Below are 85,123 nucleotides of genomic sequence, written 5' to 3' on the forward strand. Positions count from 1 at the left end.
ATGGGGCCTTAGCTCAGCTGGGAGAGCGCCTGCATGGCATGCAGGAGGTCAGCGGTTCGATCCCGCTAGGCTCCACCATTTTCCGACATTGATGATGTTTTGGCTGACGCGGCATAGCTGCGTCTTGCCGATGCTACGCGCACGCTTTCTATCGTGCCCGCACAACGAAAAACGGCACCCCTTTCGGAGCGCCGTTTTGTGTTTCAACCCTGGCGCGGATCAGCGCTTGTCGACGGGCACATAGTCGCGCTGCGTCGGGCCGGTGTAAAGCTGGCGTGGGCGGCCGATCTTCTGCGCTGGATCAGAGATCATTTCGTTCCACTGCGCCACCCAGCCGACGGTGCGGGCGAGAGCGAACAGCACCGTGAACATCTCGGTCGGGAAGCCGATCGCCGACAGGATCACGCCCGAATAGAAGTCCACATTGGGGTAGAGCTTCTTTTCGATGAAATAGGGATCGTTGAGCGCGATCTGCTCCAGTTCCTTGGCGACGTCGAAGACCGGATCGTTGACGCCCAGCTTCTCCAGCACGTCCTTGGCGGTCTTCTGCATGACCGTCGCGCGCGGATCGTAATTCTTGTAGACGCGATGGCCAAAGCCCATCAGGCGGAACGGATCGTCCTTGTTCTTGGCGCGGGCGATATATTCGGGGATCTTGTCCACGGTGCCGATTTCGCGGAGCATGTTGAGCGCGGCTTCGTTCGCGCCGCCATGCGCCGGACCCCAGAGGCAAGCGATGCCGGCCGCGATGCACGCAAAGGGGTTGGCACCCGACGAACCAGCGAGGCGCACGGTCGAGGTCGAGGCATTCTGCTCATGGTCGGCATGGAGGATGAAAATCTTGTCCATGGCGTCCACGATCACGGGATCGGGGATATATTCCTCCGCGGGGACCGAGAAGGTCATGCGCAGGAAGTTCGCGGTGTAGGACAGGTCGTTGCGCGGATAGACGAAGGGCTGGCCCACCGAATATTTATAGGCCATCGCCGCGATCGTCGGCATCTTGGCGATCAGACGGTGGCTCGCGATCTTGCGCTGCACCGGATCGTTAATGTCGGTCGAGTCATGATAGAAGGCCGACAGGGCACCGACCACGCCGCACATGATCGCCATGGGGTGCGCGTCGCGACGGAAGCCGCGATAGAAGGTGGTGAGCTGTTCATGCACCATCGTGTGGCGCGTGATGGTGGTGATGAAGTCTTCCAGCTCGGTCTTGGACGGCAGTTCGCCGTTCAACAGCAGGTAGCAGACTTCCATGAAGCTGGATTCTTCGGCCAACTGGCCGATCGGGTAGCCGCGATGCAGCAGAACGCCTTCGTCGCCATCGATATAGGTCAGGCCCGATTCGCAGCTTGCCGTCGAGGTGAAGCCCGGATCATAAGTGAACATGCCGGTATTGGCGTAAAGCTTGCGAACGTCGATGACCTGGGGGCCGACCGAACCGTCCATGACGGCATAGTCCTTCGTCGCTCCTCCGACGGTCAAAGTGGCATTATTATCCGACATATTGTTCTCCTTGAGTGCCATCAACCGGCCGATGCGTGCCCCACATCGGTCAGCCGTTCCAAGCTTTCCTCTTTCCCCAACAGGAAGAGGACATCGAAAATCCCCGGCGAGACGGTGCGCCCGGTGAGCGCTGCCCGCAACGGCTGCGCCACCTTGCCCAGTCCCAGACCGGCATCCTCCGCCACGCGGCGTATCGCGTCTTCGATCGCTTCGACCGTCCAGGACGGAACAGTCGAGAGAGCGTCGGCCGTCTTTGCCAGCAGCGCGCGCGCCGAGTCGTCTAGCAGAAGGGATGCCTTTTCGTCAAAATCAAGCGGGCAATTTTTGAACAAAAATTCCGCCCCTTCCGCAATTTCGTTAAGCGTCTTGGCCCTTGGCTTGAGCGAAGCCATCGCCTCCCCCAAAAGTGCCATGCCGGTTTCGGGCAGCGCTTTGCCCAATCGCGCTTCGACGCGGGGGGCTACCAAGGCTGCCAAACGGGCATCATCGGCTTCGCGCAGATAATGGCCATTGAGATTCTCCAGCTTCTTGATGTCGAAGCGCGAGGGCGAGCGACCGACGCCCGCAATATCGAACAGTTCGATGGCGCGGGCGATGGGGATGAACTCCTCGTCGCCATGGCCCCAGCCCAAGCGCAACAGATAGTTCAGCACCGCTTCGGGCAACATCCCCATCTCGTCGCGATAGGCGTCGACGCCGAGCGCGCCATGGCGCTTGGACAGTTTTGCGCCGTCCGATCCGTGGATCAGCGGGATATGCGAGTAGACCGGCTCTTCCCATTCCATAGCGCGGAGGATGCACAGTTGGCGGAAGGCGTTGTTTAGATGATCGTCGCCGCGAATGACATGGGTGACGCCCATGTCATGATCGTCCACGACCACGGCCAGCATATAGGTGGGGGTGCCGTCCGACCGCAGCAGGATCATGTCGTCCAGTTCGGCATTCTGCACGACGACGCGGCCCTGGACCGCATCCTCGATCACCGTTTCGCCTTCGCGTGGCGCTTTAAGGCGGATGACGAAGGGCGCACCTTCGGGGGCTTTTTCGGGCGCGCGGTCGCGCCAGCGGCCATCATAGCGCATCGGCTTCTTGGCGGCGCGCTGTTCTTCGCGCAGAGCGGCCAGTTCTTCAGGCGTGGCATAGCATTTATAGGCATGGCCGTTTGCCAGCATGGTATTGGCGACCTCAGCATGGCGCGGCGTCCGCTCGAACTGGAATACGGCCGGTTCATCGCCACCAAGGCCGAGCCAGTCCAGCCCGTCGAAGATCGCGGCGACCGCTTCCTCGGTCGAGCGGGCGCGGTCGGTATCCTCGATCCGCAGCAGGAACTTGCCGCCATGATGGCGGGCGAACAGCCAGTTGAACAAGGCGGTGCGGGCACCGCCGATATGGAGGAAGCCTGTTGGCGAGGGGGCGAAACGGGTCACCACCGGCTTGTTCATTCCCGTTGCGTTCACCGCCATATTGCCTGACATTCGCCCTTCTGATCCATGGATGCGATGCCCCCTAGCATGGCTTTCGAGCCACGACAAACCTCCCTTATGGTCGCGGTTGCCAGGCGCGTGCGCGTCGGGTTTGCGGCGGCGGAGCGCTGGTTGGAGAAAGAGCGGGAGCAGGTGCCGCTATGGGTGCCGGTTGCGCTGGGTATCGGCATTGCGGCGTGGTTCGCTCTGCCCAATCGTATGACCTGGCTGGCCTTTTGCTGTGGGGCGCTGGCGCTGGCCTGTCTGGGGCTGTTGCTGCCGGAGGGCGCGCGGTTGCGGCGCATGATGGCCGCAGGCGGCATATTGGCCTGCATGGGGTGTGTGCTGATCTGGGGCAAAGCCGTTATGTTGGGCGAGCCGCCCCTGGCGCGCGCGACATTTGTGGAAGTGACGGGCGAGGTTCTTTCGGTGCGCGCCGTGCCAGCGCGACAGATGGTGCGCGTGATGCTGCGTCCCGCTGGTGCGCCGACATTGCCCGGCACCATCAGGGTCAATGTCAGCGAGCGTGATGTGCCGGATGGCCTGGGCCGGGGCGCGGTGATCCGGTTTCGCGTGCGACTGATGCCGCCCGCGCCGCCCAGCGTTCCGGGCGGATATGATTTCGCTGCACGCGCCTATTTCCAGGGCATTGGCGCGACCGGCAAGGCGTTGCGGCCCGTTGAGGTGGTGAAGCCTGCGGTGGGTGACCCGCCATTACGCGCGCGGCTATTTGCCCATGTTGCCGATAAGGTGGACGATCCGGCCAGGGGGATTGCGATTACATTGGCGACCGGCGATCAGGGTGCGATCGCCGATGCCGATGCCGAAGCGATGCGCGATAGCGGCCTTGCCCATCTTCTGTCGATCAGTGGCCTGCACGTGACCGCGTTGATTGGCGTGGTGATATTCCTGCTGATGCGGATCATGGCGCTTAGTCGGCGGGCCGCGCTCGACTGGCCCTTGATGCTGATCGCAGCAGCGGGGGGCGCACTCGCAGGTGTGGGCTATACGTTGTTGACTGGTGCGGAGGTGCCAACAGTGCGCTCCTGCATCGCGGCGCTGCTGGTGCTGGGCGGATTGGCAATGGGGCGGGATGCCATCACGTTACGGTTGGTCGCCACGGGCGCGCTGATTGTGCTGGTCTTCTGGCCCGAAGCGCTGGTCGGGCCGAGCTTTCAGATGAGCTTTGCGGCGGTCACGGCGTTGGTGGCATTGGCGGAACATAAGCGGTTCCGCGCCTTTGCCGCCGCGCGGGATGAGGTGCGCTGGCGCAAGGTTGCGCGCATGCTGCTGGTGACATTGGCGACCGGCTTCGTCATCGAACTTGTGCTGATGCCGATCGCGCTGTTCCATTTTCACAAGGCGGGCATGTTGGGGGCGTTCGCCAATATCATCGCGATCCCGCTGACCACCTTTGTCGTGATGCCATTGGAGGCGCTGGCATTGCTGTTCGATCTGGTCGGCCTCGGCGCGCCTTTCTGGTGGTTGACGCAGCAAGCGCTGACGTTGCTGCTGGCGATCGCCCATGGCGTGTCGGCCAGTCCCTGGGCGACGATGTTGACGCCATCGGTGCCTTCATCCGTCTTTTCCGTGATAATGGGTGGACTGGTCTGGTGCTTATTGTGGCGTAGCCGATGGCGCTGGTTGGGACTGGGGCCGGTGGGGGCAGGCGTTATCGCCCTATTATTGCTGTCGCCGCCCGACATATTGGTGACCGGCGATGGTCGCCATGTTGCCGTGCGGACACCCGATGGGCGCATGGCGATATTGCGCGCGGGGGCGGGCGATTATGTGCGCGATGTCTTGTCGGAGAGCGCGGGCTATGATGGTGCGCTGGAGCCGATCGCGCGGTTGCCGCAGGCGCGCTGTTCGAGCGATTTGTGCGCGGTCGGGTTGATGGCGGGTGGTCGGCGCTGGCAGTTGCTCGTGACCCGCAGCGACATGCTGGTGGATCGCGCCACGTTCGAACGCGATTGCGCGGCGGCGGATATCGTCATTGCCGATCGTGGCCTGCCGCGCTGGTGCCGCCCGCGCTGGCTCAAGATCGACCGCCGCCTGCTGGCGCGAACCGGCGGCATGGCCATCGATCTGGACCATGCCGCCATTCGCACGGTGCGTCAGGCGGGTGACGCGCATCCCTGGATCGCGCCGATCCCCAAGCGATCGCGCCGCTATGATCCATCGAAACCGCGCCCGTTGTATGCGCGGCCTCGACCTCAATTATAGCGGCGGAGCAGTCCGGCGAGCTTGCCTTGGATCTGGACCTGGCGCGGGTCGTAGATTTGCGGCTCATAGGCGCTATTGGCCGGGTCGAGCCGCACCCTCTGCCCTTCGCGGCGGAAATATTTGAGCGTGGCTTCATTATCGTCGATCAGGGCGACGACGATCTGGCCTTCGCGCGCGACTTCGGTCCGCTGGATCAGCGCGAAGTCACCGTCGAGAATACCGGCCTCCATCATCGAATCGCCGGACACTTCCAGCGCATAATGATCACCTGCGCCAAGCAGGGCGGCGGGAACGGACAACATCGTCTGCCCCTCCATCGCCTCGATCGGGACGCCTGCCGCGATCCGACCATGCATCGGGATTTCGATGACGTCGTTGGCGGCGATGAGTTGTGGTGCCGACACCTGCGGTTTGGGCGCGATGATCGGGGCCGGGATGCGATGCATGGCATCGGGCAGCTTCAACACTTCGAGCGCGCGCGCGCGGTTGGGAAGACGGCGGATGAAGCCGCGTTCTTCGAGCGCGTTGATCAGGCGGTGAATGCCCGACTTGGAGCGCAGATCCAGCGCATCCTTCATCTCCTCGAAAGAGGGCGACACGCCGCCTTCCTCCAATCGGGTTTGAATGAAGCTCAGCAATTCCTGCTGTTTGGGCGTCAACATGGCTGCGGTCCTCCGTGGAACGTATAAGGAACGCATAGGAAACAGATGAAGATTAGTCAAGCGACCGGATCAGGGCAGGGGCAGAATTTGCACCGTGTTGCCGATGGCCGCGGGGGGAGAACCGGCGGGGCGGACGATCAGGCAGTCGGCCAGGGCCATGGCAGCGGTGGCGGCGCTGTCTTGCGAGGTGACCGAGACGATGCCGCCTTCGCTGCGGTAGGCGCGGAGATAATCGTCGCGGTCGCCGGTGGCGGGGAGGGGGGACGCGAGGCGGGCTTCGTGAAGGGGCGGGAGCGGGGCGCTTGCGCCCGCCATATGGCGGACCAGGGGCAGCAGGAACAGGGTGCCGGTGACGAAAGCCGACACGGGGTTGCCGGGTAACCCTAAGAATAGCGCGCTGCCGAGCCGTCCGGCCATCAGCGGCTTGCCGGGGCGCATGGCGATCTTCCAGAAATCGAGCGTGCCGCCGGCTTGCGCGAAGGCGGGACGGACCATGTCATGATCGCCGACCGATGCGCCGCCGGTTGAGACGATGATGTCGGCCTGGCGCGCGCGACTGAGCGCTGTGACCATGGCGTCGAGATCGTCGGCTACGATGCCGAGGTCGATGACGTCGCAGGGCACGGCGGCCAGCATCGCGGCGAGCATCGGGGCGTTGGAGGAGGGGAGAGCCCCCGGCGGGGTTGGCACGCCGGGCGGCACCAGTTCGTCGCCGGTCGAGAGTAGCGCGACCTTGGGCCGCTGTCCGACGGGCAAGCTGCCATGGCCGCCCAATACGGCCAGCGCGATCTGGGTCGGGCCGAGCCGCGAGCCTGCCTTGAGCAGGGGCGCGCCCTGCGCGAAGTCCGATGCGGCGGGGCGGACGTGGCGGCCGGGAGGGAGTGGGTCGGTGCTGGCGGTCAGGCTGTCGCCGTCGCGGGTGGCGTTCTCCTGGATTAGGATGGCGTCGGCCCCTTCGGGTAAGGGCGCGCCGGTGAAGATGCGGCAGGCTTCGCCCGGCGCGAGGGGCGGCGGCGGTGTGCCGCCTGCGCTGCTGGTCATGGTGACATGCCAGGGGCCGGGAGCCTCAGCGGCGCGCACGGCATAGCCGTCCATGGCGCTCAAGTCGGCCCAGGGCTGGGCGCGCTGCGCGACGACATCGTGGGTGAGCCAGCGTCCGGCGCAGGCGGTAACTGGAACGTCCTCGACAGGCAGCGGGTCGGCCAGGGCGAACAGGCGGGCCTGCGCCTCCGCAACGGGCAGCAGGCTCATGGGCCTGTGCCAGTCGCCCGACTTGCCCCCGGTCTTGCTGAGCAGACGGACGCCGTCGATGACCATCGCCTTGTCGATCGCCTTGGCCATGTCGTAGATGGTCAGCAGGGCGACGGAGGCGGCGGTCAGTGCTTCCATCTCGACGCCGGTCTGGCATGCGGTGCGCGCGGTGGCGGTGACGCGGACGCCGGTGTCGTCCAGGTCGAAATCTATCGTCACGGCACTGAGCGCGATCGGGTGGCAGAGCGGGATGAGATCGGCGGTGCGCTTGGCGGCCATGATGCCCGCGACCCGCGCGACGGCGAGGACGTCGCCTTTCTTGACCAGGCCAGCGAGGATCGCGGCGGCGGCCTCCTCGCTCATCTCGATCCGTCCGTCGGCAACGGCTTCGCGCGCGGTCACGGCTTTGGCCGAGACATCGACCATGCGGGCTGCGCCGTCGGGGTCGAGATGGGTGAGATCGCTCATGCGCCGGTCAGCAGGTGGCGGGTGGCGGCTTCGACATCAGCCTGCCGCATCAATGTTTCCCCGACGAGGAAGCAGCGCACGCCATGGTCGGCCATGGCGGTGAGGTCGGCATGGCCGGTGAGGCCGCTTTCGGCGACGAAGGTGCAGCCGTCGGGGGCTTTCCCCACCAGTTCATAGGTGCGGGCGAAATCGACGGTGAAGTCGCGCAGGTCGCGGTTGTTGACGCCGATCAGGCGCGAGCGGAGTTTCAGCGCCCGGTCGAGTTCGGCTTCGTCATGCACTTCTATGAGCGCGTCCATGCCAAGGCCGAGCGCGGCATCCTCGATTTCCGCCATCTGCCCGTCGTCCAGCGCGGCGACGATGATGAGGATCGCGTCGGCGCCGAGCGCGCGGCTTTCGAGGATCTGCCAGGGATCGACGATGAAATCCTTGCGCAAGACCGGCAGCGCGCAGGCAGACCGGGCGGCCATCAGATAGTCATCATGGCCCTGAAAATAGGGTTCGTCGGTCAGCACCGACAGACAGGCCGCGCCGCCCGCGGCATAGGCCTGGGCATGGGCGGGGGGATCGAAATCTGCGCGGATCAGGCCCTTGGAGGGGCTGGCCTTCTTGACTTCCGCGATCAGGCCGAAGCCGGAGCGCGCCGCATCGTCCAGCGCCTTGCGGAAGCCGCGCGGGGGCGTCTGTTCGCTGGCGCAGGCGTGAAGCGCGGCGACGCTGGTCGCGGCTTTGCGCCGGGCGACATCTTCGCGCTTATAGTCGCAAATCTCGATCAGCTTGTTGGTCATGTGTAGGCAATCCAGCAATTGAGCAGGGCGTTGGCGAGGCCGCGATCGATCGTCTCGGCGGCTTCCTCGACGCCTTCGCGCAGGTCGGTAACGGCGTCCGCGACGACAAGGGCGGCGGCGGCGTTGAGCAGCACCGCGTCGCGATAGGGACCAGTCTCGCCCTGGAGCAGCGCGCGCAGGGCGGCGGCGTTATGCGCCGCATCGCCGCCTCTGATGGCTTCGACCGGGTGGGTAGACAGGCCGAGTTCTGCGGCAGTGATACGGTGCATCGCGATCAGGCGGTGGCCAGCGACCTCCGCCATATCGTTACCGCCCGCGAGCGAGAGTTCGTCCAGACCTTCGTCGCCCGATACGATCATCGCCCGGTCGACGCCGAGTTCGGCGAGTGCCTGCGCATAAATGGGGACGTAGGCCGGGCGGGCGATGCCGACGAGTTGGCGGCGGACCCCCGCAGGGTTGGCCAGCGGTCCCATCAGGTTGAAGATGGTGCGCTCGCCGATCGCCTTGCGAATGGGGCCGAGGCGTTTGAGCGCGGGGTGGTAGTTTTGCGCGAAGAGGAAGCCGATGCCCAGATCCGCGAGAGTCGCTTCGGCGGTGGTGGCGGCATGGTCGAGGTTGAGGCCCAGCGCTTCGAGCGTGTCGGCGGCCCCGGCCTTTGAGGAGGCGGCGCGATTGCCATGTTTGGCGACCGGCACGCCAGCGGCGGCGACCACCAGCGATACGGCGGTCGAGACGTTGAGCGTATGATGGCCATCGCCGCCGGTGCCGCAGACGTCGATGGCTCCGGCGGGGGCGGTGACCGGGATCATGCGGGCGCGCATGGCGCGGGCGGCGGCGGCAATCTCTATCGCGCTTTCGCCGCGTCGGGCCATGGTGACGAGGAAGGCGGCGATCTCCGCTTCGGGCAGGTCGGCGTCGAACAGCAGGTCGAAGGCGATGGCGGCAGCCTGCGCGTCGAGCGGCGAGGAGGGGTCGGGCAGGCGGGTCATGACGCTTTGCCTTAGTCGGGACAGGGCCGGTTAGTCGAGAGGCCGTTAGGGCTTAACTTCGCACTTTTCCCGCACAATTTGAAATATGATTTCCTATTGCCGACAGATTTGGAAAGTGACCGGCGCAGCATAGCAAAGCCCATCCCGATAGGACAGGCGTCAGGCGGCTTCGCGCGTCTTCACCTTCATGCCGGCGATCCGCATGAAATTGGCCAGCATGTCGTGACCATGTTCGGTCGCGATGCTTTCGGGGTGGAACTGGACCGAGTGGATCGGCAGGGTTGCGTGGCGGAAGCCCATGACCGAGCCATCTTCGCTCGTCGCGTTGACGACGAGTTCGGCAGGAATATTCTCGACGATCAGCGAGTGGTAGCGGGTGGCGGTGAAGGGCGAGGGGATGCCCGCGAACAAGCCGGTGCCGTCATGGGTGACGGGGGATGTCTTGCCGTGCATCAGGCCGCCACGCACGACCTTGCCGCCGAAATGCTGGCCGATCGCCTGATGACCAAGGCACACGCCAAGCAAGGGCGCGCCCGCATCGGCACAGGCAGCGACGAGGTCGAGGCTGACGCCCGCTTCGTTCGGCGTACAGGGACCGGGCGAGAGGAGGAAGGCCTTGGCACCGCTGGAGAGCGCCTGGCCCGCAGAAATGGCGTCGTTGCGGACGACTTCGACCCGCGCGCCCAATTCCATCAGATAATGGACCAGGTTCCAGGTGAAGCTGTCATAATTGTCGATGACGAGGATCATGGGGACAAGGCTATAGGGCGGTAGGCGGGCGAGGGGAAGCGGTGGCGTGCGTGCGTCCGATAAGAAATATCGCAACCGAAACAGCGCGACAGAGGGGCGCTGCGCCTGCTATGGGCAGCCATCGACGCGAACCCTGCCTGCAAGCATTCGCGTGACCGAGAGACGATCGCGCTCCCGCTTGCCAGCAAGGAGCGACCCTCTTGGTCCAGCTTAAACATCGTCACCCTGACCAGCCATGCTTGTCTGACCGCTTTGCGGCTGCGCGCGCGGCACTTGGCCGCATCACCATCTATGTGGAAGGCAAGGGCATATGAGTCGCGCAATTAACATCAAAGCCGAACTGACTGAGATAAAGGCTATGTGCGAACGCCACAGCCTTGCGATCTCAACCATCGAGGCGCTGCCGGCCGGGGGCACGCGGGTCGTGATGCTGAACCCCGATGGGGCGGAGCGTTTGCGGACGTTGATGAAAGCCAAGCTGATCGATACGCCGGTCGTGCGCTCATCCCTGTTCCTGGCACGGCAACCTCGCTCGGCGGGCTGATCGAGGGCTGGACATGGTCAGAGCGGCCATTGGAAGGTGATATGACTCTCGCCAGTCAATGCTCCCGTCGCATCAAAGCGGCGCTCCACGATCATGCCGACACCGTCCATATCGATCGCGACGAGGCTGCTGCATCGCGTTCCATAGACAGGATCGCGAATGAAGATGGGCGAAGCCGTCGCTTCGTCCGCCATGTCGGACGGGATGGTTGGTTGCATGCCCGCGTTTGGCAGCTTTTCCATCCGCAAGGCATCGAACAGCCTGCCGGGCGGACTGACGTCGCCGGTCAGCCAGTCGAGCAACGCCGCCTTGAGCGTCAGCACCTTTGGCCATGGCGCGTCCAGCGTACCGTTGGACAGGCCATAAAGGCCCGGCGTCAGACGGATACGCGATGGAACGGGCCGGTTGGTCAGGAAATGCGCGTCGTCGCGATCGATAAGTATGAGATTGAAGGGGTTGAACTCGTCAAGCGCGGCTGTTTGCGCATCGGCATAGCGCCCGTCACCGGCCAACAGGTCCGTCACCAGCCCCCCGCGTGAAGCGCGATCGGGCTGGGGATGACCATAGCCCCGCAAATTGGTGACGATCGCCGCGCGGCCTGCTTCCGATATTCCCAGCCATGTGCCGCCTGATTGCAGATCGCGCCCGGCGATGATGCCTGGCCGGTCGGCCCAGCGTGCAAGCGGCGCGGCGGCGCGCGTGTGATATTCGTCGCGATTGCCGATCAGGATCAGCCGCCAGCGCGGATGCGCGGCCCATGCCATGGCCATGATACACATGGGGCCGCCCTACCCGTCGATTAGAGTGAAGGCAAAATTTATCCTGACGGCTCTCGGCCCTCTGACGGAACATCTTGAAAAACCGTGCGGGCGCGCGCATATAGAGTGTGCCGGGTTCGCCCGGCTATGGTGATAAATTGTGTCGTATAATAGACGCAGCGGACCCGGGGGCAGTACCCGGCGGTTCCACCACATATCCCGATGGGCTTCATGCCCGGCGGGATGTCTGACGGGGCCGAACTAGGATCGACGTGTGTTCAAAGGCGATATTTTTACCCGGCCCGTGTAAGCCGTTAAACTGTGCAAAACTCACAAGTGCCAACGATAACGAAGCACTCGCCATTGCGGCGTAACTGAGGGCCTCACGGCCTGACGTTACCCCAAAATAGCGCGGTTGAACCCACCGGGCAACAGAAGGGAATTCAGCGGCCTCCGGGAGGGCCGGGCAACAGAACCTCCCGGACTTTATTCCCCCACATCCTTGTTTCGGCTTCGCGTGCGATCTCCGCCGGAGCTTTGTCACGACTCGCGTCGCGAATCGATGGACATCGACCTGTCCTTTCGATTACGCTTTTATGACAGTGTGATGAAATATTCATAAGCTGCTGTTTTTACGTGAAACAAATTTGTTTCATCAAAATTGCACGCTCTTGCGCCGATGTCATCTAAATGAAATACTCCTGACTATAGTAAGAAGTTTTTTTCAGGAGAAATGTGATGAAGACGGTAGCGGTAATGGTGGGTTTTGCGCTGGCCTGTGTCGCGCCGGGCATGGCCCAGGCCGCACCGGATGAGGTGGTCGTTGTGGGTGTGCCTGATGGGCGGCTGGCGGCAGGCTCCTTGATGCGCGGCGATTTTGAGAAGGCCGCCAAGCGCCTGAACGCGGTACGCCCGGACGCTGCGAGCGATCCCGCGCGGCTTATTAATCTTGGCCACGCCTATCTTGGCATGGGGCGGATCGCCGACGCGCATGGCGCCTATAAAAGTGCGCGATTTGCGCCCGAATCCGTGCTGGTACTGGCCAATGGCGAAGAAGCGTCTTCGCGCGACATCGCGCGCCGTGCGATGAGCCGTATCCAGACCAGCTACGCCATGCGCTGATTATTCAGCGCTTGCATTCAGCTTTGAAGAGTTAACTAAGGGTGTCGCTCATAAGGGTGGCACCCTTAACCTTGTCGCGGTGAAGGTCGTCATCATAATGACATGAAAGTCATAAAAGCGTCATTCAAATGACGCTCCGCTGTCACGAAATACCAACAAGCCTGTCACGTCCCGCGCCTAGTTGCCCTGCTTGAGGGTGACAGGGGGCGTTATCCGATTCGAATTCCCCTGCGCTCCGCATCCTGAACACATCCCGGCAGCAGCCGGAGCGGAGACGACATGGCCAAGATTAACCGTATTCACACGATCCTGATGGCGAGCTGCGCTTGCATCGGTCTGAGCGCTTGCGGCGCCGACGACATTTCCTCGCCGGGCGAAGGCACCATCGTCATCCCCGCGCCGACGCCAACGCCGACGCCGACCCCCACGCCAACGCCGACCCCCACGCCGACCGGCGTGACCCCGGCCGCCAATTGCCCGAACATTTCCGGCGCGGCACAGCTCACTGACCTCGGCACCATCACCAACGGCGGCAACACCTGGCGCAATTGCGGCTTCCCTGCCCGCTTCACCAGCTCGGCCGCGATCCCCAAGGTCGCGGGCGTCATCTATTCGCTGCCAGGCCGCGTTGATGTCGGCACCGACCAGGGTGCCGCCAGCACCAACACCGACGTTACGCTGACGATCGATCCGGGCGTCGTTGTCTTTGCCGGCACCGGCAATGCCTTCCTCGCCGTCAATCGCGGCAATCGTCTGAATGCGATCGGCACGGCGACGCAGCCGATCATTTTCACCAGCCGTGAAAACGTGCTTGGCACTGCGACCGACCAGTCGTCGGGCCAGTGGGGTGGCATCGTGCTGCTCGGCCGCGCGAAGATCACCGACTGTCTCGCCCCGGCCGCCGCGCCCGGCACCAACGCCTGTGAGCGTGATACGGAAGGCACCAGCAACGCCCTGTACGGCGGCACCAACGATGCCGACGATTCGGGCCGCCTGTCCTATGTGCAGATCCGTTATTCGGGCTTCGTGCTGTCCGACGGTAAGGAGCTTCAGGGCCTGACGCCATCGGGTGTCGGCACCAACACCGAAATGGATCATATCCAGATCCACAACAGCTCGGACGATGGCATCGAATTTTTCGGTGGTGCGGCGCATCCGCGTTACCTGGTGCTGACCGGCAACGAAGACGACAATCTGGATACCGACATGGGCTTCCGCGGAACGGCACAGTTCGTTCTTTCGATCCAGCGTGAAGGCAACAATATCGGCGACACCTTCCTCGAAACCGACTCGAACGGTGGTAGTGCAGCCAACAACAGCGAAGACGCCCTGCCGCGCCAGTATCTGAAGGTTGCCAACTTCACCCATATCCAGCGCTCGAACACCGGCGACAACGGCGCGTCGATGTTGCTGCGTGGCGGTGCCGACCTCGCTTTGGTCAACGGCATCATCGTCAGCCCGACCCAGAGCTGCCTGCGCATCAATAGCCTGACGACGGTGCGCGATGCCGACACCGCGCTGCAGGATGCTGGCAAGCCGCGCTACATTTCGGTGGTGATGCAGTGCAACAGCACGCCCTATAAGGGCACCGGCGGCGTCGATGTCGCGCTGGTTCAGTCGATCTTCGAAGCTGGCCCGAACAGCACGATCAGCTACACCCCGTCGCTGACCAGCCTGTTCATCAATGGCCCGACCGAAACCGCCCGTCCGGCGGTCGATCCCAAGACGATCGACAGTGCCTTCACCACCACCACCTATATCGGTGCGGTCAAGGACAGCAACGACACCTGGTATGCCGGTTGGACCTGCAACTCGGTGACCGCCAACTTCGGCACCACCAGCGGTAGCTGCACGGCGATCCCGACGACCTGATCGGACCCACGACCTCAACAGGGGCGGGGGAGCGTGCATTTGCGCTTCCCCGCCTTCTTTTGCACTGCATATCCCAAAGGGGGACATTTAGCATGTCGAAGCCGCTCAGCCTGGCGCGCCTGCTCCTGATTTCATCCGCCCTGGTCGCGCCTGCCGCCATGGCGCAGATCGACGCCGGCGGTGCCGTGTCGCCAGCCGCCGCTCAAGAAGAAGAACAGCAAGACGGGTTCGACGTGTCGATTCCCGGCGCGAACATCGTCGTCACCGGCCGTCGCACCAGCAATGTGTCGCAAGCCGCTCCGCAAGTGGTGAACGTGCTGTCGGCTGCCGACATCCGTCGCACGGGCGAGGGCGATATCGCCGGTTCGCTCCAGCGCGTTACGGGCCTGTCGGTCGTGTCGGGCGGTTATGTCTATGTCCGGGGTCTCGGCGATCGCTATTCGCTCGCGCTGCTCAACGGTTCGCCGCTGCCAAGCCCGGAACCTTTGAAGCGCGTTGTTCCGCTCGACATCTTCCCAACGAGCGTGATCGCATCGACGCTGGTGCAGAAAACCTATTCGGTCAACTTCCCTGGTGAATTTGGCGGTGGCGTCATCAACCTGACGACCAAGGCCATTCCGAGCGAAAGCTATCTGGAAGTCGGCGTCGGCAGTTCGGCCAATACCGAAACGTCAGGGCAGATGGGTTATACCCATTATGGCTCCAAGTCGGACTGGACGGGCTTTGACGACAGTTCGCGCAACGTCCCGCCGCTGCTTCAGCAGGCCTTCAATAGCGGAAAGCCTTTCTCCGATATCAGCCGGGCGGATCAGCAGGCCATTTCCATGCAGTTCCTCAATTCCGCTACGTCGGTCGTGCAGCGGACCAACAGCCTGCCATTCAATTTCTCGGCGTCGCTCAACGGCGGCACCGCTGTTGATGTCGGCAGTGATGGTCGCCTGGGCGTGATTGCCACGGCGTCCTACAGCAATAAGTGGCGTACGCGCGACAACCTGCAGCAGGCGTCGCTCGACGTCGCACAGGGTGCGGGCAGAAGCTATCAGCAGGTTGCCACCGATAATGAAATCACGGTCAACGGCCTGTTGGGCTTTGGCCTGGAGCTGGGCGAGCAGAAGCTGCGCTGGACGAACCTCTACATCCGCGACACGCTCAAGCGTAGCGCGCTGGCCGTCGGTCAGAATGACGGGTTGATCCAAACGGCCGACTATATGAATCAAAGCACCGCCTGGTATGAGCGGCAATTGATCGACACGCAGTTGGTCGGCGAGTTCAAGCTGACTGACGCGCTCAGCCTCGACATGCGGGGTGGCTTTGCCAACTCGCAGCGTGAAGCACCTTATGAGCGTGAGTTCGTCTATGTGCGGTCGAATGTCAGCCTGGATATCGATCCAGTGGGCGATCGTTTCATCAACCTGCTCAATCGTCAGCGCGGTGATGCTTCCATCACGTTCAGTGACCTGAACGAGGATCTGTGGTTCGCCGGTGCGGATTTGAGCTACAAGATCGCGCCAGGCTATTCGTTGACGGCGGGCTATGCCTTCAATGATACCAAGCGTCGTTCGTCGCGCTATGAACTGCATTTCGACGCCGTCAACTTGCCGATCCCCGTGACGCAGTTGCGCCCCGACTTCCTGTTGTCGGATGCTTCGATCCAGCTCTATAATATCGGCCTGCTCGATTTTTCGGGCAACTATCCGGTCTATGATGCCGCGCTGCGGACCCATGCAGGCTATGCCCAGGTTCAGGCCGAACTCTTCTCCGGTCTCTCGGTAAATGCCGGTGTCCGTTACGAAAAGGGCAACATGTCGGTAACCGGCGTGGACGTTTACAGTACGGGCGTCACGCCCTTCAATGAAATCCGCAACGACTATTGGTTGCCGGCGGTGACGGTTACCCTCGAAGCCGCCAAGGGCCTGCAACTGCGCGCCAGCGGCTCCAAGACGATCGCTCGGCCGCAATTCCGCGAATTGATCGCCCAGCCTTATCTGGACACCGAATCGAACCGTTTCTTCCGCGGCAACCCCTTCTTGCAGGACAGCCAGTTGTGGAATGCGGACGTTCGTGCGGAGTGGTATATGGGCCGCGACGAACGGATTACGGCGGCAGCCTTCTACAAGAAGATCGAGAACCCAATCGAAACCTACACGACCATCACGGATACCTACAGCGTCGCGACCAGCTTCGCCAATGCGCCCGAAGCGACGCTCTATGGTGCCGAGCTGGAAGTGCAGAAATATATTCCGCTCGATAACTGGTCGGATTCGTCCTTCTTCCTGAGCCGTCGTATCGTGCTGATCGGTAACTATACCTACACCCAATCGAAGCTGAGGGTGAAGGACGGTGACACCACCATTCCTTATACCTACACCGTAGGCGATCTGCCGGCGGCATCCGACTTCTTCCTGAACGGTGTGCCGTTGACTGGCCAGTCCGACCATCTGGTCAACCTGCAGATCGGTCTGGAGGATACGGACAAGCTGTCGCAGCAGACCTTGTTGCTGACCTATGCCAGCGACCGCGTCACCAGCCGTGGTCCGAATCTGCAGCCCGACATCAAGGAACGCCCAGGCGTGCAATTGGACTTCGTGGCCCGTCAGGGGGTCAAGCTGCCCGGCGGCATCAACAGCGAGTTCAAGTTCGAAGCCCGCAACATATTGGGACGGAAGTTCCAGGAGTTCCAGGAAGAGGGCGACAGTCGCGTCTTCTATAACCGCTACAAGATCGGCACCACCATCGCCGCGTCGATGACGGTGGCGTTCTAAAGCGACGGTCACGGGTCGCCCCCTGCGCGGCCCGATGATGGCAAAAAAGCGACCGGCCCGTTTTCATGCGGGCCGGTCGCTTTGTTTTCGATCACACAGGATATGCGGTCCGCCGCTCACGCGCTGCGACGGGCCCCCAACTTCAGCCCCAGGGCTTTTCCCGATACCATTTGGTGATGACATGCTTGACGCCACTGCGCACCTTCATGCCGTGGTGAATGCTGGCGGGATTGGGCTGCCCCGGAGCAAGGCGGTTGTTCCAGGCGAGCAATTTGCCGGTCTGCGGTTGCACCGTCTTGCCGATCTTGGTGAAGCGCGTCGCGCCACCCGCTGCCGGTTCATTGAGATAGATCATCAATGTCCAGGTGCGATTGCCGGCGACCGAGCAATAGGTCGCATAGTCCGCGCCCTTTGGATCGAAATAATCGGTGTGGGCTTTGAATTCCTGGCCGACATCGTAGCGTTGCCCCTGTATCGGTTCGCCATAGTGGGTGGCAATGCCGGCAAAAGCGTCGAGCCGGGCATTGATCCCGGCAACGAACGGGTCGGCATGGTCAAGGTCGCAGGTTTCGCTGGTACGGAAATAGCCGTCACCATTGGCATCGGCGATGGTCGAGGGGCGGCGCTGCGCATCAATGCGCTCGATCAGGGCGGTGCAATCGGGCGCTGAAAGAAAGTCGCGCAGGATGAACAGCGTGATTTCCCTGGTCGGGACACGCTGGACCCGCGGGTGTGAGCCAATCCAGGCGGGGTCGCCATCAGCGGCGGTAGGGATGATCTGGTCGGTCATAATCGGTCCTGCAATGGCATTATAGCGCCGTGAAGACGGCGCCGTTGCTATCGCGCAACCAGCAAAATGCAAGCGATGGGCGTGCCTGCCCTCATGTCATATTACAGTCATATAAACGTCATCGTCCCGTAAGGAGAAATGCCTAGCAGGCTTCCATATCAGTGGGGGCTTCATCAGATTATGCGAGTGCCGTTTGGCCAGACAGTGCGCGGGTGGAGCGAGCGCAGGCCGCGTGGTTTGCCGCCATTTGACGGATGGCGTCTGCTGGAGCGCGGCTTGCTGGTCCTGCTTGCCCTGCAACTGGTGCGGCTTGTGTGGGCGATGATGGTGCCGGTGGGCAGTTTCGGGCCGTGGGAGGGGCGGCAGGCACAACTTTTGTCGCCGAGCGCGCGTCAGGCCCTTTTTGCCTCCTTCGATCCCTTCTTCCGTAGCGACGCCCCGACCCCATCGGGCACTGGCGTTGTCACTTCACTGGCGCTCACCCTCTATGGCGTGCGCGTCAATGAAGGGTCGGGGCTTGGTTCTGCCATCATCGCATCGCCAGACGGCGTGCAGAATAGTTTTGCCGTGGGTGACGAAATCATGCCCGGCGTCGTGCTGAAGGCGGTGGCGTTCGATCATGTGACGATTGATCGGGGCGGGGCGGAAGAGCAGATTTTCATTGATCAATCGACCCCCGCGCCCGCCGCAGCGCCAGAAGGCGACGCGCCTTCGGTTGGTGCCGTATCGTCGGGGGAAGAATCGACTGGCGCACCCGCTTCCGCGCCGAGTGCAGACAGTTTGAGGCGCGATATCGGCTTTGCCCCGCGCATGGAAAATGGTCGCGTCACTGGACTGGTTGTCAGCGCCAAGGGGCCAGCTTTTGCCAGTGCCGGTTTTCGACCTGGCGATATCGTGACCCAGATCAACGGTCAGCCGATCGGCGACCTCCAGTCCATTCAGAACCAGATTGCGCCCGGTGCGCGCCTGTCCCTGACCGTGGAGCGCGGCGCTGCCGTCGCCTCCGTCAACCTGATCGTGCAAGGCCAATGACCCGCAAACTCCTCCATACCGCCGCCCTTGCCCTCGCGCTGGCGACTCCGATCGCCGCGCCGCTGATGGCGCAGCAGACGCTCAATGTCCGCGATGCGGACATCCGGGCGTTCATTCAGGACGCGGCGCGGGTGACGGGACGCACCTTCATCATCGACAATCGGGTGCAGGGAAAAGTGTCGGTCGTGACCGACCGGCCCTTGTCCCGATCCGAATATTTCGAGATCGTATTGTCGACCCTGCGCGCCAATGGGCTGGTGGCGGTGCCAGCACCGGGCGGTGCCTATCGCATCCAGCCCGCCGATGGCGCATCGGGCCAACCCAGTAGCGTTGGCAGCGGTGCCAGCCGCAACAGCTTTGTAACCGAGGTGTTCCGCCTGCGCTCCATTGACGCGGCGAGTGCGCTGGAAACATTGCGTCCACTGGTGAGCAAGGAAGGGTCGGTCACGGCCAACCGCGCCGGTAACAGCGTGGTGGTTGCGGATTATGCCGACAATATCGCCCGCATCCGGCAAGTCATTGCGCGCGTTGACCGGGACACGTCGGCGACGCAGATGATCATGCTCAAAAATGCAGGCGCGCGCGAAATCGCGACGTCTTTGCAGGCGCTGGTAGCCGGCGGCGGATCGGGCGAAAATGCCGCGCCGTCGGCTGCGACCGTGGTGCCGATCGACAGCAGCAATGCCATCGCCATCCGGGGCGACGCCAATAGCGTCGCGCGCCTCGCGGCCATGGCACGGCAGCTTGACCAGCAGGCGGCAAGCGGCACGGAGATACGTGTCTATTGGCTGGAACATGCCGACGCCGAGAAGTTGTTGCCTGTATTGCAGCAGTTGGTCGGGCAATCCACGAGTCAGCCCGTGACGGCATCGACGCCAGCGGACGCCAGCGCTGCACCGGCAGCGCAGGCCGCAGCGCCGGTTGCTGCCGCTTCATCATCGGGCAGCGGCATATCCATGCGCGGGCCTGCAATCGTTACGCGCTATGACGGAGCGAACGCGATCATCGTTGCGGCCAACAGCGATGTGCAGCGCATGCTGGGCGAAACGATCCGCCAGATCGACACGCGCAGGGAACAGGTGCTGGTGGAAGCGATTATCGTTGAGATCAGCGATGCGGCGGCCAAGAAATTGGGCGTACAGTTTTTGCTGGGCAGTACGTCAACCGGCTTTGCCGCGACAAATTATTCCAATGCGTCGCCCAATCTGCTGACGCTGGCCGGTGCTTATGGTGCCGAGCAACTTGGAACGACGACGACGACAGTGGTTGCACCGGACGGTACGCGGACCACGACGGAGGTGCGGGAGAATGGCGAGCTAGCCAGCAGCTTGCAGCAGGCTGCGATCAGCAGCCTGCAAAGCGCCACGGGCATTATCGGTGGCCTGGGGACGCAGATCGGCAAAAATGGCATTTTCGGCGCGATCATCAACGCCGTGAAATCGGATACGGAAAGCAACCTGCTGTCCACGCCTTCGGTCATGACGCTCGACAATCAAAAGGCATCCATCCTGGTCGGGCAGCAGGTGCCGATCACGACCGGCGAGGCATTGAGCCAGAATTTCGATAATCAATTCCGCACCGTCCAACGGCAGGATGTCGGCATCAAGCTGGAAGTGAAGCCGCAGATCAACACCGGCGGCGCGATCAAACTGTTTTTGAAACAGGAAGTGTCGAGCGTGGCCGGTCCGGTGAGCAACTCCAGCAGCGACCTCATCATCAACAAGCGCGAGATCGAAACGACGGTCACGGTCGATGATGGCGAGATATTGGCGCTGGGCGGATTGCTCGACGATAATGAGCGCAAGACGATCGAGCGGATTCCGTTGCTGTCTGACATTCCAGGGCTGGGCGAATTGTTCAAGTCGCGCAGTCGTAGCCGGACCAAGACCAATTTGATGGTGTTCATCCGCCCGACAATCCTGCGGTCGAAGGAGGATGCGCAGAAGCTGACGCAGCAGCGCTATGGCTATGTTCGCGGGATGCAGTTGCAACGTAATCCCGACATGGAGCCAACCATCGATGAACTGGTGCGCGATTATATGGGTGCAACGCCGCCGCTGCCGCCGCAGCCGACCGATGCGGTGATGGTGCCTGCACAACCCGAAGTGATCGAGCCTATTGTGCGACAGTCGAGCGGCGTGGTGCGGCCGGTGGACCTGCCGCCGAGTGGAGAGCGTAAGTGAGTTCGCCATTTTTCACCGTTCGCCCTGAGCGAAGTCGAAGGGCTCGACCGACCGAAGGGAGGTCACTTCGCTTCGCTCAGTGGAGGGCTTCGACTTCCCCCGGATCAAGTCCGGGGACGAACGGAGGTTTTTGTGAGTGAGCCCGTCACCATGATGTCGGTTATCGCCACCCCCCGCGCCATCGACATTCCCTACACCTTCGCGCGCAAGAATGGCGTCGTCATGCTGCCGATCGAAGGCGAGCGGCTGACGATCGGCGTGCGGGAGGGGAGCGATCCGCGTGTGCTGCTGGAGGTGCGGCGTCATCTGGCGCGCAGTTTCGATGTCGTGTTCACGACGCCCGCCGAGTTCGACCGGCATCTGTCCAATCATTATGCGATGGAGGGCAGCGCGGCCGCCATGGCGGGATCGCTGGATGTCGGCGGGGATGAACTGGATATTTTGGCGGCGGATATTCCGACGGCCGACGATCTGCTGGATAGCGCCGACGATGCGCCAGCGATCCGCCTGATCAACGGCATCATCGCCGAAGCCGCGCGGCAGGGCGTGTCGGACATTCATATCGAACCTTATGAGACCGGCCTCATCGTCCGTATGCGCGTCGATGGCGTGTTGCGCGAGACGCTGCGCATGCCCCCGCATGTCGCGCCGGTGGTGGTCAGCCGCATCAAGGTAATGGCGCGGCTCGACATTGCCGAGCGGCGGGTGCCGCAGGATGGGCGCATCGGCCTGACGCTGGGTGGCAAGTTGCTCGACGTGCGTGTCTCGACCCTGCCGAGCCGGGCGGGCGAGCGGGTGGTGCTGCGTATTCTCGACAAGGAAAATGCCGGGATCACGCTCGATCTGCTGGGCATGAACGGGACGCCGGACCGGATTTTCCGCGAGGGGTTGAGCGAGCCTAATGGCATCATCCTGGTCACCGGGCCGACCGGGTCGGGCAAGACGACCACGCTCTATGCCGGTTTGCGCCAGTTGAACGATGGATCGCGCAACATCCTGACCGTCGAAGACCCCGTCGAATATGCGATGGAGGGCGTTGGCCAGACCCAGGTGAATGCCAAGGTCGGGCTGACCTTTGCGGCTGGGCTCCGCGCGATCTTGCGGCAAGATCCCGATGTGGTGATGGTCGGCGAAATCCGCGATCGCGAGACGGCGGAGATTGCGGTGCAAGCGTCGCTGACCGGGCATCTGGTGCTGTCCACCGTCCATACCAATGATGCGGTCGGCGCTATTACGCGGATGCGTGACATGCGGGTGGAGCCGTTTTTGCTGGCGTCGACGCTGCGCGCGGTGATCGCGCAGCGGCTGGTGCGGCGTTTGTGCCAGAGCTGCCGCGAGCCGGTGCAGGCGGATAAGTCGGCCAGTGCGCTGCTGGGTTTCGACCCCGGCACGATTATCTATCGCGCGCGCGGCTGCGATGAATGTAACGGCACGGGCTATAAGGGCCGGATCGGCGTGTTCGAGGCGATCCGGGTCGATGATACGATCCGCCGCCTGATCAATGATGGTGGCGACGAATCACTGATTGCGCGCCACGCCTTCCTCAATGCGCCCAACCTGGGATCGGCGGCGCGCGCGTTGGTGCGTGACGGACAGACCACGGCGGAAGAGGCGATCCGCGTGTCGCGGCGCGATTCGGTCGAGGCGGAAACGATCGTCGATGGCTGAGTATGACTATGTCGCGATCGACCCGGCTGGCAAGGACCGCAAGGGATCAATCAAGGCCGATACTATCGAGGAGGCGCGCGCCAAGCTGGATGCGCGCAAGCTGTTCATCGTCGCGCTGGAGCCGAGCGCGGTGGAGAGCGCGCGCAAGCGGGCAAACCTGTCGCTACGCAGTCCGCGTCTGAGCGCCAAGGAATTGACTTTGTTCACGCGGCAATTGGCGACGCTGGCCCAGGTCAGTCCGCTGGAGGAGTCGCTGCGCACGATCGGGCGCCAGAGCGAGCAGGACCATGTCCGCGCGATTGTCGGCAAGGTCCATTCGGGCGTGATGGAGGGGCGGCGGCTGGCCGATGCGCTGGGCGCGGAGCCGAAAAGTTTTCCCCCGCTATACCGCGCAATGATCTCCGCAGGCGAAAGCTCCGGCAGCTTGCCTACGATCATGGAGCGATTGTCTGGCCTGATGGAGCGGCAGGCGGTGATGCGGTCGAAAGTATTGACCGCCATCGCCTATCCGTCCGTGCTGGCGATCTTTGCCGTGTTCGTGGTGGCAGCATTGATGATCTTCGTGGTGCCCAAGGTGGTCGAACAGTTCGATACGGTCGGGCAGGAATTGCCGTTGCTGACGCGAATGGTGATGGCTTTGTCGGCCTTTCTGGCGGCCTATTGGTGGCTGTTGCTGATCCTTATGATATTGGGCGGCGTGGCTTTCTGGCGGGCGATGAAGAATGAGCGGTTCCGCTATCGCTTTGACGCGACGCTACTGGGGCTGCCGGTGCTGGGCAAACTGATCCGCGATCTACATGCGGCACAGATGGCGCGCACACTTTCGACCATGATCGCAAGCCGCTTGCCGTTGATGGAGGGGCTGACGTTGACGGCCAACATTGTGCATAATCGGGTGCTGCGCCGCGCGTCGGATGAGATTGTCGAGGCGATCCGGGGTGGGGGAAGCCTGTCGGCGGCACTGCGCCGCGCCGGGGTGTTTCCGCCGCTGCTGGTCTATCTGGCGGCCAGCGGTGAAAGCGCCGGGCGGCTCGATACGATGCTGGAACGGGCGGCGGACTATCTGGAGCGCGAGTTCGACTCCTTTACCTCGACCGCGCTTGCCATGCTGGAGCCGATCATCATCATATTGATGGGCGGCATCGTCGCCGTCATCATTTTGTCCATCCTGCTGCCGATCTTGCAGTTGCAAAGCCTGACCGGGGCCTAGGAGTTGAATATGTTTACGCTAAAATCCGTTCGGGCTGAGCGTGTCGAAGCCCTTTTTTTCTTTTCAGCAATAGGAGTGCCCTTCGACAGGCTCAGGGCGAACGGAGATAGTAGGCGGGGTGAAGAGGGCTTTACCCTGGTCGAACTGATGGTGGTGATCGTCATCATCGGCCTGCTGGCGACGATAGTGGCGATCAACGTCATTCCGGCGACCGACACCGCACGGGTCGAGAAGGCGAAGGCCGACATCTCCACGATCGAACAGGCGCTGGAGCAATATCGGCTCGACAATCTGACCTATCCTGCCGGGTCCGACGGGTTGCAGGCGCTGCTCAATCCTCCCGCATCCCTGGCCCAGCCGCAGCGCTACCGTCGTGGCGGCTATATCAAGAAGCTGCCTGATGATCCCTGGGGCCGCGCCTATATCTATACGGTCCCAGGACGCAAGGGGGCGTTCGACATCAGTTCGCTGGGCGCGGATGGACAGCCGGGCGGGGAAGCGGAAAATGCGGATATTCATTCCAGCGAGATGTAACTCATCTACCGTTCGCTTCGAGCGTGTCGAGAAGCGTTTAGCTTCGCTGAACTCGGCTCTGCCTCGTTTCTCGACTTCGCTCGAAACGAACGGATGGAATGAGCAGGGCTTCACGCCCTTGATGCGTTCCGCCCAACAGGGCTTTACGCTGGTCGAACTGATGGTCGTGCTGACGATCATCGGCTTCATTTCGGCTGCCGTGGTGCTTGCCATTCCTGATCCACGCGGGCGCGTGATCGAGGATGCCGATCGCTTCGCCGCGCGCGTTGCCGCCGCGCGCGACGAAGCGGTCGTCACGGCTGCGCCCATGGGATTGTGGGTGTCGGCGTCGGGCTATGGCTTTCAACGTCGCGAGGATGGGCGATGGGTGCCGCTGGAGGACAAGCCCTTCGTCACCGCCAACTGGAAAGGCGGCACGCGCGCGTTGGTGGGCAAGGACGGGCGGCAACAGATCAGCTTTGATGGCACGGGGCTGCCGACCGATCCGTTGACCGTCACGCTCGCGCGCGAAGGCGAGCGGGTGTCGGTGACGGTCGATATGGCCGGGAAGGTCATGGTCGGTGGGTAATCTGCCATCCCCTTCACCGTCATGCCGGGCTGGACCCGGCATCCAGGGCGATAGAGGGCAGCGCTTTGCGCCCTGGACCCCGGATCAAGTCCGGGGTGACGGAAAATGTGAGGGCGGCTTTACGCTTTTAGAGATGCTCGTCGCGCTGGCGGTGTTCAGTCTGGCGGCGCTGGCTTTGGTGCGGTTGCAGGGGGTGACCCTGCGCACGACCGCTGATCTGGACAGCAAGGCCTTGGGGCAGATCGTTGCGCGCAACCTGATGGTGGAGGTGCAGAGCGATCCTTTGCCGCCCGCTGTCGGGGAAGAAGAGGGGGCAGTCGCCAATGGCGGGCGGAACTGGCGTTGGCACCGGATCGTCAAGCCGACCGACGATCAGCGGCTGTTGCAGGTGGACCTGACGGTAGATGGTCAGCCGGGCGCTTCGCCGGTGGTGTTGAGCTTTGTGCGGGTGGTGGAGTGATGCCCGGTCGCGTAAACTACCATCCGTTCGTTTCGAACATGCCGAGAAACGTCTGGCACCGCGCTGGGCATTTCTCGACTTCGCTCGAAACGAACGGAGGAAGTCAGGGCAAGGTCCAAGCTAATGAACGCGGCTTCACCCTCATTGAACTGCTCGTCGCGCTGATGATCTTTGCAATGCTGGCGAGCGCGGGCGTCCTGCTGCTCGGCAATAGCGTGTCGGCGCAGGCGCAGATCAAGGCGCGGCTGGATGATATGGCCGCCGTCCAGCGGGCAGGCGGGGCGCTGGCGGGCGATCTGGGGCAGGCGGTGCCGCGCATCACCCGCACGGAGAGCGGCACGCTTGCGCCGGCTTTCTGGGCAAATGGGGAAGGCGAAGGCCAGCCGGTGATGCAGTTCGTGCGCGGCGGATGGGACAATCTGGGCGATTTGCCGCGGCCTTCGCTGCAAAAGATCGAATATTGGGTGCGGCAGGGGCGGCTGGAACGTCGCGGCTATACGCAACTGGACGGTGCGGCCGGGGATGAACCCGCCGCGCTGCTGGACAATGTCGAGGCGGTAGCGCTGAAATTTCGCGATGCGCAGGGCAAATGGCGCGACGACTGGACGCCGACGCAGCCTGACCTGCTGCCGCGCGCAGTGGAGATGGTGCTTACCCGTACCGGCGAACCGCCCCTCACCTTGCGCTTTCTGGTTGCGCCCGGCCCGGTCGAGAAGCCGATTGTCGAAGGCACACCCGATGCCTGATCCCCACAAGCCCAGCGAACGCGGCGCGGCATTGCTCACTGTATTGCTGCTGGTCGCCGTCATGTCGGTCGTTGCCGCAACCGCGCTTGAACGGGTGGCGCTGGCCACGCGGATGACGGGTAATGGCGGCGCGATGGATCAGGCGCGAGCCTATGCCGACGCCGGGACGCAGATTGCCCGGATGCGCATCGGCGATCTGGTCGCCGCCAATCCGGCCAAGATCACGCTGGCGGGCGGTTGGATGGGAACGCCGCAAAGCATTCCCGTTCCCGGCGGCATTGCGACCGCACGAGTCACCGATGGCGGCAATTGTTTCAATGTGAATAGCGTCGTCACGGGCGAGAGTGAGGCCAGTCTAAAGGTCCGCCCGATCGGCGTGGCACAATTTCAGGCCCTGCTACAGGCGCTTGGCGTCGAGACACGACAAGCGCAAGCGGCTGCGGCTGGCCTTGCCGACTGGATTGATAGCGACAGCGCGCCACAGCCGGGCGGTGCGGAGGACGAAACCTATGCGCAGGCGTCGCGCCCCTATCGCGCGGCGAACCGCCTGATGGTCGACGCGAGCGAATTGCGCGCGGTCAACGGTGTAACACCTGCCATCTATGACCTGGTTCGCCCATGGATATGCGCATTGCCGGTCACGGATTTGTCGCCAATCAACATCAATACGCTGCTGCCAACGCAGGCACCCTTGTTCGCCATGCTGTTGCCGGGCGAATTGTCGGTTGCGCAGGCACGGCAATTGCTGGCGCAGCGGCCGACGGACGGCTACGGCAGCACGGTGCAATTCTGGAAACTGCCCTCCCTCGCCGGTTTGTCGCCGGGACAAGGCGTGAGTGAACAGGTCAAATTGACGACGAGGTTTTTCGAAGTGGACGTGGCAGTGAATGTCGGGGGAACGCAGATGGTGGAGCGCGCGCTGATTGATGCGCGGGAAAGCCCGGCGACAATCGTCCGGCGCACCTGGGGCGCGGGCGCATGAGCATGCGCGATGCGCTCATCCTGTTTCTGCCAGAAGCGGCGGGAGCCGAGCCACGCTGGATGCGGGTCATCGACGCTGCGTTGGTGCAGTCGGGCACAGGCACAAACTGGCTCGCGGCATGTGGCATAACCGCCTTGCCCGATCAGACCCGGATCATGCTGGTGCCGCCTGCCGCTTTGGTGGCGCTGCATTGGATTGCCCATCCTGAGTTGCCGGTGCGTCAAGGTCGAGCGGCGGCGCGGATCGCCACGCTGGCCAGCGGCATTGCGCCGCCGGACCAGCTATTCGCTGTGTCGTGCGGCAATGACGATCCAGCCCGGCCGCATATTATCGCGCTCGCCAGCCGCGCCGATATGCAGCATTGGCTGCTCTGGGCGCAGCATCATGGGCTGGACCCGGATGTGATGGTGCCCGCCGCGCTGCTGCTGCCCGAACCGGACAGCGGATTTGTTCGCGGCGCCGTCGGCGATACGGTGATATTGCGCGGCATGGACATGGCGTTGACGGACGACATGGCCCTGCCTGTGATGATCGGTGATGCGCCGATTGTGGATATATCGCCCGGCCTGATCGAGGGGCGCGCCATTGCCGCGCTCGACAATCCGCCGCTCGACTTGCGCCAGGGCGATTTTGCCAAGCGGGTGCGGCGGTCGATTGATCGACGGGTGGTCGGACGGATTGCCCTTTGGAGTGGACTGATCCTGCTCGCGAGCGTGTTGATCGCGCTCATCGGCATTGCGAAAAATTATGCCGAGGCCAGCCGCCTGGATTCGGACAGTCTGGCGCAGGCGCAGCAAGTGCTGCCCGGTGCGAGTGATCCAGCGCAGGCATTGGCCGAGATGGAAGGGCAACTTGCGGCTCGCGGGGCGGGCGGGCGCGCCTTTACCGCGCCTGTCGCGGCGTTGCTCAGCGCGATGCAGGATGCGCCGGGCGTCGCGCTGACCAGCCTGTCGCGTGACCCGGACGGCATGGTCCGTGCGACGCTGGCTTCGGCGAAGGCGGATGACATCAACATCGTGTTGCTCGCGCTTCAGGCCGCGGGTTTCACGATCACGGCCACGCCCTCACAGGATGCCGGCGGGCGGACGCTGGCGGATATTACGGTGCGGTCATGATGGAACGGATGAAAAGCCTTTGGGCCGAACGCTCGCCGCGCGAACAGGTGATGCTGGGCGTGATGTTCGCTTTGCTGGCGGCCGTGGCCCTGTGGTTCGGGGTGGCGGTGCCGCTTGACAGGGCACAGACCGCAGCGCGCGATGAATTGCGCGCCGCGACCGACCGCAATGCGGCGGTGCGCGCCGCGGTCAAGCAATTGAAAGCCTTGCCGCGCAATGCGCAGGCGGCAGGGCCAAGCGCGCCGATTGATCAGTTGGTTGGGCAGAGCGCGGGCGAGGCGGGACTGACGCTGGAACGGGCGCAGGCACAAGGGGCGGACCGGATGGACATCGCGATTGCCTCGGTTCGTCCGGTGGCGCTGTTCAGCTGGCTCGCCACGCTGGAAGCCCAAGGCGTGCGCGTCGATACGATGAGCGCGCGGCCTGCGCCTACGGCGGGCAGCGTGTCGGTGCAAGCCGTTCTCGCACGAGGCGATGGACAATGATGGGGCTGACCCTGTCGCGTCGGATGCGGATCATCCTTCTCGTCACGCTGGCGCTGGGTTTGCTTATTTTCCTGCCGATGCGGGTTGCGCTTGGCCTTGCCGGGCTGGAGCGACTTGGTGTCGCTGCACGGGAAGTGCGGGGCACGGTGTGGAGCGGACGGATTGACCAATTGATGCTGGGCGAGATTCCGATGGGCAGCGTGCGCGCTGGCCTGTCGCCCATTGCCCTGCTGACCGGCCGGGCGCGCTTCGACATAGAGCGGCGGAACGGCCTGGCTGACGATATTGGCGGCGCTTTGACGGTCGGCTTCGGCCGGATCGGCATCGACGATGTGACGGGCGCGGTGCCGCTTGGCCGCACCTTTGCGCCGCTGCCGGTGGCCAGTCTGTTGCTGGAGGATGTCAGCGCTTATTTTGCAGGGGATCGCTGTGGTCATGCCGAGGGGCGCGTGCGCGCGCGGATGGCGGGGCAATTTCCGGGCCTCAACCTGACGCAGGGATTGTCGGGCGTCATAAGCTGCGATGACGACGCCATGCTGTTGCCACTGCTCAGCCAGTCGGGGATGGAAAAGCTGACCCTGCGCATCTGGCGATCGGGCCGTTACACGGCGGAAATGCGCGTCGAGACGGCCGATCCGACGCTGGCCGGGACATTGGGACAGGTGGGCTTTACGACCGTCGGCAATGCGCAGTTGCTCAAGGTCGAAGGCACATTGTGATCCATCCGGTAGCGGTGGTGGTTGGCGGGCTGGCGGGTGCGATCGTCGGGAGTTTTCTTGCCACGCTCATTCTGCGCTGGCCGCAGGGACGCAGCGTGATGCGCGGGCGATCCGCCTGCGACGGGTGTGGGCGGACTCTGGGCGCGCGGGATCTGATACCGTTGTTCAGCGCGATGTCGCAGCGCGGGCGATGCCGCAGTTGTGGTGCAGCGATCGACCCGTTGCATGGCCGGGTCGAAGCGGGGTGCGCCGTGATTGGCGCGCTGGCGCTGGGCGCGATGCCCAATCTGGGCGGTATCGGCTGGGCTGTGTTCGGCTGGTTGCTGTTGACGCTCGCGGTGCTGGACTGGCGACATTTCTGGCTTCCCGATGCGCTGACGTTGCCGCTGGCCTTTCTGGGCTTCACTATCGGTTTGTGGGCGAGCGACGTTGCGCTTGTTGATCGCGCCATTGGCGCGGGGGCGGGCTATGGCGCGCTGCTCGCTATCGCGCTGGGCTATCGTGCGGTGCGGGGGAGGGACGGGCTGGGCCTGGGGGATGCCAAGCTGTTGGGCGCGCTCGGTGCATGGCTGGGCTGGCAGGCCTTGCCCTTCATCCTGCTGATCGCGTCGGTGACGGGCCTGTTGGTGATGTTGGTGATGGGCCGGGCCAAGGCGGCCGGTGCGCGCGTCCCGTTGGGGACGTTCCTGGCGCTGGCGGCTTTGCCCGCCTGGATCATCGTGCAGCGCATCATGTAAGCTAAGTGGTCGGGGAGACAGGATTCGAACCTGCGACATCCTGCTCCCAAAGCAGGCGCGCTACCAGACTGCGCTACTCCCCGACGTCGATGCGCCTTAGCGGCCCAATGTGCGTGCCGTCAATCGACTTACAAACAAAAAGGGCGGACCTGACGGCCCGCCCTTCGGAAATCTCGCTGACGCGAAGATTACATCGCGTTCGCGGCGTTGTTTGCCATCATCGCAGCGTCGTCGGCAGCGTTGGCGGCATTCATGGCATTGTCCGAGGCGTTCATCGCGTCGTCAACGACGTTTTCCACCACGGCGTTCGAAGCGTTCGCGGTTTCGTTGGCCGGGGTCTCACCGCAAGCGGCGAGAGCCATCAGGCTGGCCGAAGCGAAAACTACAGCGATCTTCTTCATTGTGTACGGCTCCCATAGCATTTTGCCGCGTCAGCCACTTTATAATGTGACCCTACGCGAGCGACCCGCATTAACGTGTGCGCTGCACAAATCAATGCTTTTCTGCGTCGGTGAAGCGACAGAATCACGCGACGGGGTGTTGTCTACAATAAAAGTTCAGTTAACGCCCATGGATTCTGATGCATTGGCGATAAGGTTCAGTGTGACGGCCCATGCCGCGACATTTTGGCGCAATTGCGCAGGGTCAATCTTGTCGAGCGTATCGTCGGGCGTGTGGTGCAGGTCGAAATAGCGCGTGCCATCCTGTTTCAGGTCGATCACCGGCACGCCCGCCCGCACCAGCGGCGCAATATCCGCGCCGCCGCCAGCCTCCTGCTTACTTGCGCCGATGCCGAGTGGCGCGAGCGCCGCCGCGACCTGCGTCGCCAGCGCCTCATGCCCTTGCGGCAGCTTGAAATCGACGCGCCATATGCGATCGGCCCCGAAGTCGGACTCGATCGCCAGCGCATGTTTTTCTGCACCGTGCGCTTTGAAATAAGCGCGCGCGCCGTCGCCGCCGACCTCTTCCGCGCCCGCCATCAATATGCGGATGGTGCGGCGGGGCTGGCCTGCTTTCGCGACATGCAGGGCCGATGCTGCCGCGATGGCGCAGCCGCTGGCGTCATCGATAGCGCCCGTGCCCTGGTCCCAACTGTCGAGGTGGCAGGCCGCGACGACGACGCCTGACGCCGGATCGCTACCGGGAATTTCCGCGATGACATTGCCCGATGGCTGATCCTTGAGCATCTTGGATGTCAGGGTGAGGTGCAGCTTCACCGGCTGCCCGCGCGCAATGACGCGAGCAAGTTGCTCGGCATCGGGCACCGAGAGCGCCGCGGCCGGGATCGGCGTCACGCCATCGGCCCACATCTGGACGCCGGTATGGGGCATGCGGTGATGGTCAGTGCCGATCGAGCGGATGAGGATGCCGATCGCGCCCTTTTTGGCGGCGATGCTCGGCCCCTGCCGACGCGCTGCGCCGAAATAGCCGTAGGAGGAGCCGTCCTGCGTCGCCTCCATCCCGTGGCTGACGAAGGCGATCTTGCCCTTCAGGCTCGCGTCGGGGGCCGCTTCCAGATCGGCGAGGGTCGGGAAATAGACGACTTCGCCGGTAATCCCCTTGTCCGTGGTCGATCCGCTATTGCCAAGCGCCGCCAGCACCAGATTTTGCGGGAAGGGCGAGAGGATTTTCGCTTCGTCGCGCCCGCGCACCCACACCGGCATGGTATAGGGTTCGGCCCGCACATTGCTGAACCCCAGCGCCTTGAGCTTGGCGACCGCCCAGTCGCGCGCCCGCTCCTCCTGCGGCGTGCCAGCGGGGCGCGGCCCGACTTCGGTGGTCAGCCCTTCAGTAAAGTCCCAGGCGACGTCGTCCTTGAGCGCCGCTTCGCGAATCGCGGCGCTATCTGCCGGGGCGGCGAGGGAGAGGGTAGGGGTGAAAGCGCTGCCAAGGAGGAGGGCGGCCAGCGTGCCCGATCGGATTTTCTGCATGGATGGGAGCGTAGCTGGCCATCACCCATTTGCCAATGCGTCCCGCCTCCGCTAACTCCGCGCCAAATCCTCTCTCTGTCTTTATTCGGAGCTGCAGCAGCCATGTCCGCCTCCTCGCAATATGCCTATGTCATGAAGAGCATGACCAAGACCTTCCCCGGCGCGCCCAAGCCGGTGTTGAGCAACATCAACCTGCAATTTTATCGCGGGTCCAAGATCGGCATCGTCGGGCCGAACGGCGCAGGTAAATCGACCCTGATCAAGATCATGGCAGGAATCGACACCGATTTTTCGGGTGAGGCCTGGCCGGGCGAGAATATCACGGTCGGCTATCTGGCGCAGGAGCCGCAGCTCGACCCCAACAAGAATGTGCTGGAAAACGTCAAGGACGGCGCCCGCGAGATTGCGGACAAGATGGATCGTTTCAACGAGATCAGCAACATCATGGCCGATCCGCCCGAAGACGTCGATTTCGACGCGCTGATGGAGGAAATGGGCACGTTGCAGGAGCAGATCGACGCGGTCGATGGCTGGACGCTCGACAATCAGCTTGAAATCGCGATGGAAGCGCTGCGCTGTCCGCCGTCCGACCTGTCGGTCGAAAATCTGTCGGGCGGTGAAAAGCGCCGGATCGCGCTGACCCGGCTGCTGATCCAGAAGCCCGACATCCTGCTGCTGGACGAACCGACCAACCATCTGGATGCCGAAAGCGTCACCTGGCTGGAAAATCACCTGAAGGAATATGCGGGCGCGGTGCTGATGATCACCCATGACCGCTACTTCCTCGACAATGTCGTGGGCTGGATCCTCGAACTCGATCGCGGCAAATATTTCCCCTACGAAGGCAACTACTCCACCTATCTGGAGAAGAAGGCCAAGCGCCTGGAGCAGGAGGACCGCGAGGCCACCGGCCGCCAGAAGGCGATCAACGACGAACTGGAATGGATCCGGGCGGGCACCAAGGGGCGTCAGACCAAGTCGAAGGCGCGTATCAAGAAGTTCGAGGAACTGGTCGCAGGGCAGAATAATCGCAGCCCCGGCAAGGCGCAGATCGTCATCCAGGTGCCAGAGCGCTTGGGCGGCAAGGTCATCGAGTTCAAGGGCATCAGCAAAGCCTATGGCGACAAGCTGTTGTTCGAAGACCTGTCCTTCCTGCTGCCGCCGGGCGGCATCGTCGGCGTGATCGGGCCGAACGGCGCGGGTAAATCCACGCTGTTCAAGATCATCACGGGGCAGGAAACGCCGGACAGCGGTGAGGTCGATATCGGCACGACGGTTCGGCTGGGCTATGTCGACCAGAGCCGCGATCATCTCGACCCAAGCAAGAATGTCTGGGAGGAAATCTCCGACGGTCTCGATTATGTGAAGGTCAATGGCCATGACATGTCAACGCGGGCGTATGTTGGTGCCTTCAACTTCAAGGGGCAGGACCAGCAGAAGAATGTCGGCAAGCTGTCGGGTGGTGAGCGCAACCGCGTCCACATCGCCAAGATGCTGAAAAAGGGCGGCAACGTTCTGCTGCTCGACGAACCGACCAACGATCTCGACGTCGAAACGCTGGGCGCGCTGGAAGAGGCGATCGAAAATTTCGCGGGCTGCGCCGTGGTGATCAGCCATGACCGCTTCTTCCTCGATCGGCTTGCCACCCACATATTGGCGTTCGAAGGCGACAGCCATGTCGAATGGTTCGAAGGCAATTTCGAAGCCTATGAAGAGGATAAGCGCCGCCGTCTGGGCGATGCGGCCGACCGGCCAACGCGCCTCGCCTATAAGAAGCTGACCCGATAATCGCGTAGTATGGATTTTTGACGATGACCAACTCTACTCCTCCGTTCCGTGCCGACCATGTCGGTTCGTTGTTGCGGCCCGCTGCCGTTACCGCTGCCCGAAAGGCCTTTTTCGAAGAAGGGAGCATCTCCCGCGCGGAATTGACCGCGATCGAAGATGCCGGGATCGTCGAAGCGGTAAAGATGCAGGAATCCGTCGGTCTGAAGGTCGTGACCGACGGGGAAATTCGGCGGTCCTTCTGGCATTATGATTTCATGGGCGGTCTTACCGGCTTCGACCTGGAACAGCGTGACCCGGAAGAGGGCGCGCAATTTCACGGCGTCAAATTACGGCCGACCTTCCCCGTCATCACGGGAAAGCTGGACTTTCCAGCGGACCATCCGATGCTCGACCATTTTCGGTTTCTGGCGAAAACGACCAGCGTAACGCCCAAGATTTCGATCCCTGGCCCAAGCTGCTGCCATTTTCGGACCGCGAAGGAAGATATTCGCGTGCCCGAATATGCCGATCTCGGCGCGCTATTCGCGGACTTGTCCGCGACCTACGCCAAGGCGGTTCAGGCTTTTTACGATGCGGGCTGCCGCTATCTGCAGATGGACGATATCTTCTTCGCCTATCTTTGCGATCCCAAGCATCGTGCGCAGAAAGTGGCCGAAGGCATTGATCCTGACTGGCTGATCACCGCCTATGCCCGCATGATGCAGGATGCGATCAAGGATCGTCCCGCCGACATGCTGATCGGGATGCATATGTGCCGCGGCAATTTCCGCTCCACCTGGGCGGCCGAAGGGGCCTATGATCTGGCGGCCGATGCCATCTTCAATCAGACCGGCGTCGATCTGTTCTTCATGGAATATGACAGCGAGCGGGCCGGAGGTCTGGAGCCGCTGCGCTTCCTGGCCAAGGGCAAGCAGCGGGTCTATCCGGGCTTCATCACGACGAAGGTGCCCGATCTGGAGCCGATCGATGGCTTGAAACGGCAGATTGAGGAAGCGGCGAAATATGCCGACATCGACCAGCTCGGCATCGCGCCCCAATGTGGCTTTGCCTCCACCGAAGAGGGCAACGCGATCACGCCGGATGAGCAGCGGGCGAAGCTCGAACTGGTCGTACAGACGGCACAAGCCATTTGGGGCGAAGCCTGATTCCATTGCGGTTGCAACATTTGCAACCGCAAACCATCGCTTTGCACTTGTTATGATACCGCTATCAATGCAGGAAGACGGTGCCTTTCAGGCATCCTCTCCTAAAACTTTACGGGCCGGTCTTTGCGAAGACCGGCCCTTTTTTTGGGATTGTCGATAGCGTAGCCGCTTTCCGTCGAGCGGATCAATTGACCCGCTTGATCCAGACCTGCCCGCCTTCGCGCGTTTCCGAGATGAAATTGGGGATGTCCTGCACCAGGTCAGACAGGCGCTTATAGCCATAATTGCGCACGTCGAAGCTGGAGCGGTTGCCGGCCAGTTGGCCGACCGATCCCAGCCGCACGAACCCGCGTTCGTCGCGGGTGACCGATCCATAGGCGTCGATCAGAAGCTTGATGACTTCCTCGTCCACGGCTTTCTTCGCTACCGGGGCGGGTGGCGCGGCTTTGGCTGTGTCGGCCTTTGCAGGCGTGATTTTCTCGACGGCTGGCGGCGATTTGCTGGCGGGCGATGGCGATTTCTTGGCGACCGGCTTGGCCAACGGCACTTCGGCCGCTGCCAACGCAGCAACGTCGATGAAGCGGGTGCAGGCGCGGCGGAAGCCTTCGGGTGTCTGGACCGAGCCGAAGCCATAGACCGGGATGCCCTGCTGCCGGATGCGGGTGACGAGCGGGGTGAAGTCGCTGTCGCTCGACATCAGGCCAAAGCCATCGACCCGGCCCGACGCCATCAGGTCCATGGCGTCGATCGTCATCTTCATGTCGGTGGCGTTCTTGCCTTTGGTCAGATCGAACTGCTGCTGCGGCTCGATCGCCTGCGCGACAGAGAGCGCCGCCCAGGTCTTGAGCGTGGTCTTGCTCCAATTGCCATAGGCGCGGCGGATATTGACCGTGCCGAGTTCGGCCAGGACGGTCATCACCGGATCGAAATGCGCAGCGGACGCATTGTCGGCGTCTATCAGCAGGGCGATATTGCCGCTGCCATCGCGTGTCGACGCCATGCTATCAGTCCTTTCAGGCGGGCGAGAAAATTCCGCTTTGGTCGTCCATGACGTGCAACTGGCCATCGGAAATGGCGAAGAAGGCACCGACGAGTTTCAATTCGCCCTTGCGCTCCTTGGAGCGAACGCAGGGGAAGGTGCGCAGGTTGGCGAGGCTGACCTTGACCGCTTCCTGTTCCATCGCGCGTTCGGCGTCGCGACCGCTCACACTGCCATGGCTGGCCATCACGGTTTCACGTGCGTCGTCGAGTAGTTCGATCCAGGCATGGATGAAGCCGCCTTCACCCGGTTCCGCATCTTTCAGATCATGGCTGAGAGCGGCCTTGCAGCCGCCGCATTTGCCATGGCCCATGACGACGATCTCGCCGACCTTGAGCACCTGCACCGCAAATTCCAGCGCCGCCGATACGCCATGATGGCCGGGCGTTGTTTCGAACGGGGGCACGAGGGCAGCGACGTTGCGGACGACGAAGATTTCGCCGGGGCTGCTGTCGAAAATCTGCGTCGGATCGACCCGGCTGTCGGAACAGGCGATGACCATGACGCGGGGGCTTTGCCCCTCGTTCAATTCATCCCATCGGCCGCGCTGTTGCGCCCATCCGGTTTCACGGAAGCGGCGATAGCCTGCGAGCATGTCGGTAAAGTCAGTCATGCGACGGGGTGTGCCCGACAATATCAGCACTGGCAAGACCGGCCCTGCATCGCTATCTGGGGCCAATGAACGACATCGCCCCCATCCCCGTGCCCGGCCAGCCGGAGCGTATGCGCAAGCCTGACTGGATCCGCGTCAAGGCGCCGACCAGCCCCGCCTATCATGAGACGCGCAAGCTGATGCGGGACAAGGGGTTGGCGACGGTATGTGAGGAAGCGGCCTGTCCCAATATCGGCGAATGCTGGTCGAAGAAGCATGCGACCGTCATGATCCTGGGCGATGTCTGCACGCGGGCCTGCGCTTTCTGCAACGTCAAGACGGGGATGCCACGCAAGGTCGATATCAATGAGCCGCAGAATCTGGCCGATGCGTCGGCGGAGATGGGGCTGGAGCATATCGTCATCACTTCGGTCGATCGCGACGATCTGCCCGATGGCGGTGCGTCGCAATTCGTCAAGGTGATCGAAGCGCTGCGCCGGACGACGCCCAACACGACGATCGAGATACTGACCCCGGACTTCCGCAACAAGCATGAGCGCGCGGTCGAGATGATCGTTGCCGCGCGGCCGGACGTTTATAATCATAATCTGGAGACGGTGCCGCGCCTTTACCCGACGATCCGGCCCGGTGCGCGCTATTATGCGTCGCTGCGGCTGCTGGAGTCGGTCAAGCGGCTTGATCCGTCGATCTTCACCAAGTCGGGCATCATGCTGGGCCTGGGCGAAGAACGGCTGGAAGTGCATCAGGTGATGGACGATATGCGATCCGCCGACATCGACTTCCTGACCATGGGCCAATATCTGCAGCCCACGCCCAAACATACCAAGGTGATGGAGTTCGTCACGCCAGCGGCGTTCAACAGCTATGCCGCGATCGCACGGGCCAAGGGCTTCCTGCAGGTGGCGTCCAGTCCGCTGACTCGGTCGAGCTATCATGCCGGCGAGGATTTCGCACAGATGCGCGCGGCGCGCGAAGCGAAACTGGCCAAAGCGGCTGTGAAGGCCTGAATTCTCAATGCCCAAGCATAGCGAAACCCGCCATCTGCCCTACACTCCGACCCAGATGTTCGACCTGGTATCCAATGTTGCGGCCTATCCTGAATTTCTGCCCTGGGTCAGTGCGATCCGTGTGCGATCGGACAGCGAAGCGGACATGGTTGCCGACATGATCGTGGGCTTCAAGGGGATCAAGGAAAGCTTCACGTCGCGCGTTCACAAGCATCGCCCGGACCATGTCCGGGTCGATTATATGGACGGGCCGCTCAAGCATCTGCACAATGAATGGCGCTTTCGCGACGACGGGCAGGGCGGGGTACTGGTAGACTTCGAGGTCGAGTTCGAATTCAAGAACCGCTTGTTCGAAATGCTGGCAGGCCAGGTGTTCGACCGGGCGTTGCGCAAGATGATCGGTGCGTTCGAAACCCGCGCTGCGGCGCTTTATGGTGCCGAGGGTTCGGGCAGTAGCAGTTCGAGCGCGCATAGCGCTGCCTGAAGCCGGACGCCGCCGCGTCCGGTATCGCCGAAATGCCGCATGTCAGCGACGACCTTGTCCGCCGACGCGCCCCGTTCGGCGCGGGCGAAGACGACCGTGCCGACCGGCTTTTGCTCTGTGCCGCCGCCCGGCCCGGCGATCCCGGTGATGGCGACGGCAACATGGGCGTGGCTTTGCTTGAGCGCGCCTTGGGCCATGGCCCAGGCGGTGGCGATCGAGACGGCGCCGAAGGTTTCCAGCACATCCTGAGACACTTTGAGAAGTTCGACCTTCATATCGTTGGAATAGGTGATGAAACCTGCCTCGAATACGTCGGATGACCCCGCAATCTCTGTGAGTGCCGCCGAGACGAGTCCGCCGGTGCAGCTTTCCGCCACGGCGACGGTGCGGCCTGCGCGCCGGTTGGCGATGATGACGCGCTCGGCGAGGTCGACGAGTTCGGCGGGAAGGATGTTGTCGGGCATGGCGTCAGGATAGCGCGGGAAGGGAGAGGGTGGCAACCGCCTGCGCCGCAATACCTTCACGCCGCCCGGCAAAGCCCAGCCGTTCGGTGGTGGTTGCCTTGACGCTCACCCGGTCGATCGGCACCGCGAGGATGGCGGCGATGCGGGTTCGGATGGCGTCGCGATGCGGGCCGATCTTGGGTGCTTCGCAGATGATGGTCAGATCGATGTGATCGATCCGCCCGCCGCGCGCCGTCACACGATCGCCCGCATAGGCGAGGAATCGATCGGACGAGGCACCGCGCCATTGCGCGTCGGAGGGCGGAAAATGGCTGCCGATATCGCCTTCCGCCAATGCGCCGAGCAGGGCATCGACGATGGCGTGGAGCGCGACATCGGCGTCGCTATGCCCGGCGAGGCCACGATCATGCGGCACCAGCACGCCGCCCAGCCATAATTCTTCGTCCGCCGCCAAACGGTGGACGTCATAGCCCATGCCGACGCGCACAGTCATGGTGGGCGCGAGCCGGGCTTCGGCGCGGGCAAAATCCTGGGGGTAGGTCAATTTTTCCAGTCCTTCATCGCCATCGACCAGGATGACGTCATGGCCCGCTGCGCAGAGAATTTGGGCGTCGTCCGTGGCTTCGCGCGTGATGTCCCAGGCCCGGTGCGCCGCGATGATCGTGTCGAAGCGGAACGCCTGGGGCGTCTGCACCCGGAACAGTGCGTCGCGGGGCACGCCGTCGGCCATGCGCCCCTCCATGCCGCGCACGAGCGTATCGGCGACCGGCAGCACGGGGATCGCGCCTTCCGCATCGTCCAGCGCGCCGAGTAGTCGGTCGATCACCGCGCCCGGCAAGAACGGCCGAGCCGCGTCATGGATCAAGACCCGTGCTGCGCCGCCCATGGCCGCGATCGACTCCAGCCCGGCGCGCACGGAGCCGCGGCGGCTATCGGCGCCTTCGATGAAGGAGGCCACGCGATCGCCGAGCAGTTTGCGGGCCGTGTCTTCCTGATCGGCACCCAGCACGATATGGATTGCATCGATCGCGCCATGCGCCGCGAGCGCGTCATAGGCATGGACCAGTATGGCCTTGCCCGCGACCAAGCGAAATTGCTTGGGCATGGCACCCCCGGCCCGGTTGCCCTGGCCCGCCGCGACGAGCAGAGCGACGGTCTTGTCGTTTTCGATCATGGCCCAGCGCATAGCCGAGTGCCGGGAGGGCCGCCAGACCCCATCCCTTGCCGACCCTTCCCATTTCGGCTATGCCCTGCCTGTTTTTTAGGCAGTAGCATCAGAGTTTATGTCCAGGCTTTTCCCCATCTCCATCGGTCCAGTGACCATCGCCACGCCGGTCGTTCTTGCGCCGATGACGGGCGTGACCGATATGCCGTTCCGCACGCTGGTCCGTCGCTATGGCTGCGGCCTCAACGTGACCGAGATGATCGCGACCGCCGCGATGATCCGCGAGACGCGCCAGTCGTTGCAAAAGGCGGCCTGGCATCCTTTGGAAGAGCCGGTGTCGATGCAATTGGCCGGTTGTTCGCCGACCGAAATGGCCGAAGCCGCCAAGCTGAATGCCGATCGTGGCGCGGCGATCATCGACATCAATATGGGTTGTCCGGTCAAGAAGGTCGTCAATGGCGATGCGGGTAGCGCGTTGATGCGCGACCTGCCGCTCGCCGCTGCGCTGATCAAGGCGACGGTCGAGGCGGTCGACGTGCCGGTGACGGTGAAGATGCGGATGGGCTGGGACCATAGCAGCCTCAACGCGCCCGAACTGGCGCATATCGCCGAGGATCTGGGCGCGAAGCTGATCACCGTTCATGGCCGGACCCGGTGCCAGATGTATAAGGGCAGCGCCGATTGGGCGTTCATCCGATCGGTTAAGGAGGCGGTGAAGCTGCCAGTGATCGCCAATGGCGACATTTGTTCGATCGAGGATGCCGATATGGCGCTGGAGCAGAGCGGCGCGGATGGCGTGATGATCGGGCGCGGTGCCTATGGTCGTCCGTGGCTGATAGGGCAGGTGATGGCCTGGCTGGAACGGGGCGAGCGTATTCCCGATCCTACGCTGGAGGAACAATATCATGCGATCATAGGCCATTATAAGGCGATGCTCGATCATTATGATACCCATACCGGCGTCAATATGGCGCGCAAGCATATCGGATGGTACACCAAGGGGCTGACCGGATCGGCCGAGTTCCGCCATGCGGTGAATCAGGAACCCGACGCCGCCAAGGTGCTCGACATGCTCGCCGGTTTCTACGAGCCGCTGATTGCCAGTGGCGCGGATGCCACCGCGATGCGTCAGGCAGCATGACCGTTGCCATGACGGTCGTCCCGCCGCTTCGCATGCAGCAGGACGGACCATCGCTCAGCGACCAGATGACGGCGTTGCCGGTCGCGACCCTGTTGGTGCGGCCGGACAACAGCATTGCCGAAGCCAATGTCAGTGCCGAGACGTTGCTCAACATGGCGCGATCAGCGATCATCGGCAGCGACGTGGCGCGGACCATCCGCATTGCGGAGGCGGGCGCGCGCTTCGATATCTGGCACAGCAACAAGCCGATCGCCGCCTATGACATCAAGGTCCATGCCGGGCGCACCGCCGAGATGGAGGTCGACCTGATGATCTCGCCGATCATCGATCATGAAGGTTGGCGGGTCGTGTCGCTCCATGCGCAGAGCCAGGCGCGCAAGATCGGCCATCGCGGCACATCGGGCGGCGCGCGGTCCGCCATGGGTGCGGCGGCAATCCTGGCGCACGAGATCAAGAACCCGCTATCGGGTATCAGAGGCGCAGCGCAACTGCTTGAATCGGGTCATGATGGCCGTGACAGTGCCTTGACCCAGTTGATCTGCAACGAGGTCGACCGCATCGCCGCGCTGATCGACCGGATGCAGGATTTCACGACCGACCGGACGCTGGAATGTCGCCCTGGCAATATCTATCCACTGATCGACCGGGCGGCGGGGATCGCAGCGGCGGGGTTTGCAAAAAATGTAAAGATCATAAAACATTATGATCCGTCCTTGCCATTCGCCAATATCAATGAAGATGCGTTGGTGCAGGTGATGATCAACCTGCTGAAAAACTCCGCCGAGGCGCTGGAGCAGGTCGAAAATCCCTCCATCCGCGTCGAGACGGCCTTTCGCCATGGCGTGTCCGTGGTGATGGGCGGGGGCAAAGGAAGTGCAGTCCTGCCGATCGAGATCGTCGTGGTGGACAATGGACCGGGCGTTCCCGAACATATATTGGACCATCTGTTCAACCCCTTCATTACAGGGAAACGGGACGGGCAGGGGCTGGGGCTGGCGCTGGTCGACAAGCTGGTTCGCGATATGAGCGGCTTCGTTCAATATTCGCGCGACACCGAAGCGGGCGAATCGACCTTCCGCATCCTCCTGCCGATGGGCATGGGTTGATGGCGGCGACCGGGTCCGTTCTGGTTGTCGATGACGATCCCGCCATCTGCGTGGTGGTGGGCGAAGCGCTGCGACGGCAGGGGCATAAGGTCAAGACCGCTGCGTCGATCCGCGAGCGGGCGACGCTGATGGAGAGTTTCCGGCCCGATATATTGATTACCGACGTCATGCTCCCCGATGGTGACGGGCTGGAAGGCGTGGCGGACATCATTGCCAGTCGGCCGGACCTGAATGTCATCATCCTGTCGGCGCAGAACACGCTCAACACCGCGATCCGCGCGACCGAAAAGGGCGCGTTCGAATATCTGCCCAAGCCGTTTGACTTGAACGAACTCACCCGTGCCGTCGCCGATGCGCTGGGCACGCGGGAGAGCGCGACAGAAGAAGAGGGCGATGGTGGCCTGCCGCATGACGGTCTGCCCCTGGTCGGCCGGTCGCCCGCGATGCAGGAAGTCTATCGGACCATCGCGCGCGTGCTTTCCAACGACCTGTCAATCCTGGTGCTGGGCGAGTCGGGCACGGGCAAGGAACTGGTGGCCGAGGCGATCCATAGCCTGGGCCAGCGGCGCACGCGACCGTTCATCGCGATCAACATGGCGGCGATTCCGCGCGAACTGATCGAGGCGGAATTGTTCGGTTATGAGAAGGGCGCTTTTACCGGTGCCCATGCCCGCACCGCCGGCAAGTTCGAGCAGGCGCAGGGTGGCACGCTGTTCCTCGACGAGATTGGCGATATGCCGATGGAAGCGCAGACACGGTTGCTGCGTGTCCTGCAATCGGGCGAGGTGACGACGGTGGGCGGGTCCAAGCCCGTGCGGGTCAATGTCCGCATCATCGCCGCGACCAACAAGGATCTGCCGCCGCTGATCGAGGAAAACCGCTTCCGGCAGGATCTCTATTATCGGCTGAACGTCGTGCCGATCGCCTTGCCGGCGCTGCGGGAGCGACGCGATGATGTGATCCTGCTCGCGCGCCATTTTCTGGAGCGGGCGGCGCAGGAAGGCCTTCCACGCAAGACGCTGGCGGACGATGCAGCGCAATTGCTGATGGCCTATCATTGGCCGGGCAATGTGCGCGAATTGCAGAATATGATGCAGCGTTTGTCGGTGCTGAGCCGCGAAAATGTCATCACCGCCGATATATTGCGCAACATGCTGCCCATGGACGCCGTGCCCGCCGACTATGCCGCCTCTGGCGACCATCTGGCCCATGCCGTGCGCGATTGGGCCAAGCGGCAATTGGGCATCGGGCTGGGGCAGCCCAATCGCACCCTGCATGACGATTTGCTGGCGGTGATCGAGCCGATCCTGTTGCAGGAGGTGCTGGGCAGCGTCGATGGCAATCAGATTCGTGCTGCTGGATTGCTGGGCATCAATCGCAATACGCTACGTAAGAAATTGACTGAATATGGCCTGGACCCGCTCCAGCTTCGCCTTGCCGACTAATCAGCATAAGCGCAATTTTCAGGACGAACCGACGGGTCACATCGACCAGCGACGGTTTTTGCGCCAATTACTGTGTTTGATCGGGCACGGCCTTGTTGTAACAAAGCCACTATGAGCGGCGCGACCACATTTTCCCGGCAGGCATCGACATGGCGCCGACGATTGCCGCCTTTCCTGCGTCATGGGCGGTTGGCGGCGCTGGTAGAGGTCTTGACGCTCGCCCTGTTCCTGGGCGTCGCAGTGCTGACCTATCAATTGCTGGCGGGGGGGAGTGCGCCGTCGGGCGACCTGCTGACCCCGCCGATTATCGCGCTGTTGCTGGTTGCCAATCTGGTGCCTGCCATTGCCCTGCTGATGCTTCTTGGGCGGCGGGTAGCCAAGCGGCGCGCGGCGCAGTCGGCGATCGGCAGCGATGGGCAATTGCATGTCCGACTCGTCGCTATCTTCTCGATCGCGGCCAGCGTGCCGATGCTGCTGGTGGTGATTTTCGCATCCCTGCTGTTCCAATATGGCGTGCAATTCTGGGCGTCGGACAGCGCGCGCGGGATGCTGCAAAATGCGAGCGACCTGGCGCGCGGCTATTATGAGCAGAATTTGCGCGAGGTGAGCGATGAAACCGTCACTATGGCGGACGATCTGCGCGACTATCTGACTCAGTCCGATGTCTCCAGCCCGCGCTTTGCCGAAGGGTTCATCTTTCAGGTGGTGACACGCAAGCTGAACCGGGCTTCGATCATTGAGGTCGGCAAGGATGGCGTCGCGCGGACAGCCGCGACGGTCGAGCCGGACAATCGCCCGGCATCCGAGATATTGACGCCGGAAGTCACCAAGCGGTTGGCGGCGGGCGAAAATGTCGTGGTGCAGGCGCGGCAGAACCAGATCGAGGCGGTGACGCTGCTGTATCCGGGGTCGAAAATCTATCTTTACGTGACGCGCAATGCGGGCAGTTCGTCCTTCTCCAATGCGGAGCGGGCGAAGACGGTGATCGCGGACTATGATCTGTTCGCGGCCCAATCGCGCGCGTTGCAGTTGCGGTTCAACATCGCCTTGTTCGTGGGATCGCTGCTGCTGGTCGGTATTGCCGTCTATATCGCTTTGGCGGTGGCCGATTGGATGGTGCGGCCGGTCAATGAATTGGTGACGGCGGCGCGGCGGATCACGGCAGGCGACCTGTCGGCGCGCGTCACCAGCCTGCAAAGCCGTGACGAGATCGGCACGCTGGCGGCCGCGTTCAACCGGATGACGCAGCGGCTGGAGGCACAGACCGGCGCGCTGGTGGGGGCGAACAGCCAGTTGGACGAGCGGCGCGCCTTCATTGAGGCGATCCTGTCAGGCGTGAGCGCGGGTGTGTTGTCGGTGGATCGTGGCGGTGAAATCCAGTTGCTCAACCGTTCGGCGGCCGCGATTTTGGTGGAGGAGGGCGATGATCCGGTCGGTCGGACATTGGCCGAGATCGCGCCGGAATTGGCGGAGTTCATCGCGTCGGGTGACGGCGCGGGCATCGTGCAGGTGCGGGCGCATGGCGACTTGCGCACATTGGCGGTCAAACGGTCCGAGGATGCGTCGCGCCATATTCTGACGTTCGATGATATCACCCAGCAATTGTCCGATCAGCGCCGCGCCGCCTGGTCCGATGTGGCGCGGCGGATCGCGCATGAGATCAAGAACCCGCTGACGCCGATCCAACTGGCGGCCGAGCGGCTCCAGCGACGCTATGCCGAGGAAATCACCAGCGACCGGCCGACCTTCACCCGGCTGACTAGCACGATCGTCCGGCAGGTTGGCGATCTGCGCCGGATCGTGGATGAATTTTCGTCCTTCGCGCGGATGCCCAAGCCCGTGTTTCGGCGCGAGGCCGTGGCCGATATTGCGCGCCACTCCCTGTTTCTGCACGAAGTCGCGCACCCCGCGATCCGCTTCGAATTTCACACCGACCAGCCTGACCTGGAACTGGTATGCGACCGGCGACAATTGGGTCAGGCATTGACGAACATCGTCAAAAATGCGGTGGAAGCTATAGAGCCCAAGCCGGTTCCTGACGATGGCAGTCCACGCGGACATGTCCGCATGACGCTGGCGGGCAACGGTGAAGAGGTGATCATTACGGTCAGCGATGACGGCATCGGGCTGCCGCCCGAACGGGACCGCATATTGGAACCCTATATGACGACGCGGACCAAGGGGACGGGTCTGGGCCTGGCCATCGTCAAGAAGATTGTGGAGGAGCATTTAGGGGAAATCCGCTTTGACGATGTGCGAGGCGGCGGTGCGCGGGTGACGTTGCGGTTTGCTGCAGGTGCGCTGGAACGACTGGAAGAGGGGCAGGTAGTCGCCATGCCCCAGGGTAATTTGACGGGAAAAGTGACGGCCAATGGCGCTTGATATTCTGATAGTCGACGATGAGGAGGATATTCGCGATCTGGTCGCGGGTGTGCTGGAGGATGAGGGCTTTACCGCCCGCACCGCCGCCAATGCCGATGCCGCGATCGAAGCGCTGGATGCGCGCCGTCCTTCGCTCGTCCTGCTCGACGTCTGGTTGCAGGGGTCGCGAATGGACGGGCTGGAACTGCTTGATGAGATCAAGCGGCGCGACCCCACTATCCCGGTGCTGATGATTTCCGGCCATGGCAATATCGACACCGCCGTCGCTGCGATCCGTAAGGGGGCGGCCGATTTCATCGAGAAGCCGTTCGAAGCCGACCGGCTGCTGCATCTGGTATCGCGGGCTACCGAAACCGAACGATTGCGGCGCGAGAATCAGGTGTTGCGCGCCCGCTTTGGTCAGGATGATGAACTCACCGGCAGTTCCGCGTCGATCAACGGCGTGCGTGCCACGATCAAGAAGGTTGCGGGCACGGGCAGTCGGGTGCTGATTTCGGGGCCGGCGGGCGTCGGCAAAGAGATTGCCGCGCGCATGCTGCATAGCTGGAGCGGGCGGGCCGACTCGCCCTTCATCATCGTTGCGGCCGCGCGCATGGACCCCGACCGGGTCGAAGAGGAGTTGTTCGGGCTGGAGGATCAGAGCGGCCTTGTCCGCCCTGGATTCCTGGAGCAGGCCCATGGCGGCACGCTCTATATCGACGAAGTCGCCGACATGCCGATCACCACGCAGGGCAAAATCTTGCGCGTGCTGACCGACCAGAGCTTCACGCGCGTTGGCGGCCAGCGCCATGTGAAGGTGGACGTGCGGGTTATTTCGTCCACGGCGCGCGACCTGGCGGGCGAAATCGAGGAACGGCGGTTTCGCGAAGACCTCTTCTATCGCCTCAACGTCGTGCCGCTCGCCATTCCGCCATTGTCCGAAAGGCGTGATGACATTCCGCCGCTGGTCGAACATTATCTCGCGCGCTTCGCCGCAGAACGGCGCGTGCCGCCGCCGGAGATGGCGAGCGATGCGATGGCCGCGCTGCAGGCCAATGAATGGCCGGGCAATGTCCGCCAGTTGCGCAATGTCATCGAACGCACGATGATCCTGGCACCGGGCGACCGGATCGGTCGGATCGAACTCGACATGCTGCCGCCCGAATTGACCAGCGGTGGCGGCGGGGAGGGGATGGGCCAATCCGCGATCATGGGCGCGCCGTTGCGGGAGGCACGCGAGAGTTTCGAGCGGGAATATCTGCGTGTCCAGATCCGCCGCTTTTCGGGCAATATATCGCGCACCGCGACCTTCATCGGCATGGAACGCTCGGCATTGCACCGGAAATTGAAGCTGTTGGGGATCACCGACGACAAGGAATAGGCGCGCGCCATTCCCCATGGACGACTGTTCGCAATTGCGATACGATCGTTCCGCCTCCGACAAGCGGGGGCAAGCAAGACACCCTGCTTAAGGGCGCACGAGCGGGTAACGTCCCGCCAAGAATAAAGGACTGGCGACGACCATGGCCGACAAAATGAACAATTTGCAGGATATTTTCCTCAACAGCCTGCGCAAGAGCAAGACCCCAGTGACCATGTTCCTGGTCAAGGGCGTCAAGCTGCAAGGCATAATCACTTGGTTCGATAATTTTTCCGTGCTGCTGCGCCGCGATGGCCAGTCGCAGCTTGTCTATAAACATGCCATTTCGACCGTCATGCCAGCGCAGCCGATGGACCTGTCCGACCTGCGCAAGGCGAGCGAGGGCAATGGCAAGGCCAAGCTGCTCCAGGAAATCTTCCTGTCCGCCGTCCGCAAATCGGGCAGCCCGGTGACGATGTTCCTGGTCAATGGGGTCATGCTGCAGGGCGAAATCGCCGCCTTCGACCTGTTCTGCATGTTGCTGGAACGTGATGGCATGGTCCAGCTTGTCTACAAGCACGCCATTTCGACGGTTCAGCCGCTCCATGCGCTCGACCTGACCGGCGAGAATGAACAGGACGATTGACCTACCCTGCGCGGATCGCACGCGCCGTCCGCATTTCATTGAATAATAGTCTATGCGCTCCCGCGCAGGCCGTTGGCCCGTTCCTCCGTTGGACCGGGCATCTGTCTGTTCGGGAGCGTCCTGTGTTTTGAGGCGTTACACTTCCATGGCCATATTTAATCGCGATTCCGAAGATGAAGTGGCGCGCGGCGCGCGCGCTGTCGTCGTTCATGCCGAAACCCATGGCGGCGATCGGCGCGACAGCGACGCCCGGCTGGAGGAAGCGCGCGGTTTGGCCTTGGCAATCGGCATTGATGTGCGTGCGGCGCAGGCGTTCCGGGTGCGGGATCGTAAGCCCGCGACGCTGTTCGGCAGCGGGCAGGTCGATCAGATTGCGACACTGGCGCGGCAGGAAGAGGCCGACCTCATCATCGTGGACAACAGCCTGTCGCCCGTGCAGCAGAGCAATCTGGAAAAGGCCTGCGAGGCCAAGGTCATCGACCGTACCGGGTTGATCCTGGAAATTTTCGGCGAACGCGCTGCGACCAATGAAGGACGGCTTCAGGTCGAACTGGCGCATCTTGATTATCAGGCCGGGCGGCTGGTGCGCAGTTGGACCCATTTGGAGCGGCAGCGCGGCGGCTTCGGCTTTCTGGGTGGTCCGGGCGAAACCCAGATCGAGGCGGATCGACGCATGATCCGCGATCGCATGGCGAAGATCCGCAAGGAACTGGATCAGGTGACGCGCACGCGCGGGCTGCACCGCGCCCGGCGGCAGCGCGCGCCCTGGCCGGTGATTGCGCTCGTGGGCTATACGAATGCGGGCAAATCGACGCTGTTCAACCGGATGACCGGCGCGGACGTCATGGCGCAGGATTTGCTGTTCGCCACGCTGGACCCGACCATGCGCCAGATTGCGCTGCCGGGTCTCGACAAGGCGATCTTGTCGGACACGGTGGGTTTCGTTTCCGATCTGCCGACCCAGTTGATCGCGGCGTTCCGGGCGACGCTGGAAGAAGTGCTGTCGGCCGACCTGATCGTCCATGTTCGCGATATTGCCCATCCCGATAGCGATGCGCAGCGCGACGATGTGCTGGATGTCCTTGGTGAACTAGGCGTTGCCGGCGAAGCCGCGCTGGAACGGGCCGAGGGCGAGCCGCCTGCGCCGTTGATTATCGAGGCTTGGAATAAACTGGATTTGCTGGATGCCGACGCCGCGGTGTTGGCGCGCGAAACGGCGGCGCGGAGGGATGATGTAGCGATCCTGTCGGCGCTGACCGGGGAGGGGGTGGAGCAGCTTCAACGCATGATTAGCGACCATATGACGACGGGCGCGAAGGTCTATGGCCTGCGCATTCCGGTGTCGGATGGCGCGGCGATGGCCTGGCTTCACGAACATGGCGAAGTGCTGTCGACGGATGTGGAAGAGGAGGAGAGCCGCGTCGAGGTGCGGCTGTCCGACGCGGCCTTTGCGCGGTTCGGGAAGCGCGGGGAAGCTTAGGGCGTTTTCTCCTGCTGCTTGGCTTGCTGCCAAAGCTCTTCCTTCGCTTCCAGCGAGAGGGCGGCGAACTCGGTGCCGGCCTGCTGCTCCATCGCGCGGAAGCGGCGATCGAACTTGGCATTGCCTGCGCGCAGAGCGGCTTCCGGATCGACCTTCAGATGGCGTGCGAGGTTGACGACGGCGAACAACAGGTCGCCGACTTCCTCGGTGCAGTCAGCCTGTGTCGTTGCGGCGCGGACCTCGTCGAGTTCCTCCACGATCTTGTCGATGACGCCGACCGTATCGGGCCAGTCAAAGCCAGTGCGCGCGGCGCGCTTCTGCAGCTTTTCGGCGCGAAGTAGCGCGGGCAGGGCGTTAGCGACACCGCCAAGCGCGCTGGGGTCCGGTTCTTTTTCTGCCCGTTCGGCGGCCTTGATTACCTCCCATTGCGCATGGCCGTCTTCGCGTCGTGCGCCTTGCCCGAAAACATGGGGATGCCGCCGGGTCATCTTTTGGGTGATGCCGTCGATCACATCCTGCAAAGTAAAATGCCCGGCCTGTTCGGCCATGCGGCTGTGAAAGGCCACCTGGAGCAGCAGGTCGCCCAGTTCATCGCAAAGTGCCGCCATATCATTGCGCTCGATGGCGTCGGCGACCTCATAGGCTTCCTCGATCGTATAGGGCGCGATCGAAGCGAAATCCTGCGCGATGTCCCATGGGCAGCCGGTATCCGGGTCGCGCAACCGTGCCATGACAGTGGCGAGCGGCATGATGTCGGCGGGACTGGCTTGGGACATGGGCGGTTCCGGCTGTTGGAGAGACTGATCCAGCCGATAGGGCGTGTGCCGGGCTATGGCCAGCCTAGATCATAAAGTCCGATAATAAGGATTATGTTAAATATCACTTGGGGCGGACGTCAATCTTCCTTGATCTGGCTATGCTCGCGGGTGTCGCGCATCCGTATATAGACCACGAGCGAAATGGCGATCATCACCGTGACATAGATGTAAAAGGCTTGCTCCATGCCCGCCTGCTTGAACCACAGGGCGACGAACTCCGCCGTCCCGCCAAACAGCGTATTGGCCAGAGCATAAGGCAGCGCCACGCCCAGCGCCCTGATGTGCGCCGGAAACAGCTCGGCCTTCACCACCGCGTTGATCGAGGTATAGCCGGTGACGATGATCAGCCCCGCCATCACCAGCAGGCCAGCGATCAGCGGGTCTTTGGTCACGGCCAGCGTCGCGAAAATGGGATAGGTGCCGAGGACACCCATGACGCCAAAGCCGATCATCAGCGGCTTGCGCCCGATCCGGTCGGACAGCGCGCCTGCGACCGGCTGGAGCAGCATGAAGGCGAACAAGGTCACGGCGTTGATCTGCGACGCCGTTTCCCGGCTGAGGCCGCTGGTATTGACCAGGAATTTCTGCATGTAAATGGAATAAGCGTAGAAGGCGATCGTGCCACCGGCGGTCAGCAGCATCACCGTCAGCGTTTCGCGCGGATGGCTGGTGATGAGTTCGACGAAGCCGGATTTGGGTGCGCCGGCCGCCTTGGCGACCGCAAAGCTTTGCGTTTCAGCAAGGCCACGCCGCAACCAGAAGACGATCACTGCCAGCGCGCCGCCGATGAAAAAGGGGATGCGCCAGCCCCAGGCGTCCAATTGCGCTTCGGTCAGCGTCGCCTGTAACAACAACAGCACGCAGATGGCCACCAACTGTCCGGCGATCAGCGTGACATATTGAAAGCTGGAGAAAAAGCCGCGCCGGTTCTTGCCCGCCATTTCCGACAAATAGGTGGCGCTCGCGCCATATTCGCCGCCGATCGACAGGCCCTGCATCAGGCGGGCCAGGACCAGCAGCAGCGGCGCGGCGACACCGATCGTCTCATAACCAGGCGTCACCGCGATCAACAGCGATCCCGCGCACATCAGCGCGACCGATAGCGTGAGGCCGCTCTTGCGGCCATGGCGGTCGGCATAGACGCCCATCAGCCATGCGCCGATCGGCCGCATCAGGAAGCCGACCGCGAAAATCCCGGCGGCGCTCAGCAACTGGGCGGTGCGATCCTGGCTGGGGAAGAAATGCGGCGCGAAATAGAGGGTGAAGGCGGCATAGGCATACCAGTCATACCATTCGACGAGATTGCCGGTGGAGCCGCCGATGATGGCCTTGAGCCGCTGGCGCTGTGTGGGTGGTGCGAGCGATGGCATCATGGCGTCAGCACCATTTCCCCATTCTGCACGCCCCAGCTTTTGAGGCGGGACAGCATGTTCATGCCGATGACGTTGATTTCCCCGAACGCCGGCGAGACGACGACGGGCAGGTCGCTGGCCGTCACCGGGCCAATCGCCAGCGTGGCGATGCTGGAGCGGCGCGCTTCGACCTTGCCGTTCGCGGTAGTCATGACGACGCCGGGCGCGCCGACATCATAGTTGAGACCTGCCGCGCGCGCCGTCGGTTCCGATAGCGCGGTGACGGTCGCGCCGCTGTCGATCAGGAAGCGTGCGGGTGTGCCGTTGATGGTGGCTTCGACCCAATAATGGCCGTCGCGGGCCACGGGAATGCGAATGGCCTGCCCTTCGGTTCGGACTGGCGGCAGCTTTGGCGGCGCATCGCCGCGTGGAAGCCCCTCCTCCGCCCAGCGCCCAGTGAGATAGCCCTGATCCTGAGCCAGGGTGAACAGGCCGAACAGGCCCGCGAAGATGGCAACCCATAGCAAAGCCAGGCGCAATAACGATCCCCAAGCCAGCCTCCGCCCGATCAGCGATGATCCAACCAGCACGAGCACCAGCACATACCAGAGGGTCGAAGCTGTCAGGTCGCCGTTCATCAATCCCCCTGCTCTGCCGTCGCGAGTTCCACGGTCATCCCGTCATAGCCGGGTTCGACGCCGCTGGGGAGTGTTTGCCGCAGCGTTGCATAATCCATGCTCTGATCCATATGGGTGAGAATGGCTTGGCCGGGTTTGGCCTGGGCGATGCCGTCCAAAGTAAGGGCAAGGTGCGGGTGGGTCGGGTGCGGCTTTTCACGCAAGGCATCGATCACCCAGACATCGAGCCGGTCATAGAGCGCAAGCATGGCGGGCGTTAGCGCATGAAAATCGGTGGCATAGCCGATCGAGCGGCCGCCATGGGTGAAGCGGAAGCCGGTAGACCAGATGTCGCCATGGGGCTGATCGACGCAGGCAATGTCGATGTCGCCGATCCGCAGGCTGTCGGGGAGGATATGCGGCGCGATGGTCGGATGATAGCCGTTGCGCCCCTCAAAGGCATAGGCAAAGCGCTGCGCCAGCAGGCGAAGCGTCTGTTCGCGCGCATAGCCAGGCACGGGCGAACGGCGATGGTGGAAGAGTTGGCGGACATCGTCGATGCCATGGCTGTGATCGGCATGGTCATGCGTCCACAATATGGCGTCGATCTGGACCACGTCGGCGGCGAGCAATTGCGCGCGCATGTCGGGCGAGGTGTCGACTAGGATACGAGTGGTCGGGCTTTCGACCAGGATGGACACGCGGCTGCGGCGGTTCTTCGGCTCGGTCGGGTCGCATGTGCCCCAATCATTGCCGATGCGCGGAACGCCGGACGAGGTGCCACTGCCCAGGATGGTCAGTTTGAAACTCATGCCACCTTCTTGAACAAGGTGCGGAAATTGGCGGAGGTGGCGGCGGCCAATTGTTCGATGCTTTCGCCGCGGAGGGTCGCGAGGAAGCGCGCGGTGTCCGCCACGAAGGCCGGTTCGCACGGGCGACCACGATGGGGCACCGGGGCGAGGAAGGGCGAGTCCGTTTCCACCAGCAGCCGATCCAGCGGCAGGCGCGCCGCTGTCTCCTGCAAATCCTTCGCGCTCTTGAACGTCACGATGCCCGAAATGCTGATATAGAAGCCCAATTCCATCGCCGCATCGGCAAAGACGCTGCTGGCGGTGAAACAGTGGATGACGCCGGGATAGGCCCCCTTCCCCATTTCGTCGCGCATGATCGCCAGCGTATCTTCCTCCGCATCGCGGGTATGGACGATCAGCGGCAGGCCGGTGTCGCGCGACGCGGCGATATGCGCGCGAAAACTCTTCTGCTGCCGGTCGCGGTCGCTATGATCATAATAATAATCGAGGCCGGTTTCACCAATGCCGACGACGCGCGGATGGGCGGCGCGCTCGACCAGCTTGGCGGTGTCGACATGCGGATGCTCGTCGGCTTCATGCGGGTGGATGCCGACAGTCGCCCAGACGTCGGGCGCGCGGATCGCGGTGTCGAGAACTGCGTCCCACTCGCTCTCGCGGGTCGCGATATTGAGCATCAGGTCGATGCCGGCCGCGCGTGCACGTTCCAGCACGTTCTCCTGATCCTCGATCAAGCCCTTGTAATTCAAGTGGCAATGGCTGTCGATCAGCATGAGATCAGGCGTCCGCTTCGTTCAGTTCGAGGCGGGGGAAGAGCGGCTTGGGGGCGGCAAGGGTGAAGCCGCTAGCGCGCAGGGCGGCATACCAGTCGTCGCCGATGATCGCATAGCCGCGTTGTTCGGCCGACAAGCCCATCTGGTCCAACAAGTTCGTAGCGCTGCTGGGGATGACGGGCTGGACCATGATGGCAAGGCTAGCGATGGCGTCGTACAAGGTTGCCAGCACCGCTTCCATCCGGGCCGGGTCGGTCTTGCGCAGCGCCCAGGGTGCCTGCGCGTCGATATAGGCGTTGCAGGCGAATACGGCGCGCATCCATGCCTCGATGGCGACTGATGGCGCGAGGTCGGCCATGGCGCTTTGGAATGTTGCGGCGGCTTCGGCGATGGTCGCGAGCAGGTCGCTATCCACATCCTGCGGTGCGGGCTGGGGCAAGCGGCCTTCCAGATTCTTGGCGATGAAGCTCAGCGTTCGCTGGGCCAGATTGCCGAAGCTGTTGGCCAGGTCGCTATTGGCGCGGGCGACGATCGCTTCGGCGCTGTAGCTGCCGTCATTGCCAAATGTGACTTCCGACAGCAGAAAATAGCGCAACTGATCGACGCCAAAACGCTCGGCCAGGGCGATCGGATCGGCGACATTGCCGACCGACTTGGACATTTTCTCGCCGCGATTGAGCAGGAAGCCGTGGCCGAAAATCTGGCTTGGCAGAGGCAGCTTCGCACTCATCAGGAAGGCTGGCCAGTACACGGTATGAAAACGCACGATATCCTTGCCGATGATGTGGGTGATATCACCACCCTCGGCCCAATAGCGCGCCATCCGCGCCGCATCGTCGGGATAGCCGCAGCCGGTCAGATAATTGGTGAGCGCATCGACCCAGACATACATGACATGGCCCTCGCTGCCCGGCACCTTCACGCCCCAATCGAAGCTGGTACGCGAGATGCTGAGGTCGCTCAGGCCGCCTTCGACGAAGCGCAGGATTTCGTTGCGGCGGCTGTCGGGCTGGATGAAGCGGGGCTGGCTTTCATACAGGGCCAGCAACCGATCCTGATAGGCGGACAGGCGGAAGAACCAGCTTTCCTCGACCGTCCATTCGACCGGCGTGCCCTGGGGCGAAAGTTTGACGCCCCCTTCCCCTTCAATGATTTCCTTCTCGTCATAAAAGGCTTCGTCGCGGACCGAATACCAGCCCTCATAGCGGCCGAGATAGAGGTCGCCATTGGCTTCCATCGCCTGCCAGATCGCCTGGCTGGCGCGGTGATGATCCGGTTCGCTGGTGCGGATGAAGCGATCATGGCTGATGTTAAGAACTGATGCCATGTGCTGGAAATGCGCGGCCATTTCATCGGCCAGCGCGCGCGGCTCGATGCCGCGTGTGCGCGCGGCCTGATCCATTTTCAGGCCATGTTCGTCGGTGCCGGTCTGGAAAAATACGTCGCGGCCCATCATCCGCTGGAAGCGGGCGATCGCGTCGGTGGCGATCACCTCATAGGCGTGGCCGATATGCGGACGGCCGTTGGGATAGCTGATGGCGGTGGTGATGGTATAGGGTTTGGACATGGCGCCTTCCCTAGCGGCTGTTCGCCTGCGCGCAAAGTCGCTTTTCAGGCGGCGCGCGGTGCCAGCGCGGCGACATGCCCCGCCAGTTCGAACACGACCGCCGCCGGGTCGAGCGACAGGATGATCGCCCCGCCCGCCAGCCGCCGCGCTTCCTCCCAATGGTCGAGCGCCACGCCAAGGGCGGCACCGTTGCGATGCCGCGCAGCTTCGGCAAGGAAAGCGGGCGCGCGCTCCAGGAAGGCTTCATAGCGGGGACGGGCTGGCTTGGTCGCCAGCATCTTGGCCAGCAGAAGCCGCTGCCGGTTGCCGGGATCGCCATCGGTCGCGATCGACGTCAAAGCGGCTTCGATCTCGGCCAGATTGAGCCCGGCATAGCGGAGCGCCTTGCCCGGTGATCCTTCCCCGGCCCGCACCAGCGCGTCCATTTCCACGGGCGACAACTCCCCCTCTCCTGCACGCAACACCGATCGCATCGCCGCATCGTCCAGCGCATCGAAGCGCAGCGTGCGGCAGCGTGAGCGGATGGTCGGCAGCAGGCGACCGGGCGCATGGCTGACCAGCAGGAACAGCATGTCGGCGGGCGGTTCCTCCAGCGTCTTGAGCAACGCATTGGCCGCGCCGCGTTCCAGATCGTCGGCGCTGTCGATCACCACGATGCGGCGCGTCGATAAAGACGGGGCCGATTGAAGCAGCCGTCCGAGGCCGCGCACCTGATCGACGCTGATGTTGCGCGCAGTGACGCCATCTTTTTCGAGCGGCGCAAGTTCGGCATAGTCGGGATGGGCACCGGCGTCGATCAGGTGGCGAACCCGATGGTCGTCGGGCACGGCCAGCCCCTCCCCCTCGACCTTCGGCCCGGCCGCGTCAGCGAGCAGGCGCAGCGCCAGCGCGCGGGCGAAGCTGCCCTTGCCGATGCCGCGCGGGCCGCTCAATATCCAGCCATGATGCATCCGCCCGCTGGCAGCCGCGCCGATCAGCAAGCGGGCCTGTGCGTCATGGCCGATCAAGGACGTCATGGCAGCAGGTCGGCCAGTGCTTCGAGCAAGCGGGCAGTAACGGCATCTGCTGCGCCCGACGCATCGACAGGCCGGAAACGGGCGGGTTCTTCGACGGCAAAACGGGCAAAGGCGTCCGCCACTGCGCGATGGAAGGATCTGTCCCGCCCGCCGATCCGGTCGGACATGGAACCATCGCGGGCGCGGGCGCGCGTTTCGGCTTCCACTTGCGGCAGGGTCAGGAACAAGGTCCGGTCGGGAAGGAACCCACCACTGCCGATCCGGTGCAGAGCCAATATATCGGCGTCGGTGAGTTCGCCCTGCCCCTGATAGGCGCGGCTCGAATCGAGATAGCGGTCGGACAGCACCCATGCGCCCCGCGCCAAGGCGGGACGGATCGTCTTTTCGCCATGGTCGGCGCGCGCGGCGGCGAAGAGCAGGGCTTCGGCGCGCGGGCTCCAGCGATCCGCGCCGCCGGTGAGCAGCAAGGCTCGGATGGCTTCCGCGCCTTCGCTGCCGCCCGGCTCGCGCGTTTCAACGACCTCCAGCCCGCGCGCGCGCAGGGCGGCGGCGAGCGCACGAACCTGGGTCGATTTGCCCGCGCCCTCTCCGCCTTCCAGCGTGATAAAGCGGCCCGAACTCACCCGAACAGCGACTTCATGCCATTCCAGATCCGGCCGAACAGACCGGCTTCCGCCACATCTTCGCCCGCCACCAACGGCATGACCTGCGGTGGCGTGTCGGGTGTCTGGACGATGAGCTGGGCGATCTGCTGACCCTTGGCGATCGGTGCCTTGATCGGGCCGGTATAAACGACCTTGACCTTGATATTGGACGAAGCGGTACGCGGCAGCGTCACCGCCATATTATGCGGCGCGACCAAGGGTACGGTCGTCGCGCTGCCCAATTGGACTTCAGCCGTTTCCACCACCGCCCCTTTTTTGAACAAGGGCTGCGCCTTCCAGGCCTTGAAGCCCCAATCCATGAAGCGCACCGATTCGCCGATGCGGCCATTGAAGCTGGTCAGGCCGGCGACGACCATGACCAGGCGGCGGCCATCCTGTTCGGCCGAGCCGGTAAAGCCATAACCCGCTTCCTGCGTATGCCCGGTCTTGAGACCGTCGGCCCCGGCGATCTTGCCCAAAATCGGGTTGCGATTGCCCTGGCTGATGTCGGCCCCGCCCATCGTCTTGCCCCAAGTGAAGGAGCGCGCGGCGTAGAAGCGCTTGTAGAGGTCAGGCGTTTCCTCGATTGTCGCCTGCGCGAGGCTGGCGAGATCTTCGGCCGTGACATAGGTCACGCCTTCGTCGGGCCAGCCATTGCTGGTGCCGAAATGGCTGTTCTTGAGGCCAAGCCGCTTGGCCTCTTCATTCATCTGCGCGACGAAGGCCTGTTCGGTGCCCGCAATCCCTTCGGCCAGGACCACGCAGGCATCATTGCCCGACAGGGTGACGATGCCATGCAGCAGATTTTCCACCGATACCTGTTCGCCTGCCGAGAGGAACATGGTCGATCCGGCCTGCGGTCCGTGCCATTGTCTCCAGGTTTCCGGACGCACAGTGAACATCGTGTCAAGCTTCAACTCGCCGCGCTGAATCAGGCGGAAGGCGACATGGGCCGTCATCATCTTGGCCATGGACGCAGGCGGAATGCGCGTGTCGCCGCCCTTATTATAAAGTACCGCGCCCGACGACAGATCCTTCATATAAGCGATTGGCGCTTCGCTGCTATAGGGCGGCGCGGCGGCAGTCAGGGGCTGGGTCAACAGCCCGGCAAAGAGGAGGACTGCAACGGACTTGTTCATGACACTGCCTTCAATGGAATGGAATCGTGCGGCGCTGCGCCGGGTCTATCGGGCGTCATTAGCGATGATGGGCGCATTCTCAAAGCCCCCTGCTGCGGCAGCGCGAACGCCTGCCTGCGCTGCCGTCCGCGTTGAATAAGGACCAAAGCGCACGCGCCACAGATTGCCACTTTCGACAGCGGTCGCGCCGATACGCTTCGCCAGCGCCTCCGCGCGGTCGCGGGACGCAAAAGCGCCGACCTGAACGACATAGCCCCCACGGATCGTGGTGGGCGGCGATGGCCGAGGCGACGGCGCGGGGCGCGGTGTCGCCGCTTCTGGCGCGCTGGCGGTCAATATCGGCGCCGGAAGCTTGGCGCGCAGCGGGGTTAGAAGGGATGCGGGTGTTTCGAGCCGTTCTGCGGCGCGCTGGTGGGCGCGAAGCAGCGCACGGTCCTGTTCGGGCGGGTTGACTCTGCGGACGCGCACTGGCGCGGCCCCCTCACCCAGGATTCCCAATTGCTCCGCCGCGCCGCGCGACAGGTCGATCAGCCGATCATTCGCAAATGGCCCCCGGTCGTTGAGGCGGACCAAAATGGTTTTGCCGGTATCGAGCGCTGTTACCTCCACACAGCTGGGCAGGGGCAGCGTCTTGTGTGCGGCGGTGATCGCCATGGGCATGAAGGCTTCGCCATTGGCGGTCTTGTTGCCCTCCACCTCCTCCCCATACCAGCCGGCATAACCGACCGCGTCATATTGCGGCTCGTCCTCTGGCGTATAGGTCACGCCCCCTATGGTATAGGACGCACCAACAATCACGGGTTCATCGGCAACAAGGGGCGTCCTCTGCACCGGCGGTCGCGCAAGGGTGTTGGGTGGCGCGGCCGGTGGCTCTCCGGCACAGGCGGCGAGTAGCAGCAGCGCCCCGGCCGCCAGGCACTGGCCGCCTATTCTATTGCTTGACCGCATCGGCCAGCAGCCCCACCGACAGGGCGTAGAAATTGGAACAATTATAGTCGAGGATGGCCCGATAATTGCCGGTCAGAAGATAAGCGGTCTTGCCCGGCCCGTCAGGCTCCAACAACGTCGCCATCACCGTATCGTCCGGCCAGCTTCCCGCTGCCGGGGACAGTCCCATCCTCCGCCACTCCGCCATGGTCAGCCAGCGGCTATGGCGGTTGAACACGCGGGGGCACCGTGTCGGCTGCGTTCGTGCGGTGATCGCCGCGCGGTTAAAGCCATTTGGTACGTTTACAGCCACGCCCCACGGTTGCCCCGCGCGCCAGCCCGAATGGACGAAATAATTGGCGATAGATGCCAGCGCGTCAGCCTCGCTGGTCCAGATATCGGCCTTCCCGTCGCCATCGCCGTCGCGCGCCAGGCGCAGATAGACGCTGGGCAGGAATTGCGGATAGCCCGTTGCGCCTGCCCAACTGCCGACCAGACGGCTGCGCGGTACGCCATTATCCAGCATCTTGAGCGTCGCCAGCAATTCCGGTTCGAACAGCGTCCGCCGCCGCCCTTCCCAGGACAGGGTCGCCAAAGAGCGGATCAGATCAAAGTCGCCCGTATAGGAGCCATAATTGGTTTCATGGCCATAAATTGCGATCATTATTTCTTCAGGCACGCCGGTTTCGGCCTCAATACGCGCGAGGCGCGCACGATTGGTGCGATAGGCGATCCGTCCGCGGTTGATCCGCGCCGCATCGACATGCTTGACCCGATAGGGCTCGAAATTCGGGATCGGCGAATAAGCGCCGCCCCCCGGCTGATTCTGGTCAAGCTGGATGACGCGCGGATTGGGGGTGAGCGTTGCAAACACGCTGTCGAGCGTCGCATCCCTGATCCCCATCGCGCGTGCCTTGGGACGAATGCTGTCGAGATAAGCGCGAAAATCCGCGCTGTCCTGCGCGACGGCGGATGTTGGCACCACGCCGGAGGCCGCCACGCCAGCAAGACCGAGCAGCAACGATAATATGGATGTACGCAAAGAATCTCCCATGCACCTGTTGTTGCACAGGCAGGCGGCAAGGTGAATCCCTTAATGGCAGGCACCCGCCAGAAAGGGATGAACCGATCGACCCTCGATTTTTACGCTTGGCAAGTCCGTCCGGCGCGCTAGGAAGCCAAACAACGGAAGTGTGGCCGAGTGGTTTAAGGCAGCGGTCTTGAAAACCGCCGTGGGTGCAAGCTCACCGTGGGTTCGAATCCCACCGCTTCCGCCACAACAAGGGCATCAAACCAGTGTCTTCGATAAATCAGCATTGGCTAACAGCAATCAGATTGCATGAGCAGCGCGTGATGTTGCTATCGAAGTGCGGTCGGCTCAAGGATGCTGCCATCGAGGACTCGCCGAGCAACATCGGGCGCGCATACATAAATTGCCTCATTGACTTAGAGCGCAATGGGTATGCTCAGGACAACGAGAAACGCAGGCAGGCGACCGCTCATATCAGTGCTTGGATGGCGCAGGCGACGCCATCACACATTATTTTCGCCAACTCAGTTAAGAATCTCGACGAACTAACACATGAACATGCAAAAATTATTGCCCAAATCATTCTTCAGAGTTTAACATTCCAAGACGTCATAACAATGGTCGCAAAGAAGGTGGGTTTAGAACTGATATCAAACCGTATTCCTACTGCCGCAAAATACTACGCCTCAGTTCAAAAGTTGAAACACGAGATCGAAGTATTTATCGCAATAGAAATTATTGGAAGGCGATAGAATCGCTCTACTAACGATCTGCGAGTTTCTGAATTCCAATCTTAGCGATGACGGCCATGCAAAGCGTATGAACCCCCCTAAAGCGAGAATCCTCATCTTCAAGATCGGACAGACGCTTTGAAAACATGTCCGAAAACGCTCTCAAATCTCCAGGACCTTCTTCTGCCTCTCTGTAAGCTGCTTCTATGATGCCACTCCAACCACTCTTGGGTGACTCTTTCAGTTCTTCTATGACTTTTTCAACCTGTCCGTACGAAGCCATGGTTTTCATGGCCGCTTGTCCCAGTTCGCTACCAAGTTCCTTGAGGCTGTCCCAAATTCCCATGATGATACTCCCCGAAAGCATATCTGTGGAACGAACGAGATTTATCGCATCGGAAGCCGTGCGATCTCGGTAAATGAATTGTATGGAACATCGCTTGCCTTAGCAAGGCCGCTCTAGGTCCGAACCGAAGAATAACAGTTGTGAGCCTCTCGGCAACCTTTGGGGCCAGTGCAGAGCCGTAGCCGCAATATGTCGTCGCTGAAGAACGGCTTGAGGCATGTCATGCACCGCTGCCAGCCAACGACCCTGACCACACGGGGCGGATTGTGGTCAACGTCCAGCACTTGCTCGCGCCGCTTGCCCCCGTCATTATGCGCTCGACACGCGCAAGGCGCGAGACTTGCTCGGCTGGGTGCCCCGGCATCGGCTGGCCGACGAACTGCCCGCGATTATCGCCACGCTGAAGAATGATCCTGCCGCATGGTATGCCGCTAATGGCATGACCGCGCCCGCTTTTGTGACGGACGCCGAGGCCGCTGGACAAGACCCTGAGGCACTTCGCATCGACTATGAAACGTGCCGGAAGGCCGATCACAAGGCAAGGCGCTGGGCGCATTTTGCCAATATAGCGCTGGGCTTCTGGATATTGACCCAGCCGGTCATCGTTCAGGTCCGGGAGCCCGCACTATTCTGGTCGGAAATAGGGCTTGGTGCTGCGCTCATCATCTTTGCCTCATTCGCGCTGTCCTGGCGCATGACTTGGGCACGCTGGGTGTCGGCCGGTGTCGGAGCCTTGCTCATGGCGATCCCGTTCCTGTTCTGGACCGGCAATCCGGCGGCCTTCCTGTCGGATACGCTGGTAGGCATGCTGGTCTTTTCCTTTGCGGTGGGCGCTCGCCCCGAACCGGGGCCATCCATGGCCGCAGCGATGGACCGATCGACGATACCCGCCGGATGGTCGTACAATCCCTCCTCCTGGACCCAGCGTCTGCCCATCATCCTGCTGGCGCTCATCGGCCTCGTGGTAGCGCGTTACCTGACTGCCTATCAGCTTGGGCAGATCGACTCTGTATGGGACCCGTTTTTCTCCGGCCTGCCCGATGATCCAGCCAAGAACGGAACGGAAGCGGTTATCACCTCGGCGGTGTCCGAAGCCTTCCCCATCCCCGATGCGGCTTTGGGCGGCTATACCTATGCGCTCGAAATCGTGACGGGCATTGTCGGATCGCGGGCGCGCTGGCGCACGATGCCGTGGCTGGTATTTCTGTTCGGACTAATGATTGTGCCGCTCAGCATCGTGTCGATCAGCTTCGTCATCATCCAGCCGATCATTATCGGCACCTGGGCGACACTGACGCTGGTGGCCGCCGCGGCGATGCTGATCCAGGTGCCCTATGCCGTCGATGAACTGGTGGCGACGGTGCAGTTTGTCCGGCGTCGGGCGAAGGCAGGGCAAGACTGGTTGCGCGTCTTTCTGTTGGGCGATGCGGACCCCGACGGTCGGATCGACGACAGGGATGAATTTGATCGCGCGCCCGGCGCGGTCCTGCGCGACATGGCCGTTGGTGGCGTCAACCTGCCGTGGAACCTCGCGGCGGCCGGTCTGATAGGGGTTTCGCTCCTGTTCACGCGGCTGACCTTGGGGGCCGAGAGCAGCATGGCCAATGCCGACCATGTGATGGGATTTGTGATCTTGACCGTGGTTTCGCTCGCAGCGGCGGAGATCGTCCGGGTGGCTCGCTATCTGTTGATCCCCTGCGGTATCGCGGTTGCTGTGTCGCCTCTCCTGTTCGGTGCCGGAGACCTGCATTTGCTCGTCAACCTTGCCGCAGGTGCCGCCATCGCTCTGCTTGCGCTGCGTCGCGGCCCCATTCTCGAACAATATGGCGGGGCGCTTTCATCGGATGAGCATCTATAGTGAAGGAGGGACAACCGCCGCGCGACGGCTTCGCCTGCCTTATGTCGGTAACGGAACCAACATGGCCGCGAGGGCTTACCCTATAGGATCAAGCATGTCGGAGCCTATATGACGAACCCTCCCGAAACAGTCGACTATGACAATGCGACGGGCGGATGGGGGTCATTGCGCGGCATGGGCAGCACCGCGCTGGGCGAAAAATCCACGCCCGGCGCGTTGGAGACATTGCGTAGCCAGAACAAGACTGGCGGTTTCATGTGTACAAGCTGTGCCTGGGGCAAGCCCAAACATCCCCATGCTTTTGAATTTTGCGAAAATGGCGCGAAGGCGACCCTGTGGGAATTGACCACGCATCGTTGTACCCCGGAATTTTTTGCCAAACATAGCGTGACCGAACTGCGCGGTTGGAGCGATCATGATCTTGAGCATGAGGGCCGCCTGACGCATCCCATGCGCTATGACGCCGCGAGCGATCATTATGTGCCATGTAGTTGGGAGGAAGCCTTTTCCACGATCGGCGCAGAATTGCAGGCGATCGACCCCAAGTCGGCAATTTTCTATGCGTCCGGTCGCGCCAGTCTGGAAACCTCCTATCTCTACGCGCTGTTCGCGCGGCTTTATGGGCATAATAATCTGCCTGACAGTTCCAATATGTGCCACGAAACCACGTCGGTCACACTGAACAGTTTGATCGGTTCGCCGGTTGGAACATGCGTTCTTGACGATTTTGAACAATGCGATGCGATTTTCTTTTTCGGGCAGAATACCGGCACCAATAGCCCACGGTTCCTGCATCCGCTGCAAAAGGCGGTCGAGCGCGGCTGCAAGGTCGTCACCTTCAATCCCATTCGGGAAAAGGGACTGATCGAGTTCGTCAATCCGCAACGGCCAACGCAAATGCTGACCGGCAACGGCACGCAGATTAGTTGCCAATATCTGCAGGTGCGCGCCGGGGGCGACATCGCCGCGATCATGGGGCTGTGCAAATATGTGTTGGCCGAAGACGCGCGCCGGGGCGGGACGTTGATCGACCGGGCCTTCATCGCTGAACATTGCCAGGGCTTCGAGGCGTTTCGGGCCAAGGCGGATGCTACGACATGGGTCCGGATCGAGCAGGAATCAGGGCTTACTCGCGCCGATATCGAGGAAGCGGGACGGGTCTATGTAGAAGCCGAACGGGTGATCGGCGTCTATGGCATGGGTCTGACGCAGCATGTCCATGGCTTTGAGAATATCGCCATGCTCGTCAATCTTCTGTTGATGCGCGGCCATATCGGCCGTCCTGGTGCGGGCATATGCCCGGTTCGCGGCCATTCTAACGTGCAGGGCCAACGCACGGTGGGCATTTCCGAAAAACCCGAACTGGTCCCGCTCGACAAGTTTGCCGAGCAGTTCGACTTCGATCCGCCGCGCGACAAGGGCATGACAACTGTGGAAGTATGCGAAGGCGTGCTGGATGGCAGCGTTCAGGCCTTTATCGGCCTGGGTGGCAACTTCCTGCGCGCAATTCCCGATCAGGCCCGGATCGAACCCGCCTGGGAGAAAATGCGTCTGACCGTTCAGATCTCCACCAAATTGAACCGGGGACATTTGTTCAATGGCAGGATCGCCTATCTTCTTCCCTGCCTGGGCCGCAGCGAAGAGGATCTGCAGGCGGGAGGACCGCAGACGGTCACTATTGAAGACAGTTTCAGCCACATCCATGCTTCCATTGGTCATCGCAAACCGGCCAGCGAGCATCTGAAATCAGAGATGGCGATCGTTGCGGGCATCGCAAAGGAGACGCTGCCTCCTAATCCCAAGGTGCGCTGGGACGAATGGACGGCAGACTATAGTCTGGTCCGCGATCTGATCGCCGAGACTTATCATGAAGAATTTCATGATATGAACGCACGCATTTTTGAACCGGGCGGCTTTTATCGGGGCAATAGCGCGCGGGAGCGAATTTGGAAAACCGAAAGCGGGAAAGCCCAGTTCACCGCGCCTGATATGCTCGCTGCTACAGACGTAGCGGACGATGATGGCCGATATCGGCTCGTAACGGTCCGCTCCAACGACCAGTTCAACACCACCATATATGGCTATAGCGACCGCTTGCGCGGCATAGAAGGCAAACGGAATGTCGTGCTGATCAATCCAGCCGACATGGCGAGGGCGGGTCTGACCGAAGGCCAGCGCGTGTCGCTGACCGGGGACGCGGGCGATGGCCATGCGCGTCGCATCGACGATCTGGAAATCATCCCCTTCGACCTGCCCGACGGGACGATCGTGGGCTATTATCCAGAACTTAATCCCCTGATAGCGCTGCATCATCACGACCGCCATTCCAAGACCCCGGCAAGCAAGGCCGTGCCGGTGCGCATAGAGCCATCCGCAAGATAATGGCCGAGGCGATTTTCGACGATCCCGTTGGCGAAAAAATAGCGGCCGCTGCGCCGGAGATGTTGGCGGACAAGGCAAAGAAGCCTTGGGCGCGAATGCTGGTGCTGGCGATATTGGCTGGTGCGTTCATTGCTTTTGGATCAATCGCCGCGCTCGTGGCGCAGGCTGATATGGGAGATGGCGGTGCGGTGCGGCTCTTATCCGGGCTTGCCTTTTCCGTGGGCCTGATGATGGTTATGATCGTTGGGGCTGAACTGTTCACCGGCAACACGATGATGCTGCTGCCGATGACGACCGGCGCTCTGAAACCAGGCCGGATGTTCGGGGCATGGACGCTGGTATGGTTCGGCAATCTTATCGGTGCGCTTGTCATCGCCCTGTTATTCGCGGGCAGCGGCGGCCTTGGTGATGGCGTTGGTGAAGCAGCGATCACCTTGGCCGATGACAAGCTGGCCAAATCGCCCGCTGCCATCTTCTGCTCGGCCATCCTTGCGAACATGCTGGTGTGCCTCGCGGTCTGGATGTCCATGAATGCGCGCACCATCACCGGCAAGGCGGTTTCCATTCTAGGCCCAGTCATGATTTTCGTGGCTGCTGGCCTGGAACATTCCATCGCCAATATGTCGCTGCTTCCCTTGGGATGGCTGGCAGCACCGGGCGCAAGCCCCGACTTGATTGGCGGACTTTTGAACCTCGCCTTCAGCACGGTGGGCAATGTCATCGGTGGCGGTGCCGTTGCGGTCGCTATCGCCTTTGGACATGATAGGCTTCGACAGTCGGCTGGGTGAAGGACAGGGTTTGATCGAGGGGACATATGATTGAGGGAACTGGGGTAATGACAAGCTATTGCGGAACCGCCCCATCGCCTGATGAATGGATCGGTCGCTGGAACTTCGATCCGCTATTGTTACTGGCGCTGGCATTATGCGCCGCCTTTGCGCTGCGGACGAAGCATCCGCAGCTTGCTCTGGGCGGTGTCGCGATATTGGCGCTGGCATTTGTTTCGCCGCTCTGCGCCCTGAGCGTCGCCCTGTTTTCTGCGCGCGCCCTTCATCACATCCTGCTGGTTGCGGTCGCTGCGCCGCTCATCGCACTGGCCTCCCCCTCCCGCCATGTCCAAGGCTTGGGCCTGCCGCTCCTCGCGGCTACAGCAACGCTTTGGTTGTGGCATGTCCCATCATTCTATGATCGGGCGTTGATGGACAGCCCAACCTATTGGCTGATGCAGGCGAGTCTGTTTTCCACGGCGCTTTGGTTCTGGCGGGCGTTGTTCAGCGCGCCTGCGGTGCCAGCGACGCTCGCCGCGATCCTCGCCATGGTGCAGATGGGGATGTTGGGGGCCTTGCTGACATTCGCGACGCAGCCGCTTTATAAGGCGCATGTCGGCACGACGCTGCAATGGGGATTGGATCAATTGGCCGATCAGCAGCTTGCCGGTCTCATCATGTGGGCGCCAGGCATCATTCCCTATGCGATCATCGCGGGGTTGATTGGGCGACGTCTGTGGACACGGGCGGAAATGGCGGCATGATTGTATTGCTCAAACTGCTGCATATCGCGGCCCTGTCGATCTGGTGCGCGGGATTAGTGGCGTTGCCGCTGCTTTTGGCGAAGCATGACCAGGATCATCAGCAAGCCACTTTCTCCCGGCTGCGGATATTGACGCATCGCGCCTATGTCGGCGTGGTGACGCCGGCGGCGGTCATCGCCATCGCGATGGGCACTGCCCTCATCTTCCTGCGCGGCGTGTTCGTGCCCTGGATGTTCGCCAAGCTGGTCGTGGTGGGATTGCTGGTCCTGCTCCATGCGTGGATCGGCCATGTCACGCTCAATATGGGTGAGCGGCAGGGCAATTATGAGCCGCCCAGCGCGGTGCTACTCGTCACCATGTCGCTGGCCGTCATGAGCGCCATATTGGTGCTGGTGCTGGCCAAGCCATTGCTGAGCGATACGCTTGCGCCGACCTGGCTGACCACGCCGATGGATCAGCCCTTGCCGGTCGATGAGGTGCCGATGTGATAGTCGAACACCAGCTTGCCGCCATGCCAGCCCGTAATCGCCGTAAACCCCGCGGCGAAGGCGGAGAGCATTATGCCCCAGGGCAACACTGCCTGTTCATATCCAATGCCCAGGCGATAGCCCCAGTTCGCGCCCAGAATCGAGAGCAGCATCACGGCGATGACGAAATGGGTCCAACTCGCCGCACGGGCACGAATACCCGGCACGAGCAGCAATTCGACCGTGCCCGAAAGGCCAGCAAGCAAGCCGAACAAAAAGCCCATTCCACTGGCCCACAAGGCCGCGCGCGCCCAGAAAATGTCGCCTGTCCACCAGTAAAAGCCGTCAGCCCCCAAGGTACACATGGTCAGCGCAATCGGAAAAGCCACCAGCATGGCGTGGATCGGGTGACCGGCAATCGCGATCTGCGATTCCGTGCGATGAAAATGCGGTTGAGCCGAAATCGGATCGACCAGCGCGTCGTCGGATTGAATGTCCTTGTCCATGGCCCTGCTTTGCACCGAATAATGGCCTTGATGCCAGCATTGATTGTCGGCGGTTGCGGCGGACCGTTGTCAACGCTGGATGTCGCGGGGCCGGCCGCTGGTCATATCGCGACATTATGGTGGGTCATGCTGGGCGGGTCGGCGCTATTGACGCTGTTGACGCTGGGCTTGCTGGCGCTGGCTTTTCGGCGCGGTCCTCGCGGCGCGCGAAATAGTGGTCTGTGGATCGGCTGGCTTGGCCTCGCGATGCCCAGCGTCATATTGATCGCGCTGTTGGGCTATGCGCTGATGCTGGGAGAACGCACCATTGCGCGACCGTCCAGCGATGTCGTGACTGTCGAGGCAACCGGGCATCAATGGTATTGGACGTTCCGCCAGCCCGGCGCAAACGGGACGATCGCAACCCGTGATATTCTGCATATTCCAGCGGGACAGCCGGTGGACGTGCGCATCGCCTCCGCTGATGTGATCCACAGTTTCTGGGTGCCGCGGCTGGGTGGCAAGATGGACGCGATACCGGGCCTGACGAATATCCTGCGGATAGAAGCGAGCGATCCCGGCCTGTTCGAGGGGCAATGCGCCGAATTTTGCGGCCTGAACCACACCGCCAATCGTTTCCGGGTGATGGCGCATGATGCCGAAAGCTGGGCAGCGTTCCAGCGGGGGGAAGAATGACTAATATGACGACGCTGCAACGGCACCGGGCGCTGACAGCGATATGGGGGACGCCGAAGGGGTGGCGCGGGACCATCAGTTCGGTCAATCATTCCGATATCGGCAAGCGCTTCATCCTGGCGGCCTTTGCCTTCTTCGCGATCGGCGGCGTGCTGGCCATGCTGATCCGGGCGCAACTGGCGACGCCCGGCAGCGCTTTTGTCGGTCCGGCCATCTACAACCAGCTCTTCACGATGCACGGCAGCATCATGATGTTCCTGTTCGCCATCCCCATGTTCGAGGGATTGGCGCTCTATATGCTGCCCAAGATGCTGGGCAGCCGCGACATGGCCTTTCCGCGCCTGTCGGCCTATGGCTGGTGGTGCTATCTGTTCGGCGGAACGATCCTGATCGCGGCGCTGGCATTTGGGGTGGCACCCGATGGCGGCTGGTTCATGTACACGCCGCTATCCTCCAAAGCCTATACGCCGGGCATAAATGCCGATGTCTGGCTGCTGGGCATCACCTTCGTCGAGATTTCGGCGATTGCGGCGGCTGTTGAGATTACGGTGTCCATTCTCAAGCTGCGCGCGCCGGGCATGAGCCTTGACCGAATGCCGCTGTTCGCCTGGTATCTGCTCATCACGGCCCTGATGATGATCGTGGCATTTCCGCCGCTCATCCTTGGGTCCATTTTGCTCGAAGTGGAACGCGCGTTCGACTGGCCATTTTTCGATGCGGCGCGTGGCGGCAGCGCGCTTTTGTGGCAACATCTTTTCTGGCTGTTCGGGCATCCCGAAGTCTATATCATCTTTCTGCCAGCCGCCGGTGTGGTGTCCACTGTACTGCCCGTCATGGCCCGCACCGATATCCTCGGCTATGGCTGGATCGTCGCTGCCTTGCTGGCGCTGGCCTTCTTAAGTTTCGGCCTGTGGGTGCATCATATGTTCACCACGGGCATCCCGCATATGGCGCTCGGATTCTTCTCGGCCGCATCTGCGCTCGTGGCGGTGCCGACCGCCGTGCAGATATTCGCCTGGATCGGCACATTATGGAGCGGTCGCCCAGAACTGAAGCTACCCATGCTCTATCTGCTTGGCTTTTTCATCGTCTTCGTGCTGGGTGGACTGACCGGCGTCATGCTGGCCATGGTCCCCTTCGACTGGCAGGCGCATGACAGCTATTTCGTGGTCGCCCATCTCCATTATGTGCTGGTCGGCGGGTTCATCTTTCCGATGCTCGCCGGGGCTTATTACTGGCTACCCCATTTTACCGGGCGCGCGCGCGTTCAGCAGTTGGGCGAGGCAGCCTTCTGGCTGATCCTCATAGGTTTCAACATGACCTTTTTCCTGATGCACCTGACCGGATTGCTGGGGATGCCGCGCAGAATCTATACATATTCCGACGAAATGGGCTGGACCTGGCTCAACCTCCTGTCGTCGGTCGGCAGCTTCATCATGACGTTCGGCTTCGCGCTTTTTGCAATCGACGTTCTGCTTCAGATTTTCATGTCGCGCCGCACCCGCCGAAACCCCTGGCACGCGGGCACGCTCGAATGGGCCATGCCGATCCCCGCGACGGCCTATAACATCGCCAGCCAGCCCCAGATTACGGGGCGAGAGCCACTTCGCGACGACCCCGATCTCGCGCTGAAGCTGGCGCGGGGTGAGGGATATCTGGCCGAAGCGAGATATGGCTGGCGCGAGACGATGGCGGTGGATACGACCAGCGGGGCGATCGACCATGTTGTCATTCTGCCAGGCAATAGCCGTTTGCCGCTAATAACCGCAGCCGTGACCGGATGTTTTTTCCTGTCGTTGCTGTTGGGCTATTATTGGCTCGCGCTACTCCCCCTTGCAGGCGTTACAATCATGGCCTGGCAGTGGCTATGGGCGCTTGGCGCACGATCGGATGTGGGGCCGGTATCCATTGGTTGCGGCCAGTCGGCCCCGGTTCATCGGGAGGCGCATGGCGGACCGGGCTGGTGGGGAAGTCGTTTGCTGCTGGTGGCCGATGGCACGCTGTTCTCGTCACTCCTGTTTGGTTATGCCTTTCTGTGGGTCATCGCCCCTAACTGGCCGCCTCCGGCTTTGATTGACGGTGGTGTGATATTTGGCCTGATCGCTGGGCTAGCTGTGTTGGCCGGTGCCCTGTTGGCGCAACGGGTTCACCGCGTCTTGATGACGGGCGCTTTGGCAATAGCCCGGCGGATCATGAGGATGGCGGCCGCGGCGCAGGTCGTTGCTATCGTGGCGCTTGTCGCGTTGGGGATAACCGCCCTGCCCTCGCCGACCAGCCATGCCTATGCCGCTGCAAGCTGGGCGCTGATCGTCTATGCGGGGGTGCATGCGTTCATGGCGCTTTTCTGTGCGATCTTCCTGCATGCCCGGATCGGCGCGGGCTATGTCTCCGTGGCTCGGTCGCAGGAATCAACGATAACCCGGATGTTCGCCACTTATGGCGCGGTGGTGACGATCATCGTGCTGTCGTGCCTGTTCGTGCCTATGGTGCTGACATGAGGATGCTGGGGCGCGTGACGGTCGGCCTATGGCTGTGGGCTTTGGCCTTTTCGCTTCTTTATGCCCTCCACGGTATTGGCTGCGCGGGCGGATGGCATGGCTGGCCTCTGCCCGGCGGTTCGGCGTTCCGGTGGACGATGGTCGTCACCTGGGTCTGTTTCGCGCTAGGCGGTGTTGTGGTGCTCCGCTGGGCCGCACGGCTGCCAAAAGGATTGGAACGACGCCTGGCAACCGTGTCCGCACTGGTGGGCCTCGCTGGCACCATCATAACCGGATCGCCCGTTATCTTCACCTCCGCCTGCGTTTGACGGCATCTGGCATCGAAACGAAAAACTTGTTTGTTCCGGGGCACGGCCTGCCTAAAGGAGCACCCATCGACTTTATAGCGAGACACAGATGCAGCGCTCCCCCCTCGCCCCCGCCTATTTTCCTGTCTTGCCGCCCATCGCCGGCGTGACGCTGCGCGTGGCGCAGGCGCGCTACAAGGATTGGGACCGTTGCGACCTGACCTATATCGAACTGGATGCAGGCACGGCGGTTGCGGGCGTGACGACACAAAGCCTGTGCCCATCGCCAGAGGTCGAATGGTGTCGCGATGCCATTCCATTGGGGTCTGCGCGGGCGCTGGTGGTCAATGCTGGCAATGCCAATGCCTTTACCGGCCATCGCGGACGCGCAGCGGTGGAAGCGATTGCGGCGAAGGTCGCCAACCATTTGGGCTGCCTGCCTTCCGACGTGCTGATTTCATCGACCGGGGTGATTGGTGTGCCCCTGCCCATCGACAAGGCCGAAGCAGGGCTGGAAGCAGCGTTCGACGCAGCGCCTTGCGACTGGGAGGCAGCCGCCACCACCATCGGCACAACCGACACTTATGCCAAGGGTGCCCATGTTTCCGCGATGATCGGCGACACGCGCGTAGAACTGGTCGGCATCATCAAGGGATCGGGCATGATCGCCCCGGATATGGCGACGATGCTGGGCTATATCTTCACCGACGCGGCGATCGATCCGGCCCTACTTCAACAAATGTTGTCGGCGGCGAACAAGCGGACATTTTCCTGCATCACGGTCGATAGCGATACCTCGACCAGCGACACGGTGCTGGCCTTTGCCACCGGCAAGGCGGGCAATGCGCCGATCACCAGCATGGACGATGCGGGGGCGGATGCCTTCCACGCCGCGCTGTCGGACATTTGCCGCCAACTCGCGCATCTGGTCGTGCGCGATGGCGAAGGTGCGACTAAATTCGTCGAGATCAGCGTCGAAGGCGCGGTGAGCGACGAAAGCGCGCATCGCATCGGCCTGTCGATCGCCAATTCGCCGCTGGTCAAGACGGCGCTTGCGGGTGAGGATGCCAATTGGGGCCGGATCGTCATGGCCATCGGCAAGGCCGGCGAACCGGCCGATCGCGATCTTCTGTCGATCCGCTTTGGTGCCACGCAGGTAGCGACCGGCGGCCTGGCGGTCGAAGGCTATGACGAGGCGCCCGTCGCCGCGCATCTCAAAGGGCAGGATATCCAAATCGGCGTCGATCTGGGACTGGGCGAGGGCCGTGCGACGGTGTGGACCTGTGACCTGACGCATGGCTATATCGCGATCAACGCGGACTATCGTAGCTGATGCAACTCGATATCCATAGGCCTGTAGTCGACCTGATGCGTGATGTCGCGCGCGACATCGTCATGCCCCGCTATCGTAATCTGGCAAGCCATGAAATCAGTGCCAAGGCGGCAGCCGACGATCTGGTCACCATCGCTGACAAGGAAAGCGAGCTTCGTCTGGCCGAAGGACTGACCGCGATCCTACCCGAAGCCGGGATCATCGGCGAAGAAGCCTGCGCGGCAGACCCGACGATCCTTTATCGGGCGGGCGACGGATTGAACTGGATCATCGACCCGATTGACGGCACTGGCAATTTCGCGGCGGGCCATCCACCCTTCGGCATCATGATCGCGCTCGTTGATGGCGGCGCGACACTGGCGGGTTGGATACTCGACCCACTGACTGGTCGCTTGTGCCATGCCATGCTGGGCGGGGGCAGCCATATTGACGGCGAACAGGTGCAGGCGCGCGAGAGCGGCGGCGACTTGCCGATCGCGGCGCTGGCGGTCTATTTCATGACGCCGGAGGAACGGGCGGACATTCAGCAGCGGTCGCATAACCGCTTCGCGCTGGTGGACATTCCACGTTGTGCCGCCGAACAATATCCTCGGTTGGTGCTGGGGCAGAATGATGTGTCGGTATTCGCTCGGACGCTGCCGTGGGACCATGCCGCAGGCACATTGTTCCTGAACGAAGCGGGCGGCTGCTGCCAGCGGCTCGATGGGTCGCCGTATCTCGTTGGCGACACGCGCCGGGGACTGCTGGGTGCGTCCTCGCCGCGTTTGTGGGACAGGGCAGCGGAGATCTTGTTCCGCTAACCCTGCCCGCCTGCATCGATCTTACAGGACGCTTTCCAGCCAGCTTTTGAGCGCGCTCTTGGGCGCTGCGCCGACCTTGGTCGCCGCGGCCTCGCCATTTTTGAACAGGATCATCGTCGGGATGCCGCGCACGCCATATTTGCCGGGTGCATCGGGGTTTTCGTCGATATTGACCTTTGCGATCACCACCTTGTCGCCCAGTTCCTCGGAAATTTCCTCCAGAGCCGGGCCGATCATCTTGCACGGACCGCACCATTCGGCCCAGAAATCAACAAGCACGGGCTTGTCGGCGTCGATCACATCCTGCTGAAAGCTGGCGTCGGTTACTGCCTTGGTGGCCATGTCTTTATTCTCCTTGCGTTGCTTGGCTATCTAGGACGCCTGCTCGCCCGGCTCAACGGGCGGGAGCGGCAAATTCTCCTGCGCGGGCACAAAGCCGGGCTTGTGCGCCGCGAGCAGTTCGGGCGGCAGGGTGATGAGACGCGGGGCGCTGGTGTAGAGCAATCCCGCCTCGATCGCCCGGTCGGGGAAGATGACTTGCAACGCGGCGACATAGGTCGCCATCTGGCGGACATGCGCCATCGGCACCTCGGCCAATGTCAGCGGCGCGACTCGCCCGGTCTTGAAATCGACGATCTGGACACGATCCGCGCCGACGCACAGCCGGTCCACCGTTCCCGCAATCACCGCTTCGCCCACCACTGCCGCGATCGGCGCTTCGGCAAGTGCGTCCGGCCCGAACAGTCCGGCGAAATCGGGCGCGTCGATCACGCGCAAGGCCTGGTTGATTACCTCTTGGCGCAGCGCTGCGTCGTCAACGCCTTGCTGGACCAGCCAGCGGTCGGCCGCGTCCCGGCGGCGATCGATCGGCACGGCGGGCAATCGCTCGAACAGCGCATGGAGCCAGCGGCCCCGGTCAGCCGCCGCGCGCATCGCCGGTGTCGGCGGCGGATAGGGCTGTTCATCCTCGACCGCGGCTGATGGCGCGAGCGGACGTGGTGGGCGCGCCTCCACCGGCGCAGGCTGGCGAAGCCATGTTGGTTCGGCCACGCTATCGCGCATCTCAGCCACCTCCGTATCGGCCTTTGCGCGCGGCAGGCTTTCCGTCCCCCGCCAGCGGCGCGCCTGGCCCCAGATCGGGTCGTCTTCACACGGCGCACCAAGCGATTCCATCGCCGCCTCGACCGCGCCATACCAGCTTTCCGGCTTCACCTGCCCCTTGGCCGCCGGGCCAAGCGATCCGGCAACGACCAGCCGCTCCTCCGCCCGCGTCAGCGCGACATAGAGCAGCCGCCAATGTTCCTGCCGCTCGACCCGCGCCGCCTCTTCGGCAAGGTCACCGATCGGCCCTTGCCGTTCAGGCTTGCGCGGCGGCAGGATCGGCAAGCCGTTCCATTCCAGCCCATCCATCCGGTTGCCCGCATCGGGATCGAGGCAGGCATCGGCAAGAATGACGATGGGGGCCTGCAAGCCCTTGGCCCCATGTACGGTCAACAGCCGCAGATTGTCCCCCTGCGCCGCGGCATCGCGCACGATGTCCACCTCGCCCCGGTCGAACCAGTCGATGAACCGCTGAAGCGAAGGGTGGTCGTCCTGCTCGAACCCCAGCGCCGCATTCAGCAATTCCTCGATCGGGTCCGCCGCTTCGGTGCCCAGCCTGTCGATCAGGCGACGGCGGCCATCCATCGGCCCAGACAGGATCGCTTCCAAATAGCGATAGGGCGTCGAAAAATCCGCTACCGCCAGCAGGTCGCGCAAGGGCTGGAGCAAGCCATCGTCCAGAGAGTGGGTCAGGTGCCGCCACAATCCGCCCCGCCGACCGATCAGCCGGGTCATGAGGTCGTCCTGGGTCCAGCCGATCAGGGGCGATACCAGCAGCGCGGCGAGGTTGAGATCATCCTCCGGCTGCACCGCAAAGCGGAGCGCGGCGAGCAAATCGCGCACGGCGAGCGGCGCATTGAGCCGCAGTCGGTCGATCCCCGCAACCGCGACCTTTTCCTCATAGAGGCGGGCGACGATCAACCGCGCCAGTTCATTGCGGCGGCGCACCAGGATCATGATGTCGCCCGCACGCACCGGGCGCCCCCGGCTTTCGAGCATCAGCCCGTCGTCGATCCAGCTCTTGATCTGGCGCGCGATATTCTCCGCCAGCTTGCGTTCCTGATCGGCGGCCCAATTTTCTTCGCCCTCGGCATCGTCGGACAGGCCCGCGATCACCGGCTTCCACAATTGCACTTCGCCGGGATGGAGATTGGCGCTGATGTGCCGCACATCGCCGGGTTCCAGCCCCAGCCGCCCTGCATCAAGGGTCGCGATGGTACGATCCACCACGTCCAGCACGGCGGGCGTGGAGCGGAAACTATGGTCCAGCGACAGGTCGTGGAGCCGGTGGCCCGAATGGTCGGCATCACGCTGGAACAGGATTTGCGCAGCGGCGAAATTGGCGGGGCTGGTCCCCTGAAAGCCGAAGATTGCCTGTTTGAAATCGCCAACTGTGAAGATGGTGCGGATTTTTTCGCCCGCTTCCCATTCGGTTGCGAAAAACTCTTCGGACAGCGTGCGAACGATGCGCCATTGCGCGGCATTGGTGTCCTGCGCCTCATCCACCAATATATGGTCGATCCGCTGGTCGAGCTTGTAGCGAATCCATTCGGCGATGCCATCCTGTTCCAACAGGCGGGCCGCACGGGCGATCAGATCCTCAAAATCGACGGCCCCGGCCAGCCGCTTGCCCTCGGCATAGGCCATGGCATAGGCGCGTCCGGCATGAAGTCCCTGCGCCAGCAAAGCGGCATAATCAGCACGGGCCTTGGTTGCGAGCAGTTCGGCGCAGCGCGTGTGCAGGCGAGTGGACAAGGCACCATAGCCGTCGTCCGGCGGCACCCAGCCCTTGGCCTCGATCAGATCACCATCGGTTTTCGCCCAGGCGCGGTGCAGATCGGCCAGGGTCGCCGCGCGGGTGGCAGGATTGGCAGCGCGCCAGGCAGCGATCCGGTCACAGCGTTCAAGACCCCGCCCCTTGCCCCAGACGACATTGGCGGCGACCAGCGCAGACAAGGTCCGCATGTCGAAGACATCGTCGGAACATTGGTCAGCAAGCCATTGATCAATATCGCCCTCCGGCAGATCGAACTGGCCCGCGAGCCAAGGCGCGATCGGATCTGGCAGCGCCGCCAGCGCATCGACGCGCGCGGCGCAGCGCAGCAGGAAATGTTCCGCACCACCCTCGCCCAGCCGCAGGCTGATCGCCTGCAGCGCGCCGATCAGTGCGCCATCGCCCTGCTCCTGCGCCCGAACCGCCATGTCGGCCAAGGTTTGCCGCGCCAATGCGCTCTGTTCGCGCTGGTCGAGCGGGCGGAAGCCGGGCACCAGGTCCGCCTCCAGCGGAAAGGCGGTCAGCAATTGCTGGCAAAAGCCATGAATGGTCTGGATGCGCAGGCCACCACCCGTTGATTCCAGCACTTCGGCGAACAGGCGGCGGGCACGCTCACGGGCATCGGGGCCGGACTCTTCGCCCAAAGCCTCAAGGTCAGCGAACAACCCCTTGTCATCCATCTGCACCCAGGCGGCGAGCCGGTCATGGATGCGATCGGCCATTTCCGCCGCGCCTGCCTTGGTGAAGGTCAAACACAGGATATTTTCCGGGCGCACGCCCTGCAGCAGCAGGCGGAAGACGCGCGCGGTAAGCACATGGGTCTTGCCCGTGCCGGCCGATGCGGACAGCCAGACATGGGCGTCGGGCGCGGCGGCCTGCGCCTGATTGCCGAGCAGCTTCTGGAGTGGGCGCGCCTTAGCCATCGTCGCGGCCATACCATTCCTCCAGCCGCATGAGCTGGTCATAATCGCCATAATTGGCAACTTCCGGGTTGAGTTGCGCGGTAAAGGGCGCGGTGCCAAGCAGATAGTCCGCCACCAATCCACTGAATTGCTCATGGGCATGGGCGGTGAAGCTGGACGTGACGATCTTGCCACGGCTGCCTGTCAGATCGACCGGACTTTCGCGATAGCCGAACTGGTCGCCCTTCTTGGCAAGCGACCAATATTCGAAGTCGGCCGCACGCGGCTGATCACCAAGCCCATCAAAACCGCCCATCTCGGCGATGACGCCCAGCAGGCCGAGTTGCAGCGAATAGCCCGCCTTGACCATCTTGGCGCTGGGCGGTTTGCCGGTCTTATAGTCGATGACGCCTAACGTGCCGTCGGGCAAGCGGTCGATCCGGTCGGCCTTGCCCATTAGCGTAACCTCGGCGACCTCCGCCCTACCTTCGCGCTCGACCGCCAATATCGTGCGTCCTGCCGCCTTGTCCTTGGCGACCTCCGCCGCGATCCAGCGGATCGCTTCCATCAGGCGCGGTTGCCACAGGGCTTTGAGCAAGGGATGGACTTCGGGCCGGTCGAACATCGCCTGCGCACGCGCTTCCAGGTCAGCGGGATCGAGCGTGCCCGCCTCCGCCCAATGCTGGAGGATTTCATGCACCGCCGTCCCGCGCCAGGCCGGTCCCGCATCGGCATCGACCGGATCGAGCCGGGCCAGGCGCAAGATGCGACGGGCGTAGAAGGCATAGGGGTCGGCCTTGAGCCGATCGACATCCGTCACCGGGATCAGCCTTGGCCGCACGGACAAAGGCGGCACCGGCGCGGGCCGCGAAGCCGGGTGATGGCCATCGGGCCGGTCGATCGCCTGCGCCAGCACGGCATAACGGTCGGCGCTTTTCCATTGCGGGCCGGACATGGCCTTCAACCGCAGCCAGAAGCGCGAAGCGACCGCCGGGCCACTGCCACCGCGCCGCGCACGGGTGATGAGGACATGGGGGACACCCAGCGCGCTGGCGAAATCATGCGCGGCCAGGCCAATGCGGGTTTCCAGCCCCGGCAGGCCCAATTCGCGCCGGATGCGCGGCGCAAGCCACGGGTCGGGCGCGGGCAGGCCGGGCCAGGTGCCTTCGTTAAGGCCACCCAGCACCATGAGATCGGCCTGTTGCAGCCGCGCTTCGATCAGGCCCAGAATCGCAATGCGCGGATGACCACCCTGGGGCGGACGCACCGACACGCCGCCCAGCATATGGTCGAGCAGAACGGGCAAAGCGCGCATGTCAGCCTGACGTGGCCCTTCGGGCGCAGCCGCCTCCATCTCGGCGAACAGATCGGCGGCGGCCTGCCCCTGATGCCCGGCCCAGATCGCGTCCCCCGTCAGCGCACCCGCTTGCTCGCGGATAGCGGCAAGCTGGCCCGACAGGTCGGGCGTCGCGAGGAATGCGCGCTCCAGCGGTTCGAGCAACGCGCGCGCCTGCGGCCACCAATCGCGCACCTGTTCGCGCAAGGCGCCTTGCCGGTCTTCATCCTCGCGCGGGCGCAATAATTGGTCGATGCCGATCAGCCCGGCCTGCGGACGCGGGCCGCGCAGCAGCAGATCAAGACCGCGCACGCCCTCCAGCCAGGCGAGACGCCCCGCCCCACGCATCACCAGCGGATGTTTGAGCAACGTCAGCAGCGCAACCGGGGCAAAGCGCTCCGCCACCGCCTGCGCCATCGCGATCAGCAGCGTACCGGGCGGCAGGCGAGAGAGCGGCAAGCCCGCCGAATCATCTGCCTCTATCCCCCAACGGCGCAGATGCGCGGACACGCGCGTCGCCAATTGCCGGTCTGGCGTCACCAAAGCTGCGGTCCGTCCCGGCGTTTCCAATGCCTCGCGCAGGGCAATGGCGATGGCTTGCGCCTCCTCGCCCGGCGTCGCGACATCCAGCGCCTCTACACCGGCAAGTGAGCGGTCGGCAGTCTTAAGGTCGCGCCAGCCGCTGGTCAGGCGCGGCGGCAGCATCGCATTGGAAATATTGCGCCCGCGCACCGCCCGCGCATCATGTTCGCTGCCCCAGCGCCATTGAGCCACATCGTCGCGTGTCGCGCTCATGGCGTGAAGCAGGCGCTTGAGCGCATATTGGGGATGGCTCTCATGCCCCGCGGGCGCACGGCCCGTCACCGGGTCAGGATCGAACGGGCCGATCGCCTGCCAGGCCGCATCGTCCATATGCTGGTCCAGCCCGGCGAACACCACCATGCCGCCCGGCATCTCGCCGATCCGGCGCAACAGTCCTGCCACGGCAGGGGCCGTGGTCGAAATACCCGCCGCGACGACGAAGCCAGAGGGCGGCGCGTTGGCCCAGCGTTTGGCCAGCCGATCGAACAGGCGATTGCGCCGATCGACCAGATCGATGCAGCCAAGCCGCGCCAGTTCGGCCGGCCAACGGGCAATGATAATCTCTAACAGGGTCAATGACTTCTGCCAATGACCTGACAATTCGTCTGAAAGGCTAAGCTTGCGCAGCGCGTCGGGGGTCAGCCGTTCGACCTGCATCTGGTCCAGCACCTGTCCCAGCGCCTGCCCCAGTTTCAGCGCCTGTCCGGCATCGATACCGGGTTGTGCCTGCTGTACCAAGCGAGCAAGGATCATCTGCCGCTGCATCGGCGCTATTGCAGGCGCGACGGGATGATCCTCGCCCAATGGATCAAGCGCCCCACCGACTTGCTCCCCTATGTCCGGGTCGCCGATCGGAATAAGCCGGGGGAGCAGCAATCCCCCGCCTGACGCGCGCACGAAAGCGTCGGCTACCGCCCGCACGCCGCGATTACTGGGCAACAGGATCATGCCTCGCGACAGCGCCAGCGGATCGCGTCCTTGCCGCGCCATGATGCCCGCGACAAGGGCGTCGGCAAAAGCGCGATGCGCGGGTATCGTGAAGAGTGCGGGGCGTCCGCGATCACCCATGGGCGAGCATGGCTTCGACCACCGGAATGGCCTGCGGCGTGCCGACGTCGAACCACAGCCCTTGGTGCGAAACACCATAGAGCCGCCCAGCGGCGATCGCGCGGGACCAGAAGATGTTGGTGGAAAAGACGTCGGCGGGCGGATCGACCAGCAGCGACGGGGACAGGATCTGTACCCCGGTAAAGACGAAGGGCGCGACATGCGCGCTTTTGCGTCGGGTCAGCCGCCCATTGGCGTCCATGTGGAAATCGCCCGGCCCGCTATGGCAGTTGGCCCGCGCCAGCGGCACCAGCAACAGCAGCGCGTCCATCCGATCGGCATCCCAATGGCGCTGCATCAGCGCCAGCGTGTCCTGTGGCCCGTCGATCCACAGATTGTCGCTATTGGCGCAGACGAAGGGCTTGTCGCCCAGCAGTGGCTTGGCGTGGACTAGACCACCGCCCGTCTCCAGCAATTTGGCGCGCTCGTCGGAGATCAGGAACTCCGTCCCGCCCTTGCGCGCGCGCAAATGCGCCTCGACCGTGTCGGCGAGATAATGGACGTTCACCACTACCTTGCGGATGCCGCCTGCTTCCAGCCGGTCGAGCGCATGATCCATCAAGGGCTGGCCCGCCACTTTGACCAGCGGCTTGGGCCGGGTGGCGGTCAGCGGACGCATCCGTTTGCCAAGGCCCGCCGCCATGAGCATCGCCGTGTCGATCATGCCGCCCGAAACTCCGTGAGCGCGTCATGGCGCTTGTCGGTCGGAATGTTCGCGGCGAACCAGTCGGCCACCGGGGCCAGTGCGGGATGCGCAAGATCGCGCTCCAGCAGGCCCCACATGCGCGGCAGATAGGAGAGGTAGCGCGGCTTGCCGTCCCGCTGCCACAGGCGGGTGAAGATGCCGATGATCTTGGCATTGCGCTGTGCGCCCAGCACCGCATATGCCGCGTCGAAATCAGCGGGCGGTTGCGCCACGGCCTTGTAATGCGCCAGCATCGCTGCCTCGACTTCCGGCGGCACATCGCGCCGCGCATCCTGCAACAATGACACGAGATCATAGGCGGGATGCCCCGCGAGCGCGTCCTGAAAATCGAGCAGGCCCAGGCCATGCGAGGTCGTCCGGTCGATCAGCATGATATTTTCGGCATGATAGTCGCGCAGCACCGTGACGGTCGGGCTGGCCGACTGCTCGACCTGCGGCAGCACGGCATCCCAGGCTGCAACATAAGCGTCCTGATCGACCGCGAGGCCGATCGCCGGGCAATACCATTCCGTCAGCAGCCCGACTTCGCGCTGATAAACGGCGCGGTCATAGGCAGGCACGGGCGCGGCAGGCAGGCGGTGCAGGTCGGCAAGCAGGTCGATCGCGCGGGCGTAGACGGCCATTTCGTCATCGGGCCGGGCATCTAGATGCTCCTTGACCCGCAGGTCGCCGAAATCCTCGATCAGCACCAACCCGTCGTCCAGGTCGCGCGCGAATATGCGGGGCGCGGCAAAGCCATCAGTCAGCAGATGTTCGGCGATGGCGATGAAAGGGCGGGGATCTTCGTGCGGCGGGGGCGCATCCATCAAAACGGCCCGGCGGCTGTCGTCGATGACGCGGAAGTAGCGGCGGAAAGAGGCGTCGCCGGCAAGCGGAAGGATGGCGGCGTCGCCCCAGCCCGCGCGGGCGAGGAAAGCGGGCGCGGCGGCGGGCGGGATCATAGCTGTGACCATCGCTCCGTCCAAGCGTCCGGCACGTCCGCTGTCAAGCGCCGTCCGCCATCCGAGTCGAACGCAATGGTCAATCCTAGCGCATGCGGCCACAGCGCATCGCCCAATCGATCAGGCCATTCGATGATCAACAGGCTGTCCATCAGATAGTCGCCGAGCGCCAGCTCGTCGGCCTCACGCGCGTCGTCGAGCCGGTAGAGATCGACATGCGCGACCGGCAGGCGGACTTCGGGCACGTCATAGGGCTGGACGATCGCGAAACTCGGACTCGGCGCCTCGCCTTCCAGTCCCAACGCTTCGAGGATGCCACGCGCCAGCGTTGTCTTGCCCGCGCCCAGCCCGCCATAAAGCGCGATCACATCGCCAATGCGCGCCTGCCCCGCGAGGCGCTGGCCAAGGTCAAGCATCGCCGCTTCGTCGGCCAGATGGATGGCGCGGTCAGCCACGCGGCAATTCGATCACGATCATGGTCCCCTGCCCCGCTTCGGACACCAGTTGCAGCGTGCCGCCATGTGCCTGCGCCAGTTGGCGGGCGAGCGGCAGGCCGATGCCCGCACGGCCCCCGGCCCGCGCCTGACCCGCGCGCGCGGTCGGATCGAAAATCGCATCCTGCTGGGCGGCCGGAATGCCGGGGCCATTGTCCGAAATGACGATCCGCGCCTTGTCGCCGCTGCCATCGCCGTGCAGCAATACGCGCGCGCCCTTGCCGCAATGGGCCAGTGCATTGTCGAGCAGGTGATCGATCGCCTGGCCGATGCGCCGCGCGTCGCCCTGCACCACGCCCAGACTGTTTTCCAGTGAAACGGCGAGGTCAATGCCCTTGGCCTTCGCGTCGGCGCTCAGCCGGTTGGCGCTTTCTCGCGCCACGGCCGCCAGATCAACGGGCGCACGGTCGATCGGCAGGGTGCCCGCCTCGCCCTGGGTCAGGTCCAGCACATTGTCGATCAGCATGGCGAGGCGGCCTGTGCTCTGAAGGATGCCATCGACATAGTCCTTGGCCGATGGGCTGAGTTCGCCAGCATAACCCGCGCTCATCATCTCGGCAAAGCCAGCGATGGTCGTCAGCGGAGTGCGCAGTTCATAGCTCATATTGGTGACGAAGGCGGTCTTGACCTGATCCGCCTGCTCCAGCGCTTCGTTGCGGTCGCGCAGCACCTGCTCCACCCGGCGGCTGTCCGTCACGTCCAGCATGGTGAACAGCGCATTGCCGTCGGGCAGCGGAATAGCAGCAAATTCGAAGATGCGTCCATCGGCGAAACCGACATGGCCCGCGCGCTGCTTGCGCTCGATCGTGGCGGCGCGGACCAGTTCGCGGACCAGATTGGCCTGTTGTGGCTTGGCTAGCCGCGCCTGCACGTCGCGCATCAGGTCGTCGATACGGGGGTGCTTGGCCAGCATCTCTTCCGTCGCGCCCCAAATGCTGCGGAACCGGCTGTTCCACATCTGCAGCCGCCCGTCGGACGAAAATACGCCGATCGATTCGAACAGATTGTCGAAAGTCGCCGTCCGCACCCGCAACAGCGTGTCGCGCGCGCTCGACAATTGCACCTGCTCGGTGCGATCCTCGAAGATCAGCAGCAGGCCGCCATCGGGCAAGGGCTGCGCATAGACGCGCAAATGGGTGCCGTCCTGCAACAGCCAATTTTCCTCACGCGGGTCGGGCGACAGGAACCAGTCGCGCCGTTCCGCGCGCCAGGCAGGAAAATCGCGATGTTCGGGAATGCGCCGCGCGTCGCGCATCTGATCGAGCACCCGCTCGAACAAGGGCGAATCGGCCAGTTGCTCTTGACGCAGCGCGAACAGGCTGATGAAAGGCTGGTTCCAGAAGCGCAACGCCCGGTCGGGGCCAAAACGGGCCACGCCAGCCGACAGCCGATCAAGCAAGTCGCGCTGCGCCGCTTCCAGTCGACGATGCTCCACCCGTGCCTGTTCCAGTTCATGCTGGTCCATCGCATAGCCCGCGACCCCGGCAACGCCGAGCGGCACGTCGACCACGCGCATCGTGCGCCGTTCGCCGTCAATGGTTGCTGGCACCATACGGGCGATCGGTTCGTCCTGCGCCACGGCCTCGGCTGCGGCGGATTGCGGGGAAAGGCCACCCACAGGCTCGACCAGTTCGATGCCCTGCGCGATGACGTCATGGGCGCTGCCACCGTCCACGGCGTGGACATAGGCGCTGTTGACAAGGCTGAGGCGAAGGTCGGGGGTCCGGTGCCACATCGGGAAGGGCGCAGCTTCGACCAGCCCTGCGAGCGCTTCGAGCGCGTCGCTAAGCTGGCCGACCTTGCTTTGGAGCGAACGTATTTCCGCTTGGCTGTCGGTTGCGTCGAATATCCACAACACCACGCCGCCACTGGAGGCCAGTTCCGGTGCGGCCGACGCACCGCGCACCAACAGCAAACGCGAAGACCCTGTCCCCCGCACTGGCAGCGAGAAGCTCTTGCCAGCGCGTTGCGCCGACGCAATCTCACCGGCAAGCGCTGCCGCATCTTCCGGCTCCAGCCCGCCATCGGCTGCCGTGAGTTCGGAGGCAAAGTTGGGGACGCGCGGCTTGCCAAGCCATTTTGCCAGGCGATCGGCCGCTTCCATACGTCCATCGGGGTGAATGATGACGGGCGCGGCGGGCGCTGAAACCAGCAATGTTGCGAGGCGATCAAACTTGCCTTGGGCCTGCATGCCCTCGCGGCGCATTCGCTGTCCACTGGCAAGCGCCCAAACGGCCGCCGCCAGCCATCCGGCCAGCACGACACCCAATATGATGGCGGCAAGGGGACTGAGCGTCATCATGACGCCATCTCTCCCTTTCGCCGAACCTGCCTGTCCCTGTTCATAATTACGCCCCGACTATCGCAAGTCGGGCGCAGCGGGAAGCGGGGATGCAAAGAATTGATAATAGAATGACGGCAGGGCTTGATAAAGCAAATCAAACGAAATCCTCCCCCTGTGGGGGAGGTGGCAGCACGAAGTGCTGACGGAGGGGTGTCACCCTATCGA

74 protein-coding genes, 3 tRNA genes, 1 other RNA gene and 2 pseudogenes are annotated in these 85,123 nt (G+C 63.0%); 43 read left to right on the forward strand and 37 right to left on the reverse strand.

Annotated features, from left to right (window positions below; translation table 11 throughout):
• The first annotated feature begins 2 nt into the window (after positions 1-2).
• A tRNA-Ala gene (locus V2I08_RS02900) sits at positions 3-78 on the forward strand.
• A 141-nt stretch (positions 79-219) separates the two neighbouring features.
• On the opposite strand, the gene V2I08_RS02905 is transcribed toward V2I08_RS02900, so the two are convergent.
• Together V2I08_RS02905 and gltX are read right to left on the reverse strand one after the other, a co-directional pair.
• Positions 220-1,506 carry a citrate synthase gene (locus V2I08_RS02905; RefSeq protein WP_310222001.1) on the reverse strand — a complete coding sequence of 429 codons (1,287 nt, stop codon included), beginning with the start codon at positions 1,504-1,506 and terminating at the stop codon, positions 220-222.
• 20 nt (positions 1,507-1,526) lie between these two features.
• Positions 1,527-2,981, reverse strand: coding sequence for a glutamate--tRNA ligase (gene gltX, locus V2I08_RS02910; RefSeq protein ID WP_349633838.1), 1,455 nt, complete (start codon positions 2,979-2,981; stop codon positions 1,527-1,529).
• Positions 2,982-3,047: 66 nt separating this feature from the next.
• On the opposite strand from gltX, the gene V2I08_RS02915 reads away from it, so the two are divergent.
• A complete protein-coding gene (locus V2I08_RS02915) occupies positions 3,048-5,195 on the forward strand; it encodes a ComEC/Rec2 family competence protein (RefSeq protein WP_349633898.1) in 2,148 nt (715 codons plus the stop codon).
• Here V2I08_RS02915 and lexA read toward each other — a convergent pair.
• The 6 genes and pseudogenes from lexA to V2I08_RS02945 all read right to left on the reverse strand — a co-directional run bounded on the left by lexA (position 5,186) and on the right by V2I08_RS02945 (position 10,103).
• Entirely contained in the window at positions 5,186-5,857 is a 672-nt protein-coding gene (gene lexA, locus V2I08_RS02920) for a transcriptional repressor LexA (RefSeq protein ID WP_349633839.1), read from the reverse strand. The two genes, V2I08_RS02915 and lexA, sit on opposite strands and share 10 nt — an antisense overlap.
• A gap of 69 nt (positions 5,858-5,926) precedes the next feature.
• Positions 5,927-7,108 carry a gephyrin-like molybdotransferase Glp gene (gene glp, locus V2I08_RS02925; RefSeq protein ID WP_349633899.1) on the reverse strand — a complete coding sequence of 394 codons (1,182 nt, stop codon included), beginning with the start codon at positions 7,106-7,108 and terminating at the stop codon, positions 5,927-5,929.
• A gap of 9 nt (positions 7,109-7,117) precedes the next feature.
• Positions 7,118-7,576, reverse strand: a pseudogene (moaC, locus tag V2I08_RS02930) (cyclic pyranopterin monophosphate synthase MoaC); the annotation flags it as partial.
• Positions 7,573-8,364 carry an indole-3-glycerol phosphate synthase TrpC gene (gene trpC, locus V2I08_RS02935; RefSeq protein ID WP_349633840.1) on the reverse strand — a complete coding sequence of 264 codons (792 nt, stop codon included), beginning with the start codon at positions 8,362-8,364 and terminating at the stop codon, positions 7,573-7,575. The pseudogene moaC and the gene trpC, both read right to left, overlap by 4 nt.
• Positions 8,361-9,353 carry an anthranilate phosphoribosyltransferase gene (gene trpD / locus V2I08_RS02940; protein WP_349633841.1) on the reverse strand — a complete coding sequence of 331 codons (993 nt, stop codon included), beginning with the start codon at positions 9,351-9,353 and terminating at the stop codon, positions 8,361-8,363. The genes trpC and trpD overlap by 4 nt, the downstream gene beginning before the upstream one ends.
• Positions 9,354-9,512: 159 nt before the next feature.
• Entirely contained in the window at positions 9,513-10,103 is a 591-nt protein-coding gene (locus V2I08_RS02945) for an aminodeoxychorismate/anthranilate synthase component II (protein WP_349633842.1), read from the reverse strand.
• Positions 10,104-10,413: 310 nt separating this feature from the next.
• Between V2I08_RS02945 and V2I08_RS02950 the strand changes: the two genes are divergently transcribed.
• On the forward strand, positions 10,414-10,647 hold the full coding sequence (locus tag V2I08_RS02950) for a hypothetical protein (protein WP_349633843.1): 234 nt from the start codon (positions 10,414-10,416) through the stop codon (positions 10,645-10,647).
• A gap of 17 nt (positions 10,648-10,664) precedes the next feature.
• On the opposite strand, the gene V2I08_RS02955 is transcribed toward V2I08_RS02950, so the two are convergent.
• Positions 10,665-11,426, reverse strand: a complete 762-nt coding sequence (locus V2I08_RS02955) for an NRDE family protein (protein ID WP_349633844.1) — start codon at positions 11,424-11,426, stop codon at positions 10,665-10,667.
• Positions 11,427-11,496: 70 nt separating this feature from the next.
• On the opposite strand from V2I08_RS02955, the gene ssrA reads away from it, so the two are divergent.
• The 4 genes from ssrA to V2I08_RS02975 all read left to right on the forward strand — a co-directional run bounded on the left by ssrA (position 11,497) and on the right by V2I08_RS02975 (position 17,161).
• Positions 11,497-11,851, forward strand: a transfer-messenger RNA (tmRNA) gene (ssrA, locus tag V2I08_RS02960).
• Between the two features lie 292 nt (positions 11,852-12,143).
• Positions 12,144-12,527, forward strand: coding sequence for a tetratricopeptide repeat protein (locus tag V2I08_RS02965; RefSeq protein WP_349633845.1), 384 nt, complete (start codon positions 12,144-12,146; stop codon positions 12,525-12,527).
• A gap of 279 nt (positions 12,528-12,806) precedes the next feature.
• Positions 12,807-14,399, forward strand: a complete 1,593-nt coding sequence (locus V2I08_RS02970) for a hypothetical protein (RefSeq protein WP_349633846.1) — start codon at positions 12,807-12,809, stop codon at positions 14,397-14,399.
• Between the two features lie 92 nt (positions 14,400-14,491).
• Positions 14,492-17,161: a TonB-dependent receptor domain-containing protein gene (locus V2I08_RS02975; RefSeq protein ID WP_349633847.1), complete on the forward strand. Its 2,670-nt coding sequence runs from the start codon at positions 14,492-14,494 to the stop codon at positions 17,159-17,161.
• 142 nt (positions 17,162-17,303) lie between these two features.
• Here V2I08_RS02975 and V2I08_RS02980 read toward each other — a convergent pair whose 3' ends face one another.
• A complete protein-coding gene (locus V2I08_RS02980; protein WP_349633848.1) occupies positions 17,304-17,951 on the reverse strand; it encodes a 2OG-Fe(II) oxygenase in 648 nt (215 codons plus the stop codon).
• Between the two features lie 180 nt (positions 17,952-18,131).
• Between V2I08_RS02980 and V2I08_RS02985 the strand changes: the two genes are divergently transcribed.
• The 13 genes and pseudogenes from V2I08_RS02985 to V2I08_RS03045 all read left to right on the forward strand — a co-directional run bounded on the left by V2I08_RS02985 (position 18,132) and on the right by V2I08_RS03045 (position 30,390).
• Positions 18,132-18,983 (forward strand): type II secretion system protein N, encoded by an 852-nt coding sequence (locus tag V2I08_RS02985; protein WP_349633849.1) that lies wholly within the window; start codon positions 18,132-18,134, stop codon positions 18,981-18,983.
• Complete coding sequence (gene gspD, locus V2I08_RS02990) at positions 18,980-21,166, forward strand: type II secretion system secretin GspD (protein WP_349633850.1); 2,187 nt, start codon at positions 18,980-18,982, stop codon at positions 21,164-21,166. Before V2I08_RS02985 ends, gspD begins: the two co-directional genes overlap by 4 nt.
• A gap of 150 nt (positions 21,167-21,316) precedes the next feature.
• A complete protein-coding gene (gene gspE / locus V2I08_RS02995; RefSeq protein ID WP_349633900.1) occupies positions 21,317-22,834 on the forward strand; it encodes a type II secretion system ATPase GspE in 1,518 nt (505 codons plus the stop codon).
• Entirely contained in the window at positions 22,827-24,044 is a 1,218-nt protein-coding gene (gene gspF, locus V2I08_RS03000; protein WP_349633851.1) for a type II secretion system inner membrane protein GspF, read from the forward strand. Before gspE ends, gspF begins: the two co-directional genes overlap by 8 nt.
• Before the next feature lie 9 nt (positions 24,045-24,053).
• Entirely contained in the window at positions 24,054-24,578 is a 525-nt protein-coding gene (gene gspG / locus V2I08_RS03005; protein ID WP_349633852.1) for a type II secretion system major pseudopilin GspG, read from the forward strand.
• A 121-nt stretch (positions 24,579-24,699) separates the two neighbouring features.
• Complete coding sequence (locus tag V2I08_RS03010) at positions 24,700-25,146, forward strand: GspH/FimT family pseudopilin (protein WP_310222217.1); 447 nt, start codon at positions 24,700-24,702, stop codon at positions 25,144-25,146.
• 109 nt (positions 25,147-25,255) lie between these two features.
• Positions 25,256-25,606 (forward strand): annotated as a pseudogene (gene gspI, locus V2I08_RS03015) (type II secretion system minor pseudopilin GspI); the annotation flags it as partial.
• 38 nt (positions 25,607-25,644) lie between these two features.
• On the forward strand, positions 25,645-26,352 hold the full coding sequence (gspJ, locus tag V2I08_RS03020; RefSeq protein ID WP_349633853.1) for a type II secretion system minor pseudopilin GspJ: 708 nt from the start codon (positions 25,645-25,647) through the stop codon (positions 26,350-26,352).
• Positions 26,345-27,334 carry a type II secretion system minor pseudopilin GspK gene (gene gspK, locus V2I08_RS03025; protein WP_349633854.1) on the forward strand — a complete coding sequence of 330 codons (990 nt, stop codon included), beginning with the start codon at positions 26,345-26,347 and terminating at the stop codon, positions 27,332-27,334. The genes gspJ and gspK overlap by 8 nt, the downstream gene beginning before the upstream one ends.
• Complete coding sequence (gene gspL / locus V2I08_RS03030) at positions 27,331-28,449, forward strand: type II secretion system protein GspL (protein ID WP_349633855.1); 1,119 nt, start codon at positions 27,331-27,333, stop codon at positions 28,447-28,449. The genes gspK and gspL overlap by 4 nt, the downstream gene beginning before the upstream one ends.
• On the forward strand, positions 28,446-28,934 hold the full coding sequence (locus tag V2I08_RS03035) for a type II secretion system protein M (RefSeq protein ID WP_349633856.1): 489 nt from the start codon (positions 28,446-28,448) through the stop codon (positions 28,932-28,934). Before gspL ends, V2I08_RS03035 begins: the two co-directional genes overlap by 4 nt.
• Positions 28,931-29,653, forward strand: coding sequence for a type II secretion system protein N (locus V2I08_RS03040; RefSeq protein ID WP_349633857.1), 723 nt, complete (start codon positions 28,931-28,933; stop codon positions 29,651-29,653). The genes V2I08_RS03035 and V2I08_RS03040 overlap by 4 nt, the downstream gene beginning before the upstream one ends.
• Positions 29,650-30,390 carry an A24 family peptidase gene (locus tag V2I08_RS03045; protein WP_349633858.1) on the forward strand — a complete coding sequence of 247 codons (741 nt, stop codon included), beginning with the start codon at positions 29,650-29,652 and terminating at the stop codon, positions 30,388-30,390. Before V2I08_RS03040 ends, V2I08_RS03045 begins: the two co-directional genes overlap by 4 nt.
• Positions 30,391-30,396: 6 nt before the next feature.
• Here the strand turns inward: V2I08_RS03045 and V2I08_RS03050 are convergent.
• The 3 genes from V2I08_RS03050 to V2I08_RS03060 all read right to left on the reverse strand — a co-directional run bounded on the left by V2I08_RS03050 (position 30,397) and on the right by V2I08_RS03060 (position 32,321).
• Positions 30,397-30,473 (reverse strand) — tRNA-Pro (locus V2I08_RS03050).
• 105 nt (positions 30,474-30,578) lie between these two features.
• Positions 30,579-30,791 carry a hypothetical protein gene (locus tag V2I08_RS03055; RefSeq protein ID WP_349633859.1) on the reverse strand — a complete coding sequence of 71 codons (213 nt, stop codon included), beginning with the start codon at positions 30,789-30,791 and terminating at the stop codon, positions 30,579-30,581.
• Positions 30,792-30,947: 156 nt separating this feature from the next.
• Positions 30,948-32,321, reverse strand: a complete 1,374-nt coding sequence (locus V2I08_RS03060) for a M20/M25/M40 family metallo-hydrolase (RefSeq protein WP_349633860.1) — start codon at positions 32,319-32,321, stop codon at positions 30,948-30,950.
• A 102-nt stretch (positions 32,322-32,423) separates the two neighbouring features.
• On the opposite strand from V2I08_RS03060, the gene ettA reads away from it, so the two are divergent.
• Together ettA and V2I08_RS03070 are read left to right on the forward strand one after the other, a co-directional pair.
• Entirely contained in the window at positions 32,424-34,109 is a 1,686-nt protein-coding gene (ettA, locus tag V2I08_RS03065; protein ID WP_037472204.1) for an energy-dependent translational throttle protein EttA, read from the forward strand.
• Positions 34,110-34,132: 23 nt separating this feature from the next.
• A complete protein-coding gene (locus V2I08_RS03070) occupies positions 34,133-35,254 on the forward strand; it encodes a 5-methyltetrahydropteroyltriglutamate--homocysteine S-methyltransferase (protein WP_333974842.1) in 1,122 nt (373 codons plus the stop codon).
• 184 nt (positions 35,255-35,438) lie between these two features.
• On the opposite strand, the gene V2I08_RS03075 is transcribed toward V2I08_RS03070, so the two are convergent.
• Positions 35,439-36,254, reverse strand: a complete 816-nt coding sequence (locus tag V2I08_RS03075) for an NYN domain-containing protein (RefSeq protein WP_349633861.1) — start codon at positions 36,252-36,254, stop codon at positions 35,439-35,441.
• Positions 36,255-36,267: 13 nt separating this feature from the next.
• Positions 36,268-36,906, reverse strand: coding sequence for a carbonic anhydrase (locus V2I08_RS03080; RefSeq protein WP_349633862.1), 639 nt, complete (start codon positions 36,904-36,906; stop codon positions 36,268-36,270).
• Positions 36,907-36,971: 65 nt separating this feature from the next.
• On the opposite strand from V2I08_RS03080, the gene lipA reads away from it, so the two are divergent.
• Positions 36,972-37,913, forward strand: a complete 942-nt coding sequence (gene lipA / locus V2I08_RS03085) for a lipoyl synthase (RefSeq protein ID WP_349633863.1) — start codon at positions 36,972-36,974, stop codon at positions 37,911-37,913.
• 7 nt (positions 37,914-37,920) lie between these two features.
• The gene (locus V2I08_RS03090; protein ID WP_037472214.1) at positions 37,921-38,397 is read left to right on the forward strand and encodes a type II toxin-antitoxin system RatA family toxin; all 477 of its coding nucleotides are present in this window, start codon (positions 37,921-37,923) and stop codon (positions 38,395-38,397) included.
• Here V2I08_RS03090 and V2I08_RS03095 read toward each other — a convergent pair.
• Together V2I08_RS03095 and V2I08_RS03100 are read right to left on the reverse strand one after the other, a co-directional pair.
• Positions 38,343-38,861: a CinA family protein gene (locus V2I08_RS03095; RefSeq protein ID WP_069066707.1), complete on the reverse strand. Its 519-nt coding sequence runs from the start codon at positions 38,859-38,861 to the stop codon at positions 38,343-38,345. The two genes, V2I08_RS03090 and V2I08_RS03095, sit on opposite strands and share 55 nt — an antisense overlap.
• Positions 38,862-38,865: 4 nt before the next feature.
• A complete protein-coding gene (locus V2I08_RS03100) occupies positions 38,866-40,047 on the reverse strand; it encodes a bifunctional 2-C-methyl-D-erythritol 4-phosphate cytidylyltransferase/2-C-methyl-D-erythritol 2,4-cyclodiphosphate synthase (RefSeq protein WP_349633864.1) in 1,182 nt (393 codons plus the stop codon).
• A gap of 97 nt (positions 40,048-40,144) precedes the next feature.
• Between V2I08_RS03100 and dusB the strand changes: the two genes are divergently transcribed.
• The 7 genes from dusB to hflX all read left to right on the forward strand — a co-directional run bounded on the left by dusB (position 40,145) and on the right by hflX (position 49,565).
• The gene (gene dusB / locus V2I08_RS03105; RefSeq protein WP_349633865.1) at positions 40,145-41,167 is read left to right on the forward strand and encodes a tRNA dihydrouridine synthase DusB; all 1,023 of its coding nucleotides are present in this window, start codon (positions 40,145-40,147) and stop codon (positions 41,165-41,167) included.
• Positions 41,164-42,273, forward strand: a complete 1,110-nt coding sequence (locus V2I08_RS03110) for an ATP-binding protein (protein WP_349633866.1) — start codon at positions 41,164-41,166, stop codon at positions 42,271-42,273. Before dusB ends, V2I08_RS03110 begins: the two co-directional genes overlap by 4 nt.
• Positions 42,273-43,718 (forward strand): nitrogen regulation protein NR(I), encoded by a 1,446-nt coding sequence (gene ntrC / locus V2I08_RS03115; protein WP_349633867.1) that lies wholly within the window; start codon positions 42,273-42,275, stop codon positions 43,716-43,718. Before V2I08_RS03110 ends, ntrC begins: the two co-directional genes overlap by 1 nt.
• 111 nt (positions 43,719-43,829) lie before the next feature.
• Positions 43,830-46,100 (forward strand): ATP-binding protein, encoded by a 2,271-nt coding sequence (locus V2I08_RS03120; RefSeq protein WP_349633868.1) that lies wholly within the window; start codon positions 43,830-43,832, stop codon positions 46,098-46,100.
• Complete coding sequence (locus V2I08_RS03125; RefSeq protein ID WP_349633869.1) at positions 46,090-47,460, forward strand: sigma-54 dependent transcriptional regulator; 1,371 nt, start codon at positions 46,090-46,092, stop codon at positions 47,458-47,460. The genes V2I08_RS03120 and V2I08_RS03125 overlap by 11 nt, the downstream gene beginning before the upstream one ends.
• A 130-nt stretch (positions 47,461-47,590) precedes the next feature.
• Positions 47,591-48,085, forward strand: a complete 495-nt coding sequence (hfq, locus tag V2I08_RS03130) for an RNA chaperone Hfq (protein ID WP_310222215.1) — start codon at positions 47,591-47,593, stop codon at positions 48,083-48,085.
• Positions 48,086-48,230: 145 nt separating this feature from the next.
• On the forward strand, positions 48,231-49,565 hold the full coding sequence (gene hflX, locus V2I08_RS03135; RefSeq protein WP_069066700.1) for a GTPase HflX: 1,335 nt from the start codon (positions 48,231-48,233) through the stop codon (positions 49,563-49,565).
• On the opposite strand, the gene mazG is transcribed toward hflX, so the two are convergent.
• From mazG to V2I08_RS03190, 11 genes are all read right to left on the reverse strand, one after another.
• Positions 49,562-50,341 carry a nucleoside triphosphate pyrophosphohydrolase gene (mazG, locus tag V2I08_RS03140; RefSeq protein WP_349633870.1) on the reverse strand — a complete coding sequence of 260 codons (780 nt, stop codon included), beginning with the start codon at positions 50,339-50,341 and terminating at the stop codon, positions 49,562-49,564. The two genes, hflX and mazG, sit on opposite strands and share 4 nt — an antisense overlap.
• Before the next feature lie 119 nt (positions 50,342-50,460).
• Positions 50,461-51,756, reverse strand: a complete 1,296-nt coding sequence (locus tag V2I08_RS03145) for an MFS transporter (RefSeq protein WP_349633871.1) — start codon at positions 51,754-51,756, stop codon at positions 50,461-50,463.
• A complete protein-coding gene (locus tag V2I08_RS03150) occupies positions 51,753-52,373 on the reverse strand; it encodes a TIGR02281 family clan AA aspartic protease (RefSeq protein ID WP_349633872.1) in 621 nt (206 codons plus the stop codon). The genes V2I08_RS03145 and V2I08_RS03150 overlap by 4 nt, the downstream gene beginning before the upstream one ends.
• On the reverse strand, positions 52,373-53,164 hold the full coding sequence (locus V2I08_RS03155) for an MBL fold metallo-hydrolase (protein WP_349633873.1): 792 nt from the start codon (positions 53,162-53,164) through the stop codon (positions 52,373-52,375). Before V2I08_RS03155 ends, V2I08_RS03150 begins: the two co-directional genes overlap by 1 nt.
• Positions 53,161-53,934, reverse strand: coding sequence for a TatD family hydrolase (locus V2I08_RS03160; protein ID WP_349633874.1), 774 nt, complete (start codon positions 53,932-53,934; stop codon positions 53,161-53,163). The genes V2I08_RS03155 and V2I08_RS03160 overlap by 4 nt, the downstream gene beginning before the upstream one ends.
• Positions 53,935-53,938: 4 nt before the next feature.
• Complete coding sequence (gene metG, locus V2I08_RS03165; protein WP_349633875.1) at positions 53,939-55,501, reverse strand: methionine--tRNA ligase; 1,563 nt, start codon at positions 55,499-55,501, stop codon at positions 53,939-53,941.
• A 44-nt stretch (positions 55,502-55,545) separates the two neighbouring features.
• The gene (locus V2I08_RS03170; RefSeq protein ID WP_349633876.1) at positions 55,546-56,517 is read right to left on the reverse strand and encodes an AAA family ATPase; all 972 of its coding nucleotides are present in this window, start codon (positions 56,515-56,517) and stop codon (positions 55,546-55,548) included.
• Complete coding sequence (gene tmk, locus V2I08_RS03175; RefSeq protein WP_349633877.1) at positions 56,514-57,140, reverse strand: dTMP kinase; 627 nt, start codon at positions 57,138-57,140, stop codon at positions 56,514-56,516. Before tmk ends, V2I08_RS03170 begins: the two co-directional genes overlap by 4 nt.
• Positions 57,137-58,300, reverse strand: a complete 1,164-nt coding sequence (locus V2I08_RS03180; protein WP_349633878.1) for a D-alanyl-D-alanine carboxypeptidase family protein — start codon at positions 58,298-58,300, stop codon at positions 57,137-57,139. Before V2I08_RS03180 ends, tmk begins: the two co-directional genes overlap by 4 nt.
• A 45-nt stretch (positions 58,301-58,345) precedes the next feature.
• Positions 58,346-59,248 (reverse strand): septal ring lytic transglycosylase RlpA family protein, encoded by a 903-nt coding sequence (locus V2I08_RS03185; protein WP_349633879.1) that lies wholly within the window; start codon positions 59,246-59,248, stop codon positions 58,346-58,348.
• Positions 59,232-60,281, reverse strand: a complete 1,050-nt coding sequence (locus V2I08_RS03190; protein WP_349633880.1) for a lytic murein transglycosylase — start codon at positions 60,279-60,281, stop codon at positions 59,232-59,234. The genes V2I08_RS03185 and V2I08_RS03190 overlap by 17 nt, the downstream gene beginning before the upstream one ends.
• A gap of 133 nt (positions 60,282-60,414) precedes the next feature.
• Between V2I08_RS03190 and V2I08_RS03195 the strand changes: the two genes are divergently transcribed.
• Positions 60,415-60,504, forward strand: a tRNA-Ser gene (locus tag V2I08_RS03195).
• Positions 60,464-61,009 carry a hypothetical protein gene (locus tag V2I08_RS03200; protein ID WP_349633881.1) on the forward strand — a complete coding sequence of 182 codons (546 nt, stop codon included), beginning with the start codon at positions 60,464-60,466 and terminating at the stop codon, positions 61,007-61,009. The genes V2I08_RS03195 and V2I08_RS03200 overlap by 41 nt, the downstream gene beginning before the upstream one ends.
• A gap of 10 nt (positions 61,010-61,019) precedes the next feature.
• Here V2I08_RS03200 and V2I08_RS03205 read toward each other — a convergent pair whose 3' ends face one another.
• Positions 61,020-61,334: a hypothetical protein gene (locus V2I08_RS03205; RefSeq protein ID WP_349633882.1), complete on the reverse strand. Its 315-nt coding sequence runs from the start codon at positions 61,332-61,334 to the stop codon at positions 61,020-61,022.
• A 340-nt stretch (positions 61,335-61,674) separates the two neighbouring features.
• Here V2I08_RS03205 and V2I08_RS03210 point away from each other — a divergent pair, with 340 nt between their 5' ends.
• The 5 genes from V2I08_RS03210 to V2I08_RS03230 all read left to right on the forward strand — a co-directional run bounded on the left by V2I08_RS03210 (position 61,675) and on the right by V2I08_RS03230 (position 67,593).
• Complete coding sequence (locus V2I08_RS03210; protein ID WP_349633883.1) at positions 61,675-63,192, forward strand: vitamin K epoxide reductase family protein; 1,518 nt, start codon at positions 61,675-61,677, stop codon at positions 63,190-63,192.
• A gap of 108 nt (positions 63,193-63,300) precedes the next feature.
• The gene (locus V2I08_RS03215; protein WP_349633884.1) at positions 63,301-65,574 is read left to right on the forward strand and encodes an FdhF/YdeP family oxidoreductase; all 2,274 of its coding nucleotides are present in this window, start codon (positions 63,301-63,303) and stop codon (positions 65,572-65,574) included.
• Positions 65,574-66,362 (forward strand): formate/nitrite transporter family protein, encoded by a 789-nt coding sequence (locus V2I08_RS03220; RefSeq protein ID WP_349633885.1) that lies wholly within the window; start codon positions 65,574-65,576, stop codon positions 66,360-66,362. Before V2I08_RS03215 ends, V2I08_RS03220 begins: the two co-directional genes overlap by 1 nt.
• Positions 66,363-66,409: 47 nt before the next feature.
• A complete protein-coding gene (locus tag V2I08_RS03225; RefSeq protein WP_349633886.1) occupies positions 66,410-67,105 on the forward strand; it encodes a cytochrome c oxidase assembly protein in 696 nt (231 codons plus the stop codon).
• Complete coding sequence (locus V2I08_RS03230) at positions 67,102-67,593, forward strand: CopD family protein (RefSeq protein ID WP_349633887.1); 492 nt, start codon at positions 67,102-67,104, stop codon at positions 67,591-67,593. Before V2I08_RS03225 ends, V2I08_RS03230 begins: the two co-directional genes overlap by 4 nt.
• Here the strand turns inward: V2I08_RS03230 and V2I08_RS03235 are convergent.
• Positions 67,560-68,078 (reverse strand): DUF2231 domain-containing protein, encoded by a 519-nt coding sequence (locus V2I08_RS03235; RefSeq protein ID WP_349633888.1) that lies wholly within the window; start codon positions 68,076-68,078, stop codon positions 67,560-67,562. The genes V2I08_RS03230 and V2I08_RS03235 overlap by 34 nt on opposite strands.
• Before the next feature lie 30 nt (positions 68,079-68,108).
• Between V2I08_RS03235 and coxB the strand changes: the two genes are divergently transcribed.
• The 5 genes from coxB (at position 68,109) to V2I08_RS03260 (ending at position 73,671) form a co-directional block, all read left to right on the forward strand.
• The gene (gene coxB / locus V2I08_RS03240; protein WP_349633889.1) at positions 68,109-68,753 is read left to right on the forward strand and encodes a cytochrome c oxidase subunit II; all 645 of its coding nucleotides are present in this window, start codon (positions 68,109-68,111) and stop codon (positions 68,751-68,753) included.
• Positions 68,750-71,251: a cytochrome c oxidase subunit I gene (ctaD, locus tag V2I08_RS03245; RefSeq protein WP_349633890.1), complete on the forward strand. Its 2,502-nt coding sequence runs from the start codon at positions 68,750-68,752 to the stop codon at positions 71,249-71,251. Before coxB ends, ctaD begins: the two co-directional genes overlap by 4 nt.
• A complete protein-coding gene (locus tag V2I08_RS03250; RefSeq protein WP_349633891.1) occupies positions 71,248-71,559 on the forward strand; it encodes a hypothetical protein in 312 nt (103 codons plus the stop codon). Before ctaD ends, V2I08_RS03250 begins: the two co-directional genes overlap by 4 nt.
• Before the next feature lie 88 nt (positions 71,560-71,647).
• The gene (argJ, locus tag V2I08_RS03255) at positions 71,648-72,871 is read left to right on the forward strand and encodes a bifunctional glutamate N-acetyltransferase/amino-acid acetyltransferase ArgJ (RefSeq protein ID WP_349633892.1); all 1,224 of its coding nucleotides are present in this window, start codon (positions 71,648-71,650) and stop codon (positions 72,869-72,871) included.
• Complete coding sequence (locus V2I08_RS03260) at positions 72,871-73,671, forward strand: inositol monophosphatase family protein (RefSeq protein WP_349633893.1); 801 nt, start codon at positions 72,871-72,873, stop codon at positions 73,669-73,671. The genes argJ and V2I08_RS03260 overlap by 1 nt, the downstream gene beginning before the upstream one ends.
• Before the next feature lie 21 nt (positions 73,672-73,692).
• Here V2I08_RS03260 and trxA read toward each other — a convergent pair whose 3' ends face one another.
• The 7 genes from trxA to V2I08_RS03295 are packed head-to-tail and all read right to left on the reverse strand — an operon-like array spanning position 73,693 to position 84,913.
• The gene (gene trxA / locus V2I08_RS03265) at positions 73,693-74,013 is read right to left on the reverse strand and encodes a thioredoxin TrxA (protein WP_069066681.1); all 321 of its coding nucleotides are present in this window, start codon (positions 74,011-74,013) and stop codon (positions 73,693-73,695) included.
• 30 nt (positions 74,014-74,043) lie between these two features.
• The gene (gene addA, locus V2I08_RS03270; RefSeq protein ID WP_349633894.1) at positions 74,044-77,481 is read right to left on the reverse strand and encodes a double-strand break repair helicase AddA; all 3,438 of its coding nucleotides are present in this window, start codon (positions 77,479-77,481) and stop codon (positions 74,044-74,046) included.
• Positions 77,462-80,434: a double-strand break repair protein AddB gene (gene addB / locus V2I08_RS03275; protein WP_349633895.1), complete on the reverse strand. Its 2,973-nt coding sequence runs from the start codon at positions 80,432-80,434 to the stop codon at positions 77,462-77,464. The genes addA and addB overlap by 20 nt, the downstream gene beginning before the upstream one ends.
• Positions 80,427-81,137 carry a nucleotidyltransferase family protein gene (locus V2I08_RS03280; protein WP_349633896.1) on the reverse strand — a complete coding sequence of 237 codons (711 nt, stop codon included), beginning with the start codon at positions 81,135-81,137 and terminating at the stop codon, positions 80,427-80,429. Before V2I08_RS03280 ends, addB begins: the two co-directional genes overlap by 8 nt.
• Positions 81,134-82,120: a phosphotransferase gene (locus V2I08_RS03285; RefSeq protein ID WP_349633901.1), complete on the reverse strand. Its 987-nt coding sequence runs from the start codon at positions 82,118-82,120 to the stop codon at positions 81,134-81,136. The genes V2I08_RS03280 and V2I08_RS03285 overlap by 4 nt, the downstream gene beginning before the upstream one ends.
• Positions 82,117-82,575, reverse strand: a complete 459-nt coding sequence (tsaE, locus tag V2I08_RS03290; protein WP_349633897.1) for a tRNA (adenosine(37)-N6)-threonylcarbamoyltransferase complex ATPase subunit type 1 TsaE — start codon at positions 82,573-82,575, stop codon at positions 82,117-82,119. Before tsaE ends, V2I08_RS03285 begins: the two co-directional genes overlap by 4 nt.
• On the reverse strand, positions 82,568-84,913 hold the full coding sequence (locus tag V2I08_RS03295) for a PAS-domain containing protein (RefSeq protein WP_349633902.1): 2,346 nt from the start codon (positions 84,911-84,913) through the stop codon (positions 82,568-82,570). Before V2I08_RS03295 ends, tsaE begins: the two co-directional genes overlap by 8 nt.
• Positions 84,914-85,123: the final 210 nt, after the last annotated feature.

Origin of the sequence: Sphingobium sp. MK2, from assembly GCF_040170545.1 — a bacterium.
In the GTDB taxonomy this organism is placed as follows: domain Bacteria; phylum Pseudomonadota; class Alphaproteobacteria; order Sphingomonadales; family Sphingomonadaceae; genus Sphingobium.

Excerpts from the sequence above, each read along its gene's own strand:
- gspJ (WP_349633853.1), top strand. The coding sequence starts at position 25,645 with ATGCCGAGAAACGTCTGGCACCGCGCTGGGCATTTCTCGACTTCGCTC.
- metG (WP_349633875.1), bottom strand. The coding sequence starts at position 55,501 with ATGTCCAAACCCTATACCATCACCACCGCCATCAGCTATCCCAACGGC.
- V2I08_RS03120 (WP_349633868.1), top strand. The coding sequence starts at position 43,830 with ATGAGCGGCGCGACCACATTTTCCCGGCAGGCATCGACATGGCGCCGA.
- V2I08_RS02915 (WP_349633898.1), top strand. The coding sequence starts at position 3,048 with ATGGTCGCGGTTGCCAGGCGCGTGCGCGTCGGGTTTGCGGCGGCGGAG.
- mazG (WP_349633870.1), bottom strand. The coding sequence starts at position 50,341 with ATGTCCCAAGCCAGTCCCGCCGACATCATGCCGCTCGCCACTGTCATG.
- V2I08_RS03205 (WP_349633882.1), bottom strand. The coding sequence starts at position 61,334 with ATGGGAATTTGGGACAGCCTCAAGGAACTTGGTAGCGAACTGGGACAA.
- gspE (WP_349633900.1), top strand. The coding sequence starts at position 21,317 with ATGATGTCGGTTATCGCCACCCCCCGCGCCATCGACATTCCCTACACC.
- V2I08_RS03230 (WP_349633887.1), top strand. The coding sequence starts at position 67,102 with ATGATTGTATTGCTCAAACTGCTGCATATCGCGGCCCTGTCGATCTGG.
- V2I08_RS03035 (WP_349633856.1), top strand. The coding sequence starts at position 28,446 with ATGATGGAACGGATGAAAAGCCTTTGGGCCGAACGCTCGCCGCGCGAA.
- V2I08_RS02975 (WP_349633847.1), top strand. The coding sequence starts at position 14,492 with ATGTCGAAGCCGCTCAGCCTGGCGCGCCTGCTCCTGATTTCATCCGCC.
- V2I08_RS02965 (WP_349633845.1), top strand. The coding sequence starts at position 12,144 with ATGAAGACGGTAGCGGTAATGGTGGGTTTTGCGCTGGCCTGTGTCGCG.
- coxB (WP_349633889.1), top strand. The coding sequence starts at position 68,109 with ATGCCAGCATTGATTGTCGGCGGTTGCGGCGGACCGTTGTCAACGCTG.
- V2I08_RS03235 (WP_349633888.1), bottom strand. The coding sequence starts at position 68,078 with ATGGACAAGGACATTCAATCCGACGACGCGCTGGTCGATCCGATTTCG.
- argJ (WP_349633892.1), top strand. The coding sequence starts at position 71,648 with ATGCAGCGCTCCCCCCTCGCCCCCGCCTATTTTCCTGTCTTGCCGCCC.
- gspL (WP_349633855.1), top strand. The coding sequence starts at position 27,331 with ATGAGCATGCGCGATGCGCTCATCCTGTTTCTGCCAGAAGCGGCGGGA.
- V2I08_RS03215 (WP_349633884.1), top strand. The coding sequence starts at position 63,301 with ATGACGAACCCTCCCGAAACAGTCGACTATGACAATGCGACGGGCGGA.
- addA (WP_349633894.1), bottom strand. The coding sequence starts at position 77,481 with ATGGCCGCGACGATGGCTAAGGCGCGCCCACTCCAGAAGCTGCTCGGC.
- V2I08_RS03010 (WP_310222217.1), top strand. The coding sequence starts at position 24,700 with ATGCGTTCCGCCCAACAGGGCTTTACGCTGGTCGAACTGATGGTCGTG.
- V2I08_RS03190 (WP_349633880.1), bottom strand. The coding sequence starts at position 60,281 with ATGGGAGATTCTTTGCGTACATCCATATTATCGTTGCTGCTCGGTCTT.
- V2I08_RS03040 (WP_349633857.1), top strand. The coding sequence starts at position 28,931 with ATGATGGGGCTGACCCTGTCGCGTCGGATGCGGATCATCCTTCTCGTC.
- glp (WP_349633899.1), bottom strand. The coding sequence starts at position 7,108 with ATGAGCCTGCTGCCCGTTGCGGAGGCGCAGGCCCGCCTGTTCGCCCTG.
- V2I08_RS03260 (WP_349633893.1), top strand. The coding sequence starts at position 72,871 with ATGCAACTCGATATCCATAGGCCTGTAGTCGACCTGATGCGTGATGTC.
- gspK (WP_349633854.1), top strand. The coding sequence starts at position 26,345 with ATGCCTGATCCCCACAAGCCCAGCGAACGCGGCGCGGCATTGCTCACT.
- V2I08_RS03170 (WP_349633876.1), bottom strand. The coding sequence starts at position 56,517 with ATGACGTCCTTGATCGGCCATGACGCACAGGCCCGCTTGCTGATCGGC.
- V2I08_RS02980 (WP_349633848.1), bottom strand. The coding sequence starts at position 17,951 with ATGACCGACCAGATCATCCCTACCGCCGCTGATGGCGACCCCGCCTGG.
- dusB (WP_349633865.1), top strand. The coding sequence starts at position 40,145 with ATGTCCAGGCTTTTCCCCATCTCCATCGGTCCAGTGACCATCGCCACG.
- V2I08_RS02905 (WP_310222001.1), bottom strand. The coding sequence starts at position 1,506 with ATGTCGGATAATAATGCCACTTTGACCGTCGGAGGAGCGACGAAGGAC.
- V2I08_RS03075 (WP_349633861.1), bottom strand. The coding sequence starts at position 36,254 with ATGGCGTCGACACGCGATGGCAGCGGCAATATCGCCCTGCTGATAGAC.
- V2I08_RS02945 (WP_349633842.1), bottom strand. The coding sequence starts at position 10,103 with ATGATCCTCGTCATCGACAATTATGACAGCTTCACCTGGAACCTGGTC.
- addB (WP_349633895.1), bottom strand. The coding sequence starts at position 80,434 with ATGGGTGATCGCGGACGCCCCGCACTCTTCACGATACCCGCGCATCGC.
- ctaD (WP_349633890.1), top strand. The coding sequence starts at position 68,750 with ATGACTAATATGACGACGCTGCAACGGCACCGGGCGCTGACAGCGATA.
- V2I08_RS03125 (WP_349633869.1), top strand. The coding sequence starts at position 46,090 with ATGGCGCTTGATATTCTGATAGTCGACGATGAGGAGGATATTCGCGAT.
- V2I08_RS02970 (WP_349633846.1), top strand. The coding sequence starts at position 12,807 with ATGGCCAAGATTAACCGTATTCACACGATCCTGATGGCGAGCTGCGCT.
- V2I08_RS03070 (WP_333974842.1), top strand. The coding sequence starts at position 34,133 with ATGACCAACTCTACTCCTCCGTTCCGTGCCGACCATGTCGGTTCGTTG.
- V2I08_RS03280 (WP_349633896.1), bottom strand. The coding sequence starts at position 81,137 with ATGATCGACACGGCGATGCTCATGGCGGCGGGCCTTGGCAAACGGATG.
- V2I08_RS03100 (WP_349633864.1), bottom strand. The coding sequence starts at position 40,047 with ATGCGCTGGGCCATGATCGAAAACGACAAGACCGTCGCTCTGCTCGTC.
- lipA (WP_349633863.1), top strand. The coding sequence starts at position 36,972 with ATGAACGACATCGCCCCCATCCCCGTGCCCGGCCAGCCGGAGCGTATG.
- trxA (WP_069066681.1), bottom strand. The coding sequence starts at position 74,013 with ATGGCCACCAAGGCAGTAACCGACGCCAGCTTTCAGCAGGATGTGATC.
- V2I08_RS03250 (WP_349633891.1), top strand. The coding sequence starts at position 71,248 with ATGAGGATGCTGGGGCGCGTGACGGTCGGCCTATGGCTGTGGGCTTTG.
- V2I08_RS03090 (WP_037472214.1), top strand. The coding sequence starts at position 37,921 with ATGCCCAAGCATAGCGAAACCCGCCATCTGCCCTACACTCCGACCCAG.
- V2I08_RS03220 (WP_349633885.1), top strand. The coding sequence starts at position 65,574 with ATGGCCGAGGCGATTTTCGACGATCCCGTTGGCGAAAAAATAGCGGCC.
- V2I08_RS02955 (WP_349633844.1), bottom strand. The coding sequence starts at position 11,426 with ATGTGTATCATGGCCATGGCATGGGCCGCGCATCCGCGCTGGCGGCTG.
- V2I08_RS03225 (WP_349633886.1), top strand. The coding sequence starts at position 66,410 with ATGACAAGCTATTGCGGAACCGCCCCATCGCCTGATGAATGGATCGGT.
- V2I08_RS02950 (WP_349633843.1), top strand. The coding sequence starts at position 10,414 with ATGAGTCGCGCAATTAACATCAAAGCCGAACTGACTGAGATAAAGGCT.
- V2I08_RS03080 (WP_349633862.1), bottom strand. The coding sequence starts at position 36,906 with ATGACTGACTTTACCGACATGCTCGCAGGCTATCGCCGCTTCCGTGAA.
- V2I08_RS03285 (WP_349633901.1), bottom strand. The coding sequence starts at position 82,120 with ATGATCCCGCCCGCCGCCGCGCCCGCTTTCCTCGCCCGCGCGGGCTGG.
- V2I08_RS03055 (WP_349633859.1), bottom strand. The coding sequence starts at position 30,791 with ATGAAGAAGATCGCTGTAGTTTTCGCTTCGGCCAGCCTGATGGCTCTC.
- V2I08_RS02985 (WP_349633849.1), top strand. The coding sequence starts at position 18,132 with ATGCGAGTGCCGTTTGGCCAGACAGTGCGCGGGTGGAGCGAGCGCAGG.
- trpD (WP_349633841.1), bottom strand. The coding sequence starts at position 9,353 with ATGACCCGCCTGCCCGACCCCTCCTCGCCGCTCGACGCGCAGGCTGCC.
- V2I08_RS03145 (WP_349633871.1), bottom strand. The coding sequence starts at position 51,756 with ATGATGCCATCGCTCGCACCACCCACACAGCGCCAGCGGCTCAAGGCC.
- gspG (WP_349633852.1), top strand. The coding sequence starts at position 24,054 with ATGTTTACGCTAAAATCCGTTCGGGCTGAGCGTGTCGAAGCCCTTTTT.
- gltX (WP_349633838.1), bottom strand. The coding sequence starts at position 2,981 with ATGTCAGGCAATATGGCGGTGAACGCAACGGGAATGAACAAGCCGGTG.
- V2I08_RS03295 (WP_349633902.1), bottom strand. The coding sequence starts at position 84,913 with ATGACGCTCAGTCCCCTTGCCGCCATCATATTGGGTGTCGTGCTGGCC.
- V2I08_RS03180 (WP_349633878.1), bottom strand. The coding sequence starts at position 58,300 with ATGAACAAGTCCGTTGCAGTCCTCCTCTTTGCCGGGCTGTTGACCCAG.
- ntrC (WP_349633867.1), top strand. The coding sequence starts at position 42,273 with ATGGCGGCGACCGGGTCCGTTCTGGTTGTCGATGACGATCCCGCCATC.
- V2I08_RS03095 (WP_069066707.1), bottom strand. The coding sequence starts at position 38,861 with ATGCCCGACAACATCCTTCCCGCCGAACTCGTCGACCTCGCCGAGCGC.
- gspD (WP_349633850.1), top strand. The coding sequence starts at position 18,980 with ATGACCCGCAAACTCCTCCATACCGCCGCCCTTGCCCTCGCGCTGGCG.
- V2I08_RS03160 (WP_349633874.1), bottom strand. The coding sequence starts at position 53,934 with ATGCTGATCGACAGCCATTGCCACTTGAATTACAAGGGCTTGATCGAG.
- V2I08_RS03110 (WP_349633866.1), top strand. The coding sequence starts at position 41,164 with ATGACCGTTGCCATGACGGTCGTCCCGCCGCTTCGCATGCAGCAGGAC.
- hflX (WP_069066700.1), top strand. The coding sequence starts at position 48,231 with ATGGCCATATTTAATCGCGATTCCGAAGATGAAGTGGCGCGCGGCGCG.
- ettA (WP_037472204.1), top strand. The coding sequence starts at position 32,424 with ATGTCCGCCTCCTCGCAATATGCCTATGTCATGAAGAGCATGACCAAG.
- lexA (WP_349633839.1), bottom strand. The coding sequence starts at position 5,857 with ATGTTGACGCCCAAACAGCAGGAATTGCTGAGCTTCATTCAAACCCGA.
- V2I08_RS03185 (WP_349633879.1), bottom strand. The coding sequence starts at position 59,248 with ATGCGGTCAAGCAATAGAATAGGCGGCCAGTGCCTGGCGGCCGGGGCG.
- trpC (WP_349633840.1), bottom strand. The coding sequence starts at position 8,364 with ATGACCAACAAGCTGATCGAGATTTGCGACTATAAGCGCGAAGATGTC.
- V2I08_RS03155 (WP_349633873.1), bottom strand. The coding sequence starts at position 53,164 with ATGAGTTTCAAACTGACCATCCTGGGCAGTGGCACCTCGTCCGGCGTT.
- gspF (WP_349633851.1), top strand. The coding sequence starts at position 22,827 with ATGGCTGAGTATGACTATGTCGCGATCGACCCGGCTGGCAAGGACCGC.
- V2I08_RS03150 (WP_349633872.1), bottom strand. The coding sequence starts at position 52,373 with ATGAACGGCGACCTGACAGCTTCGACCCTCTGGTATGTGCTGGTGCTC.
- V2I08_RS03060 (WP_349633860.1), bottom strand. The coding sequence starts at position 32,321 with ATGCAGAAAATCCGATCGGGCACGCTGGCCGCCCTCCTCCTTGGCAGC.